The 115,343-nt window shown below is 49.3% G+C and carries 99 protein-coding genes, 2 pseudogenes and 1 riboswitch (2 of these 102 only partly in view); of the genes and pseudogenes, 39 read left to right on the top strand and 62 right to left on the bottom strand.

Going from position 1 to position 115,343, the window contains the following annotated elements; all coding sequences use genetic code 11:
* On the bottom strand, window positions 1-770 hold the 5' portion of the coding sequence (gene pssA / locus GVJ32_RS14195; protein WP_159240763.1) for a CDP-diacylglycerol--serine O-phosphatidyltransferase. Its footprint begins 46 nt before the window's first position; the window shows 770 of its 816 coding nt (coding positions 1-770); its start codon is at window positions 768-770; its stop codon lies beyond the left edge, outside the window.
* Window positions 771-825: 55 nt separating this feature from the next.
* Window positions 826-1,728, bottom strand: a complete 903-nt coding sequence (gene ilvY, locus GVJ32_RS14200) for an HTH-type transcriptional activator IlvY (protein ID WP_008251336.1) — start codon at window positions 1,726-1,728, stop codon at window positions 826-828.
* A gap of 223 nt (window positions 1,729-1,951) precedes the next feature.
* Here ilvY and ilvC point away from each other — a divergent pair, with 223 nt between their 5' ends.
* Complete coding sequence (gene ilvC / locus GVJ32_RS14205) at window positions 1,952-3,427, top strand: ketol-acid reductoisomerase (RefSeq protein ID WP_159240764.1); 1,476 nt, start codon at window positions 1,952-1,954, stop codon at window positions 3,425-3,427.
* Window positions 3,428-3,603: 176 nt separating this feature from the next.
* Window positions 3,604-4,383 (top strand): RMD1 family protein, encoded by a 780-nt coding sequence (locus GVJ32_RS14210; RefSeq protein ID WP_008251338.1) that lies wholly within the window; start codon window positions 3,604-3,606, stop codon window positions 4,381-4,383.
* 7 nt (window positions 4,384-4,390) lie between these two features.
* Here the strand turns inward: GVJ32_RS14210 and GVJ32_RS14215 are convergent, their stop codons facing one another.
* Window positions 4,391-5,284: a fatty acid desaturase family protein gene (locus tag GVJ32_RS14215; RefSeq protein WP_332908285.1), complete on the bottom strand. Its 894-nt coding sequence runs from the start codon at window positions 5,282-5,284 to the stop codon at window positions 4,391-4,393.
* Window positions 5,285-5,416: 132 nt separating this feature from the next.
* Between GVJ32_RS14215 and GVJ32_RS14220 the strand changes: the two genes are divergently transcribed.
* Window positions 5,417-6,457: an AraC family transcriptional regulator gene (locus tag GVJ32_RS14220; RefSeq protein ID WP_103683261.1), complete on the top strand. Its 1,041-nt coding sequence runs from the start codon at window positions 5,417-5,419 to the stop codon at window positions 6,455-6,457.
* On the opposite strand, the gene GVJ32_RS14225 is transcribed toward GVJ32_RS14220, so the two are convergent.
* The 4 genes from GVJ32_RS14225 to GVJ32_RS14240 form a co-directional block, all read right to left on the bottom strand.
* A complete protein-coding gene (locus GVJ32_RS14225) occupies window positions 6,454-7,278 on the bottom strand; it encodes an alpha/beta fold hydrolase (protein WP_103683262.1) in 825 nt (274 codons plus the stop codon). The genes GVJ32_RS14220 and GVJ32_RS14225 overlap by 4 nt on opposite strands.
* Window positions 7,279-7,723: 445 nt before the next feature.
* On the bottom strand, window positions 7,724-9,103 hold the full coding sequence (locus GVJ32_RS14230) for a cytochrome P450 (RefSeq protein WP_159240765.1): 1,380 nt from the start codon (window positions 9,101-9,103) through the stop codon (window positions 7,724-7,726).
* A 44-nt stretch (window positions 9,104-9,147) separates the two neighbouring features.
* Window positions 9,148-9,468: a 2Fe-2S iron-sulfur cluster-binding protein gene (locus tag GVJ32_RS14235; RefSeq protein ID WP_123183166.1), complete on the bottom strand. Its 321-nt coding sequence runs from the start codon at window positions 9,466-9,468 to the stop codon at window positions 9,148-9,150.
* Between the two features lie 149 nt (window positions 9,469-9,617).
* Window positions 9,618-12,143: a TonB-dependent receptor gene (locus GVJ32_RS14240; protein WP_235035155.1), complete on the bottom strand. Its 2,526-nt coding sequence runs from the start codon at window positions 12,141-12,143 to the stop codon at window positions 9,618-9,620.
* A 281-nt stretch (window positions 12,144-12,424) separates the two neighbouring features.
* Between GVJ32_RS14240 and GVJ32_RS14245 the strand changes: the two genes are divergently transcribed.
* The 4 genes from GVJ32_RS14245 to GVJ32_RS14260 all read left to right on the top strand — a co-directional run bounded on the left by GVJ32_RS14245 (window position 12,425) and on the right by GVJ32_RS14260 (window position 16,974).
* A complete protein-coding gene (locus GVJ32_RS14245; protein WP_159240766.1) occupies window positions 12,425-13,945 on the top strand; it encodes an aldehyde dehydrogenase family protein in 1,521 nt (506 codons plus the stop codon).
* 48 nt (window positions 13,946-13,993) lie between these two features.
* Window positions 13,994-15,184 (top strand): iron-containing alcohol dehydrogenase, encoded by a 1,191-nt coding sequence (locus GVJ32_RS14250; protein WP_123183163.1) that lies wholly within the window; start codon window positions 13,994-13,996, stop codon window positions 15,182-15,184.
* Window positions 15,185-15,280: 96 nt separating this feature from the next.
* Window positions 15,281-15,706: a hypothetical protein gene (locus GVJ32_RS14255; RefSeq protein WP_123183162.1), complete on the top strand. Its 426-nt coding sequence runs from the start codon at window positions 15,281-15,283 to the stop codon at window positions 15,704-15,706.
* Window positions 15,707-15,960: 254 nt separating this feature from the next.
* The gene (locus GVJ32_RS14260) at window positions 15,961-16,974 is read left to right on the top strand and encodes an AraC family transcriptional regulator (protein ID WP_047012462.1); all 1,014 of its coding nucleotides are present in this window, start codon (window positions 15,961-15,963) and stop codon (window positions 16,972-16,974) included.
* Window positions 16,975-16,988: 14 nt separating this feature from the next.
* Here the strand turns inward: GVJ32_RS14260 and GVJ32_RS14265 are convergent, their stop codons facing one another.
* The 5 genes from GVJ32_RS14265 to GVJ32_RS14285 form a co-directional block, all read right to left on the bottom strand.
* A complete protein-coding gene (locus tag GVJ32_RS14265) occupies window positions 16,989-17,387 on the bottom strand; it encodes a PaaI family thioesterase (protein WP_047012463.1) in 399 nt (132 codons plus the stop codon).
* A complete protein-coding gene (locus GVJ32_RS14270; protein WP_052763527.1) occupies window positions 17,380-17,904 on the bottom strand; it encodes a PaaI family thioesterase in 525 nt (174 codons plus the stop codon). The genes GVJ32_RS14265 and GVJ32_RS14270 overlap by 8 nt, the downstream gene beginning before the upstream one ends.
* A 150-nt stretch (window positions 17,905-18,054) precedes the next feature.
* Window positions 18,055-19,761: a sodium:solute symporter family protein gene (locus tag GVJ32_RS14275; RefSeq protein ID WP_159240767.1), complete on the bottom strand. Its 1,707-nt coding sequence runs from the start codon at window positions 19,759-19,761 to the stop codon at window positions 18,055-18,057.
* A 9-nt stretch (window positions 19,762-19,770) separates the two neighbouring features.
* Complete coding sequence (locus GVJ32_RS14280; protein ID WP_159240768.1) at window positions 19,771-20,037, bottom strand: DUF4212 domain-containing protein; 267 nt, start codon at window positions 20,035-20,037, stop codon at window positions 19,771-19,773.
* A gap of 104 nt (window positions 20,038-20,141) precedes the next feature.
* Window positions 20,142-21,479, bottom strand: coding sequence for a DcaP family trimeric outer membrane transporter (locus tag GVJ32_RS14285; protein ID WP_200841433.1), 1,338 nt, complete (start codon window positions 21,477-21,479; stop codon window positions 20,142-20,144).
* A gap of 204 nt (window positions 21,480-21,683) precedes the next feature.
* Between GVJ32_RS14285 and acs the strand changes: the two genes are divergently transcribed.
* On the top strand, window positions 21,684-23,660 hold the full coding sequence (gene acs, locus GVJ32_RS14290) for an acetate--CoA ligase (RefSeq protein WP_159240769.1): 1,977 nt from the start codon (window positions 21,684-21,686) through the stop codon (window positions 23,658-23,660).
* A 299-nt stretch (window positions 23,661-23,959) separates the two neighbouring features.
* The gene (locus GVJ32_RS14295) at window positions 23,960-24,613 is read left to right on the top strand and encodes a response regulator transcription factor (protein WP_159240770.1); all 654 of its coding nucleotides are present in this window, start codon (window positions 23,960-23,962) and stop codon (window positions 24,611-24,613) included.
* Window positions 24,614-24,621: 8 nt separating this feature from the next.
* On the opposite strand, the gene GVJ32_RS14300 is transcribed toward GVJ32_RS14295, so the two are convergent.
* Complete coding sequence (locus tag GVJ32_RS14300; RefSeq protein ID WP_159240771.1) at window positions 24,622-28,119, bottom strand: hybrid sensor histidine kinase/response regulator; 3,498 nt, start codon at window positions 28,117-28,119, stop codon at window positions 24,622-24,624.
* 251 nt (window positions 28,120-28,370) lie between these two features.
* Between GVJ32_RS14300 and rapA the strand changes: the two genes are divergently transcribed.
* Window positions 28,371-31,265 (top strand): RNA polymerase-associated protein RapA, encoded by a 2,895-nt coding sequence (rapA, locus tag GVJ32_RS14305; protein ID WP_159240772.1) that lies wholly within the window; start codon window positions 28,371-28,373, stop codon window positions 31,263-31,265.
* 32 nt (window positions 31,266-31,297) lie between these two features.
* On the top strand, window positions 31,298-31,582 hold the full coding sequence (locus tag GVJ32_RS14310) for a hypothetical protein (RefSeq protein ID WP_159240773.1): 285 nt from the start codon (window positions 31,298-31,300) through the stop codon (window positions 31,580-31,582).
* Window positions 31,583-31,614: 32 nt separating this feature from the next.
* Here GVJ32_RS14310 and GVJ32_RS14315 read toward each other — a convergent pair whose 3' ends face one another.
* The 5 genes from GVJ32_RS14315 to GVJ32_RS14335 all read right to left on the bottom strand — a co-directional run bounded on the left by GVJ32_RS14315 (window position 31,615) and on the right by GVJ32_RS14335 (window position 35,908).
* The gene (locus tag GVJ32_RS14315; protein WP_159240774.1) at window positions 31,615-31,875 is read right to left on the bottom strand and encodes a hypothetical protein; all 261 of its coding nucleotides are present in this window, start codon (window positions 31,873-31,875) and stop codon (window positions 31,615-31,617) included.
* Window positions 31,876-31,982: 107 nt separating this feature from the next.
* On the bottom strand, window positions 31,983-32,999 hold the full coding sequence (locus GVJ32_RS14320) for an alpha/beta fold hydrolase (protein ID WP_159240775.1): 1,017 nt from the start codon (window positions 32,997-32,999) through the stop codon (window positions 31,983-31,985).
* Window positions 33,000-33,122: 123 nt separating this feature from the next.
* Window positions 33,123-33,488, bottom strand: coding sequence for a YajD family HNH nuclease (locus GVJ32_RS14325; RefSeq protein WP_159240776.1), 366 nt, complete (start codon window positions 33,486-33,488; stop codon window positions 33,123-33,125).
* A 180-nt stretch (window positions 33,489-33,668) separates the two neighbouring features.
* Window positions 33,669-34,160: an acetolactate synthase small subunit gene (gene ilvN, locus GVJ32_RS14330; RefSeq protein ID WP_159241018.1), complete on the bottom strand. Its 492-nt coding sequence runs from the start codon at window positions 34,158-34,160 to the stop codon at window positions 33,669-33,671.
* Complete coding sequence (locus GVJ32_RS14335; RefSeq protein WP_159240777.1) at window positions 34,160-35,908, bottom strand: acetolactate synthase 3 large subunit; 1,749 nt, start codon at window positions 35,906-35,908, stop codon at window positions 34,160-34,162. Before GVJ32_RS14335 ends, ilvN begins: the two co-directional genes overlap by 1 nt.
* Before the next feature lie 522 nt (window positions 35,909-36,430).
* Between GVJ32_RS14335 and GVJ32_RS14340 the strand changes: the two genes are divergently transcribed.
* On the top strand, window positions 36,431-36,874 hold the full coding sequence (locus GVJ32_RS14340; RefSeq protein WP_159240778.1) for a DUF4124 domain-containing protein: 444 nt from the start codon (window positions 36,431-36,433) through the stop codon (window positions 36,872-36,874).
* Window positions 36,875-36,882: 8 nt separating this feature from the next.
* On the opposite strand, the gene GVJ32_RS14345 is transcribed toward GVJ32_RS14340, so the two are convergent.
* The 7 genes from GVJ32_RS14345 to rluD form a co-directional block, all read right to left on the bottom strand.
* On the bottom strand, window positions 36,883-37,971 hold the full coding sequence (locus GVJ32_RS14345; protein ID WP_159240779.1) for a HupE/UreJ family protein: 1,089 nt from the start codon (window positions 37,969-37,971) through the stop codon (window positions 36,883-36,885).
* Entirely contained in the window at window positions 37,971-38,987 is a 1,017-nt protein-coding gene (locus GVJ32_RS14350) for a hypothetical protein (protein ID WP_159240780.1), read from the bottom strand. The genes GVJ32_RS14345 and GVJ32_RS14350 overlap by 1 nt, the downstream gene beginning before the upstream one ends.
* A 115-nt stretch (window positions 38,988-39,102) precedes the next feature.
* Window positions 39,103-39,333 carry a hypothetical protein gene (locus tag GVJ32_RS14355; RefSeq protein ID WP_159240781.1) on the bottom strand — a complete coding sequence of 77 codons (231 nt, stop codon included), beginning with the start codon at window positions 39,331-39,333 and terminating at the stop codon, window positions 39,103-39,105.
* Window positions 39,334-39,343: 10 nt separating this feature from the next.
* A complete protein-coding gene (locus GVJ32_RS14360) occupies window positions 39,344-40,927 on the bottom strand; it encodes a DUF4331 domain-containing protein (RefSeq protein ID WP_159240782.1) in 1,584 nt (527 codons plus the stop codon).
* Window positions 40,928-41,039: 112 nt separating this feature from the next.
* On the bottom strand, window positions 41,040-43,628 hold the full coding sequence (clpB, locus tag GVJ32_RS14365; RefSeq protein WP_159240783.1) for an ATP-dependent chaperone ClpB: 2,589 nt from the start codon (window positions 43,626-43,628) through the stop codon (window positions 41,040-41,042).
* Between the two features lie 123 nt (window positions 43,629-43,751).
* A complete protein-coding gene (gene pgeF, locus GVJ32_RS14370; RefSeq protein WP_159240784.1) occupies window positions 43,752-44,528 on the bottom strand; it encodes a peptidoglycan editing factor PgeF in 777 nt (258 codons plus the stop codon).
* 66 nt (window positions 44,529-44,594) lie between these two features.
* A complete protein-coding gene (gene rluD, locus GVJ32_RS14375) occupies window positions 44,595-45,551 on the bottom strand; it encodes a 23S rRNA pseudouridine(1911/1915/1917) synthase RluD (protein ID WP_159240785.1) in 957 nt (318 codons plus the stop codon).
* 98 nt (window positions 45,552-45,649) lie between these two features.
* Here rluD and GVJ32_RS14380 point away from each other — a divergent pair, with 98 nt between their 5' ends.
* Entirely contained in the window at window positions 45,650-46,516 is an 867-nt protein-coding gene (locus tag GVJ32_RS14380; protein ID WP_159240786.1) for an outer membrane protein assembly factor BamD, read from the top strand.
* Window positions 46,517-46,669: 153 nt separating this feature from the next.
* Here GVJ32_RS14380 and GVJ32_RS14385 read toward each other — a convergent pair whose 3' ends face one another.
* Together GVJ32_RS14385 and GVJ32_RS14390 are read right to left on the bottom strand one after the other, a co-directional pair.
* Window positions 46,670-48,295: a glycerol-3-phosphate dehydrogenase/oxidase gene (locus GVJ32_RS14385; RefSeq protein ID WP_159240787.1), complete on the bottom strand. Its 1,626-nt coding sequence runs from the start codon at window positions 48,293-48,295 to the stop codon at window positions 46,670-46,672.
* 138 nt (window positions 48,296-48,433) lie between these two features.
* Window positions 48,434-50,062, bottom strand: coding sequence for an NAD+ synthase (locus tag GVJ32_RS14390; protein WP_159240788.1), 1,629 nt, complete (start codon window positions 50,060-50,062; stop codon window positions 48,434-48,436).
* A 148-nt stretch (window positions 50,063-50,210) separates the two neighbouring features.
* Here GVJ32_RS14390 and GVJ32_RS14395 point away from each other — a divergent pair, with 148 nt between their 5' ends.
* The gene (locus tag GVJ32_RS14395) at window positions 50,211-51,800 is read left to right on the top strand and encodes a sensor histidine kinase (protein WP_159240789.1); all 1,590 of its coding nucleotides are present in this window, start codon (window positions 50,211-50,213) and stop codon (window positions 51,798-51,800) included.
* Between the two features lie 27 nt (window positions 51,801-51,827).
* Window positions 51,828-53,192: a sigma-54-dependent transcriptional regulator gene (locus tag GVJ32_RS14400; protein WP_159240790.1), complete on the top strand. Its 1,365-nt coding sequence runs from the start codon at window positions 51,828-51,830 to the stop codon at window positions 53,190-53,192.
* A gap of 37 nt (window positions 53,193-53,229) precedes the next feature.
* Here GVJ32_RS14400 and GVJ32_RS14405 read toward each other — a convergent pair whose 3' ends face one another.
* From GVJ32_RS14405 to GVJ32_RS14430, 7 genes and pseudogenes are all read right to left on the bottom strand, one after another.
* Entirely contained in the window at window positions 53,230-53,676 is a 447-nt protein-coding gene (locus tag GVJ32_RS14405) for a type IV pilin protein (protein ID WP_286187621.1), read from the bottom strand.
* Window positions 53,673-57,551 carry a pilus assembly protein gene (locus tag GVJ32_RS14410; protein ID WP_159240791.1) on the bottom strand — a complete coding sequence of 1,293 codons (3,879 nt, stop codon included), beginning with the start codon at window positions 57,549-57,551 and terminating at the stop codon, window positions 53,673-53,675. The genes GVJ32_RS14405 and GVJ32_RS14410 overlap by 4 nt, the downstream gene beginning before the upstream one ends.
* 27 nt (window positions 57,552-57,578) lie before the next feature.
* Entirely contained in the window at window positions 57,579-58,130 is a 552-nt protein-coding gene (locus GVJ32_RS14415; RefSeq protein ID WP_159240792.1) for a pilus assembly PilX family protein, read from the bottom strand.
* Window positions 58,127-59,077, bottom strand: a complete 951-nt coding sequence (locus GVJ32_RS14420; RefSeq protein WP_200841454.1) for a PilW family protein — start codon at window positions 59,075-59,077, stop codon at window positions 58,127-58,129. The genes GVJ32_RS14415 and GVJ32_RS14420 overlap by 4 nt, the downstream gene beginning before the upstream one ends.
* Window positions 59,078-59,161 (bottom strand): annotated as a pseudogene (locus GVJ32_RS18495) (prepilin-type N-terminal cleavage/methylation domain-containing protein); the annotation flags it as partial.
* Window positions 59,161-59,634 (bottom strand): type IV pilus modification protein PilV, encoded by a 474-nt coding sequence (gene pilV, locus GVJ32_RS14425; protein WP_235035157.1) that lies wholly within the window; start codon window positions 59,632-59,634, stop codon window positions 59,161-59,163. The pseudogene GVJ32_RS18495 and the gene pilV, both read right to left, overlap by 1 nt.
* Window positions 59,631-60,143 carry a GspH/FimT family pseudopilin gene (locus GVJ32_RS14430; RefSeq protein WP_159240793.1) on the bottom strand — a complete coding sequence of 171 codons (513 nt, stop codon included), beginning with the start codon at window positions 60,141-60,143 and terminating at the stop codon, window positions 59,631-59,633. The genes pilV and GVJ32_RS14430 overlap by 4 nt, the downstream gene beginning before the upstream one ends.
* Before the next feature lie 209 nt (window positions 60,144-60,352).
* Here GVJ32_RS14430 and GVJ32_RS14435 point away from each other — a divergent pair, with 209 nt between their 5' ends.
* Window positions 60,353-60,856: a GspH/FimT family pseudopilin gene (locus tag GVJ32_RS14435; RefSeq protein WP_159240794.1), complete on the top strand. Its 504-nt coding sequence runs from the start codon at window positions 60,353-60,355 to the stop codon at window positions 60,854-60,856.
* Window positions 60,857-60,861: 5 nt separating this feature from the next.
* On the opposite strand, the gene ispH is transcribed toward GVJ32_RS14435, so the two are convergent.
* The 13 genes from ispH to GVJ32_RS14500 all read right to left on the bottom strand — a co-directional run bounded on the left by ispH (window position 60,862) and on the right by GVJ32_RS14500 (window position 76,167).
* Window positions 60,862-61,809, bottom strand: coding sequence for a 4-hydroxy-3-methylbut-2-enyl diphosphate reductase (gene ispH / locus GVJ32_RS14440; RefSeq protein WP_159241022.1), 948 nt, complete (start codon window positions 61,807-61,809; stop codon window positions 60,862-60,864).
* A gap of 59 nt (window positions 61,810-61,868) precedes the next feature.
* The gene (fkpB, locus tag GVJ32_RS14445; RefSeq protein ID WP_159240795.1) at window positions 61,869-62,324 is read right to left on the bottom strand and encodes an FKBP-type peptidyl-prolyl cis-trans isomerase; all 456 of its coding nucleotides are present in this window, start codon (window positions 62,322-62,324) and stop codon (window positions 61,869-61,871) included.
* A gap of 25 nt (window positions 62,325-62,349) precedes the next feature.
* Window positions 62,350-62,871: a signal peptidase II gene (gene lspA, locus GVJ32_RS14450; RefSeq protein ID WP_159240796.1), complete on the bottom strand. Its 522-nt coding sequence runs from the start codon at window positions 62,869-62,871 to the stop codon at window positions 62,350-62,352.
* Complete coding sequence (gene ileS, locus GVJ32_RS14455) at window positions 62,864-65,686, bottom strand: isoleucine--tRNA ligase (protein ID WP_159240797.1); 2,823 nt, start codon at window positions 65,684-65,686, stop codon at window positions 62,864-62,866. The genes lspA and ileS overlap by 8 nt, the downstream gene beginning before the upstream one ends.
* 51 nt (window positions 65,687-65,737) lie before the next feature.
* Entirely contained in the window at window positions 65,738-66,667 is a 930-nt protein-coding gene (gene ribF, locus GVJ32_RS14460; protein ID WP_159240798.1) for a bifunctional riboflavin kinase/FAD synthetase, read from the bottom strand.
* A gap of 127 nt (window positions 66,668-66,794) precedes the next feature.
* Window positions 66,795-68,384, bottom strand: a complete 1,590-nt coding sequence (gene murJ / locus GVJ32_RS14465; RefSeq protein WP_159240799.1) for a murein biosynthesis integral membrane protein MurJ — start codon at window positions 68,382-68,384, stop codon at window positions 66,795-66,797.
* Complete coding sequence (locus GVJ32_RS14470; RefSeq protein WP_159240800.1) at window positions 68,381-68,992, bottom strand: NUDIX domain-containing protein; 612 nt, start codon at window positions 68,990-68,992, stop codon at window positions 68,381-68,383. Before GVJ32_RS14470 ends, murJ begins: the two co-directional genes overlap by 4 nt.
* Before the next feature lie 45 nt (window positions 68,993-69,037).
* Window positions 69,038-70,054, bottom strand: coding sequence for an aspartate carbamoyltransferase (locus GVJ32_RS14475; protein WP_159240801.1), 1,017 nt, complete (start codon window positions 70,052-70,054; stop codon window positions 69,038-69,040).
* Window positions 70,055-70,072: 18 nt separating this feature from the next.
* A complete protein-coding gene (locus tag GVJ32_RS14480; protein WP_159240802.1) occupies window positions 70,073-71,878 on the bottom strand; it encodes an ABC transporter transmembrane domain-containing protein in 1,806 nt (601 codons plus the stop codon).
* 97 nt (window positions 71,879-71,975) lie between these two features.
* The gene (locus GVJ32_RS14485) at window positions 71,976-72,227 is read right to left on the bottom strand and encodes a GIY-YIG nuclease family protein (protein WP_235035160.1); all 252 of its coding nucleotides are present in this window, start codon (window positions 72,225-72,227) and stop codon (window positions 71,976-71,978) included.
* Window positions 72,224-73,663 (bottom strand): exodeoxyribonuclease I, encoded by a 1,440-nt coding sequence (sbcB, locus tag GVJ32_RS14490; protein ID WP_159240803.1) that lies wholly within the window; start codon window positions 73,661-73,663, stop codon window positions 72,224-72,226. The genes GVJ32_RS14485 and sbcB overlap by 4 nt, the downstream gene beginning before the upstream one ends.
* Window positions 73,664-73,740: 77 nt before the next feature.
* Window positions 73,741-75,258 (bottom strand): fumarate hydratase, encoded by a 1,518-nt coding sequence (locus tag GVJ32_RS14495; RefSeq protein ID WP_159240804.1) that lies wholly within the window; start codon window positions 75,256-75,258, stop codon window positions 73,741-73,743.
* Between the two features lie 114 nt (window positions 75,259-75,372).
* Window positions 75,373-76,167, bottom strand: a complete 795-nt coding sequence (locus GVJ32_RS14500) for a hypothetical protein (protein ID WP_159240805.1) — start codon at window positions 76,165-76,167, stop codon at window positions 75,373-75,375.
* A 242-nt stretch (window positions 76,168-76,409) separates the two neighbouring features.
* On the opposite strand from GVJ32_RS14500, the gene GVJ32_RS14505 reads away from it, so the two are divergent.
* Window positions 76,410-77,063 (top strand): urate hydroxylase PuuD, encoded by a 654-nt coding sequence (locus tag GVJ32_RS14505; protein WP_159240806.1) that lies wholly within the window; start codon window positions 76,410-76,412, stop codon window positions 77,061-77,063.
* 106 nt (window positions 77,064-77,169) lie between these two features.
* Window positions 77,170-78,380, top strand: a pseudogene (locus tag GVJ32_RS14510) (IS3 family transposase).
* A 45-nt stretch (window positions 78,381-78,425) separates the two neighbouring features.
* Here the strand turns inward: GVJ32_RS14510 and GVJ32_RS14515 are convergent.
* The 9 genes from GVJ32_RS14515 to GVJ32_RS14555 all read right to left on the bottom strand — a co-directional run bounded on the left by GVJ32_RS14515 (window position 78,426) and on the right by GVJ32_RS14555 (window position 87,706).
* Window positions 78,426-78,791 (bottom strand): CoA-binding protein, encoded by a 366-nt coding sequence (locus tag GVJ32_RS14515; protein WP_159240807.1) that lies wholly within the window; start codon window positions 78,789-78,791, stop codon window positions 78,426-78,428.
* Window positions 78,792-78,856: 65 nt separating this feature from the next.
* A complete protein-coding gene (locus GVJ32_RS14520) occupies window positions 78,857-79,402 on the bottom strand; it encodes a CC0125/CC1285 family lipoprotein (protein ID WP_159240808.1) in 546 nt (181 codons plus the stop codon).
* 132 nt (window positions 79,403-79,534) lie between these two features.
* Window positions 79,535-79,963: a potassium channel family protein gene (locus GVJ32_RS14525; protein ID WP_159240809.1), complete on the bottom strand. Its 429-nt coding sequence runs from the start codon at window positions 79,961-79,963 to the stop codon at window positions 79,535-79,537.
* 17 nt (window positions 79,964-79,980) lie between these two features.
* Window positions 79,981-80,922: a D-hexose-6-phosphate mutarotase gene (locus GVJ32_RS14530; protein ID WP_159240810.1), complete on the bottom strand. Its 942-nt coding sequence runs from the start codon at window positions 80,920-80,922 to the stop codon at window positions 79,981-79,983.
* Window positions 80,923-80,969: 47 nt separating this feature from the next.
* The gene (locus GVJ32_RS14535) at window positions 80,970-81,674 is read right to left on the bottom strand and encodes a class I SAM-dependent methyltransferase (protein ID WP_235035161.1); all 705 of its coding nucleotides are present in this window, start codon (window positions 81,672-81,674) and stop codon (window positions 80,970-80,972) included.
* Window positions 81,675-81,926: 252 nt separating this feature from the next.
* Window positions 81,927-84,719: a thrombospondin type 3 repeat-containing protein gene (locus GVJ32_RS14540; RefSeq protein ID WP_159240811.1), complete on the bottom strand. Its 2,793-nt coding sequence runs from the start codon at window positions 84,717-84,719 to the stop codon at window positions 81,927-81,929.
* 237 nt (window positions 84,720-84,956) lie between these two features.
* Window positions 84,957-86,615 (bottom strand): chaperonin GroEL, encoded by a 1,659-nt coding sequence (groL, locus tag GVJ32_RS14545; protein WP_200841447.1) that lies wholly within the window; start codon window positions 86,613-86,615, stop codon window positions 84,957-84,959.
* Between the two features lie 58 nt (window positions 86,616-86,673).
* Window positions 86,674-86,964, bottom strand: coding sequence for a co-chaperone GroES (locus GVJ32_RS14550; protein WP_159240813.1), 291 nt, complete (start codon window positions 86,962-86,964; stop codon window positions 86,674-86,676).
* Between the two features lie 232 nt (window positions 86,965-87,196).
* The gene (locus tag GVJ32_RS14555) at window positions 87,197-87,706 is read right to left on the bottom strand and encodes an FxsA family protein (RefSeq protein WP_159240814.1); all 510 of its coding nucleotides are present in this window, start codon (window positions 87,704-87,706) and stop codon (window positions 87,197-87,199) included.
* 176 nt (window positions 87,707-87,882) lie between these two features.
* Between GVJ32_RS14555 and GVJ32_RS14560 the strand changes: the two genes are divergently transcribed.
* Genes GVJ32_RS14560 through GVJ32_RS14570 form a run of 3 tightly spaced genes read left to right on the top strand, consistent with a single transcriptional unit; the run spans window position 87,883 to window position 89,914 of the window.
* Entirely contained in the window at window positions 87,883-88,893 is a 1,011-nt protein-coding gene (locus tag GVJ32_RS14560) for a phospholipase A (protein WP_159240815.1), read from the top strand.
* A 28-nt stretch (window positions 88,894-88,921) separates the two neighbouring features.
* Window positions 88,922-89,584: a carbonic anhydrase gene (locus GVJ32_RS14565; RefSeq protein ID WP_159240816.1), complete on the top strand. Its 663-nt coding sequence runs from the start codon at window positions 88,922-88,924 to the stop codon at window positions 89,582-89,584.
* Between the two features lie 21 nt (window positions 89,585-89,605).
* The gene (locus GVJ32_RS14570; protein ID WP_159240817.1) at window positions 89,606-89,914 is read left to right on the top strand and encodes an MGMT family protein; all 309 of its coding nucleotides are present in this window, start codon (window positions 89,606-89,608) and stop codon (window positions 89,912-89,914) included.
* Here GVJ32_RS14570 and rrtA read toward each other — a convergent pair.
* The 3 genes from rrtA to GVJ32_RS14585 form a co-directional block, all read right to left on the bottom strand.
* On the bottom strand, window positions 89,882-90,496 hold the full coding sequence (gene rrtA, locus GVJ32_RS14575; RefSeq protein ID WP_159240818.1) for a rhombosortase: 615 nt from the start codon (window positions 90,494-90,496) through the stop codon (window positions 89,882-89,884). The genes GVJ32_RS14570 and rrtA overlap by 33 nt on opposite strands.
* Complete coding sequence (locus GVJ32_RS14580; protein ID WP_159240819.1) at window positions 90,489-91,763, bottom strand: AmpG family muropeptide MFS transporter; 1,275 nt, start codon at window positions 91,761-91,763, stop codon at window positions 90,489-90,491. The genes rrtA and GVJ32_RS14580 overlap by 8 nt, the downstream gene beginning before the upstream one ends.
* 109 nt (window positions 91,764-91,872) lie before the next feature.
* Entirely contained in the window at window positions 91,873-92,355 is a 483-nt protein-coding gene (locus GVJ32_RS14585) for a YajQ family cyclic di-GMP-binding protein (RefSeq protein ID WP_159240820.1), read from the bottom strand.
* Window positions 92,356-92,444: 89 nt separating this feature from the next.
* Between GVJ32_RS14585 and GVJ32_RS14590 the strand changes: the two genes are divergently transcribed.
* The 8 genes from GVJ32_RS14590 (at window position 92,445) to GVJ32_RS14625 (ending at window position 101,313) form a co-directional block, all read left to right on the top strand.
* Complete coding sequence (locus GVJ32_RS14590; protein WP_159240821.1) at window positions 92,445-93,404, top strand: ketopantoate reductase family protein; 960 nt, start codon at window positions 92,445-92,447, stop codon at window positions 93,402-93,404.
* A gap of 53 nt (window positions 93,405-93,457) precedes the next feature.
* Window positions 93,458-93,632: riboswitch (cobalamin riboswitch) on the top strand.
* A 90-nt stretch (window positions 93,633-93,722) separates the two neighbouring features.
* Complete coding sequence (locus GVJ32_RS14595) at window positions 93,723-95,594, top strand: TonB-dependent receptor domain-containing protein (protein WP_159240822.1); 1,872 nt, start codon at window positions 93,723-93,725, stop codon at window positions 95,592-95,594.
* 72 nt (window positions 95,595-95,666) lie between these two features.
* Window positions 95,667-96,272, top strand: a complete 606-nt coding sequence (gene cobO, locus GVJ32_RS14600) for a cob(I)yrinic acid a,c-diamide adenosyltransferase (protein ID WP_159240823.1) — start codon at window positions 95,667-95,669, stop codon at window positions 96,270-96,272.
* Window positions 96,272-97,162: a cobalamin-binding protein gene (locus GVJ32_RS14605; protein WP_159240824.1), complete on the top strand. Its 891-nt coding sequence runs from the start codon at window positions 96,272-96,274 to the stop codon at window positions 97,160-97,162. The genes cobO and GVJ32_RS14605 overlap by 1 nt, the downstream gene beginning before the upstream one ends.
* Window positions 97,149-98,153 carry a FecCD family ABC transporter permease gene (locus GVJ32_RS14610; RefSeq protein WP_200841435.1) on the top strand — a complete coding sequence of 335 codons (1,005 nt, stop codon included), beginning with the start codon at window positions 97,149-97,151 and terminating at the stop codon, window positions 98,151-98,153. Before GVJ32_RS14605 ends, GVJ32_RS14610 begins: the two co-directional genes overlap by 14 nt.
* A gap of 2 nt (window positions 98,154-98,155) precedes the next feature.
* Window positions 98,156-98,938, top strand: a complete 783-nt coding sequence (locus GVJ32_RS14615; protein ID WP_200841436.1) for an ABC transporter ATP-binding protein — start codon at window positions 98,156-98,158, stop codon at window positions 98,936-98,938.
* Window positions 98,931-99,590 carry a 5,6-dimethylbenzimidazole synthase gene (bluB, locus tag GVJ32_RS14620; RefSeq protein ID WP_235035162.1) on the top strand — a complete coding sequence of 220 codons (660 nt, stop codon included), beginning with the start codon at window positions 98,931-98,933 and terminating at the stop codon, window positions 99,588-99,590. The genes GVJ32_RS14615 and bluB overlap by 8 nt, the downstream gene beginning before the upstream one ends.
* Window positions 99,591-99,873: 283 nt before the next feature.
* A complete protein-coding gene (locus tag GVJ32_RS14625; protein ID WP_159240825.1) occupies window positions 99,874-101,313 on the top strand; it encodes a cobyric acid synthase in 1,440 nt (479 codons plus the stop codon).
* A gap of 10 nt (window positions 101,314-101,323) precedes the next feature.
* Here GVJ32_RS14625 and GVJ32_RS14630 read toward each other — a convergent pair whose 3' ends face one another.
* Complete coding sequence (locus GVJ32_RS14630) at window positions 101,324-102,253, bottom strand: alpha/beta hydrolase (RefSeq protein ID WP_159240826.1); 930 nt, start codon at window positions 102,251-102,253, stop codon at window positions 101,324-101,326.
* A 43-nt stretch (window positions 102,254-102,296) separates the two neighbouring features.
* Window positions 102,297-103,124 (bottom strand): SDR family NAD(P)-dependent oxidoreductase, encoded by an 828-nt coding sequence (locus GVJ32_RS14635; protein ID WP_159240827.1) that lies wholly within the window; start codon window positions 103,122-103,124, stop codon window positions 102,297-102,299.
* A 179-nt stretch (window positions 103,125-103,303) separates the two neighbouring features.
* On the opposite strand from GVJ32_RS14635, the gene GVJ32_RS14640 reads away from it, so the two are divergent.
* From GVJ32_RS14640 to GVJ32_RS14655, 4 genes are all read left to right on the top strand, one after another.
* The gene (locus tag GVJ32_RS14640) at window positions 103,304-104,467 is read left to right on the top strand and encodes a helix-turn-helix transcriptional regulator (protein ID WP_159240828.1); all 1,164 of its coding nucleotides are present in this window, start codon (window positions 103,304-103,306) and stop codon (window positions 104,465-104,467) included.
* A gap of 125 nt (window positions 104,468-104,592) precedes the next feature.
* Window positions 104,593-106,053: a flavin-containing monooxygenase gene (locus GVJ32_RS14645; protein ID WP_159240829.1), complete on the top strand. Its 1,461-nt coding sequence runs from the start codon at window positions 104,593-104,595 to the stop codon at window positions 106,051-106,053.
* 50 nt (window positions 106,054-106,103) lie between these two features.
* On the top strand, window positions 106,104-106,859 hold the full coding sequence (locus GVJ32_RS14650) for an SDR family NAD(P)-dependent oxidoreductase (protein ID WP_159240830.1): 756 nt from the start codon (window positions 106,104-106,106) through the stop codon (window positions 106,857-106,859).
* A 209-nt stretch (window positions 106,860-107,068) separates the two neighbouring features.
* Window positions 107,069-109,285: a TonB-dependent receptor gene (locus tag GVJ32_RS14655; RefSeq protein WP_159240831.1), complete on the top strand. Its 2,217-nt coding sequence runs from the start codon at window positions 107,069-107,071 to the stop codon at window positions 109,283-109,285.
* A 79-nt stretch (window positions 109,286-109,364) separates the two neighbouring features.
* On the opposite strand, the gene GVJ32_RS14660 is transcribed toward GVJ32_RS14655, so the two are convergent.
* Window positions 109,365-109,721, bottom strand: coding sequence for a GFA family protein (locus GVJ32_RS14660; protein ID WP_159240832.1), 357 nt, complete (start codon window positions 109,719-109,721; stop codon window positions 109,365-109,367).
* Between the two features lie 261 nt (window positions 109,722-109,982).
* Between GVJ32_RS14660 and GVJ32_RS14665 the strand changes: the two genes are divergently transcribed.
* The 6 genes from GVJ32_RS14665 to GVJ32_RS14690 all read left to right on the top strand — a co-directional run.
* The gene (locus GVJ32_RS14665) at window positions 109,983-111,431 is read left to right on the top strand and encodes a wax ester/triacylglycerol synthase family O-acyltransferase (protein ID WP_159240833.1); all 1,449 of its coding nucleotides are present in this window, start codon (window positions 109,983-109,985) and stop codon (window positions 111,429-111,431) included.
* 202 nt (window positions 111,432-111,633) lie between these two features.
* On the top strand, window positions 111,634-112,542 hold the full coding sequence (locus tag GVJ32_RS14670) for a LysR family transcriptional regulator (RefSeq protein WP_159240834.1): 909 nt from the start codon (window positions 111,634-111,636) through the stop codon (window positions 112,540-112,542).
* 86 nt (window positions 112,543-112,628) lie between these two features.
* Window positions 112,629-112,910, top strand: coding sequence for a response regulator transcription factor (locus GVJ32_RS14675; protein WP_159240835.1), 282 nt, complete (start codon window positions 112,629-112,631; stop codon window positions 112,908-112,910).
* 232 nt (window positions 112,911-113,142) lie between these two features.
* The gene (locus tag GVJ32_RS14680) at window positions 113,143-114,099 is read left to right on the top strand and encodes an AAA family ATPase (protein WP_159240836.1); all 957 of its coding nucleotides are present in this window, start codon (window positions 113,143-113,145) and stop codon (window positions 114,097-114,099) included.
* Window positions 114,096-115,046 (top strand): DUF58 domain-containing protein, encoded by a 951-nt coding sequence (locus GVJ32_RS14685; protein ID WP_159240837.1) that lies wholly within the window; start codon window positions 114,096-114,098, stop codon window positions 115,044-115,046. Before GVJ32_RS14680 ends, GVJ32_RS14685 begins: the two co-directional genes overlap by 4 nt.
* A 2-nt stretch (window positions 115,047-115,048) precedes the next feature.
* Window positions 115,049-115,343 carry the 5' portion of a DUF4381 domain-containing protein gene (locus GVJ32_RS14690; protein ID WP_159240838.1) on the top strand. 206 nt of this gene lie beyond the right edge of the window, so only the first 295 of its 501 coding nucleotides appear in the window; its start codon is at window positions 115,049-115,051; its stop codon lies beyond the right edge, outside the window.

Here is a 115,343-nt window from a genome sequence, read left to right on the forward strand (position 1 = left end):
TAGATCATCGCCGCCGCTAACAAGACGCGCGCGGGGTCGACCGACACCAAGCCAAAAATCAAAACAACGGCAATCATAACAACAAAAGGGACTCGACCACGAAAATCGATGCCTTTAAAGCTGCTATAACGCACATTCAAGATCATTAATATGCCGCAGGCGGCCATGAGAATTCCGGCAAACACCTCAAGCTCAAAATGCACACCCTTCTCTACCCAACCCTCTTCGGCGCAAACCCACACCAAGCCCGCCATGACCGCCGCCGCAGCGGGACTCGCCAAGCCAGTAAAGTAATTTTTATCCGCCGTGTCTATTTGCGTATTAAAGCGCGCCAGACGCAAAGCCGCGCAGGCCACATAGATAAAGGCCACAGCCCAACCGAATTTACCTAAATCGACCAGCGCCCAGCTAAACACCACCAACGCCGGCGCCACACCAAAGGACACCATATCAGACAGACTGTCGTATTCTGCGCCAAATTTACTTTGCGCGTTCATCAGTCGCGCGACCCGGCCATCCAAACCGTCAAATATCATGGCGGCAAAAATAGCGATAGCGGCATTTTCAAAATTGCCGTGCATGCCAGAGATGATCGCGAAGAACCCGGCAAACAGTGCCGCGGTGGTAAAAAGATTGGGCAGCAAGTAAATACCACGCTTACGCTCGGTCTTACCATTCACCGAGACCTCTTCCTCATGGTCGTCAATCAGCAGCAAGGCTTCCGTGTCAAACGGCGATTTCGGCTTGTCGTTGCCCTGTTGTTCTGTCATAGCATTCCCGATTCGTTAAATATGTCTATAAAAGAGGCATCATAAATTAAATGCGCTAACTGTACGATGACCTAGCGCAATCCCAAAACGCTTTGACCAGCGGATTGGACAATCGTTGCTGCAAGACCACCACCCCAATTTCCATCATTGGCAAAGCTGGCTCCACTGGAATCACCCGCACCCGCTCCCGTAAAAAGCTCGTTGCCAAAACCAGTTCTGGCACCACACCAATCCCCAGCCCGAGCGCCACAGTACTTACTATCGCCTCATGGCCGCTGACCTGAGCGTAAACACTGGGTTTAATTTGCATCTGCCGAAACCACTGCTCGATTAAAGTCCGCGCCACCCCGCGCTCCGGCAGTATAAAGGGCAGCGTCGCCAAGATCTGCGGCGACAACACCTCACCTGCCGCAGCGATCTGCTCATTTACCGCGCAGGGAATATTAGGCACTAACAAACGCAGTGGCGAGCGCGTTAACTCTTGATACTGCAAACGCGGCGACAACTGCTTTGGCTTGGCGGTAATACCCAGATCCTCGCCACCCTCGGCAATTCGCTCTATAGCATCTGCTTGGTCACCTGTATGCAGTTTCAATTCTATAGCAGGATACCGTTGCCGAAACACCTCAAGAATATTACTAAGCACACTATAAGAAGCCGTAACCGAACAAAATAAGCCCAACTCTCCCTGCAGGGCTTCACTGTGCACGTGCAGGCGCTGAATAATCGACTGCCAATTCACCACCGCCTGTTCAGCATAGCGCAGAAATTCTCGCCCTGCGGCGGTCAACTGTACGCGGCGATTATCGCGCTCAAATAAGGACACGCCAACCTGTTCCTCTAAACGCATCACCGAGCGGCTTACCGCCGAAGCACTAAGATGCATAGCGTCGCCGGTGCGGCCAAAGTGCAGGGATTGGCTGAGGTGGATGAAGGTTTGGAGTTCTTTGAGATTCATAGAAGCAAGTCTGAGGTCGGATGTCGGGCGTCGGATGCAAAACCGACATGAGCAAGCCTGCGCGTCCGACGTCCGACACCAGACCTCCGACTAAATGCCAAAAACGCAACACTACATCAACTATATATCATTTTACGCAACATACAAGCAGTGCTAAAGTGGCCGCCATTGTGGGATCGCACCTGCCCGCAGACCAATTTTACATACCTATTAGGAGAGAATCATGGGCCAGAATTACTTCAATAGCCTGCCGCTGCGTCTTCAGCTGCAAGAGCTCGGCAAATGCCGTTTTATGGATCGCAGTGAGTTCGCAGATGGCTGCGAATACCTGAAAGGCAAGAAAATTGTCATTATCGGTTGTGGTTCACAGGGTCTTAACCAGGGCTTGAACCTGCGCGACTCTGGCTTAGATGTGTCTTACACACTCCGCGCTGAAGCCATTGCCGAGAAGCGTCAAAGCTGGAAAAACGCGACTGAGAATGGTTTTGCCGTTGGCACTTACGAAGAACTGATCCCCACTGCTGACGTGGTGATGAACCTTACACCAGACAAGCAGCACACTCCTGTTGTTAACGCCGTTATGCCGTTAATGAAAGAAGGCGCTTGCTTAGATTACGCCCACGGCTTCAACTTGGTTGAAGAAGGCATGCAAATCCGTCAAGACATCACCGTTGTGATGATGTGCCCAAAATGCCCCGGCACTGAAGTGCGCGAAGAATATAAGCGCGGCTTTGGTGTACCAACACTGATCGCTGTTCACCGTGAAAACGATCCTAAAGGCGAAGGCATGGCAATTGCCAAAGCTTTGGCTTCTGGTACTGGCGGCGACCGCGCAGGTGTTCTGGAATCTTCACCAATTGCTGAAGTTAAGTCTGACCTCATGGGCGAGCAGACCATTCTTTGCGGCATGCTGCAAACTGGCGCCATTCTGTGCTTCGACAAAATGGTTGAGCAAGGCATCGACGCCGGCTACGCCTCTAAGCTGATTCAATACGGCTGGGAAACAGTCACCGAAGGCCTGAAGCACGGCGGCATCACCAATATGATGGATCGTCTTAGCAACCCTGCCAAAATCAAAGCCTTTGATTTGGCCGAAGAGCTGAAAGACATCATGCGCCCGCTGTACGAAAAGCACCAAGACGACATCATCAGCGGTCACTTCTCCAAGACCATGATGGAAGACTGGGCGAACGACGACAAAAACCTGCATGCTTGGCGCGCCGCCACCGCAGAAACAGCCTTTGAAAAGACCCCTGCCGGCGATGTTAAAATCAGCGAGCAAGAGTACTACGACCACGGTATTTTGCTGGTTGCTATGTGTAAAGCTGGTGTAGAACTCGCGTTTGAGTGCATGGTTGCTGCCGGTATGGAGCCAGAGTCTGCTTACTACGAGTCGCTGCACGAAACGCCACTGATCGCTAACACCATTGCCCGTCGCAAGCTGTATGAAATGAACGTGGTTATTTCAGACACCGCTGAATACGGCTGCTACCTGTTCGATCACGCTTGTCGTCCACTGCTAGCAGACTTCATGAGCAAGGTGTCTACCGACATCATCGGTAAAGGCCTGAACACCAAAGACCTCGGTGTAGACAACCAAGAGCTGATCACCGTTAACGCGGCGATTCGCAACCACCCAGTTGAAGTTGTTGGCCGCAGACTGCGCGGTTACATGACTGCAATGAAGAAAATCGTTTAAAAAACGCATTTTCAGCACAGCGAAGGGGCCTCACAAGGGCCCCTTTTTTTATGCCTAATTTTGTTCAAAAATCGACCAATAGATATTGCCTAACAAATAGACTGCGAATATGATGCGCGCCCAGTGGCATCCTGCCACTTTCCGACCGGCCGGCGCGCCCCGCACGAGGTGGCAATATGCCATTTTGCAATTCAACAATCAGCGTTATCAACCTAGGTGACGCATTCCAAATACCAGAGCTTGAAAGTGCCGCCCTTGCGCCCTATGAGTTCACCCGCTATCGCGACGCCTATCATGTACCCACCGTGTCTGGCGAAGCTTGGCTGTTTCAATACGGTATAGTGGTATTTTGGGCCGTGTCTGACGACGACCAACAGCTACTCATAAAACGCGTGACACCTTATATTCTGCTGGAATCAACCAAACGCGGCCGCGAGCTATTTCAGTTCACCTTAAACGCCGAGCAGCTCAGCGTTCGCGGCGACCAAATATCGCTACCTGGCGACGACCATCTGCTTAGACTGGCGGTATCTCACGCACTGGCACAATCTACCCAGCTGATCGTGTTTGAAACCATGGTCTTGGACAATATCAAAGCCACCGCGCATATACCGGCTACCCTAGCAGAAAAGGGCAAAATTCCCCTGCGGCGCAAAGAACTGGCCAAAATTCGCGGCCGCCTGTTTGCGGCCAAAAGCGATATTATTTTGCATTATGGCTTGCTCGATACCCCAGAGTTTTTCTGGGAGCACCCAAACCTAGAATCAACCTATATGCAGCTTGCTCGCTACCTCGACATTAAGCCGCGGGTTGACGTCTTATCCCAAAAGCTGGGCACCATACACGAGCTTTTAGAAATACTGGCCGACGAGCAAAACCACAGTCACAGTGCTTTTCTCGAATGGATCGTCATCCTGCTGATTGGCTTTGAAGTTGTGATGGCGGCGTTTCACTAAGCTAATACTAGGTCACCGGCGCCCGACTCCAGATACCAAGAATTGGCGTACCATGCGCACGCAGTATCGGCTCAATATCCCGATGCAGCGCGTGATAGCGATAGAAGGGAACCCGAGGAAATAGGTGGTGAACTGAGTGAATATTTTGGCCTAACCAAAACCATTCCATCGGACGCATCCACGGGGGCATAATGAGGCTACTCGTATTCTGGTAGCGCTCAGTATTGTCATACGGATAATGCGGCCGATACGCAAACCAATAAGCCGTAAAGAGACCGCCAAAGAAATACCCCACCAAAACAACAATAGAGATGCCAGGCTGATCAATAAGCAAGATAGCAAGTAGACGCCACCCCAGCGAGAAACACAGTTCAGCACTGTAAACAACACGCTCTTTTAAATCGGCAGAGTGCCAATTATTTTCCGCGAAGAAACTATTCTGAGCATAGAAGAACTTTAGGGTCGTCAGCAACACACTAAAAGGCCCCTTACCCATCTCGCTAATCAAATAATCCGGGTCCTTTCCTTTAATGTTGGTATAACGGTGATGAGTAAAATGCTCGTGACGATGGGAGGCAAACGGAACACCGATAATGGGCGCAGCCAGATAGCCACAAACATCGTTCACCCACCGCATCCTCGACCTACTACCATGAATATTTCCGTGGACAGCTTCGTGCAAGGGCGTATACGCCATATAGGTTAGGACACTAACAAGCGGTGTAGCCAACCAAACGGTTATCACATCATTTGCAAAAAGCACTATACATAGTACGAATAGACTACATACAAGAAATGTAAGCGCTATCGTCGGCCAAGCAACTTTACCCATATAACTTATCGCGGCACCTAAAGCCTTCTTATTTAAGTCCTTTAGCTCTTCCTGCATTGTCATTACCATGTAATAATTGAAAATTGAATTATTTAACAGTACTCAATGTACAGCGGCGCCTTTAAAAGTAACATGACACTTATGTCCTTTCGCGCGGTACTTATGGCCACAAATTAGCGCCACCCAACTCAGGCTTTTCACATGGGAAATACCCAGAGCACCCGTCGTCCCGTCGCTATAAGCAAAGTGATGATAAATTTTGCGAAAAATCACGGTGTAGATACGGAAACCTGCTTATTTGGGACCGACATTTCAGAGCACAGCCTTAACGACGGCGCGGTACTCATAGAGCGTGAACAGGAAATGCGGCTCATTGAAAACATCATGCTCGCACTACCCAATATACCCGCACTAGGCTTTAAAATTGGCCTTTGCTACAACATCGCCACTTTCGGGATTTGGGGTTTCTCATTGCGAACCTGTCGAACCCTCAGGGACGCCCTCAACACCGCACTGCGTTTTCTACCTTTAAGCACCGCTTATTGCGAGATTAACGCCTTTGAGGAAGGCGGCTATTTTGGTTTGCTCATGAACCCGCAGTCCATACCCAGCCATCTCCGCGAGTTCTTGTTAGAACGAGATATGGCCGCCAGCATCATAATCATCAAAGAACTTAGCCTAAATGAAATTCAGACTATGCAGACCGAGTTTACTACCTTGGATACAACAAACTCAGTCTACATAGAGTCGGTCTGCGGAGTTAAACCACTTTATCAAAGCAGGCGCAACGCCATCCGCGTTCCTATTAAATATATTGATAAACCACAGCCTACTTACGATGCCAACCTAGCGAGACTATTAAGCGATCAATGCGCAAGACAATTGCGCCAGCGACAAACTGGCGGAATTCGCGATAGCGTTAGGAATCAGATTTTAGGCGACTTAGGGCTAATGGCGTCGCTAGACGATGTTGCGTCGGCAATAAACCTATCTAGCCGCACACTCCGGCGCAAATTGGATAATGAAAGCACCAGCTTTCGAGCCCTAGTAGAGGAGGAGCGAAAACAAATGGCATTCCAACTTCTAATCAGTAGCGACATGAAAATAGATGAATTGGCTGCACATTTAGGCTACACCGACACAAGTAGTTTTACTCGTGCCTTTCGACGCTGGAGTGACTGCTCACCAAGGGATTACCGACTGTCTCATAACGCCAGGAAAATACCAAAAAACGAAGACTAGGAGCTGACTGTAACAAAGCTACCCCCATCGACCTTTGCTAGGAAGCTTTTAACTATTTCCATAACCTTTACTGGGTCTTCATGGTGCGGGACATGACCTACTCTGTCCATAATAACGGCCAGGGAGTGACCTGAAGCAGAGCCCGCAATGAAATTGGGAAACGCGACTGATCCGTATTCATCATTGTCACCATGAATTGCCAACACCGGACACTGCACCTCCTTTAGATGGCAACCTAGATTCCAACCTCTGAACTCAGGATCAAGCCAAGTTTCAGTCCACGCAGCCAAGACCCAGCGAGCTTTATTACCATGGTATTTGGTAAGTTTTCCCATATTGATCGGATTACTGAAGTACTGCTTCGCAGCTTCGATCCCGTTTATTGTTTGTTCTTCGATAAATGGCTGCGCAGACTCGGCAATAAGACTAGAGCAGAGCTTAACTCGGGAGTGAATAGCAGCAATTGCTATCGCCATACCACCGCCGACACTATGACCAAATGGAACCACCGCTTCCAGGCCTAGAGACGCACAAAGTGATGGGAAAACAATTTCCGCTTCTTCGTCAATGAATCTGCGCGATGGTCGTTCTACGCGTTCGCTGGACCTACCAAACCCCAGCCGGTCATAGGCGACAACTGTGCGACCAAGGCTAAGGGAAAGCTGAGCCGGAAACTCTCGCCACAGAGCTACACAGCCTAACGAATCATGCAACAGGACGATTGGAGGTGACGTTGGCGGTTCTACTGGATGCCAAATCCGGACATAAATACTTCCACCCGGAACATCAACATATTTTTCTTCTGATTTTCCGCGCCGCATAAATTATACCGCCTCTATTAGCATGAAGATGGAACGACAAGCATTGGAAAAGTAGCATTCAGCGTTATAAAGGAAAAATATCGCGATCATCCAGAATGCCTCATTGTCGGTTAATGAATAAAGTATCGCCTTCAAGGAAATACTGGCGCAGAAGTTTATCGCAATTGACGGCAACCTAGAAAGTCGGCGCTCGCTATAATTAAGAACATGAATAAACGAGGGTAAGCACTACAAAATAGACGATTATTTAACTATATATGTACTATAAACGTAAAATTATTTCATAAAAAGGCCCCCGAAGGGGCAAAGGCATCGTCAATTACTCAGCTATAAACGCCGAGAAAACCAGAATATTAACTCTAATAAATTTAATTTAAATACAGTACAAGGGAAAGCTAACACACATTAGCAGAAAGCTCCCCCGTATGACTAACACTACTCTAAACTACTTCGATGTAAGTTTAACCATCATCTTCGAATAGCCTTTTACAAAGTTAGACTGCACATACTCGGGCTCGCCAACCACTTCGATTTTATCGAATCTCGCTAACAATTCTTCCCACAGTATACGTAACTGCAACTCAGCAAGACGATTACCCATACAGCGATGCACGCCAAAGCCAAAGGAAAGGTGGTTACGTGCGCCTTTACGATCCACGATAAACTCATCAGGCCGCTCAATCGCGCGCTCGTCTCTGTTGCCAGAGGCATACCACATTACGACCTTGTCACCCTTTTTGATGGTTTTGCCATTTAGCTCTACATCCTGCTTCGCGATACGACGCATATACGCCAGCGGCGTTTGCCAGCGGATAATTTCTGACACCATGTTCGGAATCAAGCTAGGATCGCTCTTCAGCTTAGCAAACTCGTCAGGGAAGCGATTCAAGGCAAGAACACCACCGGACATCGAGTTACGGGTGGTGTCATTACCACCAACAATTAAGAGAACTAAATTACCAAGGAACTCCATCGGCTTATTAATCAGATCCTTAGTATCTGGATTATTCTGTAACATACCGATCAGATCAAAACCTACTTCGCCACCAGCAGCAATCTTTTCCTCTTTAACGCGCCAAAGTTGAGAAAAATGCTTGGCCATATCCCTCATGCCCTCGAACAGCTCGTCGGTATTGGTCGAGCCGCCAGTCATCTCGGCACCGCCGCCAGCCAAATCTGACCAATAAACAAGTTTTCGACGCTCCTCGTAAGGGAAGTCCAGCAGTGTTGCTAGCATTCTGGCAGTCAGCTCGATAGAGACATCCTCTACCCAGTCAAACGGCGTATCTAGCGGCAGCTGATCTAGGACCTCTTGAGTACGACTGCGAATCAGACCCTCCATTTCTTTGAGATTCTTCGGTGCCACAACACCCTGCACAGCTTGACGCTGCACATCGTGCTTAGGTGGATCCATGGCGATAAACATCTCAAGTGCGAGCTCTTTCGGCGTAGCGCCGATAATGATAAACGGTTCGGCAGAAAAGAGGTCGTGATGTTTATCTACAAAAACAATGTCGTCATAACGCGTGATCGACCAAAACGGTCCGAATGGACTTTTTTTCTGATAATGAACTGGGCATTCATCGCGCAATCGCTTGAAATACGACTCCCAACGATTTTGCTTAAACAGAAATGGATTACTAACGTCAATCTCGTCGATCGCCAGCGTTGACACTTCAGGAACAGGTGCTTCTACAAACTCCGGGAATTTAGTGTACATACCTAGCTTATTTTTAGCTTTGTACAGCATATGACCGGCCTTAATTTGCAAGTGCATTGGAACACTAGCAGCACCTTTTTCAGCTACCAAATCAACAATTTTCATAAACCATCCCCTTTTCGCATATTTCGTTAAGTATTATTCTTTTTTTACATTTGAAACTCAGGCAGGCGCGCAATCATGCCATTCATCGCATCCGTGGTGATGATTTGGCAAGCAAGCCTAGAAGTATCACTACGCTCAGGCGTAAGATCTAGCATTTGTAATTCATCTTCGGTTGCATTGCCTGTCACATTAAAAGTTGCGCCTTCAACAATGACATGACAGGTACCGCATGCACACACACCGCCACAATCAGCGTCAATACCAGGAATCCCATTATCCAAAGCAATTTGCATCAAGGATTTCCCTGCCTCAATATCTACCACATGTTCCGTACCATTGTGTTCAATAAAAGTAATACTTCCCATAACGCTCTCCTTCGTGAAACTGCTTTACCCACTTACTTTTTCATTAATGCATTTTTATACATAGCAAATTCGTTATCACAGTTTCACGATAACAATATTATTAAATAACTCGATATATTTAATATCTTTATTTACAACCTAATTAATTATTAAAACTTATACGTTGCATCTACGCCAAATGTTCTCGGCGGACCTTCTTGAAAATAATCAAATCCGAAACCAGCCTGAAGATTAATTGCATATCCATCATACTCTTCATATGCAAGATTTTTGGCCCAGATAGACACCGAGTAATCCTCATTAATTCCACGCCAGGTCAAACGTGTATTCACTAGCGTATAAGCGTCCTGCTTAATATTTTCATATCCACCTTTATCATTATAAGCGCTGTACCACTGCTTATCCTGATAATTAGCGTTAACATTCCAGTTTATATATCCACTGTCTCCACTGTAGATTTCATAATCTATAGAAATGTTTCCACTTATTTTTGGCGCTGATATTAACTCATTTCCAGAAAGATCAATTTCATCATTCGGATTATTAAGCGTTTCCGTGTTTGACAATGAAAGCTCGGTATATTCAGTATCAAGATAGCCAAGCCCCATCATAAACATTAATTTTTCAGTTGCGGCAAACATAATTTCAGCTTCTAAACCGGCTATTTGTGAGCCACCAGCATTTTCCAGAAAGTTCGATACACCGACCACATTAATAAACTGCTGGTCTTTATAGTCATATAAAAATGCCGCTGCATTAACACGAGCACGCTGATCGTAAAAGTCTGATTTAAACCCTATTTCGTAAGCATCAATATACTCAGGCCTTGCATAAGCTTCGTCGAAATCACGCTCTCTATAATAAACACCACCATTAAAGTTACCTGATCGGAAGCCCTTGCTATAGCTTGCATACATCATAAAATCGTCATTGAAACGGTAATCTATACCAATCTTACCGGTAAGCTCCTGTTCTTTTGCCGACATAGGCTCCGAAGAATCTGTCGTATATGCACCATGGGTATACCCAATCTCTCCCGTCTCAAAGAGATCTTCGAGTGTAGTTTCCCCAGTGAGTAAATTCTGAAGAAATAGATCGATCTCAACAATACCTGCGTCACCACCGAGATTAAGCGGTATAAAGGGTTCATCATGTCGAGTAGTATTCCCCGGAACATATGTTCCTCGCGGACTACCATCGTATCCCTCTCTAGAAATATTGAGGTAGGTAAGATCAATTTCATCCACCGTGTAGCGAATACCAAAATCAATACCAAAATCGGCACTTATATCAAAACGAAATTGCGCATACGCCGCATAACTCGTCTTATCAGTAACCATCTTTTGATCAAGCTGACCAAAATCTAGCAAGTACGGGTAGTAACCAGTAGCCCCAGGGTATGTAATCGCAACTCGCACGTCCGGTGGAGTTCCATAAATCGCATACTCATTATGCATATCCATTTCTTCTTCTGCATAATAAATACCGCCGATGAAATTAATCATGCCATCGTAATTACTAGAAACTCTAAAGTCCTGACTAAACGCCTCAGTATCTACAGCCCAACGAATCTCAAGCAATTCTTCTGGCGACCCGTCAGTATTCTGCTGCTGAGCGTAGTCAGAAATACTCACTGAAGTGATACTTGTAAAGGTGTGGTATTCACCAAGATACTCCAGCTTATTAACTAGCATGTCAGAGTTAACAATTAAAGGACCGGTGAAATTATCTTCGACCTCATGACTTCCCAGATTTTGGGACGACGCGGAGTATCCAGTGTTATCCATATACCCGCTGCTTGCATCCCCCTGAAGTAAAGCACCACTAACAACACCACCTACTGCACCAAAAAGGCCAGCTCCGCCATTATTAAGATCCCCACGCGGCTCATTCCTAGACGCATTTGCCATTGAATCATTTTGACCATGGGTTAACTTAAGTACATTATTTAAATTTTCAGATATCTGCCAATTCAGTGTTAAACGCAAACCTTGGAAATCAATGGACGATAAATTTGGACCACCAGAACGGTTTTCGGTATAACCACTATTCCGAGAAAATGAATATGCGGCACGCACTGCTAGAGTTTCATCTATTAACGTACCCTCAACCCCTAAATCACCGACTCGTGAATCATAATTCCCCGCACCCAACTTGGCATTCACATGAAAGCCGTCGTCAATTATTGGGGTTTTAGTAATGATATTGATTGCACCACCAGTAGTATTTTTACCATACAATGTACCTTGAGGGCCGCGCAAAACCTCTAGTCGCTCAACATCAAAAAAGTTCATACCATGAGTATATACCGGTCCCATATATGACTCGTCGGAGTAAACGCCAATAGGACTTGCCTGGTTAGAGCTGTAATCCGACATGCTGACACCGCGAATCGCAAAGATCGGTTGGACGTCACCAAAGGGACCACTAACCTGCATATTGGGTACTTGCGCAGATATATCATTTGCACTCGCGAAACCGAATTTTTCTAACGAATCAGAAGTCATACCGGTAATCGCAACAGGAGTATCCTGGGTACTCTCCGAGCGCTTCTGCCCCGTAACAATCACTTCCTCGAGCATTGGCGCGGCCAACGAAGTCATTGGTATATAACTTAGACTAGCTAAAGATGCACCTAACGTGATCTTTTTTAAGTAACTCTGAGATATGCGCATTTAATTATTATCCCCTCTAACACTATCGATTAATCGCACATAATCCACCAAAAGCAATCTCACGTCTTTTCCGATGCGGACAACTTTTTGGCAAATTAGGACAGCCGCATTGGCAATTCTCAAATGACAAAAAAACGTCCTAAAAAGCCAATACCAATCAACACTAAACATCAATAATCAGTTCAAACAAATAAACAAATAAACAAATAAACAAATAAATAAATAAATAAATAAATAAATAAAACATTTATATCCATACAGACCAACATCAAGGACATTAAATGAACAACGCCCATGAATTACCGCTTTATCATCACATCATTAACGGCGATATAGTAAAGCCAAACTCTGGTCACTATATTGACGTGCATTGTCCTGCCACAGGCAATCTAATAGCGAAAACCGCCGATGGCGATGCGACCGATGTAGACCTCGCGGTAAACGCAGCCAGCCGTGCATTGAAAAGTACAGATTGGCGCAATATTAGCGTAACCGCGCGTTCCAAATTGCTGTATCAAATCGGTAACACGGTATTAGCGAATGCCCAAGAGCTAGCTATTCTAGAGGTTCAAGCCTCCGGCGGAACGATCAAGCGGGTAATGGGACTAGATATCTTGGCCATCGCCGATTTATTTTTCACTCTTGCCGAGTCCATCAAAAACTACCCATTTATCGAAAACCTTCCACCAAAAATTTTGCCAGAACAAGTTCATACCATGGTGGTAAAAGAACCTGTTGGCGTCTGCGGCATTATTACTGCGTGGAACTTTCCGCTCCTTTTGCTTTCCTGGAAAATCGCCCCGGCTTTGGCCGCGGGTAACACCGTAGTCGTAAAAGCATCGGAATTAACACCAACATCGACATTTCGTTTAATTGAGTTAATAAATCAATTTTTACCGGCAGGTGTGTTGAATCTAGTAAGTGGTACAGGCATAAACGTGGGTGACGCGCTGGTCAAACACCCCAAAGTAAATAAAATATCTTTCACAGGCTCCACTCAAACAGGTAGAAACATTCAAGTTGCAGCAGCCGCCACGCTAAAGCGAGTCACCCTTGAGCTCGGTGGTAAAGGGGCAGCTATCGTAATGCCTGACGCCAATATCGACTTGGTCGCACATGGCGCACTGTTCGGCATCATGATGAACTCTGGGCAGGCGTGTGAATCAGCTAGTCGACTAATTGTCCATGTCGATATTCACGATGAACTCATCGCCAAAATGAAGACCCTAGCCGAGAAAATAGTTGTCGGCAATCCACTCGACCCTGCAACTGGCATGGGCCCTATTGTTTCCGAGCAACAGTTTAATCGAATTGAAGCCTATCTTAGGTCAGCGCAAGAGCAAGGCGCCCACATCATTACCGGAGGAAAGCGCAAGATTGTCGCGGGCTTCGAAAATGGCTATTTCCTTGAGCCAACTATTCTCAGCAATTGCCAGAACGACATGAAACACGCCTGTGAAGAAATCTTCGGGCCAGTAGTGTCGATCATAAAATTTACCGAGCTCGACGAAGCCATAAACATCGCAAACGATTCAATATACGGGCTATCGGCCGGCATCTGGACCGAGGACATCATTGGCGCCCAAGCCGTTGCTCGGCAACTCGAGGCAGGCTCAGTTTGGATAAATGACTGGCACATGATGCGGACCGACGCACCATTTGGCGGCATGAAGCAAAGCGGCTATGGCCGGGAAATGAGTCACAACAGCCTGAACTCGTATACCGAACTGAAGTCCATTTCGACAGCGTTTGAACGCGACCCTAGGAAAAAATCAACTTACCACTTGGTCCATACATTTTAAGGTCGGCGACCCAGCTAATTGAACGCTAATTATTAATAGGATACCAGCATGTCTAGCTCACATTACTATCAGTACAATATGCGCAGCACGATTCATTGCGCCGCAGGCTCCGTTATTCGCATTCCAGCACTATTTGAAGGCATGGGTGCCAAAAGAGTTGTGCTATTTAGCGATATTGGCCTCGAACAGGCCGGCATTGTAGACCAAATAAAAGCAGTATTCGCAAGCTGCTCTAGCAATAAAGCCGTGCTAGTAGGCGTTTATACCGGCATAAGCCAAGACGCAGCCTGCCAATCCGTAAACGCTGCAACTGCTTATGCTAGGTCCGTGGCGGCCGATGCCATTCTGGCAGTGGGTGGCGGCAGTGTTCTAGATGCCTCAAAAGGCGTCAAATACTCCCTTCAACACGGGGCAACAGATATCGCCGACTTACTTCAAAGCGGGATTAAAATTGATGCATGGCCAAGCTGCCAGCACTCGGGGATCCCTCATATCGGCGTACCTACCACTGCTGGCACAGGAGCAGAGGTTTCACCAGTAGCGGTGTTCTACAATGAAGCCTTAGGTATTAAAACCAACCTTGTCGCGCCTTTTCTAGAGCCCGACATGGCGGTACTAGACGGGAATCTGTGCTTAGGACTACCGGACTTCCTCACCGCTGCAACAGGAATGGATGCTCTAACACACGCACTGGAGGCTGTCGCCTCGCCAACTGCGAATGCCATGACAGATGCTCACGCATTTCATGCCGCACAAATGATTGTCGAAAATTTGCCCAAGGTAATCGATAATGGCAAGGACGTGGTTGCGCGCTCAAATATGTTACAAGCGAGCAGCCTAGCAATCGACGCCTTCGGCGGTAGCCTAAACGCAATCCCCATTCACAACTGCGCCCACGCATTCGGCGGCATGTTCCACATCCCCCACGGCGACGCCAATGCCGCGCTCCTTCCCGTCGTGATGGAAGCATGCCCTGAATTTTATGCAGGCAAAGGGCAGCGGCTCGCCAAAGCACTCAATCTTTCTCAAAATGGTAGTGACCAAGAACTATTGGGCAATTGCATTAAATTCTTAATAGACTTCCAACAGCGCATAGGCTGTACAACCAACTTTAAACGCTGGGAGGTCAACCAAGATAAGCAAGATGCTATTTACCATGCGATTGCATCTGACCCTGCCGCAATGTTTTACAGTATATCCCCTGCCGCAATGGCTAAAATAGTTCACGCGGTATGCTGAAGGGGATTAATTAATAAAGCGTAATACGGGATGTATTAGCTTTCCCTGAGCATGGATGCTCGTAAAAACTTGTAACTTTCGATACCGGAGAAAACAATGTTAAATAAACTACTTCCGTACTCCACTTTAGCCGCAGTGCTACTTACCGCACCATCATTTGTAAGCGCCCAAAGCTTAGGTCCGCTTCAGGGTATTACCGACACATTGGGGAGCCTAAGCGGGGGATTAGTGGTGACGCTAGTTGACCCACTCCAAGCAACCACCGCAGCCATTGGGTTAAATTCGTCACCGCTATTCAATATACTGCCAAATAATCCATTACTAATCACTTATGATGTTCTATTAAAAGGGCCGGAAAATACTATCGTTATCAGCGATCTACTACAGGGCAACCTAATCATAAATAACGTTCTCTCCGGATTACCTGGTGGCGATGTAATACAGGCGACTTACAGTGAAAATTTAAAGCCATTTATTCCAACCCTTCCCCTAATCGATGGGCTGATTAATTCACAACTTTAAAACACCTTTCACCGCTCGCCCTTAAATGCGGGCGAGTGTTCCCGCGCTATATTTAGTTCGTCATACAGTAGCCCCCCGAAACCAATATAAACAAACAGCACCAAAGCAGCCGTGCAGACAATGGGTAGCTCCCCCGCCTACACCGAAGTGCCACTCATTCCCTGAGTAGGAAACTCTGCATATTCTTGCTATGCTCCGAGCAGATCAAAAACGTACCCACAACGATAACAATACCTATATACCTGTGAGACTCAATGACTGCACGCGTACGGGCCAGCTGCCTAAATAATTTTGTATCCCTAATTGAGGAGCTACAAGGTAATGCTGAGGATTTATGCCTCAAAGCAGGTATAGATTACAGTCAACTAGATCAGGAAGACTATTTTTTCCCATATCAAAGCTTTATCGACCTACTTGAGTTAAGTGCCACAAGCCTAAATCTACCCAATATTGGCTTACAACTTGCTATGCGACAGGATCACTCTATTCTTGGTCCAGTTGCTTTTTTAGCACTATCTGCGCACGATGTCAGGTCAGCATTAACAAGTGTAGGAAAATTTCTGTACCATTTCACCCCCGCCATTTCACTCACATTGAGAGAGAGTGAGGACCAGCCAAGCTATGCCTGCTTAGAGCTCGTCAACGCCAATAACAGCCGCCAGGCAGTAGAGCACGCTGTCGCTTGCACACTTCACATTATTCACCTGCTTACCGAAGGAAAATTTAAAGCGCGGGCCGTTCATTTCCGCCATTCAAAAATTGGTCCCGAAAAGCATTATCAAAGCGCGTTCAATTGCCCAACGGTATTTAATCAAAAATATGATTCAATAGAGCTCGACACCGACTTTTTAGATATCGAATTGAGCTCCCACAACCCTCAGCTTCACGGTTTGGTATCCAGCTACCTCTCGATGGTAGAAATAGATTCCAACTCCACAAGTAAACCGAATTTATCGACCAGCAAGCAAGCTCGTCATTTAATTCAAAAACTGCTACCGACCGGCCAACTGTCACGCCCCGTAATTGCAGAAAACATGAAACTTCATGAACGTGCCCTGCACCGAAAATTGCAATCTGAAGGGTATACCTTTGAAGCACTTGTTGACGAAGTTAGGATTACTGAAGCTAAAAAACTTCTTGCGCACGACGCCATACCCATGTCACAAATAGCGGGTTTATTGGGGTACAACGAACAAAGCTCATTTAATAGAGCGTTTAAACGCTGGTTTAATATGACGCCAAAACAATATTTGCAAAGCAAACCTTAGGCTAAATTAAAGTTTCACTCTTTAACCAAAAACTGCGCCCTAGCCATTGCTATAGGCGCAGCTTCATCTTCCTGCCACGCACTTATACTCACGTTAATCATTCGCCTACCGAGATAGACCAACTTGCAGCGCGAATGTGTAGCCACATACTTGCCTGCACGCACATAGTCCACCGCGAAATCGACCACCTTGGGAAATTTTTCACTGTTGCTATGCCGCAAGACATACATCATTGCCGACAACTCCATAAAACCAGCAATTGCCCCACCATGTAACGCTGGCAGTGTCGGGTTGCCGATATTGCTCTTTTTGGTCGGTAACAAAAAGCAATCGTTCTCCCCTCCCACTTGTATACCAAGCGTTTGCGCATAAGGAACTCGGTTAATAAGTTGATGCAATTCCAAATCATTCATTGTCGCTACCACGGGACTTCTGCCCTGATTGTTTCAATTTTTGCGCTGCACGAAACTCACGACGCATATCGGTAAACAACGCGAGCTCCATTCGGAAGAAATTACCAACAGCGGATGCAATTGGCTTCTCGCGATCACCATGATGGGCAAGAGCTCGCGCAAAAATCACACTCTCAGTGACGCGATAAACCTCCGCGTCGGCATACACCGTTTGGCCAGGGGTCGCCGCGCGCATATAATCGATACGTAAATCGATGGTTGGCGTCATCGCCAAATCTACTAATACCGTCGCGGCGGCAAAGCCACAGCAAGTATCCAATAAGGCGGTGATTGCGCCGCCATGAATAACGCCCGTATCCGGGTCACCAATCAATGTGTCGCTGTAGGACATAGACATACCAACCCGATGACGCTCAACATATTCTGGGCGAATGCCTAAGGTCGTAAAATGATCGCCTTCATTGGCCGTTAAAACGGTATCAACGAAACGAAGTAGCTCTTCAAAATCCAATGCCATTATTTATCCCGAAATAGCTATTCGACCGAGTATAAACGGCCGCAGCCCAGCATTTTACCAAGTTAACGTCTAAAAGGGTGAAAACACCATAAGACAAAAAAAGCCGCCACCGAAAATCGGTAGCGGCTTGGCGCCTCGCGCTATGTGAGCTTAGTGAACTTGGGCTTCACCCGCTCCCTGTGGGTAGCGAATACTCTCTACCATATCCTGTACATCTTGCGGTGGCGGCGGTGTTAAATGGCACACCACAGCGGCCACTGCAAAGTTAACAATCATGCCTAAGGTACCAATCCCTTCTGGCGACACCCCAAACCACCAATTCTCAGGCACGCTGGCCGCAGGATTGATAAATTTGAAATACACAATATAGGTAGCAGTAAACAAGAGACCACTAACCATGCCCGTTATCGCACCGTATTTATTCATGCGTTTGTAAAAGATACCGAGGATGATGGCAGGGAAAAAGCTCGATGCCGCCAAGCCAAAGGCAAAGGCCACCACTTGGGCGACAAAGCCCGGCGGATTTATCCCCAGATAGCCAGCGATACACACCGCCACCGCTGCCGCACTACGTGCATAACGAAGCTCCATTTTGTCCGATATATTCGGCATCAGATTTCGCTTCAGCAAATCGTGGGAGATCGATGTTGAGATAACCAGTAGCAAACCTGCCGAGGTAGACAAGGCTGCAGCAACGCCACCCGCGGCAACTAGGGCAATCACCCATGCAGGAAGATCGGCAATCTCGGGGTTGGCCAAGACCATAATATCCCGATCAATATGCATCTCGTTGCGCTCGTCGCCGGAGTAGAACATACGGCCATCTTCGTTTTTATCTTCCCAGCCGATTAAGCCGGTTTTCTCCCAGTTGGTCACCCACGTCGGCGCTTCACTGTACTCAGTACCCTGACTATCGGCACCGTTAATGGTGTTGATCATATTCAGCCGTGCAAAACCGGCAACCGCGGGTGCTGTGGTGTAAAGCACCGCAATAAAGATCAACGCCCAGCCCGCAGACTTACGCGCGTCTTTCACCTTAGGTACGGTAAAGAAGCGCACAATCACGTGAGGCAAACCCGCCGTACCCACCATCAATGCTGCAGTGATAAACAGCACATCAATCGTCGACTTCGTCCCACTGGTGTAGGCGGCAAACCCGAGTTCAGCCGACAAGCCATCGAGCTTGTCGAGCAGATGCACCCCCGAACCATCGGCCAAGGTCGCGCCGAAGCCAAACTGGGGAATAACATGACCCGTAATCATGATCGAGATAAAGATTGCCGGCACCAAATAGGCCATCATCAACACGCAGTATTGAGCTACTTGGGTATACGTTATACCTTTCATGCCCCCGAGTACGGCATAGAAAAACACAATCGCCATGCCGAGCAACACGCCGGTGGTAATATCTACCTCTAGGAAGCGGCTAAACACCACCCCGACCCCGCGCATCTGCCCCGCCACATAGGTGAAGGACACAAAGATCGCGCAAATAACCGCAACGGTTCGCGCCGTTTGCGAGTAGTAGCGGTCACCGATAAAGTCCGGCACGGTAAATTTACCAAACTTACGCAGATACGGCGCTAAACATAGCGCTAGCAATACGTAGCCTCCCGTCCAGCCCATTAAATAGACAGCGCCGTCGTAACCCATAAAGGAAATAAGGCCCGCCATTGATATAAACGACGCTGCACTCATCCAGTCCGCTGCCGTCGCCATGCCATTAACAATTGGGTGAACGCCGCCCCCCGCTACGTAAAATTCCTTGGTGGAGCCCGCACGGCAATAAATTGCAATACCGATATACAGCACAAAGCTGAGCCCGACTATTAAGAATGTCCAAGTTCTAATATCCATCATTCACCCCTAGTCTTCTTGGACATCGTATTTTTCATCGAGCCGATTCATTTTGTATACGTATACAAAAATCAGCACTACAAATGTGTAAATCGCCCCTTGCTGAGCAAACCAAAACCCCAATTTAAAGCCGAAAAATTGGAATTGATTAAGTGCATCCGCAAAAAGGATCCCGAAGCCAAAAGACACCAAGGCCCAGATAAACAGCAAGCTAAGTAAAAGCTTAACGTTTTCCCGCCAATAGGCTTTTGCTAATTCTTTTGAATGAAACGCCATTGTTATTCTCCTGTTATTTTCGTCTTATACTTTTTATTAATCTAAGCATTACAGTTAAGTCGCAATCTCGCCATTCGACCTTAGTCGACCAGCAAGCTCGGTTATCAAAATGTATATTTCGCGCTAAATTGCAGACGATCCACATCACCGCTGTCGTCGCCATTTACCGGCCGCTCAATGGTTTTATTCGCGTGAATATATTCAACACCAAAATCCAACGCAGCTATCGGCGCATACACTAAATTAACATGGGCACTCTGATACGACGCCGCCGTGGTATCTTCAACGGTGGCGGGGTTATCTGCAGAGCTGGCCGACAACACTAAACTACTACGCCATTTCGGCGCCCAAAAATGCCGGTAAGCGATATAGCCACCCACCGAGTCGATCAACTCAATATCACCATTATCCTCAATCACACCATCGCGGTAAGTTTGTATACCGAGGTAACGACCCAAGGCATTGCCCGCATTAAGTTGCAGTCGAATATCATCTGCACCTAACCGCCAAACGCCCGCAAAACTCAAACCGTAACCATAGACACTATCGTCACCGGCAATGACTTGCGCCTGACTATTGCTAAAGTTTTGCTTGTAAGCGACTTCTCGCAACAAGCCCGAAAGGCTGTAGCTGAAATCGCCAGATTTTCCGTTATAACGCAGCACCATATCTGGCAGGGCATTATTATCGTAAGCACTGGCGCCGGCCGCAGAACCACTTTCGCCATACAAGCCGCTAGAGGGGTTTTCTAAAGAAAGCATCAGCGAGCTAGCCCCGCTCAGTGCATGAGTCCAGCGCACTTGCGCCTGCCGTTCAAACAAGGTACCAACGGGGCCGACAAAATCTAGGATATCGGGCAAACTGCCGACATTAAAAAAAGTGCTCCAGGTTTGACCGGCTAGCAAAGAGCTATCCTTGTAGTACTGCCAACTCAAATAAGCGTGCCGAACTCGTGACACAGAGGAGTTACTAATACGCTCGTCGCCAATTTGATTCACACCAAAATCCATTTCGATGTAGCTGCCGACCGTACCTACCTCAGTTGCTGTCGTCGTTTTAAACCAAATACGCGAATGCTTGGCCTGCATATCGAAGTTTGCGTCACCGGATTCACCACCAACCGGTATGACCGACGCAACCAGAAAATCATCACCAACTCCTGCCAGTGCGCGCTCGCCGTCGCTGTATTGGCTGGCCATGGCATCTAATTTGATATAGCCACCAAAGGAATACTCGGTAGCACCTTTAGCCTGCCCAGCCTTGGTTGACACCTCTTTTTCAGCGAGCGCCTGCTCTAGGCGTGCAACTCGCTGTTCTAATGTTTCTGAGTGCATTACCTCAGCGGCAGCCGATAGTGGTAACACAGTAAAAACTAGCGAGGCAATAAAGCGTGATTTCAACGGACGGCCCGCCAACTTCGCCAGAGTCAATTTTTTATTCATTATCATCGTGAACTCTCTCGTATCGGAAATGACACGAAATTTATAAGCCCACTGATCGTTGAGGGGTATTAGCCATTAGTCATGTATAGACCAAAGTCTATGCAACAACATGACCTGACAACGGGACTAGACCAAGGTCTAATTCTACTAACGCGATAGTTCAAGGATAGTTGACCGTAATAAAATTAAATGGAGCCCACGGTCATGACCATCTCACTGCCGCCCACTACTCATTACCCCGTTGATACCAAAACAAAAGATTTTGCTTATATAGACCTTGAAACTCATACATCCCTATACCAACAGTCTTTAGAAACGCCAGATACATTTTGGGCTCAACAAGCCGATCGCCTAGAGTGGGTAATTAAGCCAAGCACTATTAAAAACTGCAGTTTTGCAAAACACGATTTAAGCATTCGTTGGTTTGAAGATGGCCAGCTAAATGCCAGCGTTAATTGCCTAGACCGCCATCTTGAACAACACGCCGATCAATTGGCGATGATTTGGGAGCCAGACAGCGAGACCGATTCCGTTCGCAATTACACCTACCGAGAACTACACGCAGAAGTCTGCAAACTCGCCAACGGCCTAAAAAGTTTAGGCGTGGCGAAAGGGGATGTGGTGACCCTATATATGCCCATGATCCCTGAAGCGACCATCGCAATGTTAGCGTGCGCGCGAATAGGCGCCGTACATTCGGTCGTTTTTGGTGGCTTCTCACCCGAAGCATTATCTGGCCGCATACAAGACGGCCAATCGAAATTAGTGATTACTGCTGACGCGGGAAATCGAGGTGGCCGACGAGTCAGCCTAAAACAAAATGTGGATGACGCCATCGCCCTCTGCCCGCCTGCACTAGTTGAAAAGGTCTTAGTGGTAAAACACTGCGGCGACAAAATTGACTGGCAGGAATCTCGAGACGTTGACTATCGCACCCTCGTTAATAATCAGGCTAGCGATTGCGCACCAGAAATCATGAACGCAGAAGACCCACTGTTTATTCTTTACACCTCAGGTTCAACAGGAAAACCCAAGGGCGCCGTCCATACTACCGGAGGCTATTTGGTTTACACCTCCCTCAGCCATCACTGTGTTTTTGATTACAAGCCCGGCGAAATATATTGGTGTATGGCCGACATCGGCTGGATCACCGGCCACAGCTATGCCGTCTATGGACCGCTGAGCAATCGTGCCACCATCGTTATGTATGAAGGCATTCCTAATTTTCCGGATGCCGGCAGACTAGCCCGTATTATTGATAAGCATCAGGTTAATATTCTCTACACCGCACCCACCGTTATCCGCGCGCTCATGGCCTGTAGCGACGAAGCCTTAGCCAATACCGACCGCAGCTCGCTGCGCTTACTCGGCACCGCTGGCGAGCCGATCAACCCCGAAGCGTGGACGTGGTTCTACGAAAAATTTGGCCACAGCCAATGCCCAATCCTAGACACGTGGTGGCAGACTGAAACTGGCGGTGTAATGATTGCCCCCTTACCCGGCGCCATTGGCCTAAAACCCGGCTCGGCAACGCTCCCCTTCTTTGGCGTTCAGGCCGCGCTACTGAACAACGAAGGTAAAGTTTTGATAGGTAAGGCGGAAGGCAACTTAGTCATTTGCGACAGTTGGCCAGGCCAAATGCGCACTATTTTCGGCGACCACCAACGCTTTATAGATACCTACTTCTCAACATTTGAAGGTTATTATTTTAGTAGCGACGGCGCCCGTCGCGACGAGGACGGCTACTACTGGATTACTGGCCGAGTAGATGATGTGCTCAATGTTTCTGGACACCGTTTGGGAACCGCCGAATTGGAAAGCGCCCTTGCCGCCCATCCCTTAGTCGCAGAAGCCGCGGTTGTTGGCTACCCACACGCCATTAAGGGCGAAGGCATTTACGCTTATATCACTCTCACCGACAAGCACGCCGAAAGCGAATCACTGCGCAAAGAATTAAAGCAGTGGCTGCGCAAGGAAATTGGCCCCATTGCGGTAGCCGATATCATTCAGTGGACCGACGATTTACCTAAAACTCGCTCAGGCAAAATCATGCGTCGCATACTGCGCAAAATCGCCGCCGATGACACCGACAATCTCGGCGATTTGTCGACCCTCGCCGATCCTACGGTGGTCACAAAACTCATCGAATCTCACAAGGCGGAGAATAAGGAGATTGCCTAATGTCAGGCGAAAGATTTAAGTGTGTCCCGCAATCGCGGGATGCTTGACGGAAGATGGGAGACGCAAATACCAAAGCAAAAAACGACATCGCGCTTGAAGCTTGAGATATGACGTTTACTTGATGCTCGCCTTCGCAAGTATTAGGAGCTACATGAAAATGCTCGTCCTTGCGAACGCGGGGACCTTACTTTTGCGTCTACCGTCTCCCATCAAGCGCTCTGCCCAAACAAGCATGCCCTGCACACTAGGGCTTTTTTCTATACACTGCTGCCAGTAACAACTAATAAAAAAGGCGTCAGATGAACACACTGCGATTTATCATTGCCGACGACCACCCCTTATTTCGCGCGGCACTTAAAGCAAGCCTTGCCCAGAATTTTGTGGGCTGTACCGTCAGCGAAACAGCATCCATCACCGAACTACAAAACCTGCTACTCAGCGACAACACCAGCGACCTCATATTGCTAGACTTACATATGCCGGACGCACAAGGCTTTAGTGGCTTAATACATCTGCAAGCCCACTACCCAGAAATTCCAGTTATGGTCATTTCAGCCAGCGAAGCACCAGAGGTAATGTGTCGCGCCATTGATCATGGTGCAGCAGGATTTCTACCTAAAAGTAGCCACGCAGATACCATAACCAAGGCTATTAATGCCGTCATCAGTGGTGCCCGCTGGCTACCTGAGGGAGTTAATTATCAGGCGGGCTTTGATAGCAAAGAACAAAAAATGGCCAGCGGTATCGCCAGCCTCACCCCACAACAATTTCGGGTAGTCACGCTGCTGGTACAAGGCCTGCTCAACAAACAAATTGCCTACGAGCTCAGTGTCACAGAAGCCACGGTGAAAGCTCACGTGACAGAAATTTTTCGTAAGCTCGGCGTTCATTCTCGTACCCAAGCGGCCTTGGCGTTTAGCCAATTAGACGTTAACCCCCAACACCTAGCCTGAGCGCATAACTATTGACGCAATAGCAATTGCCGCATCACGCCTCGCAGGGCAGCGGGTTTGACCGGCTTGGCCAAAAAATGATACCCCGCGCTTTCTACCTGCTCTCGTACTTCAAGGCTATTGTCTGCACTGATCACCACCGCAGGTAAGCGAGTATGCCAGTGGTAATTTAATGTCTGTAACAGCGCCAAACCAGTCTCATCGTTATCCAAATGAAAATCCGCCAGCACAATATCTGGAGCTGCCTCTAACTGCCACTGGCCCAAAACCTCACCAAGGTTCGCCGCACTAAAAACACGGCAGCCCCACTGACTAAGTAAGGCCTGCATACCGGCGCGAATACCCACTTCATTGTCTATACACAGCACACTGATCCCCGCCAATTCAGACTCTAAATCGGCTAGCTTATTTATAGCTCGGGGTTCCTGGCGCTGGCCAATAGGTATTTGAATGGCAAACACGCTGCCCTGCCCTTCAGTAGAGTGAAGCGTGACTTCGTGGCCAAGTAAACCACTAATACGCTGAACTATAGACAAGCCCAAACCCAGCCCTTTTTCAGAATCATTATGGGCCGCACCTTGAGCCCGCTCGAACTCATCAAACACCCGCTGCTGATCTAACTTGGCGATGCCAGGCCCGGTATCCCAGACCTGAATCAAAACATGATTACCCCGCCGCCGACATCCCAACAAAACACCTCCCGAGCGGGTGTAGCGTAAGGCATTGGAAAGGAAATTCTGAATAACTCGTCGCAATAACTGCTGATCGCTATAAACCCACACATCGCTTGACCGAAAGCGCAGCGCTAGACCATTTTGCTCGGCAATTAATCCGCATTCCCGGGCAAGCGGCTCAAGAATATCTCGCAAACAAAAGTCGCGCCGATCAAGCTGAATATTTCCAGAGTCCAGACGGGCAATCTCGCGCAGCGACGTAATTAAATTTTCTGCGCCGACCAAGGCCGAATCGATATGCCCTACCTCAGCCGCGACATCACTACCCTTAGTACGATGGGCCAAGGCCGCGGTAAATAGCCGCGCCGCACTTATCGGTTGTAATAAGTCATGACTTGCCGCCGCCAAAAAGCGACTTTTACTGGCATAAACCGTATTTAATTCCCGCTCAATTTTGGCACGCGTTTGATTCTCTGTTGCCAGTGACTCATTGGCTGCAGCCAAGGCCGAGGTCCGCTCAATCACCCGTCGCTCTAATTGATTTTTAGTCTCGTCCAGCTCATCGAACATACGCCGATATTCGCTAATATCAGTGTAAGTGGTGACATAGCCGCCGCGCGCCATCGGTGTGCCACAAATTTCAATGACCAAGCCATTCGGTAAAGCTCGCTCAATGCGATAGGGCTTACCTTCACTTAATAATTCCAAACGCCGCGCAATTGCACCATCTACATCCGTGTCGGCGTTTTTCAAATACCCTCGCTCAGCATTAAACTGATAGACCTTGGCAATGGGACAACCGATATACAAAAGCCGCTCTGGAAAACCAAATAAGTCAATATAACGACTATTCCACGCCACCAAATCTAAATTAGCATCAACTACGCTAATCCCCTGCGGAACAGTCTCTAAGGTAATTTGCAGCAAATCTTGGCCAAACTGTAACTGCTTAGAGCTGTCACCAATCAGTAAAACAAACTCATCGAGCTGCAAAGGCCTTTTACGCTGCAATAAATCCAAGGTGCGGTGGGCCGACACCGCGCCAACAATAGCGGCTAATGCTGCCTCGACTTCTTTTACAACAAACCTTGGCGCGGGATCATTCGGCAATAACCGCTGCCCCATGCGCTGCTCAAACCGCTGCCACAACTGCTGGCTACGCTCGTTTCCCAATAGCGGGGTTAGCATGCGCTGTAATTGCCAAGATTCGATTTCAGTTAGTTCAAAATCGGCTTTTTGATAGCCCCGATTCAAATTCAGTTGAGTAAAGGCACGTGCCTGACGCAGTTCAATGGCCCGAAATCGACTCAAGGCCGACACCAACACCAAGCTCACACAGTTAAGTAGCAAGCTCCAGAACACACCGTGAGTCAGCGGATCAAGAAAATCTACACCTAGTAAAGCCTCGGGCCGCAACCACGACACCCCAAACAAGCCTTGCGCCAATAAAGAGTGCTCTTGCCCCAGCAGCGCAGGAAGTAACAAGCAATAAAACCATAAGGCGCCACCGGTAAATAAACCGGCAATAACACCGCGTGAATGCGCCCTAGGCCAATACAAGGCGGCGAGAATAGCGGGTAGTAATTGTGCAGCGGCGGCAAAAGACAACAAGCCCAGCGACGCTAAACCACCGCGGTTATTAAGTTGCTGCTCCAACAACCACGCCGCCAGCAATACCGCCGCGATTGCACCGCGCCGTACCAACTGTAACCAGCGGGCATTAATACTGTGGGCGCGATTAAAAAACTGCCACAGCGGCACCATCCACTCATTACAAATCATGACCGAGAGTGTTACGCAGGCCACAATGACCATCCCGGTTGCCGCCGACAGGCCGCCAAGTAAAGCCACTACCGCTAAGCTTGTGCTGCCCGCAGCCAACGGTGCAGACACCACCAGCATATCGGCGGCTCCACCTTCAAGCGCTGAACCACCGCCTAAGAGCGACTGCCCCAGTAGCGCCACCGGCGCAATCAAAATACAAAATAAAGCCAGATACATCGGAAATATCCAGCGTGCGCTGCGCATATCTCGTCGACTGTGATGCTCTACCACCATGACGTGAAACTGGCGCGGTAAACAAACGATGGCCGCTGCCGCCAAAATCAATTGCGTAATAAAATTAACAGGCTCTGGCCAATCGGCTAATTTCCCATACTCGATCTCTAAACCGCTTTCGCTCGCTGCAAACAACACGCTTAGCGCAAACACGCCAACCGCGAGAAACGCCGCTAACTTTACTAGCGACTCTACGGCAATCGCCGCCATTAAGCCTCGGTGGCGCTGGCGCTTATCGACAACGCGGGTGCCAAATGCCACGGTAAATGCCACTAAAATCAGAGCAGCGATAAAACTCGTGCTACTGTGATTCGCCTCCAAAGTGGGTTGCCACAAATGCTGTACCGTCAGCCATGCCTGGGTAACGGCCTTTAACTGCAAGGCAATATAGGGAAGGCTGCCGGCCACTGCAATTAAGGTCACCAAGGCCGCAAGAAACTGATGTTTGCCGTAGCGCGAGCCAATAAAATCGGCAATTGACGTTACCCGATTGCGGGTGCTCACCACCGACAGCCTACGTATAAACGGCCACGCCAATACGAATAGCAGAATGGGGCCGAGGTAGATGGGGGCAAACGACCAGCCGTCATTCACCGCTTGGCCAATCGCCCCGAAAAATGTCCACGAGCTGCAATACACCGCCAGCGACAAACTGTAAATCAAAGCGCGTAGTGTGGCCGGGCGCTGAGTATGTCGGTCAGCCCACCATGCAATTAAAAACAAACACGCGACGTATACAAACGCCAATAACACAACCCACTGATTTTCCAGCACCTAGCCCCACCACACTTAGTTGACGACCAACTTACGAGTCCTCACAGTCTAGCCCAGAGACAGCCCAGCGGTACTCGACAATAGTCTACATTCGCCACCTTCGCGCCATGTAAACCCGCCCTTGGGCAGATTTACGGTATTAAGCCTTTCCCTCGACGCCAGCGATGCGTAACATTCGCACTCCGGAAATCAGGCTGATTTACGCTATACACCCTGAACCTACTCAATACATCGAGCTATACTCATACCCTATGTCTACTATTTTTATCGCCGGCCAACGCTGGATCAGCAACCCCGAACCAGAACTCGGTCTAGGCATTATTCTTGAAGCCGCAAACCGTCGCGTCGTCATTGCCTTTCCCGCGGCGGAAGAAGAACGCACCTACGCATCAGCGGCAGCACCTTTGTCGCGAGTCCTGTTCCAAGTCGGCGACAATATAGATGTACCCAAGCAAGGCCCGCTGATCGTCACCGAGCAGCAAGAACACAATGGCTGTATTGTTTATTTTGCCGAAGACGAAAATGGCGACATACACCCGGTGCCAGAACAAATACTGAGTGCCAATATAAAACTCAGCAATGCTAAGGAGCGCCTGCTCGCCGGCCAAGTAGAACATCACCGCCGCTTCGCCTTGCGCGCTGCCACCTTAGAGCAACAAAATACCAGCCAAGCCGCCAGCACCCGCGGTCTACTAGGGCCCAGGGTCCAACTACTACCCCATCAAATGTACATTGCCGCAGAAGTAGCAAGTCGGGCCGCACCCCGCGTACTACTGGCAGACGAGGTAGGCCTAGGTAAAACCATCGAAGCGGGCCTAATCATCCACCAACTATTATTACTTGAGCGCGCAAAACGCGTATTAATAGTGGTGCCAGACAGCTTAGTCCACCAATGGCTGGTGGAAATGCTGCGCCGCTTTAATCTCAAATTCAGTATTTATAATGAAGCGCGCTGCCGTCAAATAGACGAATATGAAGACGAGCCAAGCAGCATTTTCTTCGATGAAGAAGAATCAAAAGAGAAAGAAGAAAATCCCTTTGAAGAAGCCCAGCTCGTCATCTGTCCACTCAGTTGGATAAGCAGCCATGAACGCCGCCAGCAGCAACTCTGCGACGCCGGTTGGGATATGCTGGTGGTTGATGAAGCCCACCATCTGCACTGGCATGAAGACGGCAGCTCTTCAGATGAATACAAATTAGTTGAACGCTTGAGCGCAGAAATTGCGTCAGTGCTATTACTAACAGCCACCCCCGAAAATGCCGGTATCGACGGTCATTTCGCTCGCCTTCGCTTGCTTGATCCGGCGCGCTACCCAGACTTAGCCGCCTTCCTTGAAGAGCAAGGTCACTACGAAGAAATCAGCGAGCTAATACAAGGCTTAGCCGACACCCCAGACACAGCGCTTGGCGACACCGCGTTTTGTCAGCGATTGGATGCACTGCTAGGCAGCGATCAAATCACAGCCCTGCAGAAAGACCCCAGCGCGGAACAGCTAGATAAGACCATCCGCGACCTTCTCGATCGCTTCGGCACCGGCCGTATGTTGTTCCGCAACACCCGCGCCTCCGTCGGCGGATTCCCTAAGCGAGTTCTCCACGAGCACCCGCTAGCGATACCGGCTGGATATGAGCAAGCTTGCACCACCGCAACTATTGAAGAATCGCTACACCCTGAACAACTACTTGGTCCCGCTTGGCTAAAAGGCGACCCTCGTGTTGCATGGGTAGAAAAATTCCTGCTGCAAAATCCTGACGAAAAAGTGTTGTTAATCGCGGCAGATTCTAGCGCGGCGAGAGATCTTGAATTACACCTGCGGTTGCGCCGCGGTATCGCCAGCGCGGTATTCCATGAAGAACTCAGCCTGATCGAACGTGATCGCGCCGCTGCCTACTTTGCCGACCCAGAAGATGGCGCACAATTACTAATCTGTTCAGAGATTGGCAGCGAAGGTCGCAACTTCCAATTTGCACAACATTTGGTTTTATTTGATCTGCCCTTAAACCCAGACTTACTGGAACAGCGTATTGGCCGTCTCGATCGTATCGGCCAACTCGGCGACGTTAACCTACACGTACCTTATTACGCAGGCAGCGCCCAAGAAAGATTGCTGCAGTGGTATCGCGATGCCGTTAATATTTTCAAGCAACCCTGCACCGTCGGCAATGCACTCATCATAGAATTTGGTGACGAGCTCCATGCCGCACTGGCTAACACCGACAGCGCCGTTATTAGCGAGCTAATTAAGCGCGCCGCCGACAATGCCACTGACTTACAAGAGCATTTGCGCAAAGGCCGCAACCGTTTGCTGGAATTAAACTCTTGCCAGCCGCAACGTGCCGCCGAATTAATTACCGCGCTTGAATCAGAACAACGCAGCGACACCCTTGCCGAATACCTAGAAATGCTGGCAGAGCAATTTGGTCTAGATCATGAAGACCACAGCGACAACGCCATCATTCTGCGCCCCGGCGACCACATGATCACCGAGGCGTTTCCACACTTACCGGAAGACGGTATTACCGGCACCTTTGATCGCGACCGCGCACTCAGCCGAGAAGACATGTCTTACTTTAGTTGGGAACACCCACTAGTCAGCAGCGCCATGGACATGGTGATGTCTAGCGACTTTGGCAGCGCCAGCATATGTACCATCGCGGTAAAAGCACTCAAACCCGGCACGCTGTTGTTAGAAGCGTTTTTCAGCCCAGCAGTGCAAGCGCCAGCATGGCTGCAGCTACAGCGCTATTTACCCGCACAAAGCTTCCGCCTGGTAACTGACCAGCAAAACCGCAACCTATCTAACGCCGTTGCCCACAGTAAATTAAATCAATTAGCTCAAGGCGTGAAAAAAACCTTAATGCCGGTTTTACTCCGCGAAGTACGCAATACCATTACGGCAATGATCCCGCACCTAGAGAGCCTTGCAGAAGACGCCACCAAAGATTGGGTAAAAGCCGCCACCAAAGCGTATGAGAGTGAAAGAGGCAATGAACGCGAGCGTCTGCAGGCCCTCATGAGCCGCAATCCTCACGTCGCGCCAGAAGAGCTAGACGTCTTTGATCAAGAAACCGCAGTAGGTTTGACTGCACTGCAATCATTGCAACTCAATATGTCTGCACTGCGACTAGCCATTGTTAGTCAATAATTTATCAAGCTGCGAACGGGCCGGAGAACACCATGTATTTATTTTCAGTTAACGCCACCGCCAAAAAGACCCAAGGCGAGTTTACCGAAGGCGAGCAAGCGCCGTTTATTGCTTATATCGACTTTAAAGACATGTTCGGTGCAGAAAAATTAGCTCAGCTTTTCGTGATGGCTGAAGGCTTTCGCGACGTGACGATTGTGAAACGCAAACTTATCGACAACGCCCAAATTCCTAAAAATCCGGCCCTAGCAAAAGACCCACAAATTACTGAAGCTTTGGCTAAAGGCTATTGCGTACAGGCGTTTAGCGCGCATTAACGCCAAGACAATTCATCCACCTCACTCATCGCTCACTTTGTTTTTTTAAAACTATGATGTGCACCCATACAAAGTGTCAGTGCGCGATTATTGTATATCGGTAGATTTACAGGACATGCCGCCAAACATTTTTCTGCTGCCGTCTTATTGGCAGCGGATACATTAGAATCGCTATTAACCGCAGCCATACACTCGCCACGAATCCTCTCAAACTCATCCTGACTAATCTTTGAAGCATAAACAGGAAAAGCAAAAAATATTCCCGCCATAAATAGAATAAAATAACGAACCATATGACACCTCCATTGCAAATTAAATCATCCAAAACTAGAGTCTTTGTTAGTGAATCAACTAACAACGCATAAACCTACCAAAAACACTCCAGCCCTCGCACTCGAATTTACTGGCCTGAGTTTAAGGATTCCTTCAACACTTTTTTAAAACGCTCAAAATCTTCAATCTGGGGCAAATGCCCCAAGCCCGGCAGCTCGAATAATTTAGCATTCGGTATCATCTTAGCCGCTGCTTTACCCAAACGATCATAACGACCAAGTTCATATTCAACACCCGACCGCATCCACCCCCGACCTGGGCCAGTTCGGTCACGAGTGCCAATAATGAGACTAACGGGAACAGATAAATCCTTAAATTCAGTCACAACCGGCTGGGTAAAAATCATATCGTAGGTCTTCGCATTGACCCAGGCCATAAGCTCTTTATCTGGGCCATGAATCTGACCGACCATAAAGTGAGTGAGCGCCTCATAGCGCTCCGTCCATTGACCGTCATAATAATTTTGTTGTTGATAGCGCTTTATACTGTCGCTAGTTTTAGCCAACTCACTTTTATAAAAAAAATCGCTGTCCTTGTATTCCACATATTTCAAATAATTTTCTAGCCCTATTGGGTTGAGCAGAATTAGCTGCTGCGTTGCTTGCGGATACATCAGTGCAAATCGACTGGCCAACATGCCGCCCATGGAATGACCAATAACAATGGTCTTTTCAATATTAAGCGATGCCAATAATGACTGCGTCTGTTGCGCCATAGCGGCAAAGGAATATTGATAATTTGCCGGCTTGGAGGATTTACCAAAACCAATTTGATCGGGAATAAGAACCCCGTAGCCTTTACCCTGCAAAAAAAGTGCGGTTTCTGTCCAATAATCGGCGTTAAAGTTTTTCCCGTGCATCAAGGTAACAACCGCTTTATCCGCGTCACCCTTTAAATAAATAAAGGCCATCTTCAAGGATTGCCGCTGAGACTTTACGGAGAAAAAATTCACATCAAAATCATAGCTATAAGTACTAAGCTCGGCGTTATAAACAAGTTCGGCGCCTTTTTCCGTATTTTGTGCAAGCAGCGGTTGCGACAAAAACACACTGCATAAAATGCAGATCATCTTAAGACTGGACATATACGCTCGCGAGTTAAAAATAAACATAAGCCAAAATGAGTCCCTAATAGCATCGAAAAACAAAGGCTAGCAAAATTAAAAGCCTAAGCAATTTTTTTACATATTGCTCAGCGAGCGAGCCTCTTATTTATTATTTCCTTCCATCTTCGCCTTTAAGTCAGCAAAGGGATTGAAGGTAGCAGCTTTCACCTTCTTTTCAGTGGTACTGCCGTAGCGCACCAAGTTTTCGTATTTTGTATGCTCTTCGTCATGGCAATAAATACACAATAACTCCCAGTTACTACCATCAGGAGGGTTATTGTCGTGATTGTGGTCCACATGATGAACTGTTAACTCAGATAAACCCTTGCGCTCAAAATCGCGCGCGCAACGTCCACATGTCCACGGGTATAGCTTTAGGGCTTTTTCTCGATAACCGCTTGCACGCGTGGCATTGTATTCGCGCTGTTCCGCGAGCACCTGATCAAGTGTTTTTTTCTGGACAGTCATGTGCTTACCTATCGAGCTATTCATTAGATTTTATTGTTCACAGACAATAGAGCGCCGCCTAACTCGGCGCAAGCACTTCGTTGCCACGGTATATTTGCATTTTCATTTAATTAGCTGAGTTAACAAACCACAAAGCAAAAAGGCGCCCACTGGCGCCTTATCATATAACTACAGTAACGATCACAGACTTAATATTTTCTCGCCGCGAGCAATACCCGACACACCACTGCGAACCACTTCCATAATTGCCGCTTCGCCAACCGCTTCTAAGAATGAATCGAGTTTGTCTGCCGCGCCAGTTACCTGAATGGTATACACGCTGGGGCCAACGTCTACGATCTGACCACGGAAGATATCGGTGCAGCGCTTGATTTCAGCACGTTGCGCGCCGGTGGCACGTACTTTTACCAACATCAGTTCACGTTCGATATGCGAACCTTCCGACAGATCGACCAACTTCACCACATCGATCAAGCGATTAAGATGCTTGGTGATTTGCTCAATTTTGTGATCGTCGCCAATTGTTGTCAGCGTTAAGCGCGACAGGGTTGGGTCTTCTGTTGGAGCAACATTGAGCGTCTCAATGTTATATCCGCGCTGCGAGAACAATCCCACAACCCTCGACAAAGCACCCGGTTCATTTTCCATCAATACCGAAATAATATGTCGCATCATGTACGCTCCGTCTTGCTCAACCACATATCACGCATCGATCCGTTCGGCGCTATATGCATAGGGTAAACATGCTCGTGCGGATCAACGTGAATGTCCATAAATACCAAGTCATTCTTACGGGCAAAGGCTTCCTTCATTGCCTCTTCCAAATCACTTAACTGGGTTACTTTAATACCAACATGGCCGTAGGCCTCTGTTAGTTTGACAAAGTCTGGCAGTGAATTTTCGTAAACACTTTCTGAATAACGACCTTCGTACTGCATGTCTTGCCATTGCTTAACCATGCCAAGGTAGCCGTTATACAGACTGATAATTTTCACCGGAATATTGTACTGCGCGCAGGTAGACAGCTCCTGAATATTCATCTGGATACTGCCTTCGCCGGTTACGCAGGCAACGTCTGCATCAGGGAATGCCAACTTCGCACCCATCGCAGCAGGTAAACCAAAGCCCATAGTGCCGAGACCACCGGAGTTCAACCAACGACGCGGCTCATCGAACTTGTAATACTGCGCAGCAAACATTTGGTGCTGGCCAACGTCTGAGCTCACATAAGCTTTGCCGTGGGTTACTTTGCACAGAGTTTCAATAACCTGCTGCGGCTTAATAAATGGCGTAGAAAGGTCATAGCGCGGCTTAACCCACAGACCATGCGCATCGCGCCATTCATCAATTTGGCTCCACCAATGTTTCAGTGACGAGGCATCTGGCAAGCTACTATCGGCCTCCCGCATTTCACGAATTACCGCTAATAAATCCACCAAAACTGAATCTACCGGCCCAACAATCGGCACGTCAGCCGCAATCGTTTTAGAAATTGCCGCGGGATCAATGTCGATATGGACAATTTTAGCGCCGGGGCAGAATTTGCCACAGGTATTAGTAACGCGGTCATCAAAGCGCGCGCCCACCGCCAAAATCACATCGCTATGATGCATGGCATTATTGGCTTCATAAAATCCATGCATGCCCAACATACCAAGGAACTGACGATCACTGGCCGGGTAAGCACCCAAGCCCATTAGGGTATGAGTTACTGGGAAATTAAGTTCACGCGCTAATACTCGCAGCTGTTCAGAGGCATTGCCCTGAACCACACCACCACCGGCATAAATAACCGGACGCTTAGCGCCCAGCAGTAAGCTAGCTGCTTTTTTAATCTGCCCAGAATGACCGCGAGCCGCCGGCGTGTAAGAACGCAGCTTTACCTTTTTAGGGTAGTTGTACTCAAACTTGTCATGCGGATTGGTCAGGTCTTTTGGTAAATCAATAACAACAGGACCGGGGCGACCACTAGAGGCGATATAAAAGGCCTTTTTAATGATCTCTGGAATATCTTCGGTACGAGACACTTGGAAGCTGTGTTTTACGATGGGGCGAGAAATACCCAACATATCAGTTTCTTGGAACGCGTCTTCACCAATCAGGTGACTCATTACCTGACCCGATAACACCACCATTGGAATCGAATCCATATACGCGGTCGCGATACCGGTAATGGCATTGGTTGCACCAGGGCCAGACGTGACCAAGACCACACCTGGCTTACCAGTCGCACGTGCGTAACCGTCGGCAGCATGGGTCGCTGCCTGCTCGTGACGCACTAAAATATGGGGGACTTTACAGCTTTTAAACAAAGCATCATAAATATGCAGTACTGCACCACCGGGGTAGCCAAAGATGAATTCAACACCTTCGTCTTCCATGGCACGCGCGATCATTTCGCCGCCAGATAACAACTCCACTGAAATACCCTCGATTCAGTTTGAATACGCAAAAATCTTGTTAATAGCATCGCCGAGGCAAGCCCTCAGCAAAAGATATGAAACAAGAACAAAGATGTCGAAACACATTACCACCGGTTCTCAGCCGACACGGCTGAATTCCGGGCGAAACGCCAAAATGCTGCAACGCAGCGTTTATATGCATCGCGGGATAACGCGGTGCGGGCAATCTCGCAACACAGGTCATGTGTCTGCAGAGTGAATGGAACTACTCGTAGGTAGCAGTACGACACGATGAGTCATACTCTGTACTTTGGCCACAGGTAAGCGGCGCGGAAAACAGCCATTTGCTATCGTAAAGATAGACTGCGTATTTTTTAACCTATGGCCGTCTGTGTCAATACCAAACAATGACTTAATTCAGGGGATTTGCCCACAACCCCACCTAAATAGACATTTATAAGACCAAATAGCGGCTGTTTTTCCACGCTGTGAATAATCTGCCATAATCAAATCAACTTATCGTAACGGCCGACATCAATTATGAAAAATTCTGCTCTAACAATGTTACTTTGCGCAGGCCTCCTAGTATGCAGCTTAGACGCCAGTGCGGACAAAACTGGTTACTACCGCTGGGCAGACGATGAAGGCAAACAGCATTTCACCCAACAACCGCCGAAGGGCCGAAAATACGATTTTGTCGAAACCCGCAGCGGCGCCACCATCCACAGCGATGGCACTGATCTAACAAGCGCTAACGAACCGGAAAATAATGGCAACGATGCAGCGCCGGAAAAAATGGAGATTCTGCCGCCCAAAGACCCCGCCCTATGTAAAAAAGCTAAAGGAAATATGCAGTCACTCAAGGCCAATGGCGCGAGAATACGGATCACCAATGCCGACGGCAGCACCCGCATGTTGAATACAGAAGAAATTAAACAACAGGAAAATCGCGCTCAACAAGTCATCAAGCTACACTGTAATTAGATCTCGCCTTAAATACGCTGCGCAGCCATATAAAAGCCACTGACCACGAGCAATATGGCCGCCAGCGGAAAAACCCGACGCTGATACAGGGGCAGAAAACTAAAACGATACAGCACCGGCAACACAATAATCACCAAGGCCAATTGCGCCAACTCAATACCGACATTAAAACTGCCCAGTGCTAATAGCTTTAAAGGGCTCGCCGCCAACAAATCCGACAACACCCCAGCAAAACCAAAGCCGTGAATCAAACCCACCCCCATTGCCAAACCACGCTGAAAACGCACATTAACGTCCATTAGCGCCATAGCTGCGGCCAAGCTAATAGACAAGGCGATGGCAATTTCCACCGGCTGTGAGGGCAAACTAAACCAGCCCAAGCTCGCCGCTATCAAAGTAAAGCTATGCGCCAAAGTAAACATGGTGATCACCAAGGCTACGTCGGTGAATACCTGCCGCAAAGTATCTACTTCTACACCGCTGACTTTTCGGCGCGTGGCTGGTAACAGCAAGGCCAATAAAAACAGCATGTGGTCGTAGCCGACCAACAAATGCACGACGCCCTGCCATAAAAATACGCCGGCTGTACTTAACGCAGAAATACGCTCACCCAAGACCACCGAACGATTCGACGGCGACATTACGCTAAGTTGCTTTTCGCCACTTAAATCACTCACTATCAGGGCGCGGTGCAGGGGATCTATATCAAACAATAGGGAATAGTCTAGACGCACTACCGAGTGAGCCAGGCAATCAGATGTTAACGACCACGATGTGTAGGGGCCATCGGTGTGCTCGCAAATACCCTCTAGTTTAATCCCCAGTGAACAGGGCTCGTCATTGTGACTCAGCACAATATAGCCAGCGAGTAATGTCGAAAAAGCAGGCTCTGCAGCGCGCAACTCCCCCCAACTTACTGAGCGATCTTTATTTAAATCTAAGGCCTGAATACGCGCCATATCTTGCACAGCAATATCTAGGCGTATTTGTTGTGCGGTGATATATATAAAGCTATCACTGGCTTTATGCGCCAAGACCACATTAGGAAAGACGAACGAGGCTAAGAGCACACTCAGAAGAAGTAATAAGCGTCGCATTACTGCACCAGCCTATTAGTTTTAACGGCTTCCCGCGCTCGCAATAAAATCACCACATCAGGCCATTCACGCTGATGCTCCCAATTCTTTTCGGCCATTGCCAATGCTGCCTGCGGCTGATGCTGTACGTCTAATAAAAATTGCGCGTAGGCACGCTTATGCACAATCTCTCCGCGCCACAGCGCTTCATCAAAACGTTCTCGCAATATTCTTGTGAGTGCCGCCCCCTCACCCAGATGTTGCTGGGCGATAGCGCGGCTCACCGCTAGAGCATCGACCGCAAGGTAATCTTCAGTCAAAGAAATCACCTGCTGATAATCACCTTGATTTAACAGCACGCTAGCAAGACGCGCTCGGGTATATAAATCATCACGATTAAGTTGCAAGGCAAGCTGCCACAAGCCAAGCGTGTCTTCACGACCTGCGCGTTCAGCTATATCCGCCAAGGTTCCACTCGCCCAAATTAATGCAGGTCTGTCGCCAAATACGCCGAACTCAGCCATCGCATGTTTAAGCTCACTATATGCGGTATTCGCATCGCCAGTTACCGCCTGTAACTGCTGCGTACAACTGGCTACGTAAAGGTTATTTCCATATTTTTTAAGTGCCGAGCAGGCTTGCCCAGCAGCTTGGTAGTTACCGGTCACAAAGGTGATAGTAAAACGCATCATTAGCGATTCGAGGTTATCTGCCTTCATATCTGAAATCGTGTTGAGATCAGCTATAGCGTCATCAAATAGATGTAGGCTTTGCCTGAGTGAAGCGCGGTAGGCATAAAATTGTGCGCTGCGCTCCGCATTTGGAATTGCGGCCAACTCACGCTCGGCAGCACCTAAAAATCGGGGGTTAGCGGTATCTCTAAATAAAACCAATGCCTGCCTCGCGGCATCCAGATGTTGCTGCGGTGTACTATTTGAGTCAGAGGCGGCTATTGCAAGGGAGGAGCCAAGGAGAAATACAATCGTCTCGTCGTCGCTGGGCTGATAAACCTCTGGCCCACCGATGCCTGAATCCAAGTAGTCAGCCGATAGGCGACCGGAAAAAATTATAAAGAATAAGGCAGCAAAAAAAATAGCGTGACAGTGAATACACCGCCGCGCTATTTCTTGCATCGAGCTACAATTGATAAAGTTACAGGCTGTCGACATCGATCGAGTCTGAGCTGTCTGTAATATTTTTATCATTCACTGATATCGGCTCGGCATTTGCGTCTTGCACAATTACCGAGGTGAGCAGCTGATTCGCACTGATTGACGAATCACCGCCACCTGCTCGACCATCGTACTTACCGTCGTCGTTATTACACGCCGATAAGCCAAGCCCCAAACAGATAAACAGGCTGCATTTAATGATGGTATTCATAAACGCCTCCTTATCTATTCGCCGTTGCTACGCCAGGAATCGGCGTGTTCAAGTAAGGGAACACCGTTAAGTAATCAGCTGTTGACGGTAAAGCGCCGTCATTAACCACCCCACCGGGGTTAGCGATAGCCGGCGATGCACCACTAAGATCGCAGGTTTGCAAACCATTGAGACCCAATAGCGCACCTTCAGCAACCGTAAGCGCAATATCTACGACATCATCAGTAACACGGCGGCCATTCGGAAAGCCCGCTAGATCACAGCCCAAGAAACCAAGATCACTGTAACCCGCAGCACCTGGAACTACCGGCGGAATGGCCACATTCATCCGCAGCATTTCACCCGGTGTAGTCAGGTTTGCAGGCGCGGTAAACTTGAAGTTTGCTGGCGTGTCATTCGGGCCAGTCGTTACACCCGTCACAAAAGCGGCCAACAAGTCATTTCGTGGTGTTGCCGGCACAGCGGTAGCGCCAGGAAACAACACATCAATCAGTACTGGTAGCGTTGGGTACAACACATAGGCACCGAAATTTGCCACATCGTCTTTTGGCTCGCTCGCATTAAATTTGTCTTTGTCGGTGATACCAATAACCACTTCATTGACCAGTGGGCTACCCAAACGAGAGACTTGTGTCCACGCGCCAAGTTCTACAGAAGGACCTTTGCCGGAGTCGGTATCGGTCGGACCAGTCGGCGATGGATTAAGCACACGACCCTGACGTTTACTTGCCGTAGTCCATGCACCAATCACCGTGTCGTCACCGCTGGTTAAGCAGCTTGACGGTATTTCCAAGGCCAGTGAGGTCACGTTTTTGTCATCAATGGTATTGCTGCGAGAATCACGCGCGCCCAGTGGGTTAAGGTTTACTTGGTCGAATATTTCACCCAAATTCACCACAAAGCCTTCACGGCGCTGCCCAACAAACAAACGACCTGGGGTAGAACAACCTGGCACCGCAACGTCGTAAATATACTGGTTGGCGTAAGTCTCGTAGTCAGGAATCGTCAGCGCGCCGATATTATCGACAGGCTTAGTGAAGGTAGTATTACTGCCACCAGTCTCGCTCACTGCACTGCTAGTACCGGTGCGGCGATCGCCTGTTACGACATTAACCGAATACGTTTCAACGACATTAAGAAGGCCGGTTTGACCACCGACAGCACTCGCTGGCGCAACCGCCGCCAAAGGCACTTGCACATCGCTGCCAGCGCCAGTGTCTATACCACCATCGCGAATTAAACCCGATGCATTGGCTTGGCCATAGGCGTTGTTAAATCTAAATTGGAAGCTTAAATCTTCTACCGCATCACCGTCGTTATCGACGTGAATTTCGTATAGCGCGGTTGGGTCCATGGTGAAGTAGTTTGGCCCGCCGTAAGCATCTTGCAGCGGCTGATAGTTAGCGATTAAAGTAACAAAATCGCCGCGACCAGCTTCATAGCTACGGAACATGTAGAAATCTGTACCATCAACCTTAGGCGAACCGGCAATAAACGGTGCCTCCCGATGGCTAGACGCAAGTGCAAATTGGCTGATAACGCTTGCGCTTAGTAATGACAGCGCAAACACCTGCCCCCGTGTAGATATTTTCATCTTAGCACCTCGGTTATTATGGATTGTCCGCAGTTTGTACGCGGCCCCACTCAACACAGATCACTAAAATAAAAATATCTACACGAGCTTAGCGCTCAAGTCATAAGAATCACTATTGCAAGCGCGCTACACCGAAGACAATATCATCGCCATCAACGGTCGCCTTGATCACCTGTCCCGGACTAAATTCACCCTTAAGAAGCCGCTGCGCCAAGGGATTTTCAAAACGCTGCTGTATTGCTCGCTTCAACGGCCGCGCACCGTACACTGGGTCGAAACCGACATCGGCCAAGCGCGCCATTGCCTCATCACTAATTTCCAAACGCAGCTCGCGTTCCGCTAAACGGCTATTGAGAATAGCTATTTGAATACCGGCAATGGCCCTAACTTGTTCTCTGTCCAGCGGCTCGAAGACCACTAATTCGTCTACACGGTTAATAAACTCAGGTCGAAAATGCCCCGACACCACATTCAACACTGCATCGCGAATTTTCGGATATTCGCTGCCAGCCATCGTCATGTCTTGAATGACATCTGACCCGAGATTCGAGGTCATCACGATCACGGTATTTCTAAAATCGACTGTCCTACCCTGACCATCGGTTAGGCGGCCATCATCTAAAACCTGCAATAAAATATTAAACACATCGGGATGCGCTTTTTCGACCTCATCTAACAGCAACAGAGAATAGGGTCTGCGACGCACCGCTTCCGTCAAGTAGCCGCCCTCTTCATAGCCGACATAGCCCGGAGGTGCGCCAATCAAGCGTGCAACAGAGTGCTTCTCCATAAACTCCGACATATCGATACGCACCATGGCGTCTTCGCTGTCGTAAAGGAACATGGCCAGCGCTTTACACAACTCAGTTTTACCAACGCCGGTTGGCCCTAAAAACAAAAACGAACCGTTAGGGCGATTTGGATCACTCAAACCGGCACGAGAACGCCGCACCGCATTCGACACCGCATCCACCGCGTCACTTTGACCAACCACACGACGATGAAGCTCATCTTCCATGCGCAGTAATTTATCGCGCTCACCCTCTAGCATTTTGCTGATGGGAATACCGGTCCAACGCGATACGACTTCGGCGACTTCTTCTTCGGTAACTTTATTGCGTAACAGCTGCATTTCGCCGTGATCCACGGAATCGGCATCGACAAGCTTTTTCTCAAGATCAGGAATAACCCCGTACTGCAGCTCTGACATACGGGTTAAATCACCCGCGCGGCGGGCACTGTCCATATCTAATTTGGCTTTTTCGAGATCGACTTTAATTTGCGCAGAACCCTGCAAAGCCGCTTTTTCGCCTTTCCAAATTTCCTCTAAGTCGGCAAACTCTTTACCGACTTTTTCAATATCAATATTTAATTTTTCTAATTGCTTACGCGCCGCATCGTCATCTTCTTTCTTCACCGCTTCACGCTGAATTTTTAATTGAATCAGACGGCGCTCAAGCTTATCCATTACCTCCGGTTTTGAATCGATCTCCATTCGAATGCGGCTCGCCGCTTCGTCTATCAAATCAATCGCTTTATCCGGCAGCTGCCTATCAGTGATGTAACGCTGCGATAACTTAGTCGCCGCAATAATGGCCGAGTCAGTGATATCAACACTGTGATGCACTTCGTAGCGCTCTTTTAAACCGCGCAAAATGGCAATGGTGTCTTCTTCTGATGGCTCTTCCACCAAGACCTTTTGAAAACGACGCTCTAGCGCCGCGTCTTTTTCAATAGACTGGCGATATTCATTTAGAGTGGTGGCGCCAACGCAATGCAATTCACCACGCGCCAAGGCGGGCTTTAACATATTGCCCGCGTCCATGGCGCCTTCAGCCTTACCCGCGCCAACCATGGTATGTAATTCGTCGATAAATAATATCACTCGGCCTTCTTCTTTACCCAGTTCATTCAATACCGACTTCAAACGCTCTTCAAAATCACCACGAAATTTGGCGCCCGCTAGTAAGGCAGCCAAATCCAAAGACAACACCCGCTTACCCTTCAAACCTTCGGGCACTTCGCCGTTGACTATTCGCTGCGCCAAACCTTCAACAATGGCGGTTTTACCCACGCCCGGCTCGCCGATTAATACCGGATTGTTTTTCGTTCTACGCTGTAAAACTTGAATGGTGCGACGAATCTCATCATCGCGACCAATCACCGGATCGAGCTTGCCAGACGCCGCNCTTTCGGTAAGGTCGATAGTGTATTTATCTAAAGCTTGGCGAGACTCTTCAGCCGAAGCATCGTTTACAGGCTGACCACCACGAACTTTATCAATAGCGGCAATTAAAGCCGGTTTAGCGACGCCGTTGTCGGTGAGTAATTTTGCGGTTTCACCGCCAACCTCTAACATCGCCAATAAAATTAATTCACTTGAAATGTAACTATCTTGACGTTGCTGAGAAAGCTTATCGCAAACATTGAATATCCGCGCCAAAGTTTGAGACACATGAACGTCACCGCCAGCGCCCTGTACAGTTGGCAAACGATTTAACTCAGCGGCTATTTTTTGTTCCAAGGCCGGCATATTTGCACCAGACTGCGCCAAGAGCGGCCGAGTACTTCCGCCTTGCTGTTTTAGCAAAGCAGACAGTAAATGTACCGCTTCGATATATTGATGGTCTTTACCAAGCGCGAGCGATTGCGCATCGGCGAGCGCGGTTTGCAATGAATTAGTGAAACGATCAGCACGCATGTCAGCTTCCCCAAAAAATCAGATGAAATAACGAAGCCATACTTCGTCTTCCCTGAACAATAAATGGGGTGTGAATAAGAAAATTTCAAGCAGGAAAAACTAAGTAGATATTCTTATTAGAGTCTAGCGGCGATAAATAAGACTAACTTGTCGACCGGTTTGACCGTCGCGACGAAAGGAATAAAAGCGATTCACATCGGCATAAGTACACATATCACTACCGCCAATCCATGCCAAACCCAAATTCTGAAGTTGAGACCGAGCTAAAGCATTAAGATCGGCATAAAAATGTCCCAGCTTATCGGAAGACGGCCTAAACGCATCATCAATTTGGGCTTTAGTCACACCGGCAAAACCGCTTACAAAAGCCTGATACACCTCTGGCCCAACCTCAAAATACGCGCTTGAAATTGCAGGCCCAAACCATGCCATTAACTCTTGGGGCGGACAATCAAATGCCTTCACCGTGTTTGCCAGCACGCCGGCACACAGACCCCGCCAACCAGCGTGAGCGGCAGCAACTGCGCTGCCGTCTGTTCGACAAAACAATACTGGCAGGCAGTCGGCCGTTAATACCGCACTGGCAAGACCTTTTACATGGCTAATACTTGCATCTGCTCGCAGCGGTGCAGAAACCGCATTAGACGCATCGCAGACCTCCACACCGTGAACCTGCTGCAACCACGCAATAGAATTTAAGCCATCGCACGCTGAAATTAAGGCATCACGGTTTTGATCAACACTGGCGCGATCATCATCGACATGATCGCCGAGGTTAAAGTGGGAATACGGCGCTACGCTGGCACCAGCAAAGCCGGCGACACCAAGTCGGGTAGTAGCGAGCGCCACGACATTCGCGGGCGCAGGCCAATCCGGCACTATGAGTGAATCAACTGCCATGAATCACCACCGCACAGAAATGATACCCCACCCAGAAGCAGAGTATCGGGGACAAATAACAAAGATCTAGCGAACATCTTCCGTCGACAATACCGCCAACAAGGCCTTCATATCATCAGGTAAAGGCACTTCCCATGACATGGTATCGCCCGTGATTGGGTGCTCTAGCTCCAACTTTCGCGCATGCAAGGCCTGACGGCCAAAGCCACGTAAAGTCGTAATCAGTAAATCAGTCGCGCCCTTAGGTAGACGTGGACGTCCAGCGTAAAGCGGATCACCCAACAGGGGGTACTTTATATGCGCCATGTGCACTCGTATTTGGTGAGTACGACCGGTTTCCAAGAAACAGCGAATATGGGTATGGGTGAGAAAACGACGCGTCACTCGATAATGCGTCACCGCTTCTTTGCCGCCAATCTGGGACACCGCCATCTTAGTCCGCTGACGTGGATGACGCCCCATGGGCTCATCCACCGTGCCACCGCCGGTCATGGTGCCAAACACCACGGCGTCGTATTCGCGGTGCACTTCCCTAGACTGCAGCTGAGAAACTAAGCTGGTGTGCGCCTCGATGGTTTTTGCGGCGATCATTAAGCCCGTTGTATCGCGGTCAAGGCGGTGAACAATACCAGCGCGGGGGACTTTATCAATTTCTGGAAAGTGATTTAACAATGCGTTGAGCAGCGTACCGTCGGGATTACCCGCGCCAGGGTGCACAACAAGGCCCGCCGGTTTATTGATGACGAGGACGTACTCGTCTTCATACACTATGTCCAAATCAATGGGTTCTGCCACCGAGCGCACTTCAACCTGCAACTCGGCCTTCAAAAACAGGGTTTCGCCATCCAACACCTTGTCACGCGTGCGCCTTACCTTGCCATCAACGGTAAGCTCGCCACTTTTGATCCACGTCTGCAGCCGAGAGCGGGAGTATTCAGGGAACAACTGCGCCGCCACTTGGTCGAAACGCTCGCCATTGTGGGCGTCTGGGACAATTTCCTGTCGTTCTATAATTTCGGTCATAATGTGATTCTTTATACCATCATCCGGCTGTGTTTAAATAGCAGACCCTCGCCACGGCAAGGTGTCGTCGGGGATATTCCGCCATTTGGAAAAATTACATGAAAGCTGTCGTTAAAGTCTTTGTACTACTGTTTATTACCATTCTGGTCGTTGGCTGCGCCAGCAAACCAGAGCGCTCGGAACTCTCCGAACGGGAAATCTACGAAACGGCGCAAGGCTACCTGAAAAGCAAGAACTTTGCATTGGCTGTGGATAATTTACAGCTACTGGAAAGCCGCTACCCCTTTGGGCCTTACGCTGAACAAGCCCAGCTAGAAATCATTTACGCCCATTACCGCCGCGGTGACAACGAGGCTTCCGTTGCGGCTGCAGATCGCTTTATTCGCCTGCATCCCCAGCACCAAAAAGTTGATTACGCCTATTATATGCGCGGCTTGGCCAACTATACCGATGGTGAAGGTTTCTTAGAGCGCTTTATCCCCACGGATATGACCCAGCGCGACCCTGGCTCGACCATTCAATCATTTGATGATTTTCGGCAGCTGCTGCAGCGCTTCCCAGACAGCGAATACGCAGACGACGCCAAAGCGCGCATGATTCAATTGCGAAATCGCTTGGCCCGCTACGAAATCAATGTCGCCAACTACTACTTTAAGCGCAAAGCCTATTTGGCTGCCGCTAACCGTGGCCGCTACGTCATCGAGAACCTACCACAAACACCTGCCACACCAGACGCACTCGCGGTTATGGTACAAGCCTACCTACTTCTTGGTATGAGCGACTTGGCAGAGCAATCCCTAACGGTACTACGTAAAAACTACCCTGATCATCCATCGCTGGATAAAAAGGGCAACTTTATTAGTCAGGTTGGGATTGAGCAAGAAGGCTCTTTTGTGAACAAGGCGACCTTGGGCTTGTTTGATCGCTACGCGCCACCGAAATTTGACAATCGCGAAGAGGATTAAGGACTAGCTAGACGTCGGGTGACTGACGTCTGATGCGAGCGAACACGAAGCCCGAGATGTTAATTCATCGTCTCGGGCTTTTTTGTGAGCTAAGAAACCCTCAACACCCAAACTAGGACAGCAGCTTGTCCGACCACCTACTTTGCCATGCCGTCAGACATCCGACCCCCGACATCCAGCCGTCGCCTCAACATACTCCTGCAACTTGGCCTCAGCTTCATCGCCAAACAAAATCTCACAGGCTTCTTTCAAGCCCGGTGCATTGATGATTTCTTCACGGCGCACGACCAAAGAAATCTTAGAGCGGCGACGTAAGAAGTCTTCTAGCTTGGTAATCATTTCGCGGCGCGCGGCGTGCTCAATTTCGCAACGTAAATACTCAGCATTTTCGATTAACAATTCCACACAACTGGGGTCTTCACGAATCATTTCTAGCATTTCAATGGCGCTGCGACCATAACGCCGCCACAGGCGTTGGGTTAGTGGCTCCGAAGAAGAGGCGTCAGTCATGTCATCCAAGCCCATCAACATGGCTTGGTGCATAAATTCCTCTTTCACACTATTACTCGGCTCGCCGTACCAGCACTTAGCAGGAAACGGCACGGCAACGCCTAATTTGGCCACAATATCCGACACTTCATCGCCCACATTTAAGCAGTCAGTCAACTTGCCACCAAAAATACTCAGATGTTGATCGGCACTATTAATATCGATGGCGTGCTTGCGGGATAGCTTCACCCAGTCCGCGACGCCATCACGGCCTTTTAATGCGAGGGGCCTCACACCACAACGCTCAGCAATCACGTCATCTGTAGTTAATGGCCGTTCCAATTTTAGTAAGGCATTGACGTTGTCGAGTACAAACTGGCGGTCTGCCGGAGTCAGCTCCACTTCGGGACTCGCTTCCTGCGTATCGGTGGTGCCAATACAGGTTTTTGGGCCCATTGGAATAACGAAAAACAAGCGTCCATCGCTGGCGAAAAAAGTTAAAATCCGCTGGGTATCAGACACCCGATCTACAATTAAATGAACACCCTTGGAAAACAAATGCCGATGATCGGTGTGCTGCCCAGTTAACTGATTATGCTTATCCACATAGGGGCCGCAGGCATTAATCAACACGCGGCTGCGCACCGTAAATGTCTCGCCGCTCATATTGTCTTTCAACTGTGTGTGCCACAAACCACCCTTGCGCACAGAACCGGTAGATTCAACATAATTCGCGGCAATGCAGCCGTAGTTCAAGCTGGTGCGAATAAAGTTAAAGACAAAACGCGCATCGTTGTCATACAGATAGCAATCGGAATATTCAAAACCTCCCACCGCTTTAGACGTATCAATCACCGCCTCTCTTTTACTGAGACCAGCGGGACTCAAATACTTTGGCGCACGGGTGACAAAGCGACCAATTATCCAATAGAGAATCGTACCGAGAAATACAATAAACGCAGGAAAGCGGAAGCCTTTCTGAATGGTCGTCAGAAAGCGGATTTCTTTTACCGTTGAGGGGTAGCTGCGCATCAAATGATTGCGGCTGCGGCACAGCTTATCGACCAAAAAATATTCGTGATTTTCTAAATACTTAATGCCGCCCCACGCTAAATTTGAGGAGTTCGAACTCGTCAAACCGGCAAAGTCTCCCTTATCGACCAAGGCAACCTTCACCCCCTTAGCCGCCAGCGAAGCAGCAGATACCGCCCCGTTTATACCGCCACCGAGAATAAGCACATCAAAGTAGCCATCACGCAGTTTACTTACATTGCTTGCCCGTAATTCCATTGTGGCCCCGAGTGTTTTTGGACGTCATTAATAAAAAGTGCGATATGCAAACCATAAAGCGCAGTCGCACAGCCAATTAGAAATTAAGCAAAAAGAATTGTATGAGGTCGCCGCAGCTCATCGCGACAAGAAGCAGGCCTAGTCGCCAATTACCCATTTTTGCGTAATCGGGTAGCGGCGGTCCCGACCAAAACCACGCTCGGTAATACGTGTTCCAATTGGTGCTTGTCGACGCTTGTATTCATTGAGGTCTACCAAGCGCAAAATTCGGTATACCATCTCACGCTCAAAGCCGGCTGAAATGATAGTCTCTGCGCTCTCGTCGCCTTCGATATATCGCTCAAGCACCTGATCCAAAATATCGTAGGGCGGTAAGCTATCTTGATCTTTTTGATCCGGCGCCAATTCTGCCGACGGCGGCCGATCAATAACCCGCTGCGGTATTACCGGCGTTACTGTATTGCGGTATCTGGCTAGCTCAAACACTCGCATTTTAGACACGTCTTTTAGTACGTCGAAACCACCAGCCATATCACCATATAAAGTAGAATAACCCACAGCAACTTCACTTTTATTACCGGTAGTGAGTACCAAATAGCCTTTCTTGTTTGAGATGGCCATCAGCAATACACCGCGACAGCGAGCCTGCAAATTCTCTTCGGTTTTATCGGCAGACATACCCGCAAATTCGTCACTCAATGCGGCCATAAAACTGTCGTACATCGCTTCAATCGACATGACCTTGTAACTAACGCCCTGCACCTTGGCCTGAGCCTGGGCGTCTTCCATACTCATAGACGCGGTATAGCGAAACGGCATCATCACTGCCTCTACCCGATCTGCACCTAAAGCATCAACAGCAATAGCCAAGGTCAATGCCGAATCAATACCGCCGGACAAACCCAAAACCACACCATTAAAACCATTTTTATTTACATAATCTCGCACGCCGAGCACCAGCGTTTCATAAATATCTTCTAGCACTGGACGCAGGTCAGTGACCTCGCCATCATCAAACCGCAGGCGGCGACCATCCCAGCGAGCCGTCACGCAATTTATATATTCAACATAGGCAGGACTGCGCGCAATTAACTCACCCTCCGCAGATACCACCATAGACGCGCCATCGAACACTAACTCGTCCTGCCCACCGACGAGATTGCAGTACACTACCGGCATACCACCCTGCCACGCGCGCTGCGCCAAAAGCGCTTCGCGCTCTATTTGCTTACCGGCATGAAATGGCGAGGCGCTAAGATTCAACATTAGCTGTGCGCCTTCGGCTTTAGCGCCGGCCGTGGGGGCATCTTCCCACACGTCCTCACAAATGCTGATCGCCGTCGGCACGCCGAAGATATCCATCACCAAGGTATCTCGGCCTTCTTTGAAATAACGCTTTTCATCAAAAACGCGGTAATTCGGCAAGCACTGCTTGTGATACTCGTTCACCAATTTGCCGCCAAAAAACACGCCGGCGGCGTTATATAAATCGCCATCAATAGCCCGCGGATAACCAACAATCACATAGCATTTAGGCGCATGGCTCGCGATGCGCTGTAGAGCACGCTCAACCCGATGGGCAAGACTAGCGCGCAATAATAAGTCTTCTGGTGGATAACCAGTCACCACCAACTCGGGAAATAAAATCAGCTGGGGATCATGACGCGACACGGCTGTTTCAATAGCGGCGACGATCTTATTGGTATTGCCCTCGATATCTCCGACGACGGGATTTATCTGAGCCATAACGATACGCAGGGAAGTCATCAATGCAATTCCATAAATAAAAACGAGGCCGTACTCGGTCGTCCCGAGATCAGCACATGAATACAGCGCATTATTCTAGCAAATAAGCGGGAGTGCATCCCCCACTATGGACGTATAAACTACGGTTTAACCAACATCAGGGCCGAATATGTCGTTTGCGCAGGATTTTCCCCAACAACGCGCCATCATGCGAGTTTACAGTGCTTATCGCTTTGCATTAGCGGGAATAATACTCATCGCCCTGATTTTTGGACCAGCTAATTCAACCTTAGGCATTACCGCACCAAAATGGTTTGCTATCGCCGTGCTCGGCTATGTCTGCTTTGCCCTGCTGAGCCTCATTGTTCACACCCTACTTAGCAGCCGCTACACACAAACGCAGTTGTTCTTTGAATTTTTTATCGACATCGGCGTCATTATGGTAATGAGCTATTGCTCGGGCAGCGCCGACTCCGGTCTCCCGCTGCTACTCATTGTTACCATCAGTGCCGCCAGCATAACCATGCCTGGCCAACTAAGCTTGGCGATTGCAGCATTGGCGACCATTTCTGCCATCAGCGAAGTCGCGGCCCACACCTTGACTGAACGCGTATCGGCCCAACGCTTTATTGTTGCAGGCATGACTGGCACTGCGTATTTTTCCGCCGCTATCGCCATCCGCTACTTAAGCGACCGCATTGTAAAAGCCCAGCAATTAGCAGAGCGCCGCCGTACCGACATAGAACAACTTTCGCGCATCAATCAACGCATTGTGCAACGTATGCAAACAGGCATTGTGGTCATGACCCAGACCGGCCAGATAAAGCTGATCAACGCAGCGGCTACCGAGTTACTCGACATCCCCGCGCCCGCCCCCAATAATCAGCAGTACGCGCCGCCGGTATTAATCGACATGGCCCGTAAAACTGAGAACAGCGCTAAGGTAATAAAAATTGGCCCTCGGCATCTCGATGTCCACATCAATATGAGCATTCTTGAGCAAAGTAATGACAGCGACCGATTACTTTATATCGAGAACATTAGTAAAATTAATCAACGCGCCCAAAATCTCAAGCTAGCATCGCTTGGTCGCTTTACTGCCAGCATCGCCCATGAAATTCGCAACCCCTTAAGTGCCATTAGTCACGCTGCGCAATTACTCGCAGAAAGCCCCGATCTCAATAGCGTAGACAAACGCTTTACTACCATTATTCAAAATCACGCGTTGCGAATGAACGACATTATTAAAAACATCTTGGAGCTATCTCGCGGCCGAAGCCCAGAACCGGCCCGATTCAGCTTAAATCAATGGCTAAATCAATTTTTGAATGACTGGCAACCAACAAATCATACCCCTTTAGAGATAAAAATAGACAGCGACCTACTAGACGATTTCATTAATGTCGACCGCAGCCAACTCACTCAAATTATCTCTAATATTGCAGACAACGGCGTGCGTCACGGCGCTGAAAAGCACAGCAAAGCAATACTGACTTTTCGCTGCACGAAAAACCCAAGCTCCGCCACAGCCAGCCTCGACATTATCGACAATGGTGAAGGAATAAGTTCGGAGGACGAAGATAAAATTTTTGAACCCTTCTTTACCACGCAAGAGCAGGGGAATGGCTTAGGCCTATACTTGTGCAGAGAACTTTGCCTAGCCAACCAAATACATATTTACTACCGCCGAACTGAGCGCGGAGAAAGCTGCTTCCGCCTGCAATTCTCCCATCCGGATCGCGGCACCTTAGCAGAATAAGAGCCCATGCCTACAGAGCCTAATCAAATGCAACAGACCGTGCTCATCATTGATGACGAACCTGATATTCGCGAACTCCTAGACATCACTATTAGCAGAATGGGTTTAGCCACCATCGCCGTTGGCAATGTGCGAGACGCCTTGCAGGCACTGCAATCTAACCCTGCAATCAATCTCTGCTTAACTGACATTAAGTTACCCGACGGCTCAGGCTTGGAAATTGTTCGCCACATCCAAAGCTCATCCCACTGCACTGCCGTTGCGGTATTAACGGCCTATGGCAGTACTGAGATTGCCGTAGAAGCCCTAAAAGCAGGCGCGTTCGACTTTATCAACAAACCGGTTTCAGTTGAGCAGCTCCGCAATCTTGTAAAAAGCGCCTTAAAGCTCGGCCGCCGCGACACCCAGTTTGACGGTAGCAGCCACACACGTCTGCTTGGTGAAACCGCCAGCATCGTTACCCTGCGCGAACAAATTATTAAGCTCTCACGCAGCCAAGCCCCCGTCTATATCAGCGGCGAATCAGGCAGCGGCAAAGAGGTAGTAGCTAGATTAATACACGCCAACGGCCCTCGCAGCGACGCGCCCTTTGTACCCGTTAACTGCGGTGCCATTCCCAGTGAATTGGTAGAAAGCGAATTTTTCGGTCACGCCAAAGGTAGTTTCACTGGCGCCTACGACCACAAGGAAGGTTTATTTGAAGCCGCAAATGGCGGCACCTTATTTTTGGATGAAGTCGCCGATCTTCCCTTAAACATGCAAGTAAAGTTATTACGTGCCATCCAAGAAAAAGCCGTTCGCAGAATTGGTTCTAACCAAGAAATTCCCGTAGACGTTCGCATACTTAGCGCCACCCACCGCGACTTAGCCAAAGCCGTTGCCGCAGAACACTTCCGCAGCGACTTGTTTTATCGAATAAATGTTATAGAAGTACAAGTGCCAAGCTTGCGTGACCGCGCATCAGACATTCCACTGCTCGCCAAATTCATGCTCGATAAAATTGGCCGCGAATGGGATATGACACCCCCCGTATTAAATGGCAAAGCGTTAGAAGCACTGTGCAGCTATTACTTCCCTGGCAATGTTCGCGAACTAGAAAACATCATCGAACGAGCAGCAACCCTATGCGAAAAGAACATTATCACACCACAGGATTTATCTCTGCCTTCTGCTAGAGACAATACTCATACAAGCAAAAGCGAAGCCTCAGAAATCTCACATATCGATGCCGCAATCGGTGATATGGAAACCTACCTTGCCAATATAGAAATACAAATTATTAAAGATGCATTAGAAGCAAACCGCTGGAATAAAACGGAATCGGCAAAAATGCTAGGTGTTACATTTAGGCAATTTCGATATAAATTAAAAAAATATGAACTAGACAATTAAAAACGGCGGTATATAGCCGCCGTTTTTAATACATATATTAGCGGCGCCAACAATCTGCCACCGTCTTAGAGGAGCCGGAAGGCTTTGAAGTTAATGCCAACTCCCCTGTTTCATCATAAGTAAAATTACCGCAGGCATCGCCGGCCATAACGCCCGCCCTAGTAGCCTGCAAAGTAAAGGCATTTGCAGATGCCGCGGTAGAGGCAATTGTATAATACGCAGTGCCATTTTCAGGCACCTGCGTCGGAAACACCGCAGGTAAGGTAGAACCACCAGCCGTAGTGGTATAACGTCCATTTGTAGAATAATACCGCTCCAAAGCCTGCGCCGACGTAAACAGGGCATTACTCGCCTCATTACGCCGAGACTTCGCCACCGACTCCTGATAAGAGGGGTAAGCGATAGAAGCTAAAATTCCGACTATCGCAACCGTTATCATTAGCTCCATCAAACTAAAACCGCCTGCATTTTTAATATAACTCACTGCAACTGTCTCCATGATTGACGGCCAGCTTGCGATTCATCGCCAGCACTCTCGGTAATCACACCGATAGAGCCGCTAGTACCCGATGTATATTTATACTCAAGTTCTCCGGCGCCAATAATACCTGGCGTTTTGATCATTTCATCGCTACCGACACCACTTGGTGGATATGAATCATTTCCATCTTTTATTACATCTAGGTAATCCACTTTACCATCACCATTAATATCCAAAGCCGGAGAATCAACACCGCCATTGATAACATTGCCTTCATCATCTAACTCAGGAGCTTCATCGCCAATCCGCCCGCCAGTCATTGCATCCAACTCCATTAGCCAGCTTCGCCCCCCATAACCGCAAACACTTTCATCTGGAATAATTGTCGCAAAAATAATTCGCCCATTTCGCAGTACCGCAGGCGAAACAACTCGCTCACCGTTCGCCCCTGCAGGCGATAACAGATTCAAACGCCAACCCGCTGACTGTAAAGGTAAATCCGTCGTTACACGAACCCTACGCGCGGTGCTCGTATTATTTAAGGTTGTCATAACACCCTCAGCAATAACTGTTTGCACAGCTAAGTCATCCCTCGACACTGGCGAATTTGTGTCATGAATACCATAAAAATCCTGTACTTGCGGATTGTTACCTATCTGAGCATCACTAGTTTCAAAGTACTTACCCGTTCCAAAATAAACCATCAAACCATTTGAATAATGACGCCCCACTGTTGGACGAGATGTAATCGGCTGCGCAACATCATTACCATCTACAGCCTTAAACATGGGTACAGGCACTAATGAACCTGCAACAGTCGTCAAAAAGTTAGCCGAAAATCCCCAGCTCGCGACAGTAGAGCCAGTAAAATCAAACTTCCACAAGTTACCTTCTAAATCTCCGCCATAAACGTAGTCTGTAATTCTGTCCCCGTCGGCATCTACAGGTACCACAGTAGCAAGACCATTATTTATTCCTGGCCTCAACGTATCAATAACCCTCAACAAAGCACCAGAAGCTAAATCAACTACAAATAATTTGACGGTGTCAGCAGAGTCATAGCCATTGCCAAAAACTGCCACCCATTTGTTACCAGCTTTTAATCGCGCAATAACTGGTGCGCTCATTGCCACACCCAAGCGATGCAAACGGAGATCTAACGGATCAGCTACACCTATAGTATTAATAACTCCAGTAGGTGTCGAAAACTCCCACATTACTTTATCGCTGTTTAAATTCGTCGGGCTAGTCACATCAATAGCGAAAACCGAACGACCACCAGCCCCTGTTGCGCCAACTAAAATTGTTTTCCAAGTATTATTTAAATATGCATCATTGGCGCGAGGGGAGCCATCAACCGTATAGCTATGCACATAGTTCGGATCTGACAATTGCGCTAATTTCGGGAATACGGACACCGGAATATACGCAAACTTTTCCATCCCTGTTAGTGCGTTAAATCCGTGCAACATGCCGTCATTTGCCCCCACGTATAACATAGGGTCTCGGATAGCTTTCGTTGAAAGAAACGAAGCATAAGTTGAACCCTCTGGACTAGGGAGCAAATGATAACTGTAGTTTTCAATATTACCCACATAGAATGGGTCAGAATTAACAATATCACCAAGCAATTGCGTCCGTGAACGCAAACTATTATTCTCGTTCGACCTATCCCCAGCCAGCCAGGCCAGACGGCTTTGCGCCACAGCATCTGACTCACCTGAAGAAAGCCTTAAATAATCTCGTTGACTATCTGTTAACTGATCCCACGAAAATGCGGCAGCATCGGTAATTAAAACTCCCTGCTCGCCAACCCCAGCAACAATATTCCTCGCCCCATACGCAGGAATTTTGCCTGCGCTATTTGTATCCCAAAACACACCATCAATCGCACCTGACTCAGTCAGAGTATATGCTTGTATGCGCCCAGACCAATCATTTGAATTAAAACTGGCTTGATAAACTAGCGTGCCAGAATCAAGGCGTGTGGAGTTAACTGCAATAGACGATGCCGATGACTTGCTTTGCTGGCTAATTTCTTGCAGCACTAGAGCTAACTCATTAGCAAACACTTCAGGCTCTGAGGCGCTAAAGTACCCACCCCGACTATTTACAGCTGCATGGAGTAAATCATCAATTTTATATTTACCTGCACTACTAGGGTTTCCCCAAGCAGGAATACTCGAACCATTCAAAATCGCAGCAAATACAGTTTCTGGGTCTTGTTCCCCCGTCACGCCGAAACCAACACCGTATGTAGTCATATGCTGCCAAAAAGCCGGATTAAACGCGCTGCTATTTACTACATTATCCAAGTCGTCACGAAGATCATTTTTCCAATAATACATAGCAACATCGGCCAAAGTATTAGAGCGATCATCATTAAAAGGTGACGTTGGGGTGTAAGCATAACTCGAGTTACTTGGCGTATAATGCGCCTCCCCCGAGGTACCATCGTTGTTGCTCTCAGCACCACCCGATGCGGCATCATCATTCCAATAGCCATCCGTCATTAGTACTGTATAATTTCGTCGACAAGCAAGATGTTCTTCCGCAACATTTTCATCTAAGTCTTCGCCAGGGGTATCGCTCCAAGGGCCTTTATCATCGTCGCTCGAAAAATATTTACCCGCCCTATCAAGCGCCCTGCGCAAAGGTGTGTTACCGCTTGGATTCAAGCTGTACAAATTATCATAGAAATTTTCTCTCGCCTCACCGACAAAAGGCCGGACACCCGAGATAATTGAGGCAACAGTAATACCATCTACGGACGTAGCATTGTTATTTAAACTTCCAAAACCAATTCGCATATTGCTGCCTTGCTGCGCAAAAGCGAATCCACTCCCCGCACGAGCTGCCAAAATACGTGTACGATAATAGGTATACCAGTTAGCAAAATTTTGAATCTCTTCAGCAGCACTACATTGTTCTATTGAAGCATTAGTACAATCTTGACGGTTTTCTCTGCCATGGCCGGTATACGTTTGCCCAGTACGTAAATCTTTTTTAACATAACTATTTTCTTGACTAGGATTTAATGGCGAGCCACTGTACCAATAGTACCTTGCGAAATAACTACTTCCGCAACCACCGCTATTACAACCACTATCTATATCTAAAGGCTGACAATCATCTGAGCTCGAGGTTTTAGTAGGATCCTTATAGGGGCAAGTAGTACTCGCATTTGGGTAGGAAGTACCGTCAGCTTTTATCCATGGTCGGTAAGTCACGCCAGGATTGTAATAAATAGAATTAAATTGAGGGGATTTTCTTCGGATGTCATTACTTAATCCATCTGGCATATAGTCCCAGCCCATAGAGCCAGAATCGTCCAACATGTACATGACGTTAGGCTCGGCAGACTGCGATAGAAATAATGGAGCTTGCGCTACATTTCCGTCGCTAATAATTTCTTCAACAGGAGAGGGAGAACAGTTGGCCTTTAACCCTTTCACAGTGAACGTTGCACGACATTGATCCTTATTATTATTATTTGAATTAATTACTGAAATTATATTATCGGTGAAATTATAGTACCCATCGTTGCCGTTGCCGTTGCCGTTGCCGTTAGGAGTGCTACTGCACATGTATTCTTTGGTGTTAGAACATAAAAATAAATTTAAAAAACCGCACCGGTAGTAATTACTAACATAGTCACCATCAGGCTCAACATGCTCAACGCTTACTATGCTCTCAAGTTCGGGGAACATGTAAACACCAGTTGCGCTAAATTCCAAACCAACCGGATTCGGACTAGTAACCGTAATAGTACATTCTTCCGCAAATGATGGCACTGATATCGCAGAAGTGGCCAGCAGCACTAACAACATATTTCGCACTGCCATCCCGCCGAAAATAAATCTAATAAAGGCCGTCATAATTTTCCCCAGCACAATAAAGTACTCTCAATTATTTCGCTTAAACGTAGTGCTAAGCACCACCATACTGCGATCACTAGCTCCAAAACCTCTGGCCGTAATCAAGTAATAACCCAACGTCGCCACTGGCCGATCTGAATCCAAGGCCGCATTGGGATCAGCCACATTGCTTAATTCTTCAATAACGTATTCAGGCTGCCTAGACGCATTGGTAATAGGGCTGTTGGGCACCGCTTTCCACCCTGTGGCAGAATGGTCTAACCAATCCGGTTCAATGCAAGCGGTCCGGGTATCAGTGGGGTCAGCACATGACAGGTACAAGCCATTACTGCCGTTGAAGCTGCCAATATTAATTTGAGATAACTGCGCCTCTGCTTCTCTCAACGCTGCTTCCGCTGCCTGAAAAGCTAAGTTGATATCTTTAGCATTTCCCGCCATGCGCTCTTGCAAGGTTGCAGACTGCATAGATGCCGCACTAACAATAGTTAAAATCAACAAAAATATAAGACTGACAATTAAAGCGGCGCCGCGTTGAGACTGAATATGAACTAATTTTATCAATGAACTATTTTTGCTCATGGCACTTTATTCCTAATTGCAAAAACATTGGTAAACACTTGTCGCAATCGACCGTCGTTATTGGCCAATACATTACCATCTACATCTACAACACTCTGAGCAGTGGCACTACCCGTTGTGCCAACAACATTCTCGTCTGAACCAAGCATTTGCAACGACACTCGCACGCTGAGTACGTTGGCCCAATTTGCCACAGCATTTGTATATTGATCCACTGACCGATCACCGTTTACATCAATTCCATAGGTAATCTGCATATTTTCAATGCCTTCTACTAATTCTGTGGCTGCGCTCATCGTTCCACCCGAACCTGCTATTGTTTGCTGAACATACAGTCCGTAAATAGGATTACCGCTCGGCGTATCTCTCCCGGTATCTCTAACAAAATAATTTTTAGTTTCAAAACCGAAAACTTCCGCATCTAATCCGTATTTTTTACCCAAGGTACCTGACGTGTTCAGCGAGCCACTCGCATGAACTAAAGTCGTGGCACCTGTGCTAGCTGGCGTATTTGTTATACGGAACACATCTGCATTTAAACAATCTGAAACCAAAACAAAATCGTCTTTTACAAAGCCAACTGTATTGGCGCTAATATTTAAATGCGTGTCATCTGCTGTAGTTGTACCATCAAGACGTATAAAGTTATTCGACGCACGCTTTACCTGTATAGCATCCGTTCCTTCAACCGCCCCTAAAGCGTTGCCATCCTCGAGATCATTTTGACCTACAAACGCAGTGGCCAAACTAAAGTCCACTGCACTAGCCGGCAGGGCAATGTTATTGACTACTACGGTGCCTATGGAGGTGCATCCCATATACCCCGACATACGAATTTCTTCTCCGAGAATTCGCATAGCAAAGCGCGCATTTTCCTGTACCTGCGCAAGTGACTGCTGTAATGTAGAGCTACTATTACTAGCTACAAAAACTTGAATAACAGCCATACTTAATACCAGCCCCAACGTTACCGATATCATTAGCTCTACAAGGCCAAAACCCTGCTGTACTTTCTGTTTTATTGTCACCATCACAATTNCGTTATAAAGACGAAACTTTCCAAATCACCGCCATCAGCATCACGCGTTTTTGCTATGCGGCTCTCATCCCACTGCACGGTAATAGTATATATAGAGCCATCACGCACTATCGAACCGTCACCGCTAGGCAAACGCAATGCCAGCTCTGACAACCAATCACGCCTATCTATATCTTCTATCGTGTCGCCATCTGGAGCATCTGCGCCTAACGCTAGATCATAGTTTCCCGTTCCCGCTCTTTCTCTGTTCGCTCGTAAACGATCAGCCATATCATTGGCAAGAAAAACAGCCGCCGAACGGGTATTTGCTACTTGATTAAACTTCGTAGAATTCAGCTGCAAGGCCGCCGCGCCAAGAACACCTGTCGCGGTAATTAATACCGCCACAAGCACCTCTACCAACGTCACCCCAGACTGCATGCTAAGACTAACACTCCGCACAAATCGCGTTTTTTTCATTCTCATGTGCAATCCCGCTCTGTTATTCGTAGCTGTCCACTTGCGCTAATTTCAATATCTCGGTCTCGCGCGCAGTGCTCAGGGGAAGTGCGGTATTGGATTGTTATAGGCTGAAGCCCGCCAACTAATGTACTATTACGATCAAACGCGAACTCTGTAATCGCACTACCATTGCGGGTTACAGTGAGTCCAGAGCCACTTTTAATAGCCTCGGTACGTTTTAGCACTTCTCCGCCATCGATAGACCCATTACTGTTCAAATCAATCCAGCTCCGCCAACCTGATTGCCAACTCCCTCCCGTCGCGGTAACAATCACCGTCGCCGCTCGCACTACCGCCTCCGATTTCGCCGTCACAATACTCTGACTCAGCTGCTGGACGTCTGCGCTGGCACGGGAATTTGCAATAAATGTGTTGAAATTCGGCACTGCAATACCAAACAAAACGGCGACGACGGCCATTGTTGTCAACAATTCAATCAGACTAAAACCCTGCATTGTTATTTTACGTCCCACAAACCGCCCCATTTCTAACAGTGCCTAAAGTTTCCACGCCCGCTGCATAACCATTTATGCGACTTTGAACACTAGCGTAAAGCTCTGGCAAGATCAGCAATCCCCAGACATACGGTAGCGATATCACGACCAACGGTAAGTGCCCTACCAATTAGACACAGCCCAAGTTCCCTTTTATGATTACCCTGAGTCATAGAAAGGAGTCTGTGATGAAAACTCAGGGAATGACACTCATTGAGCTATTGTCGGCACTGGCGGTTTCGGCCGTTCTTGGCCTTGTTGCCGTGCCATCGCTTTACGAGACACTACAAAACCATCGTCTGCGCTCATCTGCACAGACACTATTTCAGGTACTAAGCAGCGCCAGAGCAAGTGCCGTGATGCGTAGTAGCCATGTCAGCGTGTGGAATACCGATGGTGATTGGCGAAACGGTGTTGAGATTTTTTTAGATGACAATAAGGACGGCGAGCTAAATCGCGGTGAGCAACTTCTTTACCGCGCAGCACCGCAAAATCATATCCAGATAAGCGGTAACCGCTGGGTTGCAAACTATGTAAAATTTCATGCTGACGGCAGTGCTCACACAGCAAGTGGTGCCTTTCAAGTTGGCACCATTACCGTGTGCTCAGATCAACTCGATAGGGGATATCACATTATTTTAAGTATTGGCGGGCGTCTGCGTATGGTTAAAGTAGATATTGACGAGTGCTAATCCACTCAAGAAACCTCAACTAAACGCAGCTCCTTAGGCAGAGAGAAGGTGATGTTTTCTGGGCGGCCATCTAGCTCTACAGGGGCAGATGCGCCTAGTTCACAAAGGCGCTCTATGACGGAACTCACAAGTACTTCAGGCGCAGATGCACCGGCGGTAATACCAATTCTCGGATTACCCTTTAACCACTCTGCATTGATATCTTCTTCGCTATCAATCAAATAGGCGCGGCAGCCAATACGCTCCGCCAATTCACGTAGACGATTAGAATTCGAGCTATTGGGTGAGCCGACCACCAACACAACATCAACCTGCTCCGCCAAGGTTTTTACTGCGTCTTGGCGATTTTGGGTAGCGTAGCAAATATCGTCTTTGCGGGGCCCTTCAATATTAGGAAATTTACTGCGCAGTGCTTTAATCACGGCGGCGGTATCGTCCATAGACAGCGTTGTTTGCGTCACGTAAGACAAATGATCCGGGTCGTTCACGTCTAAAGCCAGCGCTTGTTCAACATCTTCAACAAGATAAATACCGCCACCTTGTGAGGCGTCGTATTGCCCCATCGTACCCTCAACTTCGGGGTGGCCTTTATGCCCTATCAGCACGCATTCTCGGCCGGCACCACTGAAGTTCACAACCTCCATGTGGACTTTAGTCACTAGCGGGCAAGTGGCGTCAAATACTTTTAGGCCACGGTGGTCTGCCTCATTACGTACCGCTTTTGATACTCCGTGGGCACTAAAGATAACGATTTTATCGTCTGGCACTTCGTCCAGCTCATCAACGAATATGGCGCCGCGTTGACGCAAATTCTCTACTACAAATTTGTTGTGGACTACTTCGTGACGCACGTAAATCGGCGCGCCAAATACATCCAAAGCGCGATTTACAATTTCGATGGCGCGGTCAACACCGGCGCAAAACCCGCGAGGGTTGGCCATTTTGATTTGCATTTTGTCGCTAGCGCCACTCATTACTTCACCCTGTGCAAGCTACTCACTTGCAGACCTCATTATGACTTTGTATCAGCCTGCGCGCTGACACTTAAAATTTCAACGCGGAAGGCCAAATTTCTTCCCGCCAAAGGATGGTTAAAGTCTACCATCACGTGGTCTTCACCCACTTCACTCACCACACCAGGTAACTCTGCGCGCGCAGCATCAGCAAAGGAGATAACCAAACCTTCTTCTAAAACCATATCTGCAGCAAATTGACTGAGTGGAAAGCGTTGGATATTGCCTGGGTTACGCTGCCCAAAACCATCTTGTGGCTCCAGCGTAAACGTCTCTTTTGCACCTGCGGTCAAACCCAGTAATTTTGCTTCTACGCTGGGAAGTAAACTGCCATCGCCGAATACAAATGTGGCGGGCTTACCGCCAAACGTAGAATCGACCTCGTCGCCATCAATAATACTAAGGGAGAAGTGCAAACTAATTTCAGTACCGGGTGCTACGCTAATATTCGTCATGATCAATACAATTCCACACAGCCACTTAGGCTGATTTTTTCGATTCGGGGTTTACGACCATATCGAGCAATAACAGGCAGGCGCCCACGCTGATACCCGCATCGGCAATATTAAAGGTGGGGAAGTAACTTGCCCCCCAGTGCACAGATATAAAATCGACAACATGACCAAAATACATACGGTCCCACAGATTGCCCAGCGCGCCACCAAGTACTAAGGCCAAAGCAAACGACAAGAGCCACTGCTCACGCTTTAAACGCACCAGCCACACGCCAATATAGGCACTCACAACTAGTGCAATCACCGTAAAAAACCACCGCTGCCAACCACCAGCATCACTCAAAAAGCTAAATGCCGCGCCGCGGTTATAGTGCAAGGTAATATCTAGCACCGGCAAAATTTCTACCGGACTGGCATAGTCCAAATTGTTATTTGCAAAATATTTACTGATTTGATCAAGTACGATCACCGCAACCGCGACCAGCAACCAAAACACACGGCTACGACGCTGTGCAGCAACTTCGCCATCTACCCCAGTCTCATGCATATAAACGCACTTCCCCGTCGCCATCGACGTTATCGATACAACGGAAACACAACTCAGGGTGAGCTAATGACTGCCCCACATCTTCGCGATGATGCCAGCAACGTGTGCACTTGGTGCCATCGCTTGCCGCCAAGCGAACTTGCAAGCCCTCCACATCGGTTGTGATAGCCTCATTGGCTGTCGACAAAGGCGCCAAGCGCGCGGCGGAGGTAATTAATACAAATCGCAACTCATCGCCCAAGGCATTCAGGGTCGTCATCAAAGATTCATCGCAGAATAAAGTGACCTCTGCCGCCAAGCTGCCGCCCACAAAGCCGTCTTTTTTCGCGCCTTCTAAGACTTTATTCACCGCTGACTTCACATCCTGCACGGTATCCCAAAATGCATCGCCCATATCGCCTTCAGCCGACATCTTAGTTAGCCCCGAATACCATTCGGCGGCAAACACAGTGCCGCTATGCTCTCCCGGCAAATGTTCCCACAATTCGTCTGCAGTAAAGCTCAGAATCGGCGCGACCCAACGAGTGAGCGCCTCCGCAATATGGTACAGCGCTGTCTGCGCAGAACGCCGCGGCAGGCTATTTGCCTTGGTGGTGTACTGCCGGTCTTTAATAATATCCAGATAAAAACCACCTAACTCCAACACACAAAAATTATGCAGTTTTTGGTAAACCAAGTGGAATTGATAAGCGTCGTAAGCCGCAACGATTTCGTCTTGCAACACCGCTGCGCGATGCATAATCCAGCGATCTAGTGCGAGCATTTCTTCCGGTTTAACGCAGTGTTCGGTGGGCTCAAAACCGGCCATATTGGCGAGCAAGAAACGCGCGGTATTACGAATACGACGATACGAATCGGCGGTGCGCTTGAAAATTTCATCCGATACCGTCATTTCATTACGGTAATCTGTTGCGGCCACCCACAAACGTAAAATATCAGCACCCAAAGTATTCATGATTTTTTGCGGCGCAACCACATTGCCCACCGACTTAGACATTTTTCGACCTTGCGCATCAACGGTGAAACCGTGGGTCAGCACGCCTTTGTACGGCGCCACTCCGCGAGTCGCAATTGACGTCAGCAGGGATGACTGAAACCAACCCCGATGTTGATCAGAGCCTTCTAAATATAAGTCTGCGGGAAATTGCAAATTCTCTAATTGTGACAAGACCGCGTAATGGGTTACGCCGGAGTCGAACCACACATCTAAGGTATCGCTCACTTTACTGTATTGCGCCGCTTCGTCACCCAATAACTCGGCTGCATCCAAATCAAACCACGCTTGAATACCGCCGGCTTCAACGCGAGTAGCAACTTGTTCTATCAGCTCAGTAGTACGGGGATGCAATTCCGCAGTATCATTGTGGGCAAACAAAGCAATCGGCGCGCCCCAGGTACGCTGACGCGAGATACACCAATCTGGCCGTTCCTGCATCATCGACTCAATACGCGCACGCCCCCAGCCTGGCGTCCAATTCACAGTATCGACAGCCGCCATCGCCATATCAAGCAAGCCGTTTTGCTTCATGCTCACAAACCACTGCGGCGTCGCGCGGAAAATGATCGGAGTTTTATGGCGCCAGCAATGTGGGTAGCTGTGCTCAAAATGTTTGCAGTGAAGTAAGCGACCGCGCTCAGTTAGAGTCGCGATCACATTATCATTCGCTTTAAATACGTGCTGGCCTTCAAATAACTCAGTACCCTCTAAAAAGGTGCCGTTTGCTGCTACCGGGTTATACACTTCCAGGCCGTATTGCTTGCCCACCACAAAGTCATCTTGACCATGTGCAGGTGCAGTGTGAACCGCGCCGGTACCGGCATCAGTCGTCACGTGATCACCCAAAATAACGGGAACCAGGCGACCATAAAATGGATGCTGTAATTGTAGGTTTTCGAGTGCTGCACCCTTGCAACGCCCTACAATTTCAAATGTGTCTACACCGTAACGGGCGAGTGTAGATTCGTGTAGCGCCTCAGCTAATAACAACACCGTTGTGTCGCCACTGTCGCGACTAAAACTCACCCACACATAATCTAATTCGGGATGCAAACACACCGCCATATTGGCGGGCAGGGTCCACGGCGTGGTGGTCCAAATGGCTAAGTTTATTTCACCTTCAATGCCTACTGGCAAACCACCTTGGCTAATCGCCGCGTCGCGATCAACCGCCGCAAACGCTACGTCTATCGCCGGTGAAGTTTTGTCCTTATATTCGACTTCAGCCTCAGCCAAAGCCGAACCGCAATCCATACACCAATGCACTGGCTTAAAGCCTTTGTGCATGTGGCCATTTTCTACAATTTTGCCTAGCGCGCGGATAATATTGGCTTCAAAACCAAAATCCATCGTTAAATATGGCTTGTCCCAATCACCAAAAACGCCCAAACGTTTAAAGTCTTCACGCTGACCGTTGACCTGTTTATAAGCGTATTCGCGACATTTCTCGCGAAAGGTCGCCGCGTCGACTTTATGGCCAGCCTTACCCACTTTCTTTTCTACATTCAACTCAATCGGCAAACCATGACAATCCCAACCCGGCACATAGGGCGCGTCAAAGCCGCTCAAAGTTTTTGATTTCACGATCATATCTTTGAGGATTTTATTTACCGCATGACCGATGTGAATATCGCCATTCGCATACGGTGGGCCATCGTGCAGAATAAACTTCTCGCGGCCGGCGCGAGCCTGACGAATTTGCTCATACACACCCTCTTCCTGCCAACGTTTCAGCATGGTCGGTTCGCGTTGCGACAAGTTCGCTTTCATTGCGAAGCTGGTTTCGGGTAAATTTAGAGTGTGCTTATAATCGCTCATATAGCTGTACTAACTATTCCAAAGTAATCGGTATTTCATTGAAGGGGCGGGCTAGAGGTCAAAATAACGTCGCGCCTGTTCAACATCCCGCGCAATTTGCGCCTTTAGGGCGTCAAGCCCATCGAATTTGTGTTCTTCCCGCAGTTTTTTACGGAATACGACCTTAATGTTGCGGCCATAAATATTTTGCTTAAAATCTAATATATGGACTTCTAAAATCGCCTTAGATAAATCGCCCACCGTGGGCCGCACACCCACATTAGCAACACCTGGGCGCATGACTTTATCCGCGCCATACACTTCCACCGCAAACACACCCGACAAAGGTGAGCGCAGGCGATGTAATTCCATATTGGCGGTTGGCGTACCAATGGTACGACCCAACTGCTGACCGACAATAACACGCCCAGAAATACTATAAGGCCGTCCCAATAGGCGTTCAGCCATGTCAAAATTAGCGCAGGCCAAGACCTCGCGAATGCGCGTACTGCTTACCCGCTCGCCAGTAACCTCCAAGGTTGAAGTATCAACAACTTCAAAGTCGTCAATTTTTCCAAACTTACGTAGCAAATCAAAATCGCCGCTGCGATTACGGCCAAATCGCAAATCATCGCCGACTACAATATATTTCACGCCCAAACCGGCAACGAATAATTTATGGATAAACTCGTTCGCGGTCATATCGCGGAAATCGGGTGTAAAGCGGATTCGCATCACTCGATCAATACCCAGATCCCGCAGCGCAATAAACTTCTCGCGGAAGCTCATTAGCCGCGCAGGCGCCTCATCGGGCGAAAAAAACTCTCTAGGCAGTGGTTCAAAAATGACCACGGTCGACGGTAAGCCCATTTCCCGACCTTTCGCAATTAACTGGCGCAACACCGCCTGATGCCCTAAATGCACACCGTCAAAAGCCCCAATCGTAGCCACACAGCCACGATGACGGGGGCGAAAATGTTGAAATCCGCGAATTAACTCCATGCGACCGTCTATTTGCTCTGCAAAGCGAGGGATTATAGCCTAGTGTTGTGCCCGACTAAAACGCCAGTGTTCGTGACTCTTACCGCTGGCAGGGAATACCCGCCAAAGCCAGCGCAATAAAACCTTCTTAATGTGCCGCACTGCCCTTTATATCGCGCAAACGTAAACCACAGATCAGCATCACCGCTACATAGGCAACGCCGCCGGCTAAGCACAGGACTAATAAGTGAAGGGCTCGCTCCCAAACACTCCAGCCCTGCCAGCCGTCGAACCACTGCAAGCCAAAATACAAGCAAGCACTCATCGCCGCCACCGCACACAGCAGCTGCAGATAATAACGCCCCCAACCAGACAGAGGTTTAAATCCAGCGGCGCGGCGCAGACCACGGTACAACAGCCCTGCATTGAGCCACGCCGAGCCGGCGGTGGCGAGGGCCAAACCCGCATGCCCCACCTGCCAATAATGATGCAGAGGAATTACCAAGGCGATATTCATCACCATATTCGCGACCATCGCAATTATGCCTATGCGCACCGGGGTTTTCGTATCTTGGCGAGCATAAAACCCAGGCGCCAATACTTTAATCAGCATAAAGGGAATCAAGCCCAAGGTATAAGCACGCAAACTTAAAGCTGACATTTCCACATCACGCATTTGCAGCTCGCCGTACTGAAACAAAGTAATTAAGATGGGTTCAGCGAGTAACATAAGTGCAACAGCAGCAGGCACCGCCATAAGTAAAACACTACGCAAGCCCCAATCTAACGTTGACGCAAATGCGGCCTCGTTACCACCGGCGCGCTGCCGAGACAAATTAGGCAGCACAACAGTCGCAATCGCAATCGCAAATACGCCCAAGGGCAACTCCACTAATCGGTCAGAATAATACAGCCAAGAAATACTACCGGTGGGTAGAAAGGACGCCAATATCGTATCGAGCAATAAATTAATCTGGCTAACCGACACCCCGAACAAGGCCGGAATCATTAGCGTAACAATCTTTTGCACACCCTCGTTATGCCAGTCCCAGCGTGGCCGAGGCAGCATTTGAATTCGCTGTAAAAATGGCAACTGAAATACCAGCTGCACAGCACCCGCCATCAACACTCCCCACGCCAAGGCCATCGCTGGCTCTGCGAAATAGGACGACATGTAAAGTGCAGAAACAATCAGGCAAACATTCAATAGCACCGGCGTAAAGGCTGGCACCGCATAGCGACCAAAGGTATTTAAAATACCGCCAGCAAAGCCGGTCATTGAAATTAAAAATAGATACGGAAAGGTGATCCGAATCATATCTGAGGTCAGTTGGAACTTGGCCGGATCGTCGCGAAAGCCAGGAGCGAACAAGGTAGCCACGACCGGCGCGGCAATCACAGCCACCGAGGTCACGAGTAACAAGACCCCGCCCAGCGCCCCCGCCGTGCGATCAATCAATAATTTAACCGATTCCTTACTGCCGTTTTCATGGTATTCGGATAGCACCGGCACAAAGGCCTGCGAGAAAGCGCCTTCGGCAAACAAGCGCCGTAAGAAATTAGGAATTTTAAAGGCAACAAAAAAACAGTCGGCATTGCTGCTGGCGCCTAAAAATATGGCGATCACAACATCACGAATGAGACCTAACACTCGTGACAATAGGGTCATCACGCTAACCAATAAGCTAGAACGCAATAAGCCGCGTTGCTTTACCGGCTTTACCACTGCATCACTCACACCAGCCACCGCTGCCGCAGCTCGTCGCGGTGTTGGCGTAGCCACTGCATCGCAATTATGCTGTGCGCATTATTTATTTTGCCAGCGTCAAGCATCGTCATCGCGTCAGCAAAGGAAATAACTTGGGCATGAATATCTTCACCTTCGGCGGCCAAACCGAAATAACCGCCCGCCACGCTCAAGTCGGCACGGCCACAAAATAGATAAAAATATTCATCACTACCGCCCGGCGAAGAATAATACTCGGCAATGGACTCCATCTCGCCAATATCCAAACCCGCCTCTTCTTTTGCTTCACGGCGCGCTACTTCAGCAGGGCTTTCATCGGTGTCGATAATGCCGGCAACCAATTCTAATAACCACGGGCTTTGGGCGCGACTAAGCGCGCCAATCCGAAATTGTTCCACTTTAAGAATGCAGTCGTTAACGGGATCATAGGGTAGTAAGCCCACTGCGGGGCCACGCATAAATAGTTCGCGGCTCAGCCAATTACCCCAGCCACCGCCAAACAGGCGATGACGCAAACGCAGTTCGCGCACCTGAAAAAAACCGCGCCATGCCGCGCGGTCTTCGTCAACTTCTACATCTTTGCGTTCAAAGTCTGCCATTCAAAATATCCGCTGCCCTTGGAGCCACACTAAAAAAACCAAAAACTAAAAGCGCCTTTCGGTATACCAATTCACATCGCGAGCCGCTTTATCAACCTGATCGGCAACGTCCAGTGTCAGTGCGAACAAGGCCATACGAACCAGCACGCCGTTATCCGCTTGGCGGAATATCGCCAAATTAGGATTATCGTTCAGGTCATTATCCAGCTCATTGGCCTCAGTGCGCGAATCACGCGGCAGCGGATGCATAATCACCGTGTTCGGTTCGCAATAGCGGGTATAAATAGCTTGATTCAAGCGGTAGCGACCACGGTATAAATCTGCCTCGGCGGGGCTGGCAAACCGCTCTTCTTGGATACGCGTGGAATAGGCAATATCGACTTTTGAAATACTGCCTTCCATCACATCGGATTCTTGTACGGTGTGACCCGCTTCGCGCAACTGCTCGACAATCGCTTCCGGCATTTTTAATTCATCGGGGGAGATCAGCGTCACCGTCACGTTTTTATACAAGCACAGTAATTTACACAGCGAATGCACGGTACGGCCATATTTCAAATCGCCAATCATCGCTATCCGCAGGCCGTCCAAATCACTGCGACCCTGATGCTGTAATTCTTTACGGATGGTATACAAATCTAACAAGGCTTGGCTGGGGTGTTCGTTAGCACCGTCGCCACCGTTCATCACCGGCACTCGGCTCGCCGCTGCAAACTCGGCCACCGAACCCGACACCGGATGTCGCATTACAATCACGTCGCTATAGCCGCTAAGTACCCGTGCGGTGTCATACAGTGATTCACCCTTAGCAATGGCCGAGGTTTCAAAACCTGTGGTTTCACGCACTTCGCCACCCAGCAAATTAAAGGCGCAACCAAAACTTACCCGCGTTCGGGTAGAGGGTTCAAAAAACATATTGCCGAGAATGGCGCCATCGAGCACCTTAGTCACGCGCTGCCGATGCGCGTAGGGCACCATGCGATCTGCAACCTCAAACACGCGCTCAATATCGTTGCGATCAAACTGACTTATAGAGAGAATATGACTACCGGAAAATTTCACTACTGCCTCTCCGAATAATTAAACCGTCGCCAACACATCTGGGGTGTTCGCGCCTTCATCAAATTGCAGGCTAGCCCAACGAGCATAGAGCGGCGAACTTTGTAAAAGTTCGGTGTGGCTGCCCGTCGCCACCAACTTACCGTGATCTAAGACCGCGATAATATCAACATCTACCACCGTGGCTAAACGGTGGGCAATCACGATAGTGGTACGCCCCTTCATTAATAACTCAAGGGCTTGCTGCACCTGAAACTCGCTCTCCGCATCCAGCGCGCTAGTCGCTTCATCCAATAGCAATAAGGTAGGGTCAGCCAATATCGCACGGGCAATCGCAATACGCTGGCGCTGGCCACCCGATAAACGAATACCACCCTCGCCAACGAAGCTGTCGTAGCCATCTGACAAGCGCTCAATAAATTCATGGGCGTAAGCTGAGCGCGCCGCCGCTTCAATTTCTGCCAGACTCGCACTGGGTTTGCCGTAGCGAATATTATCGGCCACGGTGCCGGTGAACAATACGGGTTGCTGGGGCACCATGGCGATTTGACTGCGAAGATCCTCAAGGCTGAGTTCGCGAATATCAATGCCATCAAAGCGGATTGCGCCGCCCTGCACATCGTAAAAGCGCAGAATTAAATCAACCAAGGTCGACTTGCCCGCGCCGGAGCTGCCGACCAAAGCAACACTACTGCCCGGCGCAATATTCAAATTTAAATTATCAATAGCGCGCTGTTCTGGGCGAGACGGATAGCTAAAGCTCACATTTTCGAACTGCAAATTGCCTTCTGGCTCCGCCGGTAATGGCAATGGCGTTTCTGGCGATGGCACTAAATTCTCAGCGGCCAGCAATTCTAATAATCGCTCAGTCGCTCCCGCCGCACGCTGCAAATCGCCGTAGACTTCAGAGATTGCACCAACAGACGCCGCCACCATCACCGCGTAAAAAATAAATGCCGCTAACTCGCCGCCACTGATTTTACCGGCCAGCACATCTAAACCACCAACCCATAACATGGCCGTTACTGCGCCCAGCACTAGTGTAATCACCACAGTAGAGAGCCATGCGCGCTGCTTTATGCGAACAATCGCGACGGAAAACGCCGACTCTACATGGCCATCAAACACGTTTTTATCTAGCGTCTGATGATTAAAAGCCTGCACCATTTTAATATTTTTAACGGCCTCGCCAACAAAGCTACCCACCCCAGCAATGCGATCTTGACTGGTGCGCGACAGGCTGCGAACGCGGCGCCCAAACACAATAATCGGCACCACCACCAGCGGCACACTCAACATCACCAAACCGGTTAACTTGGGGTTGGTGATAAACAATAAAATTAAACCGCCAATAAACATTAAGAAATTGCGCAGCGCGATAGATACCGACGAGCCAATCACCGTTTGCAGTAAGGTCGTATCCGTGGTGATACGCGACTGAATTTCGCCGCTGAGATTGGTTTCAAAATAACCGGGGTGGAGGTGGACCACATGAGCAAACACCGCTTTACGCAAATCTGCGCTAACCCGTTCGCCAATCCAAGATACTAAATAGAAACGCACAAAGGTGCCTGTCGCCAAAAGCAGGATCATCACCATAAACAGCAGCAATGCCTGATTTAACGCGTCTACCGAAGCATTACTAGAAAAGCCCTGATCGACCAACATCCGCAAACCTTGGCCAATCGACAGGGTGATACCCGCAGTGCAAATCAGAGCAATACTGGCACCAATCATCTGCCAGCGATAAGGTCGCAAAAAGGCCATCATCGCCTTTAATACGCCGACGTTCGTGCTTTTTTCGCGCTCTGAACCGGTATCCGTCATAACTCTCCCCTGCGTAGCCGCGCATTATCGCCTTTATCACCAGCGCGGGAAAGCAACGTTTCAAGGCATTTACTGGCCATAAGGATTAAGGATGCAACTATACGATCAAGGATTCTTTTTCACTGCGGCGTAATTTCTTAATTGCCGCTTCACGCTGGGATGCCACTGAGCGATTTTCTGCCGGTTCGCGATACACAATAGCCTCGGCGGGGTCGCCTCGAAAGAACCGCGCGCCGCGCCCACCCTCGCCACAATGCTCTCTAAAACGGCGCTCTGGATCTGTGCTAATACCGGTATACAGTTTGCCGCTGCGACTGCGCACCATATAAACCCACCACGCCGGACTCACAAACCTTCTTGTTCCAAGGCGTCGGCGTAATCGTTTAACTCACTTAAAATCATTACATCTTTACTTGAGCTTCGCTCACCTGCAAGCTCAACTAAGCGCTGACGAAATTCAGCAAAGCCCAACTGCCCTTGCTCCGGTTCACGTAAGCAGCGGCGGCAGAAGCTGCGCCATTTTTCGCGTTCAGAATCAGATAAACTCATGGGGAAGTTTCGAGCACGATAGCGCCACAACAACTCAGGCAGGCGCGCATCGCTAAAGTGATAACTGTGCATGGCAAGAATGTCTGGCGTCGCACGGCGAACTTCATCCATCATTTTTTTATCATCGCCGCTGAAAAATCCACCGCCGTACAGCATCACATCTGGGTCAGTACTTTCGGCAAATTGGCGCGAGCCAAAGATTTTCTGCAATTTTTCAATCACACCGGGCGCTTTGTGGAGCTGGGCCCAATGGCGGCGACACTGCGCCATATCGATTTGTAAGCGCTGGCTGACCGACTCATCCACCAATTTGGCGGTGGCAATAATAGGAGCGCGATTAATGTGGATTTCCTTTAGGGGAATGCGCTCAGTGCCTTCGGGCAAGTCTGCGGTCGCGCTAAATACTCGCGCCGCAATCTCTTCAGCTGACAATTCGATCAATGGCGTGGGATCAACACTTAGATCGCAAACAATAACGCTGTTTTTATTCTCTGGATGCAATGCCAATGGCATCATCAAAGCCGAACAAAATTTAGCTGCCGGTAAACGACCCGACACATGTAAAACCGGCACCTGCTTAACAACGTCGAGCATGGCGGCAACCGTGCGCTTATCACGTAAACTCAAGGCGTAGTCGAATAGTTTTGGCTGACGCTGTTTTAATAGCTTTGCCAAATCGATAGTCGCATACACATCGGACAAAGCATCGTGGGCAGATTCATGGCTAAGCCCATTGGCCGCACTTAACTCTTCCAACCTAAAACTCGGAGTACCGTCCTCGCGCAAGGGCCACTCAATGCCCTCTGGTCGCAGAGCGCGACACAAGCGTGCAACGTCGATGAGATCCCAGCGCGAGTTACCGTTCTGCCACTCCCGTGCGTAGGGATCATAGAAATTGCGGTATAAGGTGTAGCGAGTCACTTCATCATCAAAGCGAATGCTGTTGTAACCCACTCCGCAGGTACCCGGCTGCGACAATTCAGCGTGTACCGTGGCAATAAACTCAGACTCAGACACGCCCTCTTGCAGAGCTTGCTGAGGCGTAATGCCGGTGATTAAACACGCCTCGGGATGGGGAAGATAATCTGGACTGGGGCGGCTATACACCATTAATGGCTCGCCGATAATATTCAGCTCGGCGTCAGTTCGTACACCGGCGAATTGCACTGGTCGGTCGCGGGCGGGATTCGCACCCCAGGTTTCGTAATCGTGCCAGTAGAAGGTTTGATTGGCCAAAATGTACTCCCCTAGATGCTAAACGGGAGACGGGAGATGCAAACGCCATAGCGTTTACCGTCTCCCATCAAGCGTCTTCAGACTACCTCAATCGCCTGCTCTTCGATTTTAGCCTTCCAAATTTGGGGGCCGATTTTATGAACAGACTCGCCGCGCACGTCAACAGCAACGGTTACCGGCATATCTTCAATGGTAAATTCATAGATTGCTTCCATACCCAATTCTGGGAAACCAACCACTTCAGACTTTTTAATAGCCTGCGCCACCAAATACGCCGCGCCGCCCACTGCCATTAAGTAAGTGGCACCGAACTCTTTAATGGCTTCAATAGCCACATCGCCGCGCTCGGACTTACCAATCATGCCCATTAAACCAGTTTCGGCCAACATAGTGCGGGTAAATTTATCCATCCGAGTTGCTGTAGTTGGGCCGGCGGGGCCAACCACTTCGTCACGCACGGGATCAACAGGGCCAACGTAGTAGATAAAACGACCTTTTAAATCGACGGGCAGCTCTTCACCACGCGCCAGCATATCCACCATTTTCTTGTGGGCAGCATCGCGACCAGTCAGCATTTTCCCGCTTAGTAAAATGGTATCACCGGGCTTCCAAGTGGCCATTTCTTCTTGAGTGACGGTATCTAAATTAACGCGCTTTACATCTTCACCCGCTTCACGGGTTACTTCTGGCCACTCGTCCAATGATGGCGGTGTGAGTGCCGCTGGGCCGCTGCCATCAAGCGTAAAGTGAGCGTGACGAGTCGCCGCGCAGTTTGGAATCATTGCTACGGCTTTGTTCGCCGCATGCGTTGGGAAGTCTTTTACTTTCACGTCTAGAACAGTCGTTAAACCGCCAAGACCCTGCGCGCCAATACCAAGCTTGTTCACTTTGTCGAATAGCTCTAAACGCAGCTCTTCACTGCGGTTACTTGCACCACGCTTCTGTAGATCGTGAATATCAATAGGGTCTAACAAGGCTTCTTTGGCGATAATCATCGCCTTCTCTGCGGTGCCACCAATGCCGATACCCAACATACCCGGTGGACACCAACCAGCGCCCATCGTCGGTACCATTTTCAACACCCAATCCACCACCGAATCAGAGGGGTTCAACATGGCAAATTTCGATTTCGCCTCAGAGCCGCCGCCTTTCGCTGCAACGTGAACTTCTACGGTATCGCCAGGAACGATTTCGTAGTGAATAACCGCTGGGGTATTGTCTTTAGTGTTAGCACGAGCGCCATCTGGGTCGGCCAAAATAGAGGCGCGCAGGACGTTGTCTGGCAAATTGTAAGCGCGACGAACACCTTCGTTAACCATATCAGTCACGCCCATTGTGCCTTCCCACTGCACATTCATGCCCACAGTAAGGAATACGGTCACGATACCGGTATCTTGGCAGATCGGCCGCTTGCCCTCAGCACACATGCGAGAATTAATCAGGATTTGCGCCATCGCGTCTTTGGCAGCGGGGTTTTGCTCGCGCTGGTAGGCTTCATCCATGGCTCGAATAAAATCGACGGGGTGGTAATAAGAAATATATTGCAGCGCGTCGGCCACACTTTGAATAAGGTCATCTTGACGAATTACGGTCATTGGAAGACTCCAGCTAAATGGTTGGCGACAGCGCCCAGAAAGGCGGCAGAGTATACACCAGCAGGAGTGCGGTAGTGTAGCGCAAAGGGCCACACCACCGCTTATCAGACTAAATTAACGGGGCGAAGGACTGCCCGAGTGGTACTGGGTCATGGTCTGACGCATAGATTCTATGTCGCGGTTAACTTGCTTGCGGAAGGCATTTACCGAATCTAACCACTCTTCATTTTGTGCGATACGACGCTCAACATCCTTAACTCGCGCATCCAAACCGCCACCAGACGCCACTTGTTTGCCCATATTAAGGAGTTCTTTACGGTTCACTTCAGACTGCGCAATCACTCTGTCCAATTTACCCGACATTGAAGTAATCGACTCGCGGTCGCTGTTATACGACTTCGAAATTTTACTCAAAAGCTCATCACTGGTTTTAAGCTTCGCCTCTAAGGCCACAACGCGCTTGACCGCCGCATCCATCGCAGATTGCTGCTTGCCTAAAGTGGCCTCGTGCTTGGCTAGCTCGTCCTGCTGCTTTTTCCAAACATTGTCCCACAGCTTACGAACCTCCAGATCCAGCTCTTTTAACTTAACCGAGGTGGTCACAGTGCTTTCGCTAATGCTTTCATCTGCCGATGAAAGGCGCATTTCCAAGGCATCTAAGCGATCCTGGCCTGCCAGTAGCTGCGTCTGGGCCGCAGTTAACTGGTCGTACAAATAGTAAGAAACACCAGAGAGCAGTAAAACCAGCGCCGTCAGCATAAACATGACGAAACCGCCGCTACCGCCTTTAGGTCCGTCTACTTGTTGTGGCGGTGGTGGCGGCGCGCTTTTTTTCGCCGCAGCGGGCCGCACGATATCCTCATCATCTATAGAGAGTGAAATACTTGGTTCCTGTCTGTCCGTGCTCACGGTTATTAACTCACTGTATTCGAAAGAGGTAAAAGAAGCGGCATTATGACACTGGCATGTCGGGGGTTAAAGCACCTGCTGGGTCATTTGAGTCTTATTCACTACCCAAGTTCATATGCTTTGCTATACTTTAGCGGTTTTAGTGTTGCGCATTATGCTCAAACCGCATTAAGCGCGATATTTGAGTACGATAACAACAATAAAAACCTGACAAAACCAACACGCAAAATGAGGGTAATTTAATGGATGCATTTATTTCACCAGATTTGTTACTTCGCTGGTTACACGTCCTGTTCGGCATCACTTGGATAGGCCTACTTTACTATTTCAACTTTGTACAAACAGAATACTTTAAAGAAGCCGAAGCCTCTGCCAAAGCAGATGCAGTGAAAAAATTAGCTCCCAGAGCACTCTGGTGGTTCCGCTGGGGCGCTATGTTCACCTTCCTGACTGGCCTTGGTTTATTGCATTTCACCATGGCTCGCGGCCTGAACGGCTATATTATTATCGGCGCGCTGATGGGTACTTTAATGTTCCTAAACGTGTGGTTGATTATTTGGCCAAACCAAAAAATCGTCTGCGGCATTGTACCGGGTGACGCGGCAAAAGCAGCCCCTAAAGCTGGCTTAGCATCACGCACTAACACTTTATTCTCTGCGCCTATGCTCATCGGCATGTTAGGCTCATTCCACGGCGCTGGCGCGGCGGGTGCAGCGGCAGTAAGTAAAGCAGGCACATCTATCAGCCTAGGCCTGTGGATTTGCATCGGTTTAATTGCGCTGCTCCAGCTTAATGCCATGTTTGGTAAAACTGGCCCAATGACAACGGTGAAAGGCGTTGTGCATTGCAGCATCGCCCTGGCAGTGGCTATGGTTGCCCTACTGCAATTCGTTTAAGAAGATTTTAAACATGAAAAGGGAGCCAAATCGGCTCCCTTTTTCATTTCTATGACCCGTCCTGAATAGAGTTGACACGTTCTAGTCCCTTTCATTGGAGAACGTGATGAATCAACGAGTTAAGAGAACGCAAAAGGATTACACGCTGACTTTTAAACAAACGGTCGTGGATCAAGTTGAGCGTGGCGAGATGACTTATACCCAGGCTCAGAGTCGTTATGGTATTCAAGGCAACTCAACCGTATTAAAGTGGCTTCGTCGATATGGCCATCAGGACTGGGGTTCTGGTGCGTCCAAACCATCTGGATGGAGCCCTAGCATGCCTTCGCCCCTTACACCCGAGCAGCGGATTAAAGAACTTGAAGAGAAGCTCAGGCTTGCTGAGCAAAAAGCCAGATTCTTCGAAGCTGTCGTCGACGTTATGGAGAAAGATTACGGGGTAACGGTAAAAAAGCAGTCCGGCAAGTCCTCACGCAAATACGCGTTGCCGGATTAACGACAAGCAGGGCATGTCAATTTCTGGGAATCAGTCGCCAAGCTTGGTATCAAGCCCAGCAGCGCCAACAAATTCACGACGCTCGCGAACAGCAGGTTGTCGGCTTTGTTAAAGAGATTAGACTCTCTCAGCCTCGGATCGGCACTCGCAAACTCCACTATCTACTGCACAATCAACTAGAGCAGCACTTGCACTTGGGGCGGGATCAGCTGTTCCGGTTGCTCCGTGCTCACCGGCTTCTGGTGCCCAGGCGGCGGGCTTACCACAAGACGACACACAGCCATCATCGCTTCCGTAAGCATCCAAACCTCCTGAAACCAGGGCCAGAACAAGTTATCGCTCGTCGCCCCAATCAGGTTTGGGTGGCCGACATCACCTATCTACCAACTCGCAATGGAATGAGTTATGTCAGCTTGGTCACTGATGCCTACTCGCGAAAAATTGTCGGGCACCATGTTCATGAGAGCTTGCGTAGCGATGATGTAGAACAGGCCTTGCGCGAAGCGCTTCGGCAGCGATCAGGCCGCGAGCCATTAATCCATCATTCGGATCGAGGTGTTCAATACTGTTGTTACAGCTACCAGCGAATACATCAGAAGCATGGTATTCAATGTTCAATGACTGACGGGTATGACTGCTATCAGAATGCGCTGGCATAGCGGGTGAACGGGATATTAAAAACGGAATTCCTATTAGTGCAACCAAGAGATGCGGAGCAAGCCTGTAAGATGGTTAACGAGTCGGTCAAGATTTATAACAGCCAGCGGCCGCACTTGGCGCTAAAATACAAAACGCCCGATGCTGTGCACCGGGCGTTTTGAGGTGAAATAGGTGTCAACCTATTTCAGGACTAGACACTACTTAGCTTAATACTGCCCAGTTCGCAGCAAGACCAAAGTACAGGCTTCTTCTACTTCAATTCCCGCACTTTCCAAGCGCTCAGTCATCTCATCTGACTCGGTACCGGGGTTAAAGATAACGCGGCGTGGCGCCAGACTAATCAGCTGATCAAGGTCGTTTTTCAATAACTCTGGTCGAACGTAAATCGTGGCCGTATCTACTTTTTCACTCACACCTGCAATTGAGGCAAGACACGCCACACCGCTAACTGTTGGATGATATGGATTTACCGGCAAGACCTTATGACCATACTCGGTCAACATTTGTACCGCCTTAAATGAATACCGCTCAGGCTTAGGACTTGCTCCCAAAACTAATACTGTTTCTGTCATTTTCAATCCCCATATGCGCAAAAACCGGGCGACAAGCGCCCGGTTTTCCGATCGTCTTGCTCGATCTATTTGCTGCTTTTACCCATCCAGCGACGCAGAGTAGAAGCTAACTCTTGCGCATTATAGGCCTCTGCATCATCAGGCATAGGGTCTTTACCCATTTTAATTTCTAAAGACGCCTGATAATTGGTGCGCGTAGTCGTTGACGCCACTCCGCCACTCAAGCGCGATGGCGTTTGAGTTACAACCGTATCGCAACTCACTAGACCACAGCGCTGATAAACTGCAGTATGACCACCAAAGTCATTTACACCTGAAATGCTGGTGCTACTGCGGCTTTTACTTTCTGTGTCGCGATTTACCAAATGAAACCAGTTATAGCCGTTCTGCAAGGTTAACTCAGCGGCGCGAAGCATGGCGTAGTCGTTTACGGTTTCTTTGTCAGTACGGCTATTACCAGTAAAGGTGACACGATAGCGATCACTACCCAGCTCCTTTTCAGTATAACCATAAGCACCGCGCTCATCAGCCGGTTGATATGTAGTACCAGTGCTACTGCAGCCAACAACAAGGCCAGATAACATAACGGCAAAAATCCACTGCAAACGCATAATATTCCCCTTAAAAAAACTCTAAATCGTGACGGTTCTATCTAACTGCCGTCACTTACCTTTTACGGGGTTTATCATACGCCTTGGAGCTGAACTGAAGCTGAACGGCAACACAAGACAAGACAAGAAGGCTTAACGAATATCTCGCCAATTATTTTGCATTTCCATATACATAAAGGAAGCCGACCAAGCGATCATCACCAAACCGATCAGGGACTCTAATCCACATAAAAACCGGAGATCACCGACCGGAACAATGTCGCCGAATCCCAATGAGGTGTACACCGTGAATGAAAAATAAGCACAATCGAGCAAACTATCTGAAAAATTGCCTGTTAAGGCTCCGAAACCACCGTCGGCGTTCAGAAGATAATACGCCACCGAAAAAATCCACACCTCAACAGCATGCGCGAATAGCACCGCAATTAATGCGACCAAAACTCGGTAGCGCGGTAACGAAAATCGCGGCAGAAATTTTGATAAGGTAAATAATGTCTCGTAATGTACCAGCACAGCTAGTGATATTACGACGGTGTTAATCACACAAAGAAGAGCAAACATAGCAGCTTAAACCTAGCTTAATTAGGCGACAGCTGCATAGTAGCCCGCGCCACGTCACCTGCCGCGAGTTCTAATTCATCACCAAACGCCATGCCCCGCTCAAGACAGACGTAGTCGCGGTAATACGAGCCAACATCGGCCATTGTACCTGCCAATGTTTCGCCAGGATTCCAGATCACGACTGTGTCGCAAGCTGAACCGTCTATTTTAATTTGACGCGATCCATCAATAATTGCCTGACACCCACCGACGGTTTCATACACACGATCAATTTCACCATCAAATTGCAGACTTTCGTCTTGCACAAAGCGCGCTAAATCCCGGCAATTATCGAGGTATTCTCGCCCCTCAACACCTTCAATTTTTACTGCGCGGACATCGCTCACTGCAAAATAGCTGTGCATGGCAAAGCTTAGTGGCATAGCATAAGCGCCCTCATTTTTTATAACTAATGAAAGGCGTAACGCATCCCCCATCGACACGTTCAACTGAGCTGAAAACGGATAAGGAAACATCTCTAAATCATCGCTACTTGGATTAAACACCAATCGTAAATTTAAGGTTTCGTCATCATCCTGACTCACATCATCTAACGCCCAAAATTGCGTGCGCGCCACACCATGCTTAGGCAGTTCCGGCTGCCGGCGATTTAGCCCAAACCACGGTAAACACAGCGGAATACCACCACGAATCGCGTCACCAGGTTTAAATGTCGCTAAAGGACTAAGCCACAATAGCTCTTGTTTTCCCGTTGGAATAAAAGATAAAAGCTGTGCACCCTGCAAAGAAATGACCGCTCGACACTTTGAAGTAACACACTCTAAAACCGGGTGCTCCGCCGTTGCGGCTAACGCTGAAAAGCCGCCGGAAGGGCTAAAAACTGCCTTTGCAGATCGCAAATAAATATGGGCTTTCTTTAATTCTAATACATCTAAATTAGAGGCCAAATCAACCGTCACCGCAGCAACTCCCGATGTCCATCGTCTATAAAAATATCGTACTTGCGCTATTTTTTCCGCAAGACCAGCATATCCATCGCGCCTTTCTGGAACTGGTAGGCAACAGGCTTTAACTCAGCAACATAATCACGCTCATTAAAATAACGCAGGACACCGGGCAAATGCTGCGACACTCGACCATCTAAACTAAGCAGCGGGTAGATGCGCACTTCTTTGGCGACTCGACTCATTTCAGTAAGTGCCTCGATGTGCTGCGCCGCGTCGATTTGCTCGCTGTACAAAAATAGCAAGTGAGAGCACAACGCTAAGTCGAACTCTCTATCAAAAAAGGGAAGCTCGGGTATGCTAGCTTCGATATACCGCCCCTCATCTAAGCCTTTTTCAAAATCATCAAGAAAACGATTCATTGCCGACATGCGAACAGACCCTAAATGACCAGGATCTTTAAAACTAGTCCAGTAATATTGCTGCGCATTGCGTGCGAGCTCGGCAATCATTCCAGGGTATACGCGCTGAATACGACTACGAATTTCGTCGGCAGAAAATTTATATATAGGGTCAAAAGACATAATGCGGCCACCATTTTGCGTCAGCTCCGCATTAAAGCTTGCCGGGCCGTCACCGCAACCCAATATATGGCCTTCTAGATCTCGCTCTGACAGTGAAAACATACGGCAGTATTCACCGTAAGATCGCCCCCATGGAACAATGGATGACAGCTCCAAAACGTCCTCGCAATATTTATGCAGCATCGTACTCGGCTGCTATTAAATGACTAAACATACTATGTGAGCGGGGCCCGCGCTTATTAGCACTTTTCTACCTGCCGCCGAAGCCTAATAGTCACACAGAGATTCCAAGCGCAAGTATAGTGACCGTCGCGGCAACAGCACAAACAGTTTGCGTCTGGAGCCAGAAATTTACGCGGAACTCGCTAGGTTTTAATTGCGTAATACGTAAAAAGGCGGCTTTTCAGCCGCCTTGTCAAAATTTAACTCCCATCGCTACGGAAACGGGATCCCACCGCCGAGATCCGGTATACCGCCGATGGGTAATCCACCACCGCCATCATCAGCCGGCGCAGCTAAGGAACCTGAAACATCCGCTTCAAAATCTGGCTGCCCGTCACCCTTAACAGCAAATAACGGCAGGCTCAACTTAGCCGCTATATTCACCACGGGTATAGTGACGTCACGTGAGAACGCTTCTAAATACTGGGCATGATAACCGCTTACCCACAAGCCCAACTCGTCACCTTGAACAAGCCGCTCTGCGATCCCTACCATATCAATTTCGAGATGTTCGCCAAGACCGCGAACAGGGGCAACTTGATCATCCAATAAACGCCACTCGCCCCCCGCGCTGCGAATCGCCACACCGGTAAATAATATGGCGTCGCAACCAATACGCAGCGTAGGAATACTGCCCATCGCGCATACGGCATCGTTGATGAGTTGCGGCGTGCTTATAGTAATATCGAGTTGTGGGATACCCGCGATAATCAAACCATTCTCATCTGCCACGCTCAAAACAGGAACTATCGCCACATCTTGACCAGGTAAATGCGCAACTTGCGCAGCAACACCATTCGGTACATTACTTGCACTTAAATTGTTGTACTCGCTAAAACTTACAACGGTATCGTCATTTACTGAACGTCGTGCCTTAAATTTATTTAGCGGAATCATGACGGCGTCATTATCGGCAAGCGATGTGCAAATCTCGTTCTCGCCACTTAAATAATCAGCGGCGGGCAATCCACGCAATTTTTCATCCAGCCAAGCAATCGTGGCATCGCGCTGATCAATCTCGCCGCAGGCAAAATTACCAGCTGGTGCCTGAAAATAAAGGGGTTCTGGCGTCTCACCAATAAAGCCAGAAATGATATGACCACTTTCGTGGGTAAATAGCCTCACCTCATGGCCAGTCTCAGCCGCGCGCTCACTTAAACATTGGAAATTCCACCACGCCTCATTGAAATTAAATAAGGTGTCGCGAATACCTTGGGTAAGCAAAATATCCACCCCCGACTGACTGCTATAGGTATTGCTGCCCGGCGCTTCGTTAAACTCACTAGTAATATTGTTATTCAAATCACTGGCGGCGACGCTGTAAGGCATGGTCGCCTGACCATTCAGGCCACACCAGTAACGTGGGCTGTGATAAGTGAACCAATCTAATGCGTCGCGGGGGAATTCATTGGTCGCTAAGCCGCGCACCAGCGTTTCCAATACAAAAGGATCAAGCCCTCTTGCCAGCGGCGAATCCTGATTTTCAAATCCTGGTGGATAGCTACCTGCCTCTCCGCCAGCCACCAACAACAAAGACCAAGCAGATTTAACGACGTCGCCCTGATTCAGACTGTAGGGTAGGTTATGCCAGGTAATATCGGGAATCATGGCATCTAGGCGCTGCTTTTCGTCAACGCCATGAATCAGCATTTGATAACCGCCACCGTAGCTTGAACCTACAGAACCGGCTAACAGGTTGACTCCACCAGCTACACTCACCGGTGTTTCTGGCCGAGCGGCAAAGTCGCCACTACTTTCATCGCGCCACGCTAAATAATCTAAATTCGCTTCGGCCCAATCTAGAATTTGTAATAAATCCAAGCCCTCAACATCAGGATCCAATACCCTCACCGTGCCACTGCTGTCACCAAAACCGCGCAAATCAATACTGATGACCGGATAGCCACCTGCCACCATGCGACCAATTGCGTTGCCAGTGTATTCGCCACCGGTATCACTAACCCTTGCGCCACCGAAGCCATGGCTGTGCAGCACCAATGGATGCGCACCTTGGCTACGTTGCCCACAGTTAATTGTTGCCGGTTCAAAGACTTCAAAGCTGATATTTTCGCCGCTCGCAGAGGCGATTTTCACCTGATAATGGCGATTAGCCGCTACGTTCGCAAAGCTATCGCCACACGACGCATTGGCTTGAGCTGCAGCACAACCGTTAGCATCGACATTCGCGCCTGCACCAGTATTTGCACACAAATCAGCTTCATTACCTACCCCGTCAGCATCGCTGTCACGATTGTCTTCCGGATCACAGGCATCGCCAACGGTATCCTCATCCAGATCCTGTTGATCTGGATTGGCCAACATTGGGCAGTTATCAAGCGTGTTTATTACACCGTCGCTATCGCTATCCCGATCATCTTGATCGTCGCAGGCGTCACCAAAACCATCTACATCAATATCGTCTTGCCCTGCATTTGCATCAGCGGGGCAGTTATCTATTCCATTCGCAATGCCGTCGTTATCAGCATCGTTATCACAGACGTCGCCCTCACCATCATCATCGACGTCTGCCTGCCCCGGATTAGACACACTAGGGCAATTATCATTGGCATCAAAAATACCATCCATATCGGTATCTAGCGGCTGCTCACCGCCATCACCGCCATCACCGCCATCACCGCCATCACCGCCATCACCGCCATCATTATTATTCACTGGATCACAGGCATCGCCAAGAAGGTCGCCATCCACGTCTGCTTGATCAACATTCGCTGTTACTGGGCAGTTGTCATTACCGTTTAGAGCCCCGTCGTTGTCGGCATCGCTATCGCACGCATCACCAAAACCATCTAAATCAGCGTCTGCCTGCCCCGCATTACTAGCTAATGGACAGTTATCTACGCTATCACTAATGCCATCTGAGTCCGAATCGAGTACTTGATTGCCGCCGCTATTATTTGGCACGCCAGAACCTGAAACAGAGCTGCCACCACAGGCCGATAAAACTGTTGCAACAAAAAGGACAAACAAATAACGACTAAAAGACATATTGAACACCCAATACTTATTTTTATGATCTGGATTACACACAACGACATTCACTAAAGCGCACTAATGCACAATATTAAAACAATATGACATCACTATACATGTTAACAATGACTACACAAGGCAAAACTTAGATACCTTGTTAGATTCAAGTCGACAAATATCACAGGGACAAAATTCAGGCATAAAAAAACCCCGCCGAAGCGGGGTTTCTAGGTAAAGAGAGGTGGGGCTAAATCACATCATTCCGCCCATGCCACCCATACCGCCCATACCACCCATACCGCCGCCCATATCAGGCATACCGCCGGCTTCAGCCTTAGGTGCTTCAGCAATCATGCACTCGGTAGTAATGATCAGACCAGCAACAGAACCTGCCGCTTGCAGTGCAGTACGCGTTACTTTGGCGGGATCAAGAATACCCATTTCCATCATATCGCCGTATTCGCCAGTACCAGCGTTGTAACCGAAGTTACCAGTACCGTTGCGAACTTTATCTAGTACTACAGAAGCTTCGTCGCCAGCGTTAGTCACGATTTGACGCAAAGGCGCTTCAAGTGCGCGCAGTGCTGCATTAATACCCGCAGTTTGATCTAGGTTGTCACCTTCGATTTTGCCAATGTTAGAGATAGCACGAACCAAAGCAACACCACCACCAGGAACCACGCCTTCTTCAACCGCAGCACGGGTTGCGTGCAGCGCGTCTTCAACGCGGGCTTTCTTCTCTTTCATTTCCATTTCGGTCGCTGCGCCAACCTTGATAACCGCAACGCCGCCAGCCAATTTCGCTACGCGTTCTTGCAGTTTTTCACGGTCGTAATCAGAGCTAGTGTTTTCGATCTGAGTACGGATCTCACCAACACGCGCTTGAATAGCAGCTGCTTCACCAGCACCATCAACGATCACGGTGTTTTCTTTGTCCATAGTAACGCGCTTAGCAGTACCAAGGTGTTCAAGAGTTGCTTGCTCAAGATCAAGACCAACCTCTTCAGAGATAACCGTACCGCCAGTCAGAATCGCAAGATCTTGCAACATCGCTTTACGACGATCGCCGAAGCCCGGTGCTTTACAAGCAGCAACTTTAACGATACCGCGCATAGTGTTAACAACCAGTGTTGCCAATGCTTCACCTTCAACGTCTTCTGCAACAATAATCAGCGGACGGCTAGACTTAGCAACTTGCTCAAGCAATGGCAGCAATTCGCGAATATTAGACACTTTCTTGTCAGCCAATAAGATATATGGGCTGTCGTGTTCAACACTCATGTTCTCGGTGTTGTTTACGAAGTAAGGTGACAGGTAACCGCGGTCAAACTGCATACCTTCAACAACGTCTAGCTCATTTTCTAGACCTTGACCTTCTTCAACGGTGATAACACCTTCTTTACCGACTTTTTCCATTGCTTCTGCAATGATGTCACCAATGTTGGCGTCGCTGTTTGCTGAGATAGTACCTACCTGAGCAATTGCTTTAGTGTCCGCACAGGGACTAGCCAGCTTTTTAACTTCTGCAACCGCAGCGGCAATTGCCTTGTCGATACCACGCTTGATATCCATAGGATTCATGCCGGCAGCAACTGATTTTAGGCCTTCGTTCACAATCGCCTGAGCCAATACAGTTGCAGTGGTAGTACCGTCACCGGCATCATCAGAAGCGCGTGACGCCACTTCTTTAACCATTTGTGCGCCCATATTCTCGAGCTTATCTTCTAGCTCGATTTCTTTCGCTACAGACACACCATCTTTAGTGATGGTTGGCGCGCCGTATGACTTCTCAAGTACTACATTACGGCCCTTAGGACCCAGAGTAACTTTAACTGCGTTAGCTAGAATGTTTACACCAGCTACCATGCGCTGACGCGCTTCATTGCCAAATACTACGTCTTTTGCCATGATCTTATAACCCTTTTATTAACTAACTCGTTGATTCAAAAGAAACCTTGTGTCGGCCTTCTTAGGCTTCTACCACACCAAAGATTTCTGATTCATTCAGCACGATCAGCTCTTCGCCGTCGACTTTTACAGTGCTACCCGAGTACTGACCAAAAATGACTACGTCTCCAGTTTTTACGCCAACCGGACGCAACTCACCGTTTTCAAGCAATTTGCCTTCGCCAACCGCAAGCACTTCGCCTTGGTTTGGCTTTTCTTTAGCTGAGCCAGGTAACACAATACCGCCAGCACTAGTCTTTTCTTCTTCCTTACGACGGACAACAACGCGATCGTATAACGGACGAATTTTCATTTTTATCAATCTCCATTAAATCAATGATTTAGAATTTTTGACCGGGTAAACCGGCATCAGCCCAAACACCATAGGCTCTTACACCTGCAAGCATTTTGACCTGAAACCCCTTTCATACGGATCAGAGCGTTTTTTTGCTCCAACTGGGAAAACCAAGTGCAATCACCAAGTCACCGTGGGCTGTGCTGTAAATGGGGTTGTTGGAAGGCATTTCAAGAGCCGCCTACTAAAATTATTCTTCTTTTTTATATTCACCTTCAATAATGACCGCATCTGCGCTCTTACTGTCACTAGGCGCACCATAAACCCGCGAATCTGGCCCTGCACCAAACTCTTGGTTTGCCGACCCAAACGGGCCCGCGCCGCCGTGAAACTGATTCATTTGCACCTGCATCACACCACGTTTAATCAAGGCCGCAATCAACAAGCGGCGCAGCGGTGCGATAAGGCACACAAAGCCAATCGCATCAGTTACAAAACCTGGGGTAAGTAGCAACGCGCCACCAACCGCCAGCATCAGTCCTTCTAATATTTCAGTTGCGGGAACCTGCCCAGAATTCAAACGCTGCTGTGCGCGGGTTAAAGTATCTATCCCCTGCTGTTTTAACAAGGCCGCACCAATAACAGCCGTAGCAGCCACCATTGCTATGGTCGGAAAGGCGCCAATCACCGTACCCACTTTAATAAGCAGCCACATTTCTATAATGGGTAGACCAATAAACATCACGAATAAAAATCGCATTACAAACTCACTCAGCTCAGGCTTTCTTAAGATGTTGGGGTATTAGTGACAAATTCAAGCGCCGCACGGCCAGTATCAGTCTATGTGCAATCGCCTGTAAAAACTCCGTCACAAATCGCGACTTTGGTTTACAATTGGCAGCTGTCATCCGCAGAACATAGGAGAGTAATAGCCAAATGCGATTCCGTAGCTTATTCGCACTGCTTATGTTCTACGCAGGACTAAGCCACGCTCAAACCGCCGATAGCACCGCCGAATGTTTGCAACTGGCAAGCCAATCTGCGGCAGAATCCACCACCATTGGCGAACTCCGCACTTTTTGTAGCTCGACCCAAACGTGGACAACGACAGAACCCGAAGTATCATTGCAAGACGCCGCCGCCCGCACCCGACACAGCGGTGTGGTTGGAGAGCGCTTCGCCTTAGAACGCTTCACCATCGACAACCCATTTGTGCTCACCCCACACCGAACCAATTACATACTACCTGTGTCATATCGCGATGATATTAGTGATTACAGTGGCTTTCTTCCCGACAATAGCGCCGACGCCGACAGTATAGAGTTGGAGTTTCAGCTCAGTATTAAGGTCACTGTGTGGGAACAAATTTTTGACGATAACGGCTATCTTAGCGTCGGCTATACCAACCGCTCTTTTTGGCAGGCTTATAATAGTGCGGCGTCTGCCCCCTTTCGGGAAACCAACCACGAACCCGAGTTAATGCTGACCTTTGCAAACGACTGGGAGTGGATGGGCATACGCAATGTCGCAAACCAATTTATTTTCAACCACCAATCCAACGGCCGCGGCGAGCCACTGTCGCGGAGCTGGAACCGCATTATGTTAAATATGGTATTTGAACGAGATCGTTTTGCGATGTCATTCAAACCCTGGTATCGACTGCCTGAATCATCAAAAGATGATGACAACCCAGACATCGAAAAATACCTTGGCCATTTTGAATGGATGGGTATTTACCAGTGGCACAATAGAACCCTGAGCGTCATGCTGCGCAACAATTTACGCAGCGAGAGTAAAGGGGCTATTGAACTAGGCTGGAGCTTCCCTATTAGCTCGCGAGTAAAGGCCTACGTGAAGTACTTTAATGGCTACGGAGAGAGCCTGATTGAATACAATAACGCCATCGAAAGTATCGGTATTGGCGTACTGATCAGCGACTGGCTGTAAGCAAACCTCACTTAACGGGAATCTACATATGATCACAGCACAAGAAGCATTAACGCGATTAAAAGAAGGCAATGCCCGCTTTGTCAGCAATGTAAATAGCGATGGCGCTAGCGTCATCCACACCAAACGACCTGAGCTTGTTGAAACTCAAGCCCCTCTCGCTATTGTTCTAGGCTGCTCAGATGCCCGTGTACCGGCAGAGCTGGTCTTCGACCAGGGTTTGGGCGACTTATTTGTTATTCGCGTTGCTGGCAACATCGTCGCGCCATCTGGCATTGGTAGCGTCGAATTCGCCGCCTTAAACTTCGGCACACCGCTGGTGGTGGTACTCGGACATTCAAGCTGCGGCGCCATTTCGGCCACTGTTGACGTACTCACCGGCAATAGCAAAATCCCGTCGCAAAACCTGCACTCTATCGTGAAACGAATTCGTCCTGCGGTTGAAACCCTGCTTTGCACAGAGCTTCGTCACGATCACAAGGCATTAATTGAGCAATCAGTACGCGCCAATGTTAGAGCTTCTGTAGAACACCTCAGCAGCGGCTCATCCACGCTGGAAAATCTCATCAACGAAGGCAAACTTCTAGTCGTAGGCGCGGAGTATTCGCTAGAAACCGGCGAAGTCGACTTCTTTTATGAAGACTACTGGGAGCGCACCCGCAACCTAGAAGCAGAGAGCGACGCGAAATAAATACCTCCGTTTAATGACACTATGAACGAAGAAGCAATTCAGCAAATTTACGCAGTAATTCACGGCGTCCCTGCGGGGCGCCTGTGTAGCTACGGCAAAGTAGCTGAACTCGCTGGCCTTGCCGGCAATGCCCGCTACGTAGGCCGCCTACTCAGCCAACTCCCCAAAGACACTCGTCTGCCGTGGTTTAGAATTGTAAACAGCCAAGGCAAAATCAGCCTGCCACCGAATAGCGAAAGCTACCAACGACAATTAAATCATTTAATTGAAGAATCCAGCGCCGACGAATCCGGCCGATTATTTTGGCGGCAATGCCGCTGGCCGGAATAAAGCCCCCGCAATTTGCGCAGCGCCAAGTAAAACACCGGCTAACACACCCACAAAATGTGCCTCAACGGCGACCGGCACACCGATACGTTCAGACACTGGAAGCACCGCACTCGGAGCAAAATAATCCTGTAGTAGCTTAAGGCTAATTAGCAACAATAAGGCCGCGCCAAAAAATGATCGTCTTCGCAACATAGCTATCGCACCGGCAACAAGGATGCCGTAAAGCGCCGCCGACACGCCCAGGTAATAATTATAAGACGGTAGCAAGACGTGAATTAACAGCCCAGTCATAAGCGCACAACTCAGCAGACTCATAACAAAACTGCGTTCGGTATACACCCGAACGAGCAGAACCCTACACAGAACTAAGGCCGCAATATTAGACATTAAATGCGAGCTATTATTATGTACAAATTGGCCACTGAAAAGCCGCCACCACTGACCGCCCTCAAGCAACTCTCGTTGGTAGGACAAGTTATAAATACGGTGGAAATAATCAATAATAAATAAGAAAAAAATAAGCAGCGCTGTTGGCCAATAATGCAAACAAGCGCGTCTTATACGAGAATTAGCCTCAGCCATTTTTACCGTTTAATACCGTTTCCTCCGACCACGGCGCCACTTTAAACAACATCACCATACCTGGGATGGCGACCGCTGTGCACAGCAGGTAAAAATTAGTCCAGCCCACCGACTCAACAATAATGCCTGTAGTTGCATTGGCGAAGGTACGCGGCAATGCCGCCAATGCTGTAAACAAGGCAAACTGAGTCGCCGCATACGCCGGCATAGTTGCGCGGGCAATAAAGGCAGTGAAGGCAGCGGTGCCCAAACCTACCCCAAGGTATTCAAAAACAATCACACCTGCCAAGGCCATACGGTTTGGGCCGATTTCTGCCAAGGCCGCAAAGCCGAGAATACTCAACACTTGCACCACGCCAAATAACCACAGCGCGCGATTAATACCGAGGCGGATCATGATCACACCGCCCACCAATCCGCCGATAATCGCCGCTGTTAAGGAGGCGGTTTTAGCAATAGTGCCAATCTCAGTGAGGGTAAAGCCTAAGTCTAAATAAAATGGCGAGGACAAGGCCGTCGCCATATTGTCGCCAAGCTTGTACAAAAATAAGAACAGCAATAAATACAGGGCACTGGCCCAGCCTTTACGGTTTACGAATTCCTTGAAGGGCTCAACCACCGCCGCCCGCAGGCTCAATGGCGCAATACTGGCATCAACCGCTTCATCAATCCAAATTGTCGCCACCACCGCGATCATCATAAATCCAGCCATGACAATAAAGACCGTACTCCACGGCAAATAGTCGCCCAAAATCACACCAATAGAGCCAGGAACTAAACCGGCCAAACGGTAAGCTTGTACGTGGATTGAATTACCCAGACCAAGCTCATCATCGTGCAATAACTCACGCCGATAAGCGTCTAAAACCACATCCTGACTGGCGCTGCAAAATGCCACCGCCGCCGCACCATAGGCGACCAAGCCCACCGAAAATACCGGATCAATAAAACCTAATGCCGCAATCGAGATGATAAGACCGACCTGAGTAATCAGCATCCAGCCACGCCGCCGCCCTAAAAACGGCGGTACATAACGGTCCATCAGGGGCGCCCAAACAAATTTCCAATTGTAAGGAAAACCCACCAGCGCGAATAATCCAATTTCCGTCAGCCCCACTCCTTCACTGCGCAGCCACGCGGGAACCAACTGAATAAGAAAATACAGCGGCAGGCCGGATGCAAAACCGGTCAATACACAAATGAACATGTGGCGATTAAAAATCGCCTTATGCCAAGGCAAAGCCGATATCGGCTGGTGATCACTCATAGGGGATTCCACAATAACGATGGCTTCATTCTGGCTACCGCCAGCAAGATTGCAAGGGCTTATCAATTACTGTGAAGTAATCGCCAGCTAATCGCTAACACTTAAGCCATTAATCGCGGAAATTGGTGAACTGCAGGGGTTGGTCCAACTCTTCTGCCCGCAATATCGCCATAACCTCTTGCAGGTCATCACGCTTTTTACCTGTCACCCGTACTTGCTCGTCTTGAATTTGGCTTTGTACTTTTAGCTTGCGGTCTTTAATCAATTTAACGATTTTACGCGCCACATCTGAGGTCAAGCCGCTTTGCATCGTAACCAGCTGCTTCACCTGCTTACCTGCGCCCTTTACGTCCCCTAGCTCCATCGCCAGCGGGTCGATCTTCACCTTAACTAAGGCGGCGCGCAGCAGGTCTTCCATTTGCTGCAACTGAAACTCCGCCTCGGCGAACATGGTTACGGTCAGTGCCTCGCGCTCAAACCGCGCATCCACACCCTTAAAATCGAAGCGCGTCTCAATGACCCGACCAGCCTGATCAACGGCATTGGTAAAGACGTGTAAATCCACTTCTGAGACAATATCGAACGCTGGCATAGCCTAATTTCCTTTGTTATGTTGCGGGCGCAGTTTAGCATTAGCTGCGAAGCGACAAAATGTCTCTTAGATAAATGAAGGCAACTCTCGTGTCAAAAGCCAAGCCACCGTTCACATCAGAAAGCCCCCTGTATATTCTGGGCGCCGGCGCAATCGGCAGCCTGTGGGCAAGCTATGGCTATCAAGCGGGTGCCAATATTCGCCTTCTTCTCCGCAATCAAGCTACTGTAAACAACTACAAAAAACAGGGTGGCATTAGCCTAATACGCGCAAACCAAGCTCTGCTCAGCCCAGTACCGGCAGACTGCCCGCAAAGTATATCAAGTCCCATTCAGCACTTACTGATCACCACCAAGGCCCAGCAAACGCTGAGCGCATTAATGGCTATCAAACCCCATATTGCCGATAAGGCGGTATTAGTACTGCTACAAAACGGTCTTGGTATTGCTGAACAAATTCGGCACGAATTCCCACAGGCAACCGTACTACAAGGCTCCACTACCGAAGGCTGTTATCGCCAAACCGATTTTGAATTTGTACATGCGGGCCACGGTGACACGTTTATTGGCACTGTTAACAGTAACAACAAGACCGATCTGGCCGTCGTCGCCCAGCTCGCCGCATCACTATCCTTCCCACCCTTAATGGTAAGTGTCAGCGATAATATCGAGGCCGTGCTATGGCGTAAACTCGCCGTTAATTGTGTCATTAATCCCTTGACGGTTATTCATCGCTGCCGCAACGGTGAGCTATTAAATACGCCAGAAACCATCACTCAAATGCGGCAAATCGTCGATGAAATATTACACCTCAGTACCGCCTTGAATCGAGACCATTGGCTAGAGGACCTTCACGAGCACGTCATCAATATCGCCAAAGCCACCGCCGACAATCGCTCTTCCATGCTTCAAGACATAGAAGCAGGCCGCGAAACTGAAATCGACGCTATTAGCGGATATCTTTGCCGGCTGGCCGAAGAGCACAACATCAAGATGCCCTTAAATCAGCAACTACTACAAGACATCAAACGCATTTCAGCCACTAACTAGTTCTGATCACCACGCCCCGCCCAATTTGACAAAAACCCAACACCGCCTTAGAGTGCGCGCCAAGTAACAGGTGCCCTGCGTCACGTATTTGGTGACAAAGAGTTAAACGGGAAGTCTGGTGCGCGCCCACTCTCACGAGTGCCGCAATGCCAACGCTGCCCCCGCAACGGTAAGCACATTTCAATTTGAAAGTGCGAGCCCGGAACCGGCCTCTACTGATTCACCCGATGAAGCGGAGGGCTCCATCAGCGGTCGTATACTTGTATATAACCCCTACCCCTCCCTCATTGCTTCCTTTTATAGCTTTGAGGTTTAACCATGAACAAAACAACTCTTGCTGCTGTTAGCAGTTTTCTTACGCTGGCAACATCGCCGCTTTTTGCAGCGGATAAATCCCATATTGAAACCACCATTGTCACCGCAACCCGCACCGAGCAGTCGGTGGCAGATATTCTCGCGCCGGTTACTGTCTTTGAGCGCGCTGACATTGAGCGTATTCAACCCAACGATTTACAGGAATTACTCTCTCGTGCGGTAGGGGTCAGCTTTGTCCGCAACGGTGGCCGCGGCGCCAGCACCAGTCTATTTCTGCGCGGCAACCAGAGTAATCACACTCTAGTGATGATCGACGGGGTACGCATCGGCTCAGCGACTAACGGCGCGCCCGCACTCACCAATTTACCGCCAGAATTAATCGAACGCGTTGAAATTGTGCGCGGCTCACGCTCCAGCCTTTATGGTTCAGAGGCCATCGGCGGCGTCATCAATATTATTACCCGCAAATACCATGACACTGACGGCATACAGCCCATGCTGCAAGTCGGCGTCGGCACCCAAGGCACTCGTAAAGTGTTGGCCGCCCTCAGCGGCGGCAATGAGCAAACCCAAGCCAACATCAGTATCTTGCACGAAGAGACCGACGGGGTAGATAACACCTCTAGCAAAGCTGGGGTAGCTGGCGACGACGACGCCTTTGAACAAACGGCAATCAACGCGAGTTTCAGTCACAAAATTAATGACGCCGCCGAATTATTCGCACTTTATCAAAACAGCCAAACCAAAAGCGACTACGACAATAACTGCCGCGCCGGTGGCGTAACCTATACCTGCTCACCCTACACCGACGGCGAAGTCAGCATCGCCAATATTCGGGGTGAATTCCGCCCGCTAGAAAACTGGTTACTCACCCTTTCTGCTGGCGAGTCCAAAGACGAATCCACCATTGACTATCACTATGTCGATCCGGCGGCTGTCGGCGTCAGTGGCGACACCTTTGACACAACGCGACGCGTTTACAGCCTGCAAAATGACTGGACTATTGGTGAGCATCACGTGATTACCGCCGGCTATGAGCGCTTCCTCGACCACGTTGAAAGCAATCTTAGCTACGGCGAACAAAGCCGGGCGAACAAAGCTTACTTCGCACAGTGGCAGGCAGATTTTGGCCGCCTAAACTTTACCCTTGGCGGCCGCAATGACGACAACGAGCAATTCGGTTCCAACGACACCGGCAATGCCTCCGTGGGTTTTGATATCAGCGACGCGCTAAAAGTCATCGCCTCCTACGGTGAAGGCTTTAACGCCCCGACCTTTAATGATTTGTACTACCCCTTTTATGGTGTGCCTACCCTAGAACCTGAAACATCTGAAAACATCGAATTAGAACTGCGCGGCAATCACCAGTGGGGGAGCTGGAGCGTGGCGCGATTTGAAAACGACGTCGATAAACTCATTCAATACAACCCCGCCACCTTTGGCCCAGACCAAATTGAAGGCGCCGAAATCAAGGGCTGGGAATTCAGCGTAGCAACTGAAATCATGAACTGGAACATAGACGCCAACGTCAGCCTGCTAGACGCCACCGACGCAAACAGCGGCTTAGATTTACGTCGCCGCGCCGACAAGCAAGCCAACCTCGACGTCGGCCGCGAATGGCAGCACTGGAGTGTGAGCGGCAGCCTGCGCTTAGTGAGCAGCCGCTATGAAGACACCGCCAATAACGACGAACTCGGCGGATACGGCTTAGTCGACGGCACCGTGTCTTACCGCGTAAACGAGCAGGTAAAACTGCAGCTAGCCCTGAAAAACATCTTCGATAAAGAATATGTCAGCGCCCGCAGTTTTAGCTTTGGCGACTACCTTTCAATCGGCCGTGAAGCCATGCTAAGCATCACTTACACGCCAAAATAAAGGTATCATTCACCGCTCAGATAATCTGCGCTGTAAAACAGCGCAGATTTGACTCAGCAATCAGGAGCCACCATGACGCTTAATGACGAAGAAAAGCACCAAAAGCGAATGCAGATTAAAAAAGCCATGATCGACGAAAAGGTCGCCAAGGCCACTGAAGAGCGCGGTGTGTTAATCGTATTAAGCGGGCCAGGTAAAGGTAAATCCAGCTCCGGTTTTGGCACCATTATTCGCGCCCTGGGCCACGGCTACAAAGCAGCCGTGGTGCAGTTTATCAAAGGTACCTGGGACTGCGGCGAGCGTAATTTTATTCAAGAGCGCTGCCCAGAAGTCCCCTTTATTGTGATGGGTTCCGGATTTACCTGGGAAACCCAAAACAAAGAACAAGATCGCGAAGCTGCTCAGCAAGCATGGCAGCAGACTAAAATATTGCTGCAAGACGAATCCATTCATCTCGTCCTGCTAGATGAACTCACCTATATTTTAAAATACGGCTATATCGACGCCGAAGACGTTTACGAGGCACTGCGCAATCGCCCCCGTGAACAAAGCGTGATTATCACTGGTCGCGGTGCACCGGTGCCACTCAAAGAATTGGCCGATACGGTGTCGATGATCGACGACAAAAAACACGCTTTTCGCGGCGGCATAAAAGCGCGCAAGGGCGTGGAGTGGTAATGCGCAGTCCGCTAAAACTCATTCACGCACTACTTCTTGGCTGCGCGCTTTTATCAGCAAACGCGCATTCAGAAATCTGCGTCACTGACGATAGCGGCGCCCAACTCTGTCTACCCAAAGCCGCGCAGCGAATTATTGCGCTGTCGCCCGGCGCAACAGAATTAGTTTATGCGGCCGGTGCGGGTGACAAATTAGTTGCTGCGGTTAGTTTTAGTGACTACCCAGAGGCCGCCAAAAAACTTCCCCGTGTTGGCAGCTACAACCGCTTTGACCAAGAGGCTATTCTCGCCTTAAAGCCGGATTTACTTATTGGCTGGCTCAGTGGTAATCCACGCGAGCAGCTGTCGCAGCTGCAAGCCTTGGGCATGCCAATCTACTACAGTGAACTGCGTGCCTTTGAAGACGTTGCCAGTAGCCTTGAACGCTTCGGCATATTAGCGGGCACGGCGGATGTCGCCAACGCGGCCGCAACAACATTTCGGATCGGCGTAGACAATTTACGTGCGCGCTACAGCGATGCGGCGCCGGTGAGCGTATTTCAACAAATTTGGATCAATCCGCTGATGACCGTTAATAACGAGCACATCATTAGCGAAGCAACGCGTATTTGTGGCGGCGTAAACGTCTTTGGCGATCTGCCCAATTTAACCGCGCGCATCGACAACGAAGCCGTGCTTGCCGCCAACCCAGAAGCCATTATTGCCGGTGGCATGGGCGAAGAAAATCACGATTGGCTCAAAGACTGGCGACGTTTTAGCGGTCTGACCGCCGTGCGCCGCAATAATTTATTCTTTATTCCACCATCAACTATTCAGCGCCCTACGCCGCGCCTACTACAGGGCACGACCATGCTCTGCGAACATCTGGACACCGCCCGTGGCCGGCGTTAAAACCAATTCTACCGCTGGCGCACTGCCGCGTTTTTTAACGCCGCTGCTGGTGTTATTTATCTTAACGCTAGGCGCCTTAACGCTGGCCATTACCACCGGCAGCGTACACATTTCTAATCAAGAACTTTGGCAAGTTATCACTGGCGGTGGCGAACCACTGCACCGCACACTGGTTTTTGAATTACGTTTGCCCCGCGCCTTATCTGCCTTTGCCGCTGGCGGCTTGCTTGCCGTTGCCGGCGCCTTAATGCAAGTGTTGCTACGCAATCCCTTAGCCGATCCCTATGTGCTGGGTTTGTCTGGCGGCGCGGCGGTTGGTGCATTACTCGCCATGCTCAGTGGCTTGAGCGCAGCGATGGTATCTGGCTCCGCCTTTATCGGCGCCATGATCTCAGCCGTTACCGTGTTCGGGCTTGCCCACGGCACGGGCAGTTGGACCCCCACCCGCTTATTGCTCACCGGCGTGGTGATCGCCTCCGGTTGGGGTGCAGCGATTACCTTTATGTTGGCGGTCAGCCCCAGCGACCAACTACCCGGCATGCTCTACTGGCTTATGGGCGACCTCGCCTACGCCCGCTCACCATGGATGGCTCTTACAGTCTTGGCAATTATTTCAGTCCTTATGTTGCCGCTGGGCCGTAGTTTAAATGTGCTGGCTCGCGGCCAAATGCAAGCCTCCGCCTTGGGCGTATCAGTTCGGCCGTTAGAATGGACGATTTATATCTCGGCCAGCTTGCTAACCGCCTTTGCCGTGACCACCGCCGGCAGCATTGGCTTTGTCGGTTTAATTGTTCCCCATATGTTGCGGCTGGTATTGGGTAACGACCAACGTCTAATTCTGCCCGCTGCCGCATTAGCTGGCGGTGCGCTACTCACGTTAGCCGACACCTTGGCCCGTACCTTAATCGCGCCGGAACAATTACCTGCCGGGGTCATTACCGCGCTGATTGGCGTGCCTAGTTTCTTATATTTATTACACCGGAGTCGCTGAGTATGCTGGCCGCGACTGATCTCGTCATTGATATTCCCGAGCGTAAAAGTGGCACGCCGCTGTCCTTTGAAGTTAAAGCCGGAGAAATCTGGGGCATACTCGGCCCCAATGGCGCAGGCAAAACCACCTTGCTACACACCCTCGCGGGGCTTAAAAAGCCGCGCGCTGGTTCGGTGAATTTAAACAAAGATAATATTCAACAATTGCGCCGCAAGCAGGTCGCTCAACAACTCGCCGTGGTGTTTCAAAACAATGGCGAAGGCTTTCCCGCCACGGTATTAGAAACCGCCATGATTGGCCGCCATCCCTTTATTTCACCGTGGGATATTGAAACCGCAGACGATCTCGCCATTGCCCGCAACGCGCTACAAAGATTAGAACTCAGCGATTTAGAACAACGCCTTGTCAGCACCTTGTCCGGCGGCGAGCGCCAACGGCTGGCCATCGCCACCGCACTTTGCCAAAGCCCCAAGCTATGGCTGGCAGACGAACCCAGCAACCACCTAGACTTGAAGCATCAAGTTCAAATTATGGGCCTGCTGGCCGAACAAGCCGATGCGGGATGCGGTGTTGTCCTCTGCCTTCACGATTTAAATTTAGCCGCGCATTGGTGCGACAAAATTCTTCTGCTTTACCCCAACGGCGACGCCTGCTGGGGAGACGCCGAGGCGATGCTTACCGTCACCGCACTCGAACGTCTCTACGACCAAGAACTCAGTATGATCACCAGCGAAGGCCAAACTTATTTTATGCCCGTCAGCAGCAGGAACGCCCGCCGTGACTAAATCCAATATCGACGATTTACGCTACAGCGCAGCAGATCGCGATACCGTCTATCGAGTGATGGCCGAGCGTCGCGACATGCGTCATTTCAGCGGTGGGCAGGTAGATGAATCCACCTTAAAGAAATTGCTGTCGGCCGCTCACCTCGCCCCCAGTGTTGGCTTTATGCAGCCCTGGCGGTTTATCCGTATTCGCAAAACCGAGCTGCGCGAAAATATTTATCAGCTAATCCAAGACGAAAGAATTAAAACCGCGCAAGCACTTAATGAGCGCGAAGATGAGTTCATGCGCTTAAAAGTTGAAGGCGTCCGGGACTGCGCCGAGCTGCTGATTGTCTGTTTAATGGATGGCCGCGAGAAGCATATTTTTGGTCGCCGCACATTGCCCGAAATGGATCTCGCCTCCGCCTCCTGCGCCATTCAAAACCTGTGGTTGGCCACCCGCGCTGAGGGGCTTGGCATGGGCTGGGTATCGCTATTCGATCCAGATTCATTACAAAGTTTGCTCAATATGCCCGAAGGCAGCCGCGCCATTGCCGTGCTATGCCTTGGCCCAGTTGAAGAGTTTTACCCTCGCCCCATGCTGGAAACCGAACACTGGGCCGAGCGCCAAAATATCGACGAATTGATAATGCAAGATGGGTGGCTGGATTAGGTCTGATGTCGGACGCGGTGGCTGCAGAACGCTGGACGGGAGACGCTAAAACTAGTCGGACGTCAGGCGTCTGATGTCGGACGTAAGTGGATCGGCCGCGATATATTGCTGCCCCTCAAACGGCCTCCGACCAGTGTTTTAAGCGTTTACCGTCTAGCGTAAAGCATTCTCGGAAGACCGGAGATGCTAAACAGAAAACGCTAATTAGCTCGTCCGACTTCCGACACCAGACGCCCGACGTCTAACGCCCAACGTCCGACTAATTAAATGAAGTGATACAACCATGACCCTAACATTAATGATTCAAGGCACCACCTCAGACGCCGGTAAAAGTGTCACCGTTGCCGGTCTTTGCCGAGTATTTAAACGTCGCGGTCTGAGTGTGGCACCGTTTAAACCACAGAATATGGCGCTGAACAGTGCCGTCACGCCAGAGGGCGGCGAGATCGGTCGCGCCCAAGCCGTGCAGGCGCAAGCCTGTGGTTTACTGCCCCACATCGACATGAATCCTGTACTACTCAAACCCAATAGCGACACCGGCGCGCAGGTTATTATTCACGGCAAAGCCTTGAGCAATATGGAGGCGCAGGATTATCACAACTATAAAAAACGCGCCATGGGTGCGGTATTAGAATCACACCAGCGACTCAGTGAACAATACGATGTGATTGTAGTTGAAGGCGCAGGCAGCCCTGCAGAAATAAATTTACGCGCCAACGACATTGCCAATATGGGCTTTGCCGAAGCGGTGGATTGCCCAGTTGTAATTGTCGCGGATATTGATCGCGGCGGCGTATTTGCGCATCTGGTCGGCACACTCGATTTACTTTCAGAAACTGAACAAGCCCGAGTTAAAGGTTTTATCATCAATCGCTTTCGCGGCGATATCGCCCTGCTGCAACCGGGGCTCGACTGGCTAGAAGAACGCACCGGCAAAAAAGTCATTGGCGTGGTGCCCTATATTCATGACCTCCACCTAGAAGCCGAAGACGCCATCGACAAGCGCCAGCAGGTTTCTGAAAGCGCCATTAAAGTGGTCGTGCCAGTACTAACCCGCATTAGTAACCACACTGACTTTGACGTGCTGCGTTTACATCCCCAAGTAGATCTGTGTTTTGTCGGCAAAGGCGAGGCGATCCCTCCCTGCGACTTGATCATTATTCCCGGCAGCAAAAGCACCCGCCGCGACCTCGACTATTTACGCAGCAATAACTGGGACGTCGACATCAGCAAACACCTTCGCTACGGCGGAAAAGTGCTCGGTATTTGTGGCGGCTTCCAAATGCTGGGCAAGGCCGTTCACGATCCAGACGGCATTGAAGGCGACGCCGGCTCAACTACGGGCTTAGGTTTTCTCGACATGGAAACCACCCTCGGCAGAGATAAGACCTTACGCAGAGTGAGCGGACAACTCATCGGCAGCGGTGCCAAAATCAGCGGCTACGAAATACACGCCGGCATCAGCTCCGGCCCCGCCCTAGACAATGCCTTCGCAGATTTAAACAGCCATCGCGATGGCTGCCGCAGCGACGACGGTCAAATTATCGGCAGCTATTTACACGGTCTGTTTGATGAAAGTGAAACCCGCAACGAATTACTAAGCTGGGCGGGCGCTAACGAGGTTGAAGACCTCGACTACGCCGGCATTATTGAAAGCAATATTGACCGCTTGGCTGACTACCTTGAAACGCATTTGGATATTGATGCCTTATTAGCACCATGAAAGATAAGTACTACCCAAACAAACCAACAAGCACTTCCCGCCCCTGGGGAATATGATCAGCAAAGCTGCAAAAGCCGTGAATTTGACCCGCTGCACAGCGATACTCAACAGTGCTACCGGCTGCTTTTAATCTGTCTGCGTACAACTTTCCCTCGTCGCAAAGGGGATCATATTCCGCCGTCACAATCACCGCCGGCGGTAAGCTGCTAACATCCGCCGCGAGTAGATCCACATAAGGCGTTGATGCCGTCGCTTTATCACCGAGATAATGCTGCCAAAACCATTGCATTTGCTCACGGCCTAAAAAATATCCCTCGGCAAATTTATGGTGTGATTCGGTATCGCATCCCGGTGAGGTTACGGGATATATCAAAATTTGCTTTTGAATTGTCGGGCCTTTCCGATCTCGGGCCAGCAGGCACAAAACCGCAGCGAGATTGCCGCCCGCACTATCACCACATACTGATATCGCGTTCGAATTGACACCTAATGTACCGGCCTCTTGATGCAGCCATAACAAGGCGCGGTATGCGTCTTCTGGCGCTGCAGGAAAACGAGCTTCTGGCGCCAGCCGGTAATCCACTGACACCACGACTGAGCCACTGGCGTTACATAATGTTCTGCACATGCCATCGTGGGTATCGAGGTCACACGCGACGAAACCGCCGCCATGAAAAAACAGTATCGCCGGTGATCCGCCGTCAACTTCCTCATAACCTTGAGGATAATATATTCGCGCTGGCAGGGGATCACTGCTACCTACTTCATTATCTTGCGCAACAAGCGGTATTACAGTGTCGACCACTTTCAATACTGCTTCTATATTTTCAGGCAGTGGCATGGTGCGATCGCGCATCATCTCGGGAGTGAGATCCGCAATCGCAACGCTCGGCTGGCTGTTCATAAACTCTAATAAGGCTTTCACTTCTGGGGCTAGCATCGTTGCTCCTTTATTATTTCTCTTATAACAAGCACCACATTACTTAATCGCAGATTACTTGCTCAAAAGCCGGATTACGCTCATTGACCAATCCATCTGCCTTAGCAGTGTAAGCTGGCTTAAAATCAGGATGAGTAAATATCCAAAATGCCTTGCGCTCTATCGCATCAAACACCATGTCGGCCACATCACTCGGCGCCATACCCTCGTTAATACCCTGACGTAAAAAATCATTTAGTTGTTCGGCATTATGTTGAGCAGAATCTCCGCCATCAATGGCGTCCATAATATTACTCGCAACCTGCGCAGGGCAGAGTACCGACACGCCAATATCCGAGCCCATCGCCTGCAAATCATAAAGTAGGGTTTCAGACAGGGACACCAGCGCATGCTTGCTCGCGCTATACGGGCCCATCATTGGCGAACTTAGCAAACCAGCCAAAGACGAGGTATTCACAATATGAGCAGGCGATGCTTGCTCTAACATACGCGGTACAAATTCCTGTATGCCATAAACAGTGCCCATCAAATTTACATTTATCACTTTCTGCCAATCGGCGACACTACACTGCCAGCTCACACCATTAATCATAATACCCGCATTATTAAACAAGGCATTCACAGCGCCGTATTTACTGTAGGCCAAATCAGCAAGTGCTTTTACTTGCGCCGGATCAGCCACATCACAGACCATAATGTGATGTTCAATATTGCGTTGCTGTAAATCCTGACTCAAGGATTCTAGTCGCGACAGACTAATATCCGCAGCAATAATACGCATATTTCTGGCCGCGCAAGCATTCACAATACCCAAGCCAATCCCACTTGCCGCGCCCGTGATAAGCGCAACTTGCTGTTCTATTATTTTCATTTAACTTCCCCACCACTACTGTACCAAGCGACTTTCCGTGGGCTAAATTTGCAGCTATTCAGCCGAAATATCATCGTCAAGATGGACTAGTACAAAACAGTAAGATAACGCTATGCTGGAATCCTAATCTGCAATCGCAGCATAACAATAATGACAATACACCCACCGGACGAGCGCCCATGGCACATGACCACATCGCCGCATTTAGCTTAAAGACGTTTAGTGAGCTATTAGAAAGCATTTACCATGGACTGGACGAGGCACCACTGTGGCAGGGCTTTCTAAATCAGCTGCGCAATGAAATGGATGCCAGTATCTGTTTTCTTATTTTGCGTACCCCGAACCCCGGCGACGCTGGCTTACTACTCAGCGACGGCCTGCCATCACCCATCTCGGACACGCCCAACAATGTTTATAGCGATGGCCTCTATGCCCTAGACCCCTTTGTAAACCTACCTGCGGGCAAGGTGGTGTCACTAGAGGAGTTTTTACCTGCAACGCAGCTATTAAATAGTGAGTTTTATCAGCGCTGCATGAAGCCCTTTGATTTACTCCATATTCTTGGCGTAGATATGCAACTGGCCAACGGGCTTCGAGCAAGTTTGCGCATTACCCGCAGCCCCAACGCATCGTCATTCACCCCCCAAGATAAGGAAAAAATTGCCTTAATACTTCCTCATCTGGAACGCGCCATCCCCTTGTATGCCCGCCTCCAGCAAATGGAAACCGAAAGAACCCTGCTTGACCGTACCGTCTCGCAATTATCATTGGGGACTATCATCCTAGATGACAACCGCCACCTAATGCACTGCAATGCGATTGCTGACCGCATTCTCGCGGAGAAAAATGGCATTAGCAGTAAAGATCGGCAATTACTGATCACCCAAGGCAGCGAAGCCAGCCACTTTCGGCAATTAATAAACAACGCCATCGACGCTCATCGCCACAGCAAGCCTCACATTGTGCAAGCCATGGCGATCACCCGCAGCGCTGGTCACTTGCCGCTTAATATTGTGGTGCGCTCTATGCCGCAAATCAGTCAAATGGACGGCCAAACGGTGCCATCTGTTGCGGTATTTATTAGCGACCCCGAATATAAATCACAGACCTCCGCAGAAGTACTAGGTCAGCTCTACGGCTTAACACCGGCGGAGTCACGGCTAGCAATGGCGCTAGCCGATGGCCAAAGTTTAGAAGACGCCAGTAATAGTTTACATATTAGCCGCAACACCGCCCGCGCTCATCTGCGCGCCATTTTTGCTAAAACCGGCGTTACCCAGCAAACCATGTTGGTCAGCTTATTATTAAAGAGTGTAGCGGCGTTTATAGCCAACCCCCGCTGACAAAAAATCTCTCCTATTTTCTCTGCATAGTTTATCTGGACGATTTAAGCCCAACCAAAGCCGCATAGGATAAAACCCATAGCGCAACATGCGCGGCAATATTAGCCATACAGGGTGCAGTCCACATGAACAATAAAAATCAACACCGCTACGTGATTATTGGCGCAGGTATGGCCGGCATTTTAGCCGCCATCAAGTTGCGTGAAGCAGGCAAACACAATGTTCGCATTTACGAAAAAGCCGATCGTATCGGCGGCACTTGGCGCGATAACAGCTACCCCGGTTTAACATGTGATGTGCCCTCGCACTCATACACCTACTCCTTTGAACCCAATCCTGAATGGAGCCGCCATCTACCACCAGGGGCAGAAGTGCAGGCCTATTTTGAGTCTGTGGTTGCCAAGTATCAGCTTGAGGAAATTATTTCTTTTAATGAAGAAATTACCGACTGTAAGTTTATTAATGGGCAATGGCAGATCACAACCTCGTGCGGCAATAGCGATTACGCTGACTTTGTTATTGCCGCTACCGGCGTATTACACCACCCGCGCATACCCAATATAAAAGGTATGAGTAGCTTTAAAGGTAAGCTATTTCACAGCGCCCGCTGGGATCATTCAGTAGAACTAGATAATCAGCGCATCGCCGTCATTGGCACTGGCTCAACCGGTGTACAAATTGTTACTGCCCTCTCAGATCGGACGGCTCACTTATGCCATTACCAACGCACCCCGCAATGGATAATGCCCGTGGTCAATGCCGAATTCAGCGAAGCTGAAAAAGCGGTTTTTCGCAACGACCCCGCTGCATTAAAGCGTATCCAAAATGACCCCGAGCTAGAAGCGAACATTGAGCGCTTCTCGGTCGCGATCACCGAACCCGACTCCATAGCCATGCACGAAATTGAAAATATTGTGGCACAAAACTTAGAGCAATCAGTGACCGACCCAGACTTACGGGAACGCCTACGTCCGCAGTATCGCGCGGCCTGTAAGCGGCTCATTTACTCAGAAGAGTTTTACCATGCAGCACAAAGTCCCAATGTGGAAATTATAGTAGAGGGTGTCGACTCTATCGAAGAAAGTGGCATACGTAGCGCCGACGGCACCCTGCGAGAATTCGATATTATTGTACTCGCCACTGGATTTGAAGCTGACCGCTTTATGCGGCCCATGACAATCACCGGCGAGAACGAAACAACGCTTGAGCAAGCCTGGGCCAAGCGACCCAGCGCCTATATGTCGGTGTCTATTCCCCAATTCCCCAATCTCTTTATGCTGAATGGCCCCAATGGACCAGTGGGAAATTTTTCACTTATCGAAATTGCCGAGCAGCAGTGGAATTACATTAGCCAGCTTATGGCGCCAATCGAAAACGGCGAATACAAAAAAGTAAGCGCCAAGCAATCTGCGCTGGATGAGTTTGATAAAGCCAGAGTCGCCGCCGCCAAAAAATCTATTTTTGGCTCCGGCTGCCAAAGCTGGTACTTAGATTCACAAGGCATACCCGCCACCTGGCCGTGGACCCGCGCTCAGTTTAAAGAAGCCATGCAGACACCAAAATTTTCTTCATATGATTTTAGTTGAATTTATAAATTGGCATTTTTTACCAACAATAAAACCGTGAGAATTCAAGCATGAGAAATGTTGCCCTTATTACCGGCGCTTGTTCCGGAATCGGATTCGCCACAGTCACCACCTTACTCGCCAGTGGCGCCACCGTTATCGCCTGCGATATCAATTCACCCTCAGCCGCCATTGCTAAACAATGGGAATCTGAAGGCGTGCATTTTCTTCACCTCAATGTCGAAAATGAAAACGCCATTCGGACAGCAGTAAATCAACTTGCTGACGAGTTTGCCGGAATAGACTCACTGGTAAATTGCGCAGGCATTAGTGGCTGGGGTGGCGTCAACGAAGTCGACTTAAGCCAGTGGCAAAAAGTGTTAAACATCAATCTCACCGGCACCATGTTGATGTGCAAATATGTGCTGCCAATCATGCTCGCACAAGGTGCGGGTAGCATCATTAACGTTGCAAGTATCTTCGGCCTAGAGGCCTGCGACAATAATGTTGCTTATAACGTATCGAAGGGCGGCATTATTCAACTTACCCGCAGCATTACTGCGGACTACGCCAGCCAGGGTATTCGCTGCAATAGTGTTGCTCCCGGCCTCATCGAAACCGCCATGACCAAGGACATCGCCCTAGACCCGCAACTACACGAAAAATTTATTAGCTGGCATTTGCAAGGCCGGGCGGGTCGCGCCGACGAAGTGGCCAATGTGATCGGCTTTCTTGCGTCAAGCGCGGCGTCTTTTGTAAATGGCCAAACCATTGCCGTTGACGGCGGCTTTAGTGCTGGTCGCAAATTCGCTCCACATCCCATGTGAGTGCTTTGGGCTGTCGCTTGCGGCAGCCCCTTTTTCAATTTTTTTCACTGCAGCGCAAGATCCCATCGCGAATAGTCCAAGTCAACGATGCCCACGGTGATTTCTCATGGCATAAATAGTGTTATGAAAAATGCTGCCTAAGCTATCTAGCTTTGAGTCTCATTTTGCTGCAGTAAAAATAAATAATAACGTTTTATTTGGAGTGAATTATGTCGTCATTTAGATCCTACGCAATGTCTGCCAGCACGCTGCTTTTAGCGATAACCGTGGTCAACACCAGCTACGCAGAGCAATCTGCCAATGGTTTAACACTAGAAGAAGTGGTGGTCACCGCGCAGAAAAAATCTGAATCCTTACAAGATGCCCCCATTTCTCTGCTCGCCTTCGACAGCGAGAAATTAGAAAAACTCGGCATCAGCGACGTCGGCGACATTCAAAGCGCCGTGCCAAACTTATCCACAGCGCCACACCCCACCAATCGCAACTCACTCACCGCCTTTATTCGCGGCGTCGGTAATGCTGATTTGCAAATCACTAAAGACCCCGCTGTCGGCGTGTATTTAGATGGCGTATATCTTGGCCGCTCTGCCGGTCTCACCGCCGACATTGCCGATGTACAAGCGATTGAAGTATTGCGTGGCCCGCAAGGCACACTTTACGGGCGCAACACCACCGGCGGTGCCATTGCTATTCGCAGCGCGCAACCCGATGAAGAATTCAGCCTTAAACAAAAACTGAGCAAGGGTAATCGCGGCTACTGGCGCACACTGACCCAAGCAAACCTTCCAGTAAGCGACACATTGATGTTACGTGCCGCGTTTAGCCGCAGCGCCGAAGATGGCAGGGTAGAAAACGCTGGTGCAGGTAAAGATTTTGGTGAACAACAAAAGCAGGCAATGCGTATTGCCGCTCGCTGGTTAGCCAACGACGATTTAGCGCTGGATTACGCCTACGACCAATCTGAGATTAACGGCGGCCAGCTCGCCTACCAGCTAACTCGCATTACCAATGCCAATGGCGCTGGCTTTACACCGTTTGCCCGCGAAACACGCCAATCCACTTTATCCGTCAATAATTTAGAAAGTAGCAGCGACGATGTTAGCGGCCACAGCCTGACCGCGACGTGGTTTGTTAATGATGAACTCACCATTAAATCGATTACCGCGTATCGCGAACTCGATGAATTTGCCTACCAAGATTATTCTGCCAGCGCTCACCACTTTAGCGGAGGAACATTCCCATCACTGGTCGCTAGTGGCGCCGAAATTCTCGACACTCGCACCGACAAAGTGCAAGACCAAATATCTCAAGAGATTCAGTTCTTGGGCACCCTAGCTGACGGCAAAATCGACTATGTTGGCGGCCTATATTATTTCAAAGAAGAAGGTAGCGAAGACCAACTCGCGTCACTCAATTTGCTTGCGCTAGGGGGATTTCCTCAAATAGCCGAAGAGTATTATGAAATAGACGCCAGCGCTGAGTCCCTCGCGGCCTTCTCGCAACTGGAATACACCCCAGAGATCCTGGAGCAGCGCCTGCACTTAACACTTGGCATGCGCTATACCAGCGACAAACGCGACGCGACTAAATACGATAATTTATATAACAATCTAAACGGCGCGACGGTAAGCGGCGATCAAACCTCCAGTAAATTCACCCCCAGCCTTACCGTTGCCTACGATATCAGCGATGACATCAACGCCTATGCCAAGATTGCCACCGCCTATCGTGCGGGCGGTTTTAATATTCGCGGCACCGAGGCGCGCTTTGCTGACGGTTTTGAGCCCGAGGAATTGCTAGCTTACGAAATTGGCAGCAAAGCAGAACTGCTGAATCGCCGAGTAAGACTTAACCTCGCCGCCTTCTGGTATGAATACACCGACTTGCAGGTAGACCAAAGCGATCCAGTGAACATTATTGCCACCGACACCTTCAATGCCGGTGAAGCAAAAATGTCTGGGGCAGAAATGGACTTGACCGCGCTCCTAAGCCGAGATTTACAGCTGAATATTAGCTACGGCTATCTCGATGCCAGTTACGAGTCTTTCATTCAATACGGGCAGGAAGTATCAAATACCAAAAATGTGCCCTCGGCCCCTCAACACAGCTATAACATCAGCTTAGATTACGCTCGCCCCCTCTCCGTGGGTGAACTCAATGCCGCGATACATTACAGCTGGGAAGATGAATACTACTTCAGCACCCAAGGTATCGCCCGTAAAGACGACGTTGGCCTGCTAGGCGCGACACTCGGCGTCAGTAATATCGCCATTGGTGACAGTGAACTTAGTGTGCAGCTGTGGGGCCGAAACCTAGAAAACAAAACCTACGCCGCCCACGAAATCGACTGGGCAGCCAGCGGCTTTGTCACCACTATTTTTGGTGAACCACGCAGCTACGGCATCGATCTGACCTTATCGTTCTAAGTCAACGAATACCCTTAAGTAGCCAGACTAATACTGGCTACTTAAGGGTCACAATCCACACCAATCCCAGCAGTCTTTTCTAAAAACTCTTTCCATCAACATGCTGGCTATTCAAGGCGCGAGAATCTACCCCAGACAGGCAATTCACATTTATCGCGACCGTCTGCGTGCCATCCGGCATTTTTCCGTAGGCAAAACTTTCGACACCACAGGTTTTACAAAAGAGATGACGTATCGCTTTATTGTTGAAGAGGTACTCCGTCAAATGTCCTTCGCCGGATTTCAATTGAAAATTATCCACTGACGTAAATGCCAACACAAAGCCCATGCGCTGACACCGGGAGCAGTTGCAGGTAATCGTACTCTCAATATCAACGTCAACTTCGTAACTAACTGCGCCGCACTGGCACGCACCGTCAAAATGCATTACTGACATCAGACGCCCTCCTCGATTAAAAGACTCTCATGTAATCCGCAATTTATCGTGAAGCCCACCCCGCAGCAACGGCGATTTACCACCTCACTAGATCGCCTAAATATGGCGCAGTTATTGCTAAATTATTAAGGCAATGACTAGTCACAATTTGATAGCCAGTTCACACGCTTTTGAAATCGCTTGCTCAGTGACATATCGCCGCCACATAAAAGACTTAAGCTGGTCTCGGTATGCACCATCAAAATAAGGGATCACATCACTATGCAACAACTTGACGGCCTAGATGCTCTCTTCACTCTTAACGAGCGCCAACACGCACCGATGCATATTGCGGCCCTGCTGATTTACAAAGCCAAAACCACCAAACACAAAACTTTTTTACAGCAGGAAATACGTCAAAGTATTAGGCAACGCCTGTCGACATCAGCCATCTTTCGGCGACGTTTGTTTACCGTTGCCTACGGCATGGATCATCCCTATTGGATTGAAGATCAAGACTTTGATTTAGATCAGCATGTGTTCAGCCATTCAATAAAGAGCCACAACGGCGATCTGCAAAGCCTTTTAACGAGACTGCATGCGCAGTCTATGGATATGAGTCGCCCACTATGGGAAGTACACATTATTCACGGCCTAGGAAATTTAAAATGCTACGAAAAAGGCAGCTTTGGCCTGTATATGAAAGTTCATCATGCAGCGATGGACGGAGTATCTGGCACCGACATTCTCGCCGCCCTACACAATTTAGAACCTATCGCTTTTTCACCGGATCACACGCCATCAAAGATCGACGATTGGCAGGCAGACACGCCACCATCACAGTGGACATTGACTCGCCAAGCCTGTCTCAACAATCTTCGTAAACCGCTAGATCTGGCATGGCAGACACGCAAACTTATTCCATCTTGGAAGCGCGCAACCCAGCAGGACGATGGCAGCCACCGCCCTGCGATAAGCTGGCAAAAATCCCCCTTCAACAGCCGCATAGATGCCCAGCGCGATATTTTATTGCTGCGCTTTGATTTTTCTCGGCTGCGTCAAATCCGTCGCCACTACCCCAAAACCACCGTCAATCATGTCATTCTCAGCATTGTCGGCGGCGCGCTGCGGCGTTATCTCATTGCGCTTAACAGCTTGCCAGATAACTCACTGGCATCAATGGTGCCGGTCAATGTACGCGATCGCCAGAGCGGTTCGGCGGGCAATGCCATCAGTATGATGATTTCCAATTTACGCACCGACATTGAATGCCCACTCCAGCGCCTACTGGCGGTACGCGACGCCTCAAATAGTGCCAAGCAGGTATCGAGCAGCATTGGCCGCGGCGCTGTTACCTCTCTCGTTAGGACGATGCCCAGCGGTTTGGAATCATTTGCCCTGCGCACGCTGTCCGCCTTGTCGTATTGGCCCGGTGGCGTCGCACTACCGGCCTGCACCATTGTTAGCAATGTGCCAGGGCCGCCAGTTCCGCTGTATTTTAATGATGCCAAATTGATCGACATGCTCGGCCTTGGCCTTGTTATTGACCATTTAGGCTTATTCCACGTCGCCATGAGTTACAACGGCGTGATGACCCTGTCGGTGCTCAGCAGCCCTAGCGCACTTAAAGAACCAGAGCTGTACCGACGCTGCTTAGAGGAGTCTTATGCTGCCTTGGATGAGGCGATCAGCCGCGAACACGCAAACAGTCGCCCCGGCAAGCGAGCCTGAGGCACAACGTTGCTACGCAAACGGCAACGAACTATCGATTTCCAACTAGATATCAGCTTAGACGACGTCACGAGAATATTGAGGTATTTAGAAACGTCGCCGTTCTCTATAAACCCTAAGAAGCAAAGTTGCGGTATCATCTACCTCGCGGCTAGACCGTCAGAAATAGCTCTGTGTGTAATAAATTTGAGTTCGCCTAACCATGCCCAGCCAACATCTACCCTCGCTGAATTTAATTCGTGTTTTTGAAGTGGCGGCACGCCGAATGAGCTTTAAGGACGCGGCGGACGAGTTATGCGTATCGCCACCGGCGGTCAGTCATCAAATTAGAATTCTAGAAGAAAGCCTAGGGGTCACTTTGTTTAAGCGTGAAAACCGCAAAATATCCCTAAGCGCAGACGGCAAACGCTACTACCTTCACGTAAAGCGAGGCTTGGATTTAATCGATACCGCGACCTTGGCGGTGCGCAAAGAAAAAAAGAAGCGGCGTTTTATTATCAACACCTTACCCAATATTGCCAGTCTGCTGCTGTTCCCTAATATTCACGAGTTTCAGGCCAAACACCCTGAACTAAACATTCAAATCGACTCGGATGTTTCGAGAATTGACCTAGAAAATTCCGAAACCACCGTCGCCATTCGCCACGAATGCGGCAATGAGCCAGAGCTGACTTATCACCCACTGGTGCGTATTGCTTTAACACCTATTTGCAGTCGCGGTTACCTAGCGCAACACCCAAACTTAAAAGACGGCGATTTCAGCGATTGCCGAATTATCAAAATCTCCGGCGACACTTACCAGTGGCCACGCTGGCAAACCCAGTGGAACCTGCTCCCAGCCATGCCCGATGAGCTCGTTGTCAGCACTGTGCAAGCCAGTATCGAGGCCGTAAAAAATAATATTGGTGTGGCTATGGGCTACCTGCCCACCGCCTACCAATTTATGCGTAAAGACAGCGATCTTGTGCTGCCCATGCCCAATAAAGTTACTCCCCACGGCGAGTGCTTTCTGACCTACTGCAATAGCAATGCAGACGATGAGATCATAATAGCCTTCCATGATTGGGTGGTAGAGATCATCACCCAAGAATGGTCGAATAAGAATATCTAAACTGAAAGACGGTATTTTTTCATTTGTCAGCCCCGTGTTTGAGGGGGAAGATACTTGGCAGTCACAACAGAAAAAGTGGTAGCCAAATGCCTTTAGACAGCCCCAATATTTACCAACTGCACTCTAACAGACTGCCTCTCACACCGCGTGAGCATCAGGTACTCAAAGAGCTTGCGCTAGGTAGCAGCAATAAGTTAATTGCAAAAAACTTATCTATCAGCACCTACACGGTTGATGGCTATGTGAAAGAAATCTATAGAAAACTGGGCGTACGCAATCGCTCGATGGCGGCGGTGATGGCACTGCATCACGGAATACTCGACATCAGCTCTCCGGCAATGGCCAGCAGTCAAAAGAATAGCGCCTAAAGTGGGATTAGCGCACAACAAACCAAAGCCGAACGCAGCTGCGCAAAGCGAGGATTTGTTAGCGATATACGTGTAGCGAGCCACCATTATTGGCGAGAATCTTCTAAAATCCCGCGTATTCCCTAATTAAATGCAGCAAAGCTAAATTTTCCCTTGAAATCGCCGAGCAAATCCCCACTTTTAGTGTCACATAAACGAATAAATGACACTCGCTCGGCAAGGGACACCCCCAATGACGGAAAAACAATCTATTGGCCAGTTACGTAACTGGCTGACTTCGCAAATTATTGGCCAGCAAAGCCTGGTAGATCGCCTCCTCATTGCGCTACTGGCCGACGGTCACTTACTCGTCGAAGGCGCCCCGGGCTTAGCGAAGACCAAAGCGATTAAAACCCTGTCAGATGGTATTGATGCCAGCTTTCAACGCATTCAGTTCACCCCCGATTTATTACCCGGCGATGTCACCGGCAGCGATATTTACCGCCCAGAAACCGGCGCCTTTGAATTTCAGTCAGGGCCAATCTTTCACAATTTAGTGCTGGCCGATGAAATTAACCGTGCACCCGCCAAGGTTCAATCTGCTTTATTAGAAGCCATGGCCGAACGCCAAGTCAGTGTTGGCAGCAACACCCTGCCACTACCGCCACTGTTCTTAGTCATGGCGACCCAGAACCCACTTGAGCAAGAGGGCACCTACCCCTTACCAGAAGCTCAGCTCGACCGCTTTTTAATGCACGTCAGTGTGGCCTACCCCAATGCCGCTGCAGAATTAGAAATTCTTCGCCGCGTGCGCGCTGAAGCAAAAGGTGAAATCGACACCCCCTCACCACTCAGCCAAGAAACGCTACTCACCGCACGCAAACAAGTATTAGATTTGCACATGGCCGAAGCCGTTGAGGAGTATATGGTGCAACTCGTTGTCGCCAGCCGCGACCCGAAAGCCCTAGATACCGATCTCGCTAACTGGATCGAAGTAGGTGCAAGCCCCAGAGCAACCATTGCCCTAGATCGCTGCGCCCGTGCCCATGCATGGCTAAACGACAGAGATTACGTCAGCCCCGACGATGTTCAAGCCGTCGCCCACGACGTATTGCGACACAGGCTAATTTTGAGCTTTGAGGCCGAGGCCGATGGCATCCGCAAAGATGAGATTATCGACCGTCTTCTGCAGGTGGTGCCGGTGGCATGAGCAGCCCGCTGCGCAGCGACTTTAGTGCGCCGGTAAAAGGTGCCGTAGTTGATCAGCAAGAGCTGATCCACACCCGTTTTGCCGCCAGCAAACTAAAGGCAAAGCCACGCCGCCGTCACTTTGCCAAACAGGGTGGCAACCACGCGTCACCCTTTAAAGGTCGCGGCTTGGCATTTCATCATGTGCGCGAATACCAAGGCGGCGATGAAATTCGCCATATCGATTGGCGGGTCACTGCCCGTACCGCCAAAGCGCACACAAAAATATTTGAAGAAGAAAAAGAACGGCCAGTTGTACTGTGCCTAGACCAACGCGCCAGCATGTTTTTTGGCAGTCGCCATTGTTTTAAATCAGTGCTCGCCTGCCACGTCGCCGCCACCCTCGCTTGGGCTGGCCTAGAAAATAACGACCGCGTTGGCGGATTAGTTTTCGCCGACGAACATCACCGGGAAGTCCGGCCTCGGCGTAGCCACCGCTCAGTGCTAAATTTTATTCACACCGCGGCGGACTACAATCAAAAGCTAACGCAAATCAAGGTCGCGTCAGGCATAGACAATGCCCAAAGCTTAGCAACCGCATTTGAAGAATTAAGACGTATCACTCGGCCCGGCTCCACCGTCTACATACTCAGCGACTTTGCCGGCTATCAGCATGAGGCAGAGCGTCAGTTACATTTAATTGCCCGTCACAACGACGTGATTGCTATTTCGCTTAGCGATCCTATGGAGGGCAGCCTACCCGCAAATGGTAACTACCCAGTGAGCAACGGTCTCGAACGCTTACAGATGGTGTTAACAAGCTCCCTGCGCCAACAATTTCTAAACCGTCACCAACAGGCCCAGCACGATCTATTGGCCAGCTTTAAGCGCGGTGGCATTCACCATATCGGCCTATCAACAGACGCGGCGTATTTTCAACGTCTACAACGCGGCATGGGGCAAGGGTAAAGATGAATAGCCTTCCTCAAATGAACCCCGCCGCGTCGCCACTAGATCAGCTTGCGGACATTCATTTACCGCCACCCGTCGCCAGCTTTCCGTGGGCACCGGGCTGGTGGGTGCTACTTGGTTTATCACTTATTGCCATGGTCGCAGTTCTCCTTTGGCTGCGTAGTCGCCGTCGTAAAAGTGCCTTTCGGCGCGCGGCACTTCTGGAGCTAGCAGAGCTTAACGCTATCGCAAGCGATCAGAATTTCGCCCAACAGCTCAATCAATTGCTGCGCCGTGTCGCTTTGCACAGCTTTG

Origin of the sequence: Zhongshania aliphaticivorans (genome assembly GCF_902705855.1) — a bacterium.
Classification (GTDB): domain Bacteria; phylum Pseudomonadota; class Gammaproteobacteria; order Pseudomonadales; family Spongiibacteraceae; genus Spongiibacter; species Spongiibacter aliphaticivorans_B.

Excerpts from the sequence above, each read along its gene's own strand:
- GVJ32_RS14395 (WP_159240789.1), top strand. The coding sequence starts at position 50,211 with ATGTCGTTTGCGCAGGATTTTCCCCAACAACGCGCCATCATGCGAGTT.
- GVJ32_RS14360 (WP_159240782.1), bottom strand. The coding sequence starts at position 40,927 with ATGAAAATATCTACACGGGGGCAGGTGTTTGCGCTGTCATTACTAAGC.
- GVJ32_RS14675 (WP_159240835.1), top strand. The coding sequence starts at position 112,629 with ATGCCTTTAGACAGCCCCAATATTTACCAACTGCACTCTAACAGACTG.
- GVJ32_RS14255 (WP_123183162.1), top strand. The coding sequence starts at position 15,281 with ATGTTAAATAAACTACTTCCGTACTCCACTTTAGCCGCAGTGCTACTT.
- GVJ32_RS14260 (WP_047012462.1), top strand. The coding sequence starts at position 15,961 with ATGACTGCACGCGTACGGGCCAGCTGCCTAAATAATTTTGTATCCCTA.
- GVJ32_RS14680 (WP_159240836.1), top strand. The coding sequence starts at position 113,143 with ATGACGGAAAAACAATCTATTGGCCAGTTACGTAACTGGCTGACTTCG.
- GVJ32_RS14495 (WP_159240804.1), bottom strand. The coding sequence starts at position 75,258 with ATGACCGTAATTCGTCAAGATGACCTTATTCAAAGTGTGGCCGACGCG.
- ribF (WP_159240798.1), bottom strand. The coding sequence starts at position 66,667 with ATGGAGTTAATTCGCGGATTTCAACATTTTCGCCCCCGTCATCGTGGC.
- GVJ32_RS14555 (WP_159240814.1), bottom strand. The coding sequence starts at position 87,706 with ATGCGATTTTTATTCGTGATGTTTATTGGTCTACCCATTATAGAAATG.
- GVJ32_RS14540 (WP_159240811.1), bottom strand. The coding sequence starts at position 84,719 with ATGTCTTTTAGTCGTTATTTGTTTGTCCTTTTTGTTGCAACAGTTTTA.
- GVJ32_RS14340 (WP_159240778.1), top strand. The coding sequence starts at position 36,431 with ATGAAAAATTCTGCTCTAACAATGTTACTTTGCGCAGGCCTCCTAGTA.
- GVJ32_RS14655 (WP_159240831.1), top strand. The coding sequence starts at position 107,069 with ATGTCGTCATTTAGATCCTACGCAATGTCTGCCAGCACGCTGCTTTTA.
- ispH (WP_159241022.1), bottom strand. The coding sequence starts at position 61,809 with ATGCAAATCAAAATGGCCAACCCTCGCGGGTTTTGCGCCGGTGTTGAC.
- GVJ32_RS14560 (WP_159240815.1), top strand. The coding sequence starts at position 87,883 with ATGCGATTCCGTAGCTTATTCGCACTGCTTATGTTCTACGCAGGACTA.
- cobO (WP_159240823.1), top strand. The coding sequence starts at position 95,667 with ATGACGCTTAATGACGAAGAAAAGCACCAAAAGCGAATGCAGATTAAA.
- ilvN (WP_159241018.1), bottom strand. The coding sequence starts at position 34,160 with ATGCGACATATTATTTCGGTATTGATGGAAAATGAACCGGGTGCTTTG.
- GVJ32_RS14535 (WP_235035161.1), bottom strand. The coding sequence starts at position 81,674 with ATGCTGCATAAATATTGCGAGGACGTTTTGGAGCTGTCATCCATTGTT.
- GVJ32_RS14435 (WP_159240794.1), top strand. The coding sequence starts at position 60,353 with ATGAAAACTCAGGGAATGACACTCATTGAGCTATTGTCGGCACTGGCG.
- GVJ32_RS14380 (WP_159240786.1), top strand. The coding sequence starts at position 45,650 with ATGAAAGCTGTCGTTAAAGTCTTTGTACTACTGTTTATTACCATTCTG.
- GVJ32_RS14415 (WP_159240792.1), bottom strand. The coding sequence starts at position 58,130 with ATGAGCAAAAATAGTTCATTGATAAAATTAGTTCATATTCAGTCTCAA.
- GVJ32_RS14515 (WP_159240807.1), bottom strand. The coding sequence starts at position 78,791 with ATGACAGAAACAGTATTAGTTTTGGGAGCAAGTCCTAAGCCTGAGCGG.
- GVJ32_RS14310 (WP_159240773.1), top strand. The coding sequence starts at position 31,298 with ATGTATTTATTTTCAGTTAACGCCACCGCCAAAAAGACCCAAGGCGAG.
- GVJ32_RS14275 (WP_159240767.1), bottom strand. The coding sequence starts at position 19,761 with ATGGATATTAGAACTTGGACATTCTTAATAGTCGGGCTCAGCTTTGTG.
- GVJ32_RS14400 (WP_159240790.1), top strand. The coding sequence starts at position 51,828 with ATGCAACAGACCGTGCTCATCATTGATGACGAACCTGATATTCGCGAA.
- GVJ32_RS14285 (WP_200841433.1), bottom strand. The coding sequence starts at position 21,479 with ATGAATAAAAAATTGACTCTGGCGAAGTTGGCGGGCCGTCCGTTGAAA.
- GVJ32_RS14220 (WP_103683261.1), top strand. The coding sequence starts at position 5,417 with ATGGGAAATACCCAGAGCACCCGTCGTCCCGTCGCTATAAGCAAAGTG.
- GVJ32_RS14470 (WP_159240800.1), bottom strand. The coding sequence starts at position 68,992 with ATGGCAGACTTTGAACGCAAAGATGTAGAAGTTGACGAAGACCGCGCG.
- GVJ32_RS14635 (WP_159240827.1), bottom strand. The coding sequence starts at position 103,124 with ATGAAAATAATAGAACAGCAAGTTGCGCTTATCACGGGCGCGGCAAGT.
- GVJ32_RS14615 (WP_200841436.1), top strand. The coding sequence starts at position 98,156 with ATGCTGGCCGCGACTGATCTCGTCATTGATATTCCCGAGCGTAAAAGT.
- GVJ32_RS14665 (WP_159240833.1), top strand. The coding sequence starts at position 109,983 with ATGCAACAACTTGACGGCCTAGATGCTCTCTTCACTCTTAACGAGCGC.
- acs (WP_159240769.1), top strand. The coding sequence starts at position 21,684 with ATGACCATCTCACTGCCGCCCACTACTCATTACCCCGTTGATACCAAA.
- ilvY (WP_008251336.1), bottom strand. The coding sequence starts at position 1,728 with ATGAATCTCAAAGAACTCCAAACCTTCATCCACCTCAGCCAATCCCTG.
- GVJ32_RS14640 (WP_159240828.1), top strand. The coding sequence starts at position 103,304 with ATGGCACATGACCACATCGCCGCATTTAGCTTAAAGACGTTTAGTGAG.
- GVJ32_RS14280 (WP_159240768.1), bottom strand. The coding sequence starts at position 20,037 with ATGGCGTTTCATTCAAAAGAATTAGCAAAAGCCTATTGGCGGGAAAAC.
- GVJ32_RS14210 (WP_008251338.1), top strand. The coding sequence starts at position 3,604 with ATGCCATTTTGCAATTCAACAATCAGCGTTATCAACCTAGGTGACGCA.
- GVJ32_RS14385 (WP_159240787.1), bottom strand. The coding sequence starts at position 48,295 with ATGGAATTACGGGCAAGCAATGTAAGTAAACTGCGTGATGGCTACTTT.
- ileS (WP_159240797.1), bottom strand. The coding sequence starts at position 65,686 with ATGAGCGATTATAAGCACACTCTAAATTTACCCGAAACCAGCTTCGCA.
- pgeF (WP_159240784.1), bottom strand. The coding sequence starts at position 44,528 with ATGGCAGTTGATTCACTCATAGTGCCGGATTGGCCTGCGCCCGCGAAT.
- lspA (WP_159240796.1), bottom strand. The coding sequence starts at position 62,871 with ATGCATGAGACTGGGGTAGATGGCGAAGTTGCTGCACAGCGTCGTAGC.
- GVJ32_RS14605 (WP_159240824.1), top strand. The coding sequence starts at position 96,272 with ATGCGCAGTCCGCTAAAACTCATTCACGCACTACTTCTTGGCTGCGCG.
- GVJ32_RS14325 (WP_159240776.1), bottom strand. The coding sequence starts at position 33,488 with ATGACTGTCCAGAAAAAAACACTTGATCAGGTGCTCGCGGAACAGCGC.
- fkpB (WP_159240795.1), bottom strand. The coding sequence starts at position 62,324 with ATGACGAATATTAGCGTAGCACCCGGTACTGAAATTAGTTTGCACTTC.
- GVJ32_RS14320 (WP_159240775.1), bottom strand. The coding sequence starts at position 32,999 with ATGTCCAGTCTTAAGATGATCTGCATTTTATGCAGTGTGTTTTTGTCG.
- GVJ32_RS14250 (WP_123183163.1), top strand. The coding sequence starts at position 13,994 with ATGTCTAGCTCACATTACTATCAGTACAATATGCGCAGCACGATTCAT.
- GVJ32_RS14565 (WP_159240816.1), top strand. The coding sequence starts at position 88,922 with ATGATCACAGCACAAGAAGCATTAACGCGATTAAAAGAAGGCAATGCC.
- GVJ32_RS14355 (WP_159240781.1), bottom strand. The coding sequence starts at position 39,333 with ATGAATACCATCATTAAATGCAGCCTGTTTATCTGTTTGGGGCTTGGC.
- GVJ32_RS14645 (WP_159240829.1), top strand. The coding sequence starts at position 104,593 with ATGAACAATAAAAATCAACACCGCTACGTGATTATTGGCGCAGGTATG.
- GVJ32_RS14480 (WP_159240802.1), bottom strand. The coding sequence starts at position 71,878 with ATGACGGATACCGGTTCAGAGCGCGAAAAAAGCACGAACGTCGGCGTA.
- GVJ32_RS14550 (WP_159240813.1), bottom strand. The coding sequence starts at position 86,964 with ATGAAAATTCGTCCGTTATACGATCGCGTTGTTGTCCGTCGTAAGGAA.
- GVJ32_RS14570 (WP_159240817.1), top strand. The coding sequence starts at position 89,606 with ATGAACGAAGAAGCAATTCAGCAAATTTACGCAGTAATTCACGGCGTC.
- GVJ32_RS14230 (WP_159240765.1), bottom strand. The coding sequence starts at position 9,103 with ATGAAAATTGTTGATTTGGTAGCTGAAAAAGGTGCTGCTAGTGTTCCA.
- GVJ32_RS14240 (WP_235035155.1), bottom strand. The coding sequence starts at position 12,143 with ATGCGCATATCTCAGAGTTACTTAAAAAAGATCACGTTAGGTGCATCT.
- ilvC (WP_159240764.1), top strand. The coding sequence starts at position 1,952 with ATGGGCCAGAATTACTTCAATAGCCTGCCGCTGCGTCTTCAGCTGCAA.
- rrtA (WP_159240818.1), bottom strand. The coding sequence starts at position 90,496 with ATGGCTGAGGCTAATTCTCGTATAAGACGCGCTTGTTTGCATTATTGG.
- GVJ32_RS14520 (WP_159240808.1), bottom strand. The coding sequence starts at position 79,402 with ATGCGTTTGCAGTGGATTTTTGCCGTTATGTTATCTGGCCTTGTTGTT.
- GVJ32_RS14580 (WP_159240819.1), bottom strand. The coding sequence starts at position 91,763 with ATGAGTGATCACCAGCCGATATCGGCTTTGCCTTGGCATAAGGCGATT.
- GVJ32_RS14270 (WP_052763527.1), bottom strand. The coding sequence starts at position 17,904 with ATGGCATTGGATTTTGAAGAGCTACTTCGTTTCGTTGATACCGTTTTA.
- GVJ32_RS14630 (WP_159240826.1), bottom strand. The coding sequence starts at position 102,253 with ATGCTAGCCCCAGAAGTGAAAGCCTTATTAGAGTTTATGAACAGCCAG.
- GVJ32_RS14625 (WP_159240825.1), top strand. The coding sequence starts at position 99,874 with ATGACCCTAACATTAATGATTCAAGGCACCACCTCAGACGCCGGTAAA.
- GVJ32_RS14660 (WP_159240832.1), bottom strand. The coding sequence starts at position 109,721 with ATGTCAGTAATGCATTTTGACGGTGCGTGCCAGTGCGGCGCAGTTAGT.
- GVJ32_RS14650 (WP_159240830.1), top strand. The coding sequence starts at position 106,104 with ATGAGAAATGTTGCCCTTATTACCGGCGCTTGTTCCGGAATCGGATTC.
- GVJ32_RS14215 (WP_332908285.1), bottom strand. The coding sequence starts at position 5,284 with ATGGTAATGACAATGCAGGAAGAGCTAAAGGACTTAAATAAGAAGGCT.
- rluD (WP_159240785.1), bottom strand. The coding sequence starts at position 45,551 with ATGACCGAAATTATAGAACGACAGGAAATTGTCCCAGACGCCCACAAT.
- GVJ32_RS14390 (WP_159240788.1), bottom strand. The coding sequence starts at position 50,062 with ATGACTTCCCTGCGTATCGTTATGGCTCAGATAAATCCCGTCGTCGGA.
- GVJ32_RS14670 (WP_159240834.1), top strand. The coding sequence starts at position 111,634 with ATGCCCAGCCAACATCTACCCTCGCTGAATTTAATTCGTGTTTTTGAA.
- GVJ32_RS14345 (WP_159240779.1), bottom strand. The coding sequence starts at position 37,971 with ATGCGACGCTTATTACTTCTTCTGAGTGTGCTCTTAGCCTCGTTCGTC.
- GVJ32_RS14585 (WP_159240820.1), bottom strand. The coding sequence starts at position 92,355 with ATGCCAGCGTTCGATATTGTCTCAGAAGTGGATTTACACGTCTTTACC.
- GVJ32_RS14525 (WP_159240809.1), bottom strand. The coding sequence starts at position 79,963 with ATGTTTGCTCTTCTTTGTGTGATTAACACCGTCGTAATATCACTAGCT.
- GVJ32_RS14265 (WP_047012463.1), bottom strand. The coding sequence starts at position 17,387 with ATGAATGATTTGGAATTGCATCAACTTATTAACCGAGTTCCTTATGCG.
- GVJ32_RS14595 (WP_159240822.1), top strand. The coding sequence starts at position 93,723 with ATGAACAAAACAACTCTTGCTGCTGTTAGCAGTTTTCTTACGCTGGCA.
- GVJ32_RS14420 (WP_200841454.1), bottom strand. The coding sequence starts at position 59,077 with ATGGCTGTTATTCAAGTTTTTGTAGCTAGTAATAGTAGCTCTACATTA.
- GVJ32_RS14235 (WP_123183166.1), bottom strand. The coding sequence starts at position 9,468 with ATGGGAAGTATTACTTTTATTGAACACAATGGTACGGAACATGTGGTA.
- GVJ32_RS14315 (WP_159240774.1), bottom strand. The coding sequence starts at position 31,875 with ATGGTTCGTTATTTTATTCTATTTATGGCGGGAATATTTTTTGCTTTT.
- GVJ32_RS14245 (WP_159240766.1), top strand. The coding sequence starts at position 12,425 with ATGAACAACGCCCATGAATTACCGCTTTATCATCACATCATTAACGGC.
- GVJ32_RS14295 (WP_159240770.1), top strand. The coding sequence starts at position 23,960 with ATGAACACACTGCGATTTATCATTGCCGACGACCACCCCTTATTTCGC.
- rapA (WP_159240772.1), top strand. The coding sequence starts at position 28,371 with ATGTCTACTATTTTTATCGCCGGCCAACGCTGGATCAGCAACCCCGAA.
- GVJ32_RS14505 (WP_159240806.1), top strand. The coding sequence starts at position 76,410 with ATGGATGCATTTATTTCACCAGATTTGTTACTTCGCTGGTTACACGTC.
- GVJ32_RS14410 (WP_159240791.1), bottom strand. The coding sequence starts at position 57,551 with ATGACGGCCTTTATTAGATTTATTTTCGGCGGGATGGCAGTGCGAAAT.
- GVJ32_RS14685 (WP_159240837.1), top strand. The coding sequence starts at position 114,096 with ATGAGCAGCCCGCTGCGCAGCGACTTTAGTGCGCCGGTAAAAGGTGCC.
- GVJ32_RS14225 (WP_103683262.1), bottom strand. The coding sequence starts at position 7,278 with ATGCGGCGCGGAAAATCAGAAGAAAAATATGTTGATGTTCCGGGTGGA.